The 115343-nt window shown below is 69.3% G+C and carries 96 protein-coding genes; 31 read left to right on the forward strand and 65 right to left on the reverse strand.

Translation table 11 applies throughout. The annotated features are described in order from the left end of the window. On the forward strand, positions 1–1325 hold a 1325-nt coding region (locus LGM42_RS13945), incomplete at its 5' end, for an electron transfer flavoprotein-ubiquinone oxidoreductase (protein WP_226232483.1). A gap of 151 nt (positions 1326–1476) precedes the next feature. Here the strand turns inward: LGM42_RS13945 and aroC are convergent. From aroC to LGM42_RS13960, 3 genes are all read right to left on the reverse strand, one after another. Further along, complete coding sequence (aroC, locus tag LGM42_RS13950) at positions 1477–2577, reverse strand: chorismate synthase (protein ID WP_060316229.1); 1101 nt, start codon at positions 2575–2577, stop codon at positions 1477–1479. Positions 2578–2844: 267 nt separating this feature from the next. Then, positions 2845–4779 carry an MFS transporter gene (locus LGM42_RS13955; RefSeq protein WP_226232484.1) on the reverse strand — a complete coding sequence of 645 codons (1935 nt, stop codon included), beginning with the start codon at positions 4777–4779 and terminating at the stop codon, positions 2845–2847. A gap of 139 nt (positions 4780–4918) precedes the next feature. Next, entirely contained in the window at positions 4919–5374 is a 456-nt protein-coding gene (locus tag LGM42_RS13960; RefSeq protein WP_034207093.1) for a CBS domain-containing protein, read from the reverse strand. 157 nt (positions 5375–5531) lie between these two features. On the opposite strand from LGM42_RS13960, the gene LGM42_RS13965 reads away from it, so the two are divergent. Beyond that, positions 5532–5849: an Mpo1-like protein gene (locus LGM42_RS13965; RefSeq protein ID WP_059640702.1), complete on the forward strand. Its 318-nt coding sequence runs from the start codon at positions 5532–5534 to the stop codon at positions 5847–5849. A 15-nt stretch (positions 5850–5864) separates the two neighbouring features. Here LGM42_RS13965 and LGM42_RS13970 read toward each other — a convergent pair whose 3' ends face one another. After that, a complete protein-coding gene (locus LGM42_RS13970; protein ID WP_226232485.1) occupies positions 5865–7193 on the reverse strand; it encodes a YihY family inner membrane protein in 1329 nt (442 codons plus the stop codon). Positions 7194–7338: 145 nt separating this feature from the next. Between LGM42_RS13970 and wrbA the strand changes: the two genes are divergently transcribed. From wrbA to LGM42_RS13990, 4 genes are read left to right on the forward strand one after another with little or no spacing between them, the layout of a single operon-like run. Further along, positions 7339–7959: an NAD(P)H:quinone oxidoreductase gene (gene wrbA, locus LGM42_RS13975; protein ID WP_060316237.1), complete on the forward strand. Its 621-nt coding sequence runs from the start codon at positions 7339–7341 to the stop codon at positions 7957–7959. After that, positions 7956–8348, forward strand: coding sequence for a DUF2069 domain-containing protein (locus tag LGM42_RS13980; protein ID WP_059640696.1), 393 nt, complete (start codon positions 7956–7958; stop codon positions 8346–8348). The genes wrbA and LGM42_RS13980 overlap by 4 nt, the downstream gene beginning before the upstream one ends. 18 nt (positions 8349–8366) lie before the next feature. Next, positions 8367–9788: an FAD-binding oxidoreductase gene (locus tag LGM42_RS13985; RefSeq protein ID WP_059640694.1), complete on the forward strand. Its 1422-nt coding sequence runs from the start codon at positions 8367–8369 to the stop codon at positions 9786–9788. A 25-nt stretch (positions 9789–9813) separates the two neighbouring features. Further along, complete coding sequence (locus LGM42_RS13990) at positions 9814–10653, forward strand: metallophosphoesterase (RefSeq protein ID WP_099316337.1); 840 nt, start codon at positions 9814–9816, stop codon at positions 10651–10653. Positions 10654–10712: 59 nt separating this feature from the next. On the opposite strand, the gene LGM42_RS13995 is transcribed toward LGM42_RS13990, so the two are convergent. Continuing rightward, the gene (locus LGM42_RS13995; RefSeq protein ID WP_167351608.1) at positions 10713–10865 is read right to left on the reverse strand and encodes a hypothetical protein; all 153 of its coding nucleotides are present in this window, start codon (positions 10863–10865) and stop codon (positions 10713–10715) included. A gap of 117 nt (positions 10866–10982) precedes the next feature. Beyond that, positions 10983–11924, reverse strand: coding sequence for a LysR family transcriptional regulator (locus tag LGM42_RS14000; RefSeq protein WP_060316243.1), 942 nt, complete (start codon positions 11922–11924; stop codon positions 10983–10985). 136 nt (positions 11925–12060) lie between these two features. Between LGM42_RS14000 and LGM42_RS14005 the strand changes: the two genes are divergently transcribed. Genes LGM42_RS14005 through LGM42_RS14020 form a run of 4 tightly spaced genes read left to right on the forward strand, consistent with a single transcriptional unit; the run spans position 12061 to position 16981 of the window. Beyond that, a complete protein-coding gene (locus LGM42_RS14005) occupies positions 12061–13674 on the forward strand; it encodes an efflux transporter outer membrane subunit (protein WP_264168240.1) in 1614 nt (537 codons plus the stop codon). A gap of 14 nt (positions 13675–13688) precedes the next feature. Continuing rightward, positions 13689–15893 carry an FUSC family protein gene (locus LGM42_RS14010; protein WP_060316249.1) on the forward strand — a complete coding sequence of 735 codons (2205 nt, stop codon included), beginning with the start codon at positions 13689–13691 and terminating at the stop codon, positions 15891–15893. Then, entirely contained in the window at positions 15890–16093 is a 204-nt protein-coding gene (locus LGM42_RS14015) for a DUF1656 domain-containing protein (protein WP_006476212.1), read from the forward strand. The genes LGM42_RS14010 and LGM42_RS14015 overlap by 4 nt, the downstream gene beginning before the upstream one ends. A gap of 12 nt (positions 16094–16105) precedes the next feature. Then, positions 16106–16981, forward strand: coding sequence for an HlyD family secretion protein (locus tag LGM42_RS14020; protein WP_060316250.1), 876 nt, complete (start codon positions 16106–16108; stop codon positions 16979–16981). Between the two features lie 21 nt (positions 16982–17002). On the opposite strand, the gene LGM42_RS14025 is transcribed toward LGM42_RS14020, so the two are convergent. After that, on the reverse strand, positions 17003–18676 hold the full coding sequence (locus LGM42_RS14025) for a methyl-accepting chemotaxis protein (protein ID WP_059575849.1): 1674 nt from the start codon (positions 18674–18676) through the stop codon (positions 17003–17005). Between the two features lie 405 nt (positions 18677–19081). Between LGM42_RS14025 and LGM42_RS14030 the strand changes: the two genes are divergently transcribed. Continuing rightward, the gene (locus LGM42_RS14030) at positions 19082–20317 is read left to right on the forward strand and encodes an MFS transporter (protein WP_226232487.1); all 1236 of its coding nucleotides are present in this window, start codon (positions 19082–19084) and stop codon (positions 20315–20317) included. A 68-nt stretch (positions 20318–20385) separates the two neighbouring features. On the opposite strand, the gene LGM42_RS14035 is transcribed toward LGM42_RS14030, so the two are convergent. Continuing rightward, the gene (locus LGM42_RS14035; RefSeq protein WP_226232592.1) at positions 20386–21180 is read right to left on the reverse strand and encodes a 5'-methylthioadenosine/adenosylhomocysteine nucleosidase; all 795 of its coding nucleotides are present in this window, start codon (positions 21178–21180) and stop codon (positions 20386–20388) included. Further along, positions 21180–23543, reverse strand: a complete 2364-nt coding sequence (locus tag LGM42_RS14040) for a UvrD-helicase domain-containing protein (RefSeq protein ID WP_059575855.1) — start codon at positions 23541–23543, stop codon at positions 21180–21182. The genes LGM42_RS14035 and LGM42_RS14040 overlap by 1 nt, the downstream gene beginning before the upstream one ends. A gap of 214 nt (positions 23544–23757) precedes the next feature. Here LGM42_RS14040 and LGM42_RS14045 point away from each other — a divergent pair, with 214 nt between their 5' ends. Together LGM42_RS14045 and galU are read left to right on the forward strand one after the other, a co-directional pair. Next, complete coding sequence (locus LGM42_RS14045) at positions 23758–26625, forward strand: valine--tRNA ligase (RefSeq protein WP_226232488.1); 2868 nt, start codon at positions 23758–23760, stop codon at positions 26623–26625. Between the two features lie 87 nt (positions 26626–26712). Further along, positions 26713–27597, forward strand: coding sequence for a UTP--glucose-1-phosphate uridylyltransferase GalU (gene galU / locus LGM42_RS14050; RefSeq protein WP_059575861.1), 885 nt, complete (start codon positions 26713–26715; stop codon positions 27595–27597). A 53-nt stretch (positions 27598–27650) separates the two neighbouring features. Here galU and LGM42_RS14055 read toward each other — a convergent pair whose 3' ends face one another. The 7 genes from LGM42_RS14055 to LGM42_RS14085 form a co-directional block, all read right to left on the reverse strand. Further along, positions 27651–28265, reverse strand: coding sequence for a DUF4136 domain-containing protein (locus LGM42_RS14055; RefSeq protein WP_060316262.1), 615 nt, complete (start codon positions 28263–28265; stop codon positions 27651–27653). A 37-nt stretch (positions 28266–28302) separates the two neighbouring features. Next, complete coding sequence (locus LGM42_RS14060) at positions 28303–30690, reverse strand: CHASE2 domain-containing protein (protein ID WP_226232489.1); 2388 nt, start codon at positions 30688–30690, stop codon at positions 28303–28305. Between the two features lie 10 nt (positions 30691–30700). Continuing rightward, on the reverse strand, positions 30701–32062 hold the full coding sequence (locus LGM42_RS14065; RefSeq protein WP_226232490.1) for a FecR domain-containing protein: 1362 nt from the start codon (positions 32060–32062) through the stop codon (positions 30701–30703). Next, positions 32059–32763, reverse strand: coding sequence for a response regulator transcription factor (locus tag LGM42_RS14070; protein WP_027784223.1), 705 nt, complete (start codon positions 32761–32763; stop codon positions 32059–32061). Before LGM42_RS14070 ends, LGM42_RS14065 begins: the two co-directional genes overlap by 4 nt. Positions 32764–33031: 268 nt before the next feature. Then, positions 33032–33466, reverse strand: a complete 435-nt coding sequence (locus LGM42_RS14075; RefSeq protein ID WP_226232491.1) for a peptidase — start codon at positions 33464–33466, stop codon at positions 33032–33034. A 210-nt stretch (positions 33467–33676) separates the two neighbouring features. Then, a complete protein-coding gene (locus tag LGM42_RS14080) occupies positions 33677–33904 on the reverse strand; it encodes a sulfurtransferase TusA family protein (RefSeq protein ID WP_006402122.1) in 228 nt (75 codons plus the stop codon). Positions 33905–34021: 117 nt separating this feature from the next. Beyond that, positions 34022–34957 (reverse strand): LysR family transcriptional regulator, encoded by a 936-nt coding sequence (locus LGM42_RS14085; protein WP_226232492.1) that lies wholly within the window; start codon positions 34955–34957, stop codon positions 34022–34024. Between the two features lie 109 nt (positions 34958–35066). Here LGM42_RS14085 and LGM42_RS14090 point away from each other — a divergent pair, with 109 nt between their 5' ends. After that, positions 35067–36587: a CoA-acylating methylmalonate-semialdehyde dehydrogenase gene (locus tag LGM42_RS14090; protein WP_060316271.1), complete on the forward strand. Its 1521-nt coding sequence runs from the start codon at positions 35067–35069 to the stop codon at positions 36585–36587. Positions 36588–36644: 57 nt separating this feature from the next. Here the strand turns inward: LGM42_RS14090 and LGM42_RS14095 are convergent, their stop codons facing one another. From LGM42_RS14095 to LGM42_RS14120, 6 genes are all read right to left on the reverse strand, one after another. Beyond that, positions 36645–37529: a MurR/RpiR family transcriptional regulator gene (locus tag LGM42_RS14095; protein ID WP_060316274.1), complete on the reverse strand. Its 885-nt coding sequence runs from the start codon at positions 37527–37529 to the stop codon at positions 36645–36647. A 283-nt stretch (positions 37530–37812) separates the two neighbouring features. Then, positions 37813–38985, reverse strand: coding sequence for a Gfo/Idh/MocA family protein (locus LGM42_RS14100; RefSeq protein ID WP_226232493.1), 1173 nt, complete (start codon positions 38983–38985; stop codon positions 37813–37815). A gap of 107 nt (positions 38986–39092) precedes the next feature. Beyond that, entirely contained in the window at positions 39093–40106 is a 1014-nt protein-coding gene (locus LGM42_RS14105) for a Gfo/Idh/MocA family protein (RefSeq protein ID WP_059575882.1), read from the reverse strand. A gap of 86 nt (positions 40107–40192) precedes the next feature. After that, a complete protein-coding gene (locus LGM42_RS14110; protein WP_060316280.1) occupies positions 40193–41218 on the reverse strand; it encodes an ABC transporter permease in 1026 nt (341 codons plus the stop codon). A gap of 27 nt (positions 41219–41245) precedes the next feature. Beyond that, a complete protein-coding gene (locus LGM42_RS14115; RefSeq protein ID WP_226232494.1) occupies positions 41246–42811 on the reverse strand; it encodes a sugar ABC transporter ATP-binding protein in 1566 nt (521 codons plus the stop codon). Between the two features lie 68 nt (positions 42812–42879). Continuing rightward, positions 42880–43806, reverse strand: a complete 927-nt coding sequence (locus tag LGM42_RS14120) for a sugar ABC transporter substrate-binding protein (RefSeq protein WP_059575888.1) — start codon at positions 43804–43806, stop codon at positions 42880–42882. A 315-nt stretch (positions 43807–44121) separates the two neighbouring features. On the opposite strand from LGM42_RS14120, the gene LGM42_RS14125 reads away from it, so the two are divergent. The 5 genes from LGM42_RS14125 (at position 44122) to LGM42_RS14145 (ending at position 50464) form a co-directional block, all read left to right on the forward strand. Continuing rightward, positions 44122–46074, forward strand: a complete 1953-nt coding sequence (locus tag LGM42_RS14125) for a bifunctional 5-dehydro-2-deoxygluconokinase/5-dehydro-2-deoxyphosphogluconate aldolase (RefSeq protein ID WP_226232495.1) — start codon at positions 44122–44124, stop codon at positions 46072–46074. Positions 46075–46120: 46 nt separating this feature from the next. Beyond that, positions 46121–48004: a 3D-(3,5/4)-trihydroxycyclohexane-1,2-dione acylhydrolase (decyclizing) gene (iolD, locus tag LGM42_RS14130; protein ID WP_060316294.1), complete on the forward strand. Its 1884-nt coding sequence runs from the start codon at positions 46121–46123 to the stop codon at positions 48002–48004. 62 nt (positions 48005–48066) lie between these two features. Beyond that, a complete protein-coding gene (gene iolE, locus LGM42_RS14135) occupies positions 48067–48996 on the forward strand; it encodes a myo-inosose-2 dehydratase (protein ID WP_059640651.1) in 930 nt (309 codons plus the stop codon). Positions 48997–49052: 56 nt separating this feature from the next. Next, the gene (gene iolB / locus LGM42_RS14140; protein ID WP_060316301.1) at positions 49053–49871 is read left to right on the forward strand and encodes a 5-deoxy-glucuronate isomerase; all 819 of its coding nucleotides are present in this window, start codon (positions 49053–49055) and stop codon (positions 49869–49871) included. A 98-nt stretch (positions 49872–49969) separates the two neighbouring features. Further along, a complete protein-coding gene (locus tag LGM42_RS14145; RefSeq protein ID WP_226232496.1) occupies positions 49970–50464 on the forward strand; it encodes a heme-degrading domain-containing protein in 495 nt (164 codons plus the stop codon). 28 nt (positions 50465–50492) lie between these two features. Here the strand turns inward: LGM42_RS14145 and LGM42_RS14150 are convergent, their stop codons facing one another. The 4 genes from LGM42_RS14150 to LGM42_RS14165 all read right to left on the reverse strand — a co-directional run bounded on the left by LGM42_RS14150 (position 50493) and on the right by LGM42_RS14165 (position 55192). Then, the gene (locus LGM42_RS14150; protein WP_226232497.1) at positions 50493–51944 is read right to left on the reverse strand and encodes an MFS transporter; all 1452 of its coding nucleotides are present in this window, start codon (positions 51942–51944) and stop codon (positions 50493–50495) included. A 76-nt stretch (positions 51945–52020) separates the two neighbouring features. Further along, a complete protein-coding gene (locus LGM42_RS14155) occupies positions 52021–53040 on the reverse strand; it encodes a cyclase family protein (RefSeq protein ID WP_226232498.1) in 1020 nt (339 codons plus the stop codon). 52 nt (positions 53041–53092) lie between these two features. Continuing rightward, positions 53093–54373, reverse strand: coding sequence for a CaiB/BaiF CoA transferase family protein (locus LGM42_RS14160; RefSeq protein ID WP_226232499.1), 1281 nt, complete (start codon positions 54371–54373; stop codon positions 53093–53095). Between the two features lie 54 nt (positions 54374–54427). Next, a complete protein-coding gene (locus LGM42_RS14165) occupies positions 54428–55192 on the reverse strand; it encodes an IclR family transcriptional regulator (protein WP_226232500.1) in 765 nt (254 codons plus the stop codon). A gap of 229 nt (positions 55193–55421) precedes the next feature. Between LGM42_RS14165 and LGM42_RS14170 the strand changes: the two genes are divergently transcribed. The 3 genes from LGM42_RS14170 to LGM42_RS14180 all read left to right on the forward strand — a co-directional run bounded on the left by LGM42_RS14170 (position 55422) and on the right by LGM42_RS14180 (position 59092). Then, a complete protein-coding gene (locus tag LGM42_RS14170; protein WP_226232501.1) occupies positions 55422–56312 on the forward strand; it encodes an HpcH/HpaI aldolase/citrate lyase family protein in 891 nt (296 codons plus the stop codon). Positions 56313–56503: 191 nt separating this feature from the next. Then, a complete protein-coding gene (locus LGM42_RS14175; RefSeq protein WP_060316316.1) occupies positions 56504–57580 on the forward strand; it encodes a porin in 1077 nt (358 codons plus the stop codon). Between the two features lie 45 nt (positions 57581–57625). After that, positions 57626–59092, forward strand: coding sequence for an MmgE/PrpD family protein (locus LGM42_RS14180; protein WP_226232502.1), 1467 nt, complete (start codon positions 57626–57628; stop codon positions 59090–59092). 32 nt (positions 59093–59124) lie between these two features. Here the strand turns inward: LGM42_RS14180 and LGM42_RS14185 are convergent, their stop codons facing one another. The 16 genes from LGM42_RS14185 to LGM42_RS14260 form a co-directional block, all read right to left on the reverse strand. After that, positions 59125–60063: a LysR family transcriptional regulator gene (locus LGM42_RS14185; RefSeq protein ID WP_226232503.1), complete on the reverse strand. Its 939-nt coding sequence runs from the start codon at positions 60061–60063 to the stop codon at positions 59125–59127. A gap of 274 nt (positions 60064–60337) precedes the next feature. Then, on the reverse strand, positions 60338–61357 hold the full coding sequence (locus LGM42_RS14190) for a cyclase family protein (RefSeq protein ID WP_226232504.1): 1020 nt from the start codon (positions 61355–61357) through the stop codon (positions 60338–60340). Then, on the reverse strand, positions 61354–62841 hold the full coding sequence (locus LGM42_RS14195) for an MmgE/PrpD family protein (RefSeq protein WP_226232505.1): 1488 nt from the start codon (positions 62839–62841) through the stop codon (positions 61354–61356). The genes LGM42_RS14190 and LGM42_RS14195 overlap by 4 nt, the downstream gene beginning before the upstream one ends. Beyond that, positions 62838–63701 carry an HpcH/HpaI aldolase/citrate lyase family protein gene (locus LGM42_RS14200; RefSeq protein ID WP_059575917.1) on the reverse strand — a complete coding sequence of 288 codons (864 nt, stop codon included), beginning with the start codon at positions 63699–63701 and terminating at the stop codon, positions 62838–62840. Before LGM42_RS14200 ends, LGM42_RS14195 begins: the two co-directional genes overlap by 4 nt. Further along, the gene (locus LGM42_RS14205; protein ID WP_226232506.1) at positions 63698–64936 is read right to left on the reverse strand and encodes a CaiB/BaiF CoA transferase family protein; all 1239 of its coding nucleotides are present in this window, start codon (positions 64934–64936) and stop codon (positions 63698–63700) included. Before LGM42_RS14205 ends, LGM42_RS14200 begins: the two co-directional genes overlap by 4 nt. A 102-nt stretch (positions 64937–65038) precedes the next feature. Continuing rightward, entirely contained in the window at positions 65039–66202 is a 1164-nt protein-coding gene (locus LGM42_RS14210) for a zinc-binding dehydrogenase (RefSeq protein WP_059575974.1), read from the reverse strand. A gap of 58 nt (positions 66203–66260) precedes the next feature. Continuing rightward, positions 66261–66848, reverse strand: coding sequence for a hydrolase (locus LGM42_RS14215; RefSeq protein ID WP_060316329.1), 588 nt, complete (start codon positions 66846–66848; stop codon positions 66261–66263). Between the two features lie 9 nt (positions 66849–66857). Continuing rightward, positions 66858–68360, reverse strand: coding sequence for an MFS transporter (locus LGM42_RS14220; protein WP_226232507.1), 1503 nt, complete (start codon positions 68358–68360; stop codon positions 66858–66860). A 470-nt stretch (positions 68361–68830) separates the two neighbouring features. After that, positions 68831–69577: a glucose 1-dehydrogenase gene (locus LGM42_RS14225; protein WP_059575924.1), complete on the reverse strand. Its 747-nt coding sequence runs from the start codon at positions 69575–69577 to the stop codon at positions 68831–68833. Positions 69578–69769: 192 nt separating this feature from the next. Continuing rightward, a complete protein-coding gene (locus LGM42_RS14230) occupies positions 69770–70474 on the reverse strand; it encodes an ABC transporter ATP-binding protein (protein WP_226232508.1) in 705 nt (234 codons plus the stop codon). Next, positions 70471–71223 carry an ABC transporter ATP-binding protein gene (locus tag LGM42_RS14235; RefSeq protein ID WP_226232509.1) on the reverse strand — a complete coding sequence of 251 codons (753 nt, stop codon included), beginning with the start codon at positions 71221–71223 and terminating at the stop codon, positions 70471–70473. Before LGM42_RS14235 ends, LGM42_RS14230 begins: the two co-directional genes overlap by 4 nt. Continuing rightward, a complete protein-coding gene (locus tag LGM42_RS14240; RefSeq protein ID WP_226232510.1) occupies positions 71220–72449 on the reverse strand; it encodes a branched-chain amino acid ABC transporter permease in 1230 nt (409 codons plus the stop codon). The genes LGM42_RS14235 and LGM42_RS14240 overlap by 4 nt, the downstream gene beginning before the upstream one ends. Further along, positions 72442–73377: a branched-chain amino acid ABC transporter permease gene (locus LGM42_RS14245; RefSeq protein ID WP_059575930.1), complete on the reverse strand. Its 936-nt coding sequence runs from the start codon at positions 73375–73377 to the stop codon at positions 72442–72444. Before LGM42_RS14245 ends, LGM42_RS14240 begins: the two co-directional genes overlap by 8 nt. A 9-nt stretch (positions 73378–73386) precedes the next feature. Then, positions 73387–73824, reverse strand: a complete 438-nt coding sequence (locus LGM42_RS14250) for an acyl-CoA thioesterase (protein WP_027787751.1) — start codon at positions 73822–73824, stop codon at positions 73387–73389. Between the two features lie 166 nt (positions 73825–73990). Next, positions 73991–74527: an NUDIX domain-containing protein gene (locus LGM42_RS14255; RefSeq protein WP_059575932.1), complete on the reverse strand. Its 537-nt coding sequence runs from the start codon at positions 74525–74527 to the stop codon at positions 73991–73993. Between the two features lie 121 nt (positions 74528–74648). Then, positions 74649–75920: a YbfB/YjiJ family MFS transporter gene (locus LGM42_RS14260; RefSeq protein ID WP_226232511.1), complete on the reverse strand. Its 1272-nt coding sequence runs from the start codon at positions 75918–75920 to the stop codon at positions 74649–74651. A 122-nt stretch (positions 75921–76042) separates the two neighbouring features. Here LGM42_RS14260 and LGM42_RS14265 point away from each other — a divergent pair, with 122 nt between their 5' ends. Then, positions 76043–76957: a LysR family transcriptional regulator gene (locus LGM42_RS14265; protein ID WP_124658938.1), complete on the forward strand. Its 915-nt coding sequence runs from the start codon at positions 76043–76045 to the stop codon at positions 76955–76957. A gap of 139 nt (positions 76958–77096) precedes the next feature. Here LGM42_RS14265 and alaS read toward each other — a convergent pair whose 3' ends face one another. Next, positions 77097–79721, reverse strand: a complete 2625-nt coding sequence (alaS, locus tag LGM42_RS14270) for an alanine--tRNA ligase (RefSeq protein WP_226232512.1) — start codon at positions 79719–79721, stop codon at positions 77097–77099. A gap of 282 nt (positions 79722–80003) precedes the next feature. Between alaS and LGM42_RS14275 the strand changes: the two genes are divergently transcribed. Then, positions 80004–81224, forward strand: coding sequence for a CaiB/BaiF CoA transferase family protein (locus LGM42_RS14275; RefSeq protein ID WP_060316353.1), 1221 nt, complete (start codon positions 80004–80006; stop codon positions 81222–81224). Between the two features lie 42 nt (positions 81225–81266). Here LGM42_RS14275 and LGM42_RS14280 read toward each other — a convergent pair whose 3' ends face one another. From LGM42_RS14280 to LGM42_RS14290, 3 genes are all read right to left on the reverse strand, one after another. Then, positions 81267–81848, reverse strand: coding sequence for a hypothetical protein (locus LGM42_RS14280; protein ID WP_226232513.1), 582 nt, complete (start codon positions 81846–81848; stop codon positions 81267–81269). A 288-nt stretch (positions 81849–82136) separates the two neighbouring features. After that, positions 82137–82691 carry an RBBP9/YdeN family alpha/beta hydrolase gene (locus tag LGM42_RS14285; protein ID WP_226232514.1) on the reverse strand — a complete coding sequence of 185 codons (555 nt, stop codon included), beginning with the start codon at positions 82689–82691 and terminating at the stop codon, positions 82137–82139. A 191-nt stretch (positions 82692–82882) separates the two neighbouring features. Then, the gene (locus tag LGM42_RS14290) at positions 82883–83092 is read right to left on the reverse strand and encodes an ornithine acetyltransferase (protein ID WP_006497729.1); all 210 of its coding nucleotides are present in this window, start codon (positions 83090–83092) and stop codon (positions 82883–82885) included. Positions 83093–83345: 253 nt separating this feature from the next. Here LGM42_RS14290 and LGM42_RS14295 point away from each other — a divergent pair, with 253 nt between their 5' ends. Beyond that, positions 83346–85055 (forward strand): glutamine--tRNA ligase/YqeY domain fusion protein, encoded by a 1710-nt coding sequence (locus LGM42_RS14295; RefSeq protein ID WP_226232515.1) that lies wholly within the window; start codon positions 83346–83348, stop codon positions 85053–85055. A 117-nt stretch (positions 85056–85172) separates the two neighbouring features. Here LGM42_RS14295 and LGM42_RS14300 read toward each other — a convergent pair whose 3' ends face one another. From LGM42_RS14300 to LGM42_RS14310, 3 genes are all read right to left on the reverse strand, one after another. Next, the gene (locus tag LGM42_RS14300; protein WP_059575946.1) at positions 85173–85646 is read right to left on the reverse strand and encodes an NUDIX hydrolase; all 474 of its coding nucleotides are present in this window, start codon (positions 85644–85646) and stop codon (positions 85173–85175) included. Positions 85647–85654: 8 nt separating this feature from the next. Then, complete coding sequence (locus LGM42_RS14305) at positions 85655–86041, reverse strand: hypothetical protein (RefSeq protein WP_059575947.1); 387 nt, start codon at positions 86039–86041, stop codon at positions 85655–85657. Positions 86042–86180: 139 nt separating this feature from the next. Continuing rightward, the gene (locus LGM42_RS14310; RefSeq protein WP_060316372.1) at positions 86181–87530 is read right to left on the reverse strand and encodes a cytochrome-c peroxidase; all 1350 of its coding nucleotides are present in this window, start codon (positions 87528–87530) and stop codon (positions 86181–86183) included. A gap of 222 nt (positions 87531–87752) precedes the next feature. Here LGM42_RS14310 and LGM42_RS14315 point away from each other — a divergent pair, with 222 nt between their 5' ends. After that, entirely contained in the window at positions 87753–89339 is a 1587-nt protein-coding gene (locus tag LGM42_RS14315; RefSeq protein ID WP_060010109.1) for an acid phosphatase, read from the forward strand. Positions 89340–89460: 121 nt separating this feature from the next. Here the strand turns inward: LGM42_RS14315 and LGM42_RS14320 are convergent, their stop codons facing one another. From LGM42_RS14320 to LGM42_RS14345, 6 genes are read right to left on the reverse strand one after another with little or no spacing between them, the layout of a single operon-like run. Next, positions 89461–90927, reverse strand: coding sequence for an alginate export family protein (locus LGM42_RS14320; protein ID WP_226232516.1), 1467 nt, complete (start codon positions 90925–90927; stop codon positions 89461–89463). Then, positions 90924–91622 (reverse strand): YoaK family protein, encoded by a 699-nt coding sequence (locus LGM42_RS14325; RefSeq protein ID WP_060316377.1) that lies wholly within the window; start codon positions 91620–91622, stop codon positions 90924–90926. Before LGM42_RS14325 ends, LGM42_RS14320 begins: the two co-directional genes overlap by 4 nt. Next, positions 91619–92533: a VOC family protein gene (locus LGM42_RS14330; protein ID WP_226232517.1), complete on the reverse strand. Its 915-nt coding sequence runs from the start codon at positions 92531–92533 to the stop codon at positions 91619–91621. The genes LGM42_RS14325 and LGM42_RS14330 overlap by 4 nt, the downstream gene beginning before the upstream one ends. A 26-nt stretch (positions 92534–92559) precedes the next feature. After that, positions 92560–93021 (reverse strand): DoxX family protein, encoded by a 462-nt coding sequence (locus LGM42_RS14335; protein WP_099316306.1) that lies wholly within the window; start codon positions 93019–93021, stop codon positions 92560–92562. A 1-nt stretch (position 93022) separates the two neighbouring features. Beyond that, the gene (locus LGM42_RS14340) at positions 93023–94912 is read right to left on the reverse strand and encodes an amidohydrolase (RefSeq protein WP_226232518.1); all 1890 of its coding nucleotides are present in this window, start codon (positions 94910–94912) and stop codon (positions 93023–93025) included. Positions 94913–94931: 19 nt separating this feature from the next. Further along, on the reverse strand, positions 94932–95099 hold the full coding sequence (locus tag LGM42_RS14345; RefSeq protein WP_059573780.1) for a DUF1427 family protein: 168 nt from the start codon (positions 95097–95099) through the stop codon (positions 94932–94934). Between the two features lie 101 nt (positions 95100–95200). On the opposite strand from LGM42_RS14345, the gene LGM42_RS14350 reads away from it, so the two are divergent. Beyond that, on the forward strand, positions 95201–96124 hold the full coding sequence (locus LGM42_RS14350) for a LysR family transcriptional regulator (RefSeq protein WP_059573781.1): 924 nt from the start codon (positions 95201–95203) through the stop codon (positions 96122–96124). A gap of 63 nt (positions 96125–96187) precedes the next feature. Here the strand turns inward: LGM42_RS14350 and LGM42_RS14355 are convergent, their stop codons facing one another. Next, positions 96188–96874 (reverse strand): hydrolase, encoded by a 687-nt coding sequence (locus LGM42_RS14355; protein ID WP_124658917.1) that lies wholly within the window; start codon positions 96872–96874, stop codon positions 96188–96190. A 278-nt stretch (positions 96875–97152) separates the two neighbouring features. Between LGM42_RS14355 and LGM42_RS14360 the strand changes: the two genes are divergently transcribed. The 4 genes from LGM42_RS14360 to LGM42_RS14375 are packed head-to-tail and all read left to right on the forward strand — an operon-like array spanning position 97153 to position 100383. Further along, a complete protein-coding gene (locus LGM42_RS14360) occupies positions 97153–97413 on the forward strand; it encodes a DUF1427 family protein (protein WP_060318211.1) in 261 nt (86 codons plus the stop codon). Positions 97414–97438: 25 nt separating this feature from the next. Further along, positions 97439–99019: a cation:proton antiporter gene (locus LGM42_RS14365; RefSeq protein ID WP_226232519.1), complete on the forward strand. Its 1581-nt coding sequence runs from the start codon at positions 97439–97441 to the stop codon at positions 99017–99019. 55 nt (positions 99020–99074) lie between these two features. Next, positions 99075–99467, forward strand: a complete 393-nt coding sequence (locus LGM42_RS14370) for an OsmC family protein (RefSeq protein WP_059573785.1) — start codon at positions 99075–99077, stop codon at positions 99465–99467. Between the two features lie 31 nt (positions 99468–99498). Beyond that, complete coding sequence (locus LGM42_RS14375; protein WP_060011720.1) at positions 99499–100383, forward strand: pirin family protein; 885 nt, start codon at positions 99499–99501, stop codon at positions 100381–100383. Positions 100384–100438: 55 nt separating this feature from the next. On the opposite strand, the gene LGM42_RS14380 is transcribed toward LGM42_RS14375, so the two are convergent. The 9 genes from LGM42_RS14380 to bcsB are packed head-to-tail and all read right to left on the reverse strand — an operon-like array spanning position 100439 to position 115201. After that, a complete protein-coding gene (locus tag LGM42_RS14380; RefSeq protein ID WP_059573787.1) occupies positions 100439–100636 on the reverse strand; it encodes a hypothetical protein in 198 nt (65 codons plus the stop codon). Further along, positions 100618–102174, reverse strand: coding sequence for a cellulose biosynthesis protein BcsG (gene bcsG / locus LGM42_RS14385; protein WP_226232520.1), 1557 nt, complete (start codon positions 102172–102174; stop codon positions 100618–100620). Before bcsG ends, LGM42_RS14380 begins: the two co-directional genes overlap by 19 nt. 27 nt (positions 102175–102201) lie before the next feature. Then, positions 102202–104739, reverse strand: coding sequence for a UDP-forming cellulose synthase catalytic subunit (bcsA, locus tag LGM42_RS14390; RefSeq protein ID WP_226232521.1), 2538 nt, complete (start codon positions 104737–104739; stop codon positions 102202–102204). Continuing rightward, positions 104736–105515: a cellulose biosynthesis protein BcsQ gene (bcsQ, locus tag LGM42_RS14395; RefSeq protein WP_226232522.1), complete on the reverse strand. Its 780-nt coding sequence runs from the start codon at positions 105513–105515 to the stop codon at positions 104736–104738. Before bcsQ ends, bcsA begins: the two co-directional genes overlap by 4 nt. Next, complete coding sequence (locus LGM42_RS14400) at positions 105512–105757, reverse strand: hypothetical protein (RefSeq protein ID WP_059640897.1); 246 nt, start codon at positions 105755–105757, stop codon at positions 105512–105514. The genes bcsQ and LGM42_RS14400 overlap by 4 nt, the downstream gene beginning before the upstream one ends. Continuing rightward, positions 105754–107724, reverse strand: coding sequence for a cellulose biosynthesis protein BcsE (gene bcsE / locus LGM42_RS14405; RefSeq protein WP_226232523.1), 1971 nt, complete (start codon positions 107722–107724; stop codon positions 105754–105756). The genes LGM42_RS14400 and bcsE overlap by 4 nt, the downstream gene beginning before the upstream one ends. An 8-nt stretch (positions 107725–107732) precedes the next feature. Beyond that, a complete protein-coding gene (locus LGM42_RS14410) occupies positions 107733–111641 on the reverse strand; it encodes a cellulose synthase subunit BcsC-related outer membrane protein (RefSeq protein ID WP_226232524.1) in 3909 nt (1302 codons plus the stop codon). Continuing rightward, positions 111626–112861 (reverse strand): cellulose synthase complex periplasmic endoglucanase BcsZ, encoded by a 1236-nt coding sequence (bcsZ, locus tag LGM42_RS14415; protein WP_226232525.1) that lies wholly within the window; start codon positions 112859–112861, stop codon positions 111626–111628. Before bcsZ ends, LGM42_RS14410 begins: the two co-directional genes overlap by 16 nt. Positions 112862–112864: 3 nt before the next feature. Then, positions 112865–115201 (reverse strand): cellulose biosynthesis cyclic di-GMP-binding regulatory protein BcsB, encoded by a 2337-nt coding sequence (gene bcsB / locus LGM42_RS14420; protein ID WP_226093753.1) that lies wholly within the window; start codon positions 115199–115201, stop codon positions 112865–112867. Between the last annotated feature and the right edge of the window lie 142 nt (positions 115202–115343).

Raw genomic sequence — 115343 nt, forward strand, 5'->3', positions numbered from 1 at the left:
AGAATCACGGCAACTACGTGATCTCGCTGGGCAACGTCACGCGCTGGCTCGGCCAGCAGGCCGAGGCGCTGGGCGTCGAGATCTTCCCGGGCTTCCCCGCCGCGGAGATTCTGTACAACGACGACGGTTCGGTCAAAGGCGTCGCCACCGGCAACATGGGCGTGGGCAAGGACGGCGAGCCGACGGAGAACTTCCAGCTCGGCATGGAGCTGCACGCGAAGTACACGCTGTTCGCCGAAGGCTGCCGCGGCCATCTCGGCCGTCAACTGATCTCGAAGTTCAAGCTCGACGCGAACGCCGATCCGCAGGCGTACGGGATCGGCATCAAGGAACTGTGGGAAATCGATCCGGCCAAGCACAAGCCGGGCCTCGTGATCCACACGGCCGGCTGGCCGCTGAAGTCCGATACGTACGGCGGCTCGTTCCTGTATCACATGGACAATAACCAGGTCGTGGTCGGCTTCGTCGTGGGCCTCGGCTACACGAATCCGTACCTGTCGCCGTTCGAGGAATTCCAGCGCTACAAGACGCATCCGTCGATCCGCGCATTCCTCGAAGGCGGCAAGCGCGTGTCGTACGGCGCGCGCGCGATCACGGCGGGCGGCCTGCTGTCGCTGCCGAAGACGGTGTTCCCGGGCGGCGCGCTGATCGGCGACGACGCGGGCTTTTTGAACGCATCGCGGATCAAGGGCAGCCACGCGGCGATCAAGACCGGGATGCTGGCGGCCGATGCGGCATTCGACGCGGTGCAGGCCGGGCGTCAGTCGGACGAGCTCAACGCGTACCCGGACGCGTTCAAGCAATCGTGGCTTTACACGGAGCTGTACCGCGCGCGCAACTTCAAGCAGTGGATGGCCAAGGGCCTGTATCTGGGCACGCTGATGGTCGGGATCGAGCAGAAGGTGATGGGCGGCAACGTGCCGTGGACGCTGCATCACCAGCACGCGGACCACGAGATGCTGAAGCCGGCGTCGCAGTGCGAGCCGATCGAGTATCCGAAGCCGGACGGCAAGCTGACGTTCGATCGCCTCTCGTCGGTGTTCATCTCGAACACGAACCACGAGGAAAACCAGCCGGCGCACCTGACGCTGAAGGACGCGAGCGTGCCGGTGAACGTGAACCTGCGTACGTACGCGGGGCCGGAGGCGCGTTTCTGCCCGGCGGCGGTGTACGAGTTCGTGAAGAACGACGACGGCGGCGATCGGCTCGTGATCAACGCGCAGAACTGCGTGCACTGCAAGACCTGCGACATCAAGGACCCGACGCAGAACATCGTGTGGGTCACACCCGAAGGCGGCGGCGGGCCGAATTACCCGAACATGTAACGACCGGAACGCGCCGCCACGAGCGGCGCGTTTTGCGTGGGTCACGGTACACCGCTGCAAACGAAACGGGGCGCTGCATCACGCAGCGCCCCGCTTGCATTCATCGTTTGCCGGACGAGGCGACACGCGCCGCGCCCCCACCTGCTTTGTATCAGGTCGCGCTGCCGGCGATCTTCGGCGTCGGCGTCTCGACGTCGCCGCACTGCGCGCGGTGGCGCAACGCATGGTCGATCAGCACCAGCGCGAGCATCGATTCGGCGATCGGCGTCGCACGAATGCCGACGCACGGATCGTGGCGGCCAAAGGTTTCGACCGTCGCCTCTTCGCCGGACTTCGTGATCGAGCGGCGCGGCGTGCGGATGCTCGACGTCGGCTTGATCGCGATCGACACGGTGATGTCCTGGCCCGTCGAAATCCCGCCGAGCACGCCGCCCGCGTGGTTGCCGACGAAGCCGGCCGGCGTCAGTTCGTCGCCATGCACCGAGCCGCGCTGCGCGACGCTGTCGAAGCCCGCGCCGATCTCGACACCCTTCACCGCGTTGATGCTCATCATCGCCTTCGCGATATCGGCATCGAGCCGGTCGAACACCGGTTCGCCCCAGCCGACCGGCACGCCCGACGCGACGACATCGATGCGCGCGCCGATCGAATCGCCGTCCTTGCGCAGCGCATCCATGTACGCCTCGAGCTCCGGCACGACCGCCGCGTTCGGCGAGAAGAACGGGTTCTCGTGCACATGCGACCAGTCGACGAACGGCACGTCGATCTCGCCGAGGGCGCTCATGTAGCCGCGCACCTCGACCCCGAAGCGCTCGCGCAGCCACTTCTTCGCGACCGCGCCGGCGCCGACGATCGGCGCGGTCAGGCGCGCGGACGAGCGGCCGCCGCCGCGGTAGTCGCGGATGCCGTATTTCTGCCAGTAGGTGTAGTCGGCGTGGCCGGGACGGAACGTCTCGACGATGTTGCCGTAATCCTTGCTGCGCTGGTCGGTGTTGCGGATCAGCAGCGCGATCGGCGTGCCGGTCGTCACGCCTTCGAACACGCCCGACAGGATCTCGACCTCGTCGGCCTCCTGCCGTTGCGTCACGTGCCGCGACGTGCCCGGCTTGCGGCGATCGAGTTCGACCTGGATGTCGGCTTCGGTCAACCCCATCCCCGGCGGGCAGCCGTCGATCACGCAGCCGATCGCGGGACCGTGCGATTCGCCGAAGGTCGTGACAGTGAAAAGCGTGCCGAGGGTATTGCCGGACATGATGGAACCGCCCAAAGAGAAATGGGCAAACCGATGCGCTGCCGGGGCCGCGGGCAGGTCGATCGTTTGCCGGTCGAAAAAGAGGTAAACCGCTATTATGCCAGCCGTCCCGGGCCCGCGGGCCGTGTGAACCGTTCAGATCACCCGCGCAGGCCGTGGCCGCGGCGTGGCCTGCGGTCGCTCGGCCGCACCGGGGCCGGGCGGGCCGTGCGGCTCGCCGCGCTCGTCGCTGCGCGGCAACCGGCAACCCGCACCCGGCCGCCCCGCCTACTTCCGCGCGCCGCGCAGCTCGGTCACTGCCGCCTGCAGCGCTTCGGGCGTCGCCATCGACGCCGGGATCGGCTCGCCGACCGCCAGCGTCAGCCGGCTCATCACGCCGCGCTTGATCGGCCGCGGCATCCGCGCATCGGCATGCCGCGAAAAATAGCTGCCCCACAGCCCGCGCAGCGCCATCGGGATCACCGGCGCCGGCGTGCGGCTCAGGATCTCGGTGATGCCATGGTGAAACGTGTTGATGTCGCCCGTCTTCGTCAGCTTGCCCTCGGGGAAGATGCACACGAGTTCGCCGTCCTTCAGCGCGGCCTCGCACAGGTCGTACGCACGCGCGAGCATCGCGGGATCCTCGTGGCGCGGCGCGATCGGGATCGCCTTCGCGTGCCGGAATACCCAGCTCGCGGAACGCGTCTTGAAGATCCGGTGATCCATCACGAAACGAATCGGCCGGGGGCTCGCGGCGGCCAGCACGAGCGCATCGACGTAGCTGACGTGATTGCACACGAGCACCGCCGCGCCTTCCGCCGGAATCCGCTCCGCGTGCACGAGGCGGATCCGGTAGAACGTATGCACGAGCACCCACGCGACGAAGCGCAGCAGGAACTCGGGCACGAGCAGGTAGATATACGTCGCGACCACGACGTTCAGCAGCGCGGTGACGAGGAACAGTCCCGGGATGTCGACGCCTGCCTTGGTCAACCCCATCGCCATCACGGCCGACAGGATCATGAACAGCGCGTTGAGGATGTTGTTCGCGGCGATGATCCGCGCGCGGTGGGTCGGCGCGCTGCGGCTCTGGATCAGCGCGTACAGCGGCACGCTGTAGAAGCCGCCGAACATCGCGAGCAGGAACAGGTCGGCGAGAATCCGCCAGTGGCGCGCACCGGCCAGGAATTCGCCGACCGACAGCAGATGGCCGGGCGACGGCAGCGCGTGGCTCGCGAAATACAGCTCGATGGCGAACACGCTGATGCCGATCGAGCCGAGCGGCACGAGGCCGATCTCGACGCGCCGCTGCGACAGCCGCTCGCACAGCAGCGAGCCGAGGCCGATGCCGACGGAGAAGGTCGCGAGCAGGATCGTGACGACGTCGGGGCTGGCGGACAGCACGTCCTTCGCGAAATTGAAGAACGACGTGAGGAACGTCGCGCCGACGAACCACAGCCACGAGATGCCGAGCAGGCTCAGGAACACCGTGCGGTTCTGGCGCGCGAGCTTCAGGTTGCGCCAGGTCTCGCTGACCGGGTTCCAGTTGATCACGAGGTCGGGCTGCGGCGCGGGCGTGGGCGGCACGCGCTGCGCGACGAGCCGCCCCGCCAGCGCGATGACGACGACGCTCACCGCGAGCACGCGTTCGCCGCTGCCTTCGATGCCGGCCGCCGCGCCGCCGATGATCGTGCCGATCAGGATCGCGATGAACGTGCCCATCTCGACGAGCCCGTTGCCGCCGACCAGCTCATGTTCGCCGAGATGCTGCGGCAGGTACGAATACTTGACGGGCCCGAACAGCGTCGAGTGCATGCCCATCATGAACGTGCACAGATACAGCAGCGTCGCGCTGTGCGTGACGAAGCCGGCCGCGCCGACCAGCATCAGCACGATCTCGAACGATTTCACGAAACGCGTGAGAGTCGCCTTGTCGTATTTGTCGGCGATCTGGCCGGAGGTGGCCGAGAACAGCACGAACGGCAGAATGAAGATCGCGGAAATCAGGAACGCGGCCGTCTTCGCATCGACGCCGGAAAACCGTGCGGTGTGATACGTGACGAGCGACGTGAAGCCGATCTTGAAGACGTTGTCGTTCAGCGCGCCGAGGAACTGGGTCGTGAAGAACGGCGCGAAGCGGCGCTCGCGCAGCAGGTCGAACTGCGATGCGTGGGCGCGCCGTTCGTCGCGCCGCCCCGAAGTGGCTTGCGTGTGATCGCTCATGCGGAATACGCGCGCATCGTCTGGGCGAAGCTGCGCGGGCCTCGTGTCATTGTTGAAAAAAAAGCGGCGCAGGCCATGCCTGCGCCGCCGCGTGCCGGATGGCGGCGCCCATGCATCGACGTGCCGGGCGCGGCGCGATTCACGGCTTGTGCGCTTCGGCTTCCGATTCCGGCCAGTCGCGGATGTATGCCTTCAGCATCCGGTTCTCGAAGCTCTGCGCCTCAACGACCGTCTTCGCGACGTCGTAGAACGAAATGACGCCCATCAGCACCTTCTTGTCGAGCACCGGCATGTAGCGTGCGTGACGCTCGAGCATCATCCGGCGCACTTCGTTGACGTCCGTTTCCGGCGTGCACGTGAGCGGCTCGTCCATCACCTTGCGCACCTGCACGTCGCCGATCGCGCCGCCATTTTCGCGCAGGCGCAGGATGATCTCGCGGAACGTCAGCATCCCGACGAGATCGCCGTACTCCATCACGACGAGCGAACCGATGTCGTGTTCGGCCATCGTATCGACCGCTTCGCGCAGCGGCTTATCGGGCGTCACGGTAAACAGCGTGTTGCCCTTCACTTTCAGAATATCGCTGACGCGCATCGTAGTCCCCTCATGCTTGAATGCAAAATCTCTTTCGATCCTATCGGAAAGCCTGTCAAAAGGAAAGCACGGGCCCGCGCGGCGGCCCGCCGCCGCTTGCGGACGCCGTCCGCCGGCCGCACAATGGCCTTGTGAACGGCGGCCCGAGGAGACGGCCATGGCGCATACGCATACGGAGCAATTCGCCAGCTTCGCTGACTTCTACCCGTATTACCTGAACGAGCACCGGAACCTGACGTCGCGGCGGCTGCACTTCATCGGCTCGCTCGGCGTGATCGGCTGCGTCGCGATGGCGGTCGCGACCGGCCACTGGCCGTGGCTGCCGGCCGCGGTCGTGTGCGGCTACGGGTTCGCGTGGGTCGGGCACTTCTTCTTCGAGAAGAACCGTCCGGCCACGTTCCGACACCCGATCTACAGCCTGATGGGCGACTGGGTGATGTTCAAGGACATCTGCACCGGCAAGATCCCGCTGTAGCCGCCCGCCCCGCCTTCACGCAGGCCGCGGCGGCCGCGCGTGCGGATCGTCCACGCGCGGCGCCACGCCGGCGTTCCCGGCCGGCTGCCCGCCCGCGAGCCGGTGCGCGGCGATCAGCGATGCGAGCGTCACGTCGAACCGGTCGCTCGACAGTACCGCGAGCAGCGCCGCGCCGTCGACGTGGCTGCGGCGCCGCTCCAGTTGGTAGGTCAACTCCGCGCGGTCGATCACCAGCACGTCGAACAGTTGCGCGAGCGTCAGTTGCTCCGGGTTCGCGAGCAGGATGTAGCGCGGCGTGGCCTCGTCGCCGCCCTCGAGCCGCGCGACCCATTCCCGCTCCTCCATCGTCGTCAGCAAGCGCTGCGCGGTTTCCATGTCGCAGCGCAGCATCGTCGCGAGCCGCATCGCCGTGTAGCCGCGCTTGCCGGCCGCGCGCGCTTCGGCGAGCCGCGCGAGCAGTTCGAGCGCGTCGAGCAGGTCGCTCCCCGGATAATGGATGCGGTGGAACTGGCCCACCCGAATCGCCGGCAGCGCCGACGCGACCATCGCGCCGAGCAGCGCGATGAACCAGCTCAAATACACCCACAGCAGGAACACCGGCAGCGCCGCGAACGCGCCGTAGACAGCCGTATATGTCGGAATGCGCCGGACGTAGTAGCCGAAGCCGCGCTTCGCGAGCTCGAACGCGATGGCCGCGAACAGCCCGCCGATCACCGCATCGCGCCATGCGACCGCGCAGTTCGGCAGGTACACGTACAGCAGCGTGAACGCGAGCACCGTCAACGGCAACGACGCGAGCGCGAGCAGCCACTCGACGATCGACGTGGACGGCCCCGCGCCGGTGAACGCGAGCGATTGCGTGAACAGGTACGACGAGATCGACAGGCTCACGCCGAACAGCAACGGCCCGAGCGTGATCAGCGCCCAGTACGCGAGCACGCGCTGCGCGAACGGCCGCGGCTTGCGCACGCGCCAGATCAGGTTGAACGCCGATTCGATCGTCATCATCGTCATCACCGACGTGACGACGAGCACGATCAGGCCGGCCGTCGTCAGCCCCTTGGCCTTCGATGCGAACTGGTTCAGGTACTTGAAGATCTGGATGTTGAACTGCGCGGGCATCAGGTGATCGGCGAGGAACCCCTGCAGCGAGATCTGGAACGACGCGAACATCGGGAACGCGGTGAACAACGCGAACGCGACCGTCAGCAGCGGCACGAGCGCCAGCAGCGTCGTGAAGGTCAGGCTGCCCGCCACCTGCGGGATGCGATCCTCGGCGCTACGCCGGGCCGCGAACTGCGCGAGGCGCTTGATGGTATCGAGATCAACGCTCAACTTCGGCAAACGGCTTCTCCTTCTTGATGCCGCGCGCGTCACGGCGCGCCGCCGCCGCGCTGCGCGACGGCTTCAGCCCCTATAATAGCCGCTCGATTCCAGCAGGGGCCGACTGCACCGGGCATGCGCGCGGCCGCACGCGGCTCCGTCGCCCATGAAAGACATTCTCGTCCTCTATTACAGCCGCCACGGCGCCACGCGCGATCTCGCGCTCGCGATCGCGAACGGCATCGACAGCGTGCCGGGCATGCAGGCGCGCATCCGCACCGTGCCGCCCGTGTCGGCCGTCTGCGAAGCCACCGCCCCCGACATCCCGGCCGACGGCCCGCCGTACGCGGAACTGCGCGACCTCGAGGAATGCGCGGGCCTCGCGCTCGGCTCGCCGACCCGCTTCGGCAACATGGCCGCGTCGCTCAAGTATTTCCTCGACGGCACGACGCCGCAATGGCTGTCGGGCGCGCTGACCGGCAAGCCCGCGAGCGTGTTCACGTCGACGGGCAGCCTGCACGGCGGCCAGGAATCGACGCTGCTGTCGATGATGCTGCCGCTGCTGCATCACGGGATGATGATCGTCGGGATCCCGTACACCGAATCCGCCCTCAGCACGACGCGTACCGGCGGCACGCCGTACGGCGCGTCGCACGTCGCGCAGCACGATCGCTCGTCACCCGGCGGACTGTCCGCGGACGAGAAGGCGCTCGCGGCCGCGCTCGGCGTACGGCTCGCGCGCGCCGCCGCGGCCCTTTCCAGCGCCCAGGCCGCCGAGGCGGCATGAACGCCCCCGCCCGCCCCGCCGTCGCGGCCCGGCCGCACTACGCGCTGGCCGCCGCCGCGTGTCTCGTCGCGCTGATCGCGCTGTCGCTCGCCTGGGAGCTGTGGCTCGCGCCGCTGCGCCCCGGCGGCTCCGCGCTGATGCTCAAGGCCGTGCCGCTCGCGCTCGCGCTGCCCGGCGTCTGGCGGCGTAACATCTATACGATGCAGTGGGCGAGCATGCTGATCCTCGTCTATCTTGCCGAAGGCATCGTGCGCGGCATGTCCGATCGCGGGCTGTCCGCGACGCTGGGCTGGTGCGAGACCGCGCTTGCCGTCGGCTTCTTCGTCGCGGCGCTGGCTTACGTCGCGCCGTTCAAGCGCGCGGCGAAAAAGCCGCGCGCCACGTCCTGACCCTTACGCGACAAGGTGATGATGTCCTCCGAAGCTTTCGTTTCCGCGTGCCGCGACGCGATCGGCGCCGACCACGTGCTGACCGATCCGCACGATACCGAACCGTTCCTCACTGACTGGCGCCGCCGCTACAAGGGCGCGGCGTGCGCGGTGCTGAAGCCCGCGAACACGGCCGAAGTCGCCGCACTCGTGAAGCTGGCCAACGCGCACGGCATCGCGCTCGTGCCGCAGGGCGGCAACACGGGGCTCGCGGGCGGCGCGACGCCCGATGCGAGCGGCAGCCAGGCCGTGCTGAGCGTCGCGCGCCTGAACCGCGTGCGCGCGCTCGATCCGCACAACAACACGATCACCGTCGAAGCCGGCGTAATCCTCGCCGACGTGCAGGCGCGCGCCCGCGAAGGCGGCCGGCTGTTCGCGCTGAGCCTCGCGGCGGAAGGCAGCTGCACGATCGGCGGCAACCTGTCGACCAATGCGGGCGGCACCGCGGTGCTGCGCTACGGCAACGCGCGCGAGCTGTGCCTCGGGCTCGAGGTCGTGACGCCCCAGGGCGAAATCTGGGACGGGCTGCGCGGGTTGCGCAAGGACAATACGGGCTACGACCTGCGCGACCTGTTCATCGGCGCCGAAGGCACGCTCGGGATCATCACGGCGGCCGTGATGAAGCTGCATCCGCTGCCGGCCGCGCAGGTCACGGCACTGGCCGCGCTCGAATCGCCGCACGCGGCGCTCGATTTCCTCGCGCTCGCGCAGCGCGCGGCCGGACCGCTGCTGACCGGCTTCGAGCTGATGTCGGATTTCTGCATGCAGCTGGTCGGCAAGCACTATCCGCAACTGCGCTACCCGTTCGCGCAAACGCATGCGCAGACGGTGCTGCTGGAGCTGTCCGATAACGAAAGCGAAGCACATGCGCGCGCGCTGTTCGAGAAGCTGATGGAAGAAGCGTTCGAGGCCGGGCTCGTGGTCGACGCGGTGGTCGCGGAGAACCTCGCGCAATCGCGTGCGTTCTGGGACCTGCGCGAGCACATCCCGCTCGCGCAGGCGGACGAAGGGCTCAACATCAAGCACGACATCGCGGTGCCGATCTCGTCGATCGCGCGCTTCATCGACGAGACCGACGCGGCGATCCAGCAGGCCGCGCCGGGCGCGCGGATGGTCACGTTCGGCCACCTCGGCGACGGCAACCTGCACTACAACGTGCAGATGCCCGAAGGCGGCGATGCGAAGGCGTTCCTCGCCGCGTTCCAGGCGCCGATCAACCGGATCGTCTACGACAACGTGCACCGCCACCACGGCACGATCAGCGCGGAGCACGGCATCGGCCAGTTGAAGATCGACGACGCGCAACGCTACAAGTCGCCGGTCGAAACGGCGCTGATGCGCACGCTGAAGACCGCGCTCGACCCGCGCGGCCTGATGAATCCCGGCAAGGTCCTGCGCTGAAGCCGCCTACTCCGGAGCCAATCCCGTGAAAGTCCGCGTCCTGTCCGACCTGCATCTCGAAAGCAACCTGCCCGACGCGATCGCGCATGCCGACGCGGATCTCGTCGTGCTGGCCGGCGACATCCACAATCACGCGGAAGGCCTGCGCTGGGCCGCCGAGACGTTCGACCCCGCGGTGCCGGTGATCTACGTGCCCGGCAATCACGAGTACTACGACGGGGAATTCGGCGCGCTGGAAACGGCGATGCGCGACGCGGCGCGTGCGCTCGACAACGTGCACTACTTGAACAACGGCGTCTACGTCGATCCCGCGCAACGCTTTCGCGTGCTGGGCACGACGCTCTGGGCCGATTTCTCGCTGTTCGGCCGCGACGAAGCCAGCGTCGCGCGCGCGATCGATGCCGCGCTGCGCGTGATGCTCGATTTCAAGGGATTGATCCAGGTGACCTGGCCGCACGACGCGGCGTTACATGCGGCAGCGAGTGCGCCGGACGCACCGGACCGGGATTTCTCGCCGGCCGACGCGATCGCGCTGCACCGGCAAGGCCGCGCATGGCTCGAAGCGCAGCTGGCGGCGCCGTTCGCGGGCAAGACGATCGTCGTCACCCATCATGCGCCGCACCGGCGCTCGCTGGCGCAACGCTATGCGGACGATCTGGCTTCGGCGGGGTTCGTGACGGATATGGCGGACCTGGTGCGACCGCCGGTGGATCTGTGGTTGCACGGCCACACGCATACGTCATTCGACTACGTGACGGACAGCGGCACGCGCGTGGTATGCAATCCGCGCGGCTACTTTCACCGGCGCACCGGCGAATGGGAAAACCCCGCGTTCGCGTGGGACAAGGTCGTCGAGCTCGGCTGAGCGCCGAGCCCGGCCCGCCGCGTGGCGCGGCCTTCCCGGCCAGAAGCGTGACGGCGGGATCAGCGGCCGGGGCGGCGCGGCTCGCGCACACGGACCGGCACGGGCTTCATTTGCGCCTTCGCCTTCATCGCACGCAGCAGGTCGCGGCTTGCCGCCGCGGCGGCAACCGCGCCCAGCAGGACGCCAAGGCCGATCATCAGGTGCGTATCCATCGCTACTCCGGTGTGATGTATCTCGTTAATTCCAACAGTATCAAACTGTCCGACACACGTTCGTAAAAAAATGTTGCGTGAAGGACAAATCTCGTCAGATTGCGGCCCACCGCGCTGTCATGTCGCATGCGTGTACTGTTCGAGCGCCGCTTCGTCCGCTTCGAGCGTGACCGGCAGCTCGTCGCGCAGGAAATCGACCCAGGTCCGGATTTTCGCGTCGAGGTACTGCCGCGACGGATACAGCGCGTAGATGTTCATCACGTGCGACCGGTACTCGGGCATCACGCGCACGATGTGGCCGCTGCGCAGCCAGCCGATCGCCGAATAGAGCGGCAGCCCGCCGACGCCCATCCCTTCCCGCACGGCCACCGCGAGCGCCTCGGCGACGTTCACGCGAAACGGCGGCGCCTTGATCGGCACGACTTCGTCGCCGCTCGGCCCCGCCAGCGCCCATTCATCGAAGTGAAAGCCCGGCGCGACCATTCCGAGGCACACGTGCTGCGCGAGGTCGGCCGGCCGCTGCGGCACGCCGTGCGACTCGATGTAGCCGGGCGATGCGCAGACGACGCTGTAGCTTTCGCCGAGCCGCTGCGACACGAGCCCCGAATCGGGCAGATCGCGGCCGACGACGATCGCGACGTCGTACCCCTCGTCCAGCAGGTCAGGCATGCGCTGCGCGAGCGTGAGCTCGACGTGCACGTCCGGATAGCGCGTGCGGTAGCGCGAGATGGCCGGCACCAGGTAGTGCTGGCCGAGGCTCGTGAAGCAATGGACCTTCAGCTTGCCGGACGGGCGCGCATGCGCGTCGCCGGCCTCGGCTTCGGCCTGGTCGACGTAAGCGAGGATCTGTTCGCAGCGCTGCAGATAGCGCTCGCCGGCTTCGGTCAGCGCGATCCGGCGCGTCGTGCGGTTCAGGAGACGCGTGCGCAGGTGGGCCTCGAGATCCGAGACCGCGCGCGACGCGTAGGCGGTGGTCGAATTCATCTGCTGGGCGGCCGCGGTAAAGCTGCCCGCGTCGACCACGCGGACGAATACCCGCATGTTTTGTAACGTATCCATCCCACTACCCGTTTGAATGCGGAGGGATTGTTGCACATCCGCTAGCCAATATTATCCCAGGATTCGTAAAAATGAGTTTCGCCGTTGCCGGTTTATTCAGGAATCGCTGAAAAATATAATCCCCCCCGACCCATCTATGTCCGAAAGGGAGAAAATCGTGCAGTCTCGGGGAAAAACAGGGACGCTCGCACTGGCGGTTCTTGCAATCTCATTAATAATGGCCGGCTGTGCGAGCATGGGCGACAACCGGACCCAGTCCACGCGCATCGAAGCGAACGCGCTCGACGCCGGCGCGGCCATCCGCGCGGCGGACCGCGACGCGGGCTGGCCCGCCGCCGACTGGTGGCGCGCGTACCGCGACCCGCAGCTCGATGCATGGATCGCCGCCGCGCAGGCCGGCAACCCCACCCTGGCGGCGACGAGGGCACGCGTGCGCGAAGCGCAGGCCATGGCGCGCGTCGCCCGTTCGGCCGAACTACCGCAGATCAACGGCAATCTGTCGCTGATGCGCGAGCACTGGCCGGACAACGTGTACTACGGCCCGGGCCCGCTCGCGAACGCCGACACCTGGAACAATACCGGCACGCTCGGCCTGTCGTACCACCTCGACCCGTGGGGCAAGGACAAGAACGCAACCGAACGCGCGCTCGACACCGCGCACGCGACCGCCGCCGACGCACGGGCGGCGAAGCTCGAACTTGAAGTGAACGTGGTGCGCGCGTATGTCGGCATGTCGATGAACTACGCGCTGCTGGATCTCGCGCATGAAACGTTCGAACGCCAGCGCTCGCTCGCCGATCTCGCGCGCAAGCGGCTGCAGGCCGGCATCGGCACGCAGCTCGAAGTCAGCCAGGCGGAATCGACGCTGCCCGACTACGAGCGCCAGATCGACACCTATGAAGAAGCGATCCAGCTCGCGCGCCACCAGCTCGCCGCGCTGGCCGGCAAGGGCCCGGGCGCCGGCGACGCGATCAAGCGGCCGCAGCTCGCGCTCGACGCGCCGGCCGGCCTGCCGTCGGCGCTGCCGGCAGACCTGCTCGGCCGCCGCCCCGACGTCGTCGCGGCGCGCTGGACGGTCGACGCGCAGGCGCGCGGCATCGACGTCGCGAAGGCGTCGTTCTACCCGAACATCGACCTGCTCGCGACGGTCGGCGGCTTCGGCGTGACCGCGCCGTTCACCGACTTCCTGCGCGCGATGAACGGCGGCTGGACGGCCGGCCCCGCGCTGTCGCTGCCGATCTTCGAAGGCGGCCGGCTGCGTGCGCAGCTCGGTGCCGCGAATGCCGGCTACGACCGGGCGGTCGAGCGCTACAACCAGACGATCGTCGGCGCGCTCAAGGACATCGCCGACCAGGTCGTGCGGATCCGCTCGCTCGATACGCAGAAGAAGGACGCCGCGCGCTCGGTGGCGGCCAACAATCGCAGCTATCAGTTGTCGCGCGAAGGCTTCCGCCGCGGATTGACCGATTACGTGAACGTGCTGGTCGCGCAACAGCAACTGCTGCGCGCGCAGGAGACGGCCGCCCGCATCGACGCGGAACGCCTCGCCGCGCACGCGCAGCTGATGGCCGCGCTCGGCGGCGGGGTCGAGACGGGCACGGATAGCCGGGGCGACCCATCGCCGAAGGACGAAGCCGCCGTCGGCGCCGCCGCGCCAGCCGCCGCATCGGGCACGAAGCCCGCGGCCGGCGTCGGCCGGCCCGCGCAGGTGGCAACCGCCGACGCGTCCGCCGCGCCGGACGCACGGTAACGCGGAGCGCCGCCATGTCAGCCTCCTCCCCCGCTTCCACGCCCGCCGGCGGCCCATTCGCGGCCTGGTACGCCGCGTTCGGCGACTGGGCCCGCACCGACGGCGCCGCGTGGCTCTACCTGTTCAAGGCGCTGCTCGCCGCGTTCATCGCGACCGGCGTGTCGATGCGGCTCGACCTGCCCGCGCCGAAAACGGCGATGACGACCGTCTTCATCGTGATGCAGCCGCAAAGCGGCGCGGTGCTCGCGAAGAGCTTCTACCGGGTCGCCGGCACGATCTTCGGGCTGATCGCGACGCTCGCCTTCGTCGGGCTGTTCCCGCAGCAGCCGCAACTGTTCCTGCTGGCGATCGCGCTGTGGATCGCCCTGTGCACGGCGGGCGCCGCGCGCAACCGCAACTTCCGCAGCTACGGCTTCCTGCTGGCCGGCTACACGACCGCGCTGATCGGCCTGCCCGCGTCGCAGCACCCGGACGGCGCGTTCATGAGCGCGCTGACGCGCGTGGCCGAAATCATGGTCGGGATCGTGTCGGCCGGCGTCGTCAGCGCGCTCGTGTTCCCGCAGTACACGGGCGAACAGATGCGCACGACGGTACGCAAGCGCTTCGGCACCTTCGTCGATTACGTCGCGTCGACGCTTTCGGGCCAGCTCGACCGTGCGCATATCGAAACCATCCATACGCGCTTCGTCGCCGACGTGGTCGGGTTCGAGGCCGCCCGCAGCATGGCCGTGTTCGAGGATCCGGACACGCGGATGCGCAGCGGCCGCCTCGCGCGGCTGAACAGCGAATTCATGAGCGCGTCGAGCCGCTTCCATGCGCTGCACCAGTTGATGAACCGGCTGCATGCGGCCGGCGCGCAGGCCGCGATCGATGCGATCGAGCCGTACTTCCGCGAGATCGCGCCGCTGCTGCTGACGCCGGCCGGCGAACCGGTGCGCACGTCGGCCGACGCCAGCCATGCGGCCGCGCAACTGCTCGCGTGGCGCGACGCGCTGCCGCGCCGCATCCGCGCGACGCGCGCGGCGCTCGAAACGCGGCCGGACTTTCCGCTGCTCGACTTCGATACGGCCGCCGAACTGCTGTACCGCTTCATCACCGACCTGCACGAGTACGCGGCCACCTACGCGTCGCTGTCGAGCGCGACGCACGAGCGCGAACGCTGGATCGAACGCTACGAGCCGCGCACCAACGCGACGGCGACGGTGATCGCGGCGATCCGCACCGCGACCGTGATTCTCGTGCTCGGCTGGTTCTGGATCGAGACCGCGTGGCCGAGCGGCGTGACGATGACGCTCACGGCGGCGGCCACCTGCGCGCTCGCGTCGTCGACGCCGCGCCCGACCGCGATGTCCGCGCAGATGGGCATGGGCACGGCGCTCGCCGTCTGTACGGGCTTCCTGCTGACGTTCGGGATCTATCCGCACATCGACGGCTTTCCGCTGCTGTGCGTGGCGCTCGCGCCGCTGCTCGCGATCGGCATCTACCTGACGCTGAAGCCGAAGCTCGCCGGCTACGGGATGGGCTACCTGATCTTCTTCTGTTTCCTCGCCGGCCCGGACAACATCACGCACTACGACCCGACCGGCTTCATGAACGATTCGCTCGCGCTCGTGCTGTCGATGGCGGTATCGGCGATCGCGTTCGCGGTGCTGTTCCCGCCGACCGCCCCGTGGCTCAAGAAACGGCTGTTCGCCGATCTGCGCCATCAGGTCGTCGCGGCCGGCCACGCACGGCTCGCGGGCCTGCGCACGCGCTTCGAAAGCGGCGCGCGCGACCTGATGTACCAGGCGCATACGCTGTCGGCCGACCAGCCCGACGTGCAGCGCGACGCACTGCGCTGGATGTTCGCGGTGCTCGAAGCCGGCAACGCGACGATCGACCTGCGTCACGAGCTTGCGGCGCTGCCGCCCGACCCGCGCTATGCGAGCGCGATGCCGTGGCGTCGCGCGATCGAGACGATGCGCACGGCGCTGTCGGCGCTGTTCTCGAAGCCGAGCGCCGCGCGCTTCGACGCGACGCTCGCCGCGACCAATGCGGCGATCGACGCGACCCGGCAAACGCTCGACGCGGTCGAGCCGTCGCGTGAAGAGCGCCACCGGCTGCAGCGCATCCTGAGCCATCTGCATTTCGTGCGGACGGCGCTGCTCGACCCGGAATCGCCGCTCGAGCCGCTCAACCGCAACCGCCCCGTGCGTCCCCAACCAGGAGCCTCGTCATGATGCCGCGTGAAATCGCCATTCTCGATGCCTACATGCCCACGGTGGTGCTGATGTTCGTCCTCGGCGCGATCGCGACCTGGGCCGTCGACCGCCTGCTCGCCTACACGGGCCTCTACCGTCTCGTCTGGCACCCGTCGCTGTTCAGGGCCTGCCTTCTCGTCTGCATTTGCGGCGGACTGAGTCTTGCCGTTTACCGTTGATTCCGAACCATCATGATGCTCAGAAAACTCTTCGGCTTCGTCGCGACCGCCGTCATCCTTCTCGTCGCGATCCTGATCGGGCGCTCGCTGTGGGTGCACTACATGGACGATCCGTGGACGCGCGACGGGCGCGTGCGCGCGGAGATCGTCAACGTCGCGCCGGACGTGTCGGGCGCGATCGTCGAGCTGCCCGTGCATGACAACCAGCTCGTGAAGAAAGGCGACCTGATCATGCAGATCGATCCGTCGCACTACCAGATCGCGGTCGAGCAGGCGCAGGCGGCGGTGGCCGCCCGCCGCGCGGAACTGCAGATGCGCCGCGACGATGCGGCCCGCCGCGCGGACCTCGATGCGCTCGTGGTATCGAAGGAAAACCGCGAGAACGCGGCGCACAGCGCATCGAGCGCCGAAGCACAGTACCAGCAGGCGCTCGCCGCGCTCGACGCCGCGAAGCTCAACCTCGAACGCACGCGCGTCGTCGCGCCGGTCGACGGCTACATCACGAACCTGCAGACCTTCAAGGGCAACTACGCGGTGGCCGGCCAGGCGAAGCTCGCGATCGTCGACAGCCACTCGTTCTGGGTCTACGGCTACTTCGAGGAAACCAAGCTGCCGCGCGTGAAGATCGGCGCGCCGGCCGAAATGCGGCTGATGAGCGGCGGCGTGATGAAGGGCCACGTCGAGAGCATCTCGCGCGGCATCTACGATCGCGACAACCCGCAAAGCCGCGACCTCGTCGCGGACGTGAACCCGACCTTCAACTGGGTGCGTCTCGCGCAGCGCGTGCCGGTGCGCATCAAGATCGACGAAGTGCCGGCCGACGTGGTGCTGTCGGCGGGCACGACCTGCACGGTCATCATCGATCCGGACAAGCAGAAGAAGCGGTAATCGGCGGGGTGCGCCGCACGCTCAGTGTGCGATGCGGAAGCGCCCGACCAGCGCCTTCAAGGCCTGCGCCTGCTCGTCGAGCGCGTTCGCGGCCGCGGCCGCCTGTTCGACGAGCGCCGCGTTCTGCTGGGTGCCGGCGTCCATCTGCGTGACCGCTCGGCCGATCTCGTCGATCCCCGCGCTCTGCTCGTCCGACGCCGCCGAAATCTCGCCGATGATGTCGGTCACGCGCTTGACCGCACGCACCACGTCGTCCATCGTGCGGCCGGCGTCGTGCGCGAGCGCCGCACCGTTCGCCACGCGCTCGACCGACGCGCCGATCAGTTCCCGGATCTCCTTGGCCGCGGTCGCCGAGCGCTGCGCGAGCAGCCGCACCTCTCCGGCGACCACCGAGAAACCGCGCCCCTGCTCGCCGGCGCGCGCGGCCTCGACCGCCGCGTTCAACGCGAGAATGTTGGTCTGGAACGCGATCCCCTCGATCGTGCCGATGATGTCGCGGATGTTCTTCGCGCTGTCGTCGATCTCGCTCATCGTCGCGACCACGCGCCCGACGACTTCCCCGCCCGTCTCCGCCACCGCCGACGCATTGGCCGCGAGCGTGCTCGCCTGCCGCGCGTTCTCGGCGTTCTGCCGCACGGTCGACGTGAGCTGCTCCATGCTGGCCGCGGTGCGCTCGAGCGCGACGGCCTGCTGCTCGGTGCGCCGCGACAGGTCGAGGTTGCCGGTCGAGATCTCGCCGGACGCGGCCGCGATGGCTTCGGCGCTCACCGCGATCTCGCCCACGGTTGCCGCGAGCCCCGTCTGCATCTCGGCCAGCGCGCGCACCATGCTGTCGCGATCGTGCCGGCCGAGCGTGATCGGCCGCGTCAGGTCGCCGCGCGCGATGTCCGCGGCAATCTCCTTCGCAAGCGCGGGCTCGCCGCCGAGCTGCGACGCGAGGCGTCGTACGACGCGCTCGGCGATCGCGACGGCCAGCACGATCAGCGCGGCCGTCATTGCCGCGATCATCGCGAACGACGACGAAAAAATGGTCGCGGACGCATCGAGCGTCGCCTTCGACTTTTCGCCGCGCGTCTTCACGAGTTCGGCGACGAGTTTTTCGAGCTTGCTGGTTTCGACCAGCAGCGACACGTCCTGCGTGCCGACCTGCCAGTTCATCTGCGACAGGTCGAGCGGCTGCGCGCGCACCAGCGCGACGAAATCGCGCAGATGCGCGCTCCACGTGCCAACCGCCGTCGAGAACGCGCGCAGCCGCGCCGAATCGCCGGCGTCGGCCGGATCCGCATAGCGCTGCAGCGTGCCGAGCGCCTGGCCGATCGACGCGAGCCCCGCGCTCACTTCGGCGCCGAGTTCGTCACGCTCCTTCGCGGTGGTCGCGGTCAGCAGCATCTTCTGCGCGCGGCTCGCGCGCAGCACCTCGGCCCGCACCTCCGCCGCCGCCCGGCTCGCGACGTGGCCCTGCTCGTAGACCGACGCGATCGACGCGTTCAGCCGGCTGATCTGCCATAGCGAGAACACGCCGATCGCGAGCGTACCGGCCAGCAGGATCGCGAATGCGGCGCGCAACGTCGCCTTGACGGTCCACGGCCGGCGCTCTCGGCGCGCCGCTCGCGCGCGTCGCGTGACGCGACCGGCGGCGACGTCGGATGCGGCGGCTGCCGCACCGGGCTGTGGATGCAAAGATGCTGCTTTCATCGAACTATCCCCGTATGGATCACGCTGCCGGAAAGGTCGGTCCGGCTGTCCCGCGATGGCAGGCCATGCCGCGCGTCCTGCGCCCGCCCGGCGGGTAGCCGGCGCCAGGCGCGGCGCGCGTGTTGTCATTGGGTCGTTCTACGGCCGCCACCGCCGTTTCTTGAGTCCGGAAAAACACGCACCGGGCCCCGGCGCGGCCCCGCTGAAGGGCGGACGCGCCGCCAGCGTTATACCCGTCCAAAAAAGCACGCAGCAGCCCATCCGTCCGATGAATGTCCGATTCGCGATAAAACTTGGCCTGACATTCTTGATACGCCACATTACACTTCTTTGACGCATCAACGAATCAACCCACGCGCCGATCCCCAACAGAGCGCGCCTGCCACCTCAACTCGTTCAGCTCACATGGAAACCAGCCTCGACTCCCGGGCCGGCGCAGCCGTCGCCCAGCCGTCCGCACCGCCCGTTGCCCGCACCGTCTACCCGGTGCTCGGCGCGATCAGCTTCTCGCACATGCTCAACGACATGATCCAGTCGTTGATCCTCGCGATCTACCCGATGCTCAAGAGCCAGTTCGCGCTGTCGTTCGCGCAGATCGGCCTGATCACGCTCACGTACCAGATCACCGCGTCCTTGCTGCAACCGCTCGTCGGCCTCTATACCGACAAGCGTCCGAAGCCGTATTCGCTGCCGGTCGGCATGGGCTTCACGCTCGCGGGGCTGCTGCTGATGTCGGCGGCGTCGAATTTCCCGATGCTGCTCGTGGCCGCCGCGCTCGTCGGCTGCGGCTCGTCGGTGTTCCATCCCGAATCGTCGCGGGTCGCGCGGATGGCGTCGGGCGGCCGGCACGGGCTCGCGCAGTCGGTGTTCCAGGTGGGCGGCAATGCAGGCTCCGCGCTCGGGCCGCTGCTCGCCGCGCTCGTGATCATTCCGCACGGCCAGCACAGCATCGCGTGGTTCTCGGCGGCCGCGCTCGTCGCGATGATCGTGCTCACGCAGATCGGCCACTGGTACAAGAAGCATCCGTCGATGAAGAAGAAGGCCGCGTCGGCCGGCCACCCGACGCTGTCGCGCGGCCGCGTGATGGGGGCGATCGGCGTGCTGGTGTTGCTCGTGTTCTCGAAGTACTTCTACCTCGCGAGCATCAACAGCTATTTCACGTTCTACCTGATCGACAAGTTCCATCTGTCGGTGCAGGCCGCGCAGATCCACCTGTTCGTGTTCCTCGCGGCGGTGGCGGCCGGCACGCTGATCGGCGGCCCGGTCGGTGACCGGATCGGCCGCAAGTACGTGATCTGGGTGTCGATCCTCGGCGTCGCGCCGTTCACGATGCTGCTGCCGTACGCGAACCTGTTCTGGACCAGCGTGCTGACCGTGGTCATCGGCGTCGTGCTGGCGTCGGCGTTCGCCGCGATCCTCGTCTATGCGACCGAGCTGATGCCCGGCAAGGTCGGGATGGTCGCGGGCCTGTTCTTCGGCTTCGCGTTCGGCCTGGGCGGCGTGGGCGCCGCCGTGCTCGGCCAGCTCGCGGACGCGACGAGCATCCCGTTCGTCTACAAGGTGTGCTCGTTCCTGCCGCTGATCGGCGTGCTGACGGTGTTCCTGCCGAACCTCGAAGGCAGCGGACGCAAGCAGGCATGACGAACGGCCGGCCGCGGCACGCGGGCCGCGGCCGGCCGATTCGAATGGAGAAGGGTTCGACGGCGGCTTCAGGCCCCCGTCGTCGCATGCAGCGTCAGGAAACGCTTGAGGATGCCGGACGAGTAGCTGCCCGCGATCGCCGACAGGAAGTGCGAGAACGATTGCGTCGCGTGGTCGTCGGCCGTATCGGAGATCGTGCGCACGAGCGCGAACGGCACGTCGTGTTCGGCGCACACCTGCGCGATCGCCGCGCCTTCCATTTCGACCGCGAGCGCGTCCGGCAGCGCGTCGCGCAGCGCGAGCACTTCCCGCTCGCTCGACACGAAGCGGTCGCCGCTGATGACAAGCCCCGCGTGCAGCGCCGCGCCGGCGAGCCCGAAGCGTTCGGCGAACCGCGCGCCCTCTTCGTCGACGAACAGCGCGCACGCGGCCCGCAAGCGGGCCGTCAGCGCCGCGTCGGTCGCGAAACGCGTGATGCCGAGCAGCGGCACCTCGTAGCGCGGAAAGAGCGGCGATGCGTCGAGATCGTGCTGCAGCAGCGTATCGGCCACGACGACGTCGCCGACGCGCACCGCGCGCGACACGCCGCCCGCGACGCCGGTAAACACCACGCCCGACACGCCGAACACGTGGATCAGCGCGCTGACCGTCGCGGCGGCCGCGACCTTGCCGACCCGCGCGAGCGTGACGACGCAGGCCGCGCCGTGCACGGTGCCGACGTGATAATCGCGGCGGCCGAGCGTGACCGTCTTCATCGCGCCGTCGGCGCGCATCGCGGCGATCAGGTCGCCGAGTTCCTCCGGCAGCGCGGCCAGAATGCCGAGCGGACGCGCGGCAGGCGCAACACCCTGGTCGACGTCCATCATTCCACCGCCTGCAGTTTCGCGACCGCGAGCGCGAGCCACTTCTCGCCGTGGCGCTTGAACTTCACCTGCGCCTTCGCATCGGTGCCGTTGCCTTCGAGCGCGGTGACCGTGCCTTCGCCGAACTTCGTATGGAATACCTGCTGGCCGACCCGGAAGCCGGCGTCGGCCGCGCGCTGCTTGTCCGCGAACGCGGGCAGCGGCGCGGACACGGCCGCATCGACGATCTGCTCGCGACTGCCGCCGCCGGGGCGCGCGAACCAGTCGCGCCCGTAACCGGCGTTGTCCGAGCGCCCGCCCCAGCGCGAGCCGGCCTCGACCTTCGGCGTGAGCCACTTCAGCACGTGCTCCGGCAGTTCGTCGAAGAAGCGCGAGCGCACGTTGTAGCGGGTCTGGCCGTGCAGCATCCGGCTTTGCGCGAACGACAGGTAGAGCCGCTCCTTCGCGCGCGTGATCGCGACGTACATCAGCCGGCGCTCTTCCTCGAGGCCGTCCGATTCGAGCACGCTGTTCTCGTGCGGAAACAGCCCTTCCTCGAGCCCCGTGATGAACACGGCCGAGAACTCGAGCCCCTTCGCCGCGTGCACGGTCATCAACTGCACCGCGTCCTGCCCGGCCTGCGCCTGGTTGTCGCCGGCCTCCAGCGACGCGTGCGACAGGAAGCCGGCGAGCGGCGTCATCGTGTCGGGGTTCTGGGCGGGGTCGGCGGGCGACGCCGCATCGAGCACGTCGAGCGCCGGATCGTCGGTCGCCGTGCCCAGCTCGGGCGCCGCGATCGCGCCCGCGCGCAGCGGGATCGAGCGAGCCGGCGTGTCGAGCCCGTAGCCTTCCTCGGCGATGAACGCGGTGGCCGCGTTCACGAGTTCCTGCAAGTTTTCGAGGCGATCCTGGCCTTCGCGCTCGCCCTGGTAGAAATCGGCGAGACCGCTCGCGCGCACGATGTGCTCGACGGTGTCGGGCAGGTTCATGTGCTGCGTGTCGGCGCGCATCTTCGCGATCAGGTTCGCGAACCCGCCGAGGCTCGTGCCGGCCTTGCCCGTCACGTACGGAATCGCGGCGGCCATCGAGCAGCCGTACAGGCGCGCCGCGTCGGCCAGTTGCTCGACCGAGCGCGCGCCGATTCCGCGGGTCGGGAAGTTCACGACGCGTGCGAATGCGGTGTCGTCGTTCGGGTTGTCGATCAGGCGCAGGTACGCGAGCGCGTGCTTCACTTCCTGCCGCTCGAAAAAGCGCAGGCCGCCGTACACGCGGTACGGAATGCCGGACGACATCAGTGTGTGCTCGATCGAGCGCGACTGCGCGTTGCTGCGGTACAGGACGGCCACTTCGCTGCGGGCCATCCCGGTATTGATCAGCGAACGGATTTCCTCGACGATCCAGCCGGCCTCCTGCGAATCGGTGCTGGCTTCGTACACGCGCACGGGCTCGCCGTGGCCGGCGTCGGTGCGCAGGTTCTTGCCGAGGCGGTGCGCGTTGTTCGAGATCAACTGGTTCGCCGCATCGAGAATGTTGCCGTGCGACCGGTAGTTCTGCTCGAGCTTGATCAGGTTGCGCACGCGGAACTCGTCTTCGAAGTCGCGCATGTTGCCGACGTTCGCGCCGCGGAACGCGTAGATCGACTGGTCGTCGTCGCCGACCGCGAAGATCGCGTTCTCGCCGCCTGCCAGCATCTTGAGCCACGCGTACTGCAGCTTGTTGGTGTCCTGGAATTCGTCGACGAGGATGTGCCGGAAGCGCGCCTGGTAATGCGCGCGCAGCGGCGCGTTGTACGCGAGCAGTTCGTAGCAGCGCAGCAGCAGCTCGGGGAAGTCGACGACGCCTTCGCGCTGACACTGCTGGTCGTACGCCTGGTACAGCTCGACGAACTTGCGGTTGAAGTTGTCGGTCGCGTCGACCTTGTCCGGGCGCAGCCCCTGCTCCTTCGCGTTGTTGATGAAGTACTGGACGTTCTTCGGCGGGTACTTTTCGTCGTCGACGTTCGCTGCCTTCATCAGCCGCTTGATCGCGGACAACTGATCGGCCGTGTCGAGGATCTGGAAAGTCTGCGGCAGGCCGGCGTCGCGCCAGTGCGTGCGCAGCATCCGGTTGCACAGGCCGTGGAACGTGCCGATCCACATCCCGCGCGTGTCGATCGGCATCATCGCCGACAGGCGCGCCATCATCTCGCGCGCGGCCTTGTTCGTGAAGGTGACGGCGAGCACGGTGGGCGGCGATGCGTAGCCCTGCTGGATCAGCCACGCGATGCGCGTGATCAGCACGCGGGTCTTGCCGCTGCCCGCCCCTGCGAGGATCAGCGCCGGTTCGTTCGGCAACGTGACGGCGGCGAGTTGTTCGGGGTTCAGATTGGCGAGCAGATCGGGCATGGAGCGGCAGCTGACGGGCGAGAAAAATGCGGACCCGACATTATAAGTCCGTCGCGCGATGCCGTTTCCGATCGATTCGGTCGCATGTCGGACGCACGTTGCGGGCGCGTCCCGAGAGGCCCCGCGCCGGACGGGCGATGGCTGGCCGATGTGCATCCATTTATAATTGTCGGATTCGGCATCCAATTCACGCATTTTTCGGCAAATTTCCACCATGAGCGACAACACGCTGGCGAAGAGCTTCGAACCCCACACCATCGAGTCCCAATGGGGGCCCGAGTGGGAAAAACGCGGCTATGCCGCCCCGGCATTCGATCCGGCGCGCCCCGATTTCGCGATCCAGTTGCCGCCGCCGAACGTCACCGGCACGCTGCACATGGGCCACGCGTTCAACCAGACGATCATGGACGGCCTCGCCCGCTACCACCGGATGCTCGGCGAGAACACGCTGTGGGTGCCCGGCACCGACCACGCGGGGATCGCCACGCAGATCGTCGTCGAGCGCCAGCTCGACGCGCAGGGCGTGTCGCGCCACGACCTCGGCCGCGAGAAGTTCGTCGAGCGCGTGTGGGAATGGAAGCAGAAGTCCGGCTCGACGATCACCGGCCAGGTGCGCCGCCTCGGCGCGTCGACCGACTGGTCGCGCGAATACTTCACGATGGACGACAAGATGTCGGCCGCCGTGCGCGACGTGTTCGTCACGCTCTATGAACAGGGCCTGATCTATCGCGGCAAGCGCCTCGTCAACTGGGATCCGGTGCTGCTCACCGCCGTGTCGGACCTCGAAGTCGTGAGCGAGGAAGAAAACGGCCACCTGTGGCACATCCGCTACCCGCTCGCCGACGGTTCGGGCTCGCTGACCGTCGCGACCACACGCCCCGAGACGATGCTCGGCGACGTCGCGGTGATGGTCCACCCGGAAGACGAACGCTACGCGCACCTGATCGGCAAGCTCGTCACGCTGCCGCTGACGGGCCGCGAGATCCCGGTGATCGCCGACGACTACGTCGACCGCGAATTCGGCACGGGCGTCGTGAAGGTCACGCCCGCGCACGACTTCAACGACTATCAGGTCGGCCTGCGCCACAACCTCGCGCCGATCGAGATCCTGACGCTGGACGCGAAGATCAACGACAACGGCCCCGAGCAGTATCGCGGCCTCGATCGCTTCGACGCGCGCAAGGCGATCGTCGCCGACCTCGACGCGCAGGGCTTCCTCGACTCGGTGAAGCCGCACAAGCTGATGGTGCCGCGCGGCGACCGCACGGGCGTCGTGATCGAGCCGATGCTGACCGACCAGTGGTTCGTCGCGATGACGAAGCCGGCGCCGGAAGGCACGTTCAATCCGGGCAAGTCGATCACCGAAACGTCGCTCGACGTCGTGCGCAGCGGCCAGATCAAGTTCGTGCCGGAAAACTGGACGACCACCTACTACCAGTGGCTCGAAAACATCCAGGACTGGTGCATCTCGCGCCAGCTGTGGTGGGGTCACCAGATTCCCGCTTGGTACGGCGAGAACGGCGAGGTGTTCGTCGCGCGCGACGAGGAGCAAGCGCGTGCGCAGGCCGCGGCGAAGGGCTATGCGGGCGCGCTCAAGCGCGACGAGGACGTGCTCGACACGTGGTTCTCGTCCGCGCTCGTACCGTTCTCGTCGCTCGGCTGGCCGAACGAAACGCCTGAACTGAAGCACTTCCTGCCGTCGTCGGTGCTCGTCACCGGCTTCGACATCATCTTCTTCTGGGTCGCCCGGATGGTGATGATGACCACGCACTTCACCGGCAAGGTGCCGTTCCACACCGTGTACGTGCACGGCCTCGTGCGCGACGCGGAAGGCCAGAAGATGTCGAAGAGCAAGGGCAACACGCTCGACCCGATCGACATCGTCGACGGCATCGATCTCGACACGCTGGTCGCGAAGCGCACGACGGGCCTGATGAACCCGAAGCAGGCCGCCACGATCGAGAAGAAGACGCGCAAGGAATTCCCGGACGGCATTCCGGCGTTCGGCACCGACGCGCTGCGCTTCACGATGGCGTCGATGGCGACGCTCGGCCGCAACGTGAACTTCGACCTCGCGCGCTGCGAAGGCTATCGCAACTTCTGCAACAAGCTGTGGAACGCGACGCGCTTCGTGCTGATGAACTGCGAAGGCCACGACTGTGGCGCCGACAAGCCCGAAGTGTGCGGCGCGGGCGACTGCGGCCCCGGCGGCTACCTCGACTTCTCGGCGGCCGACCGCTGGATCGTGTCGCTGCTGCAGCGCACCGAAGCCGACATCACGAAGGGTTTCGCCGATTACCGCTTCGACAACATCGCGAGCAGCATCTACAAGTTCGTGTGGGACGAGTACTGCGACTGGTATCTCGAACTCGCGAAGGTGCAGATCCAGAACGGCACGCCGGAACAGCAGCGCGCGACGCGCCGCACGCTGCTGCGCGTGCTGGAAACGGTGCTGCGCCTCGCGCATCCGGTCATCCCGTTCATCACCGAAGCGCTCTGGCAGAAGGTCGCGCCGCTCGCCGGCCGCTATCCGCAGGGCAAGGCCGACGGCGAGGCGTCGTTGATGACGCAGGCCTACCCCATCGCGAACCTGCAGAAGCTCGACGAGGCGTCCGAGCAGTGGGCGGCCGACCTGAAGGCGATCGTCGACGCGTGCCGCAACCTGCGCGGCGAGATGAACCTGTCGCCGGCCACCAAGGTGCCGCTGCTGGCCGCCGGCGACGCCGAGCGCCTGCGCTCGTTCGCGCCGTACGTCCAGGCGCTCGCGCGCCTGTCGGAAGTGCAGATCCTGGCCGACGAAGCGTCGCTCGACCAGCAGGCGCACGGCGCGCCGATCGCGATCGTCGGCCCGAACAAGCTGGTGCTGAAGGTGGAAATCGACGTCGCGGCCGAACGCGAGCGCCTGGCGAAGGAAATCACGCGCCTGACGGGCGAGATCGCGAAGTGCAACGCGAAGCTCGGCAACGAGGCTTTCGTCGCGAAAGCGCCGCCGGCCGTGGTCGAACAGGAGCAAAAACGCGTCGCGGAATTCCAGAGCACGCTCGAAAAACTGCGTGCTCAGCTCGATCGGTTGCCTGCGTAACAAAGGGTAAGGTCATTTGCGTTCACTATAATGCGGACGTGAACATAGACCGTCTGACAAGTCGATTACAGGAATAAAGGTTCGATCATGTTGAAAGTCACCAAGGCGGTATTCCCCGTGGCCGGTCTCGGCACGCGGTTCCTGCCGGCAACGAAGGCGAGCCCGAAGGAAATGCTGCCGGTCGTCGACAAGCCGCTGATCCAGTACGCGGTCGAGGAAGCGATCGCTGCCGGCATCACCGAGATGATCTTCGTGACCGGGCGCAGCAAGCGCGCGATCGAGGATCACTTCGACAAATCGTACGAAGTCGAGGCCGAACTCGAGGCGCGCGGCAAGGAAAAGCTGCTCGAGCTGGTGCGCAGCATCAAGCCGAGCCATGTCGACTGCTTCTACGTGCGCCAGCCGGAAGCGCTCGGCCTCGGCCACGCGGTGCTGTGCGCGGAAAAGCTGGTCGCCGACAATCCGTTCGCGGTGATCCTCGCGGACGACCTGCTCGACGGCAACCCGCCGGTGATGAAGCAGATGGTCGACGTGTTCGACCACTATCACAGCTCGGTGATCGGCGTCGAAGAGATCCCGCCGTCGGAGACGAAATCGTACGGGATCGTCGACGGCAAGGAATGGGAAGAGTCGATCGTCAAAATGTCGGCGATCGTCGAGAAGCCGGCGCCGGAAGTCGCGCCGTCGAACCTCGGCGTGGTCGGACGCTACATCCTGAAGCCGCGGATCTTCGAGCACCTGCGCGCGCTGAAGCCCGGCGCGGGCGGCGAACTGCAACTCACCGACGCGATCCAGGCGCTGCTCGCCGACGAACAGGTGCTGGCCTACAAGTATCAGGGCACGCGCTACGACTGCGGCAGCAAGCTCGGCTACCTGAAGGCGACGGTCGAATTCGCGCTGCGCCACCCGGAAGTCGGCGCGGAGTTCGAAACGTACCTGCGCACCCGCGACGGCGGCCAACCGGCCGTCTGAACGCGGCAGGGGCCTGCCGCGGCGGGCCCGCCCTCACCTTGCGGCCGGCGCCTTCAGCGCGCGTCGGCCGGCTTCACCAAGACGACGCCCGGCATGCCGCCCGCGTCGTCTTTTTTCGTCTTGACCAGCCAGCCGGTGCCGTCGCCGAACGGGACCTTCGCCAGCGCGCTCTTCACGAGCGCCGGCGCGGCCTGCTGCGTGCCCGGATCACGATCGCGCAGCGACGCCGACACGCGATAGACGTCGGCGCCCGATTGCGCATCGACGAACCGCAGCGTCAGCACGTGGCGGTACACGCGGCCCATGAACGGCAGCGCGAGCGGCGCCGGCCCGTCGACCGTCACGCAGGCGCTGCTTGCCGCGCCGCAGCGCTCGGCGCTTGCCGCGACCGCCGCCGGCTGGGTCGCGTACGCGATCGACAACCGGTAACGCGCGTCCTTGAGCGGCTGCGCATCGAAGCCGCGGCGCGCGAGCTCGTCGCGCACGAGCGTCTCGATCTGCCGGTACTCGGCATCGCCCGCCTGCGCGGCCGTCCGCACGAAGTCGTAGCCGTGCGCACCGGAAGCGAACGCATCCGGCTGCCCGACCGCACTCACACCGCTCGTGACGCCGGCGCAACCCGCCAACAGCGACGCCGCCAGCGCGACCGCCGCCCATTGCTTTCTCATGGCTTTCCCCAAATGCCTGCCGTCGCGCCCGGCCCTGTCAGGCGGACGGCTCGTCGATCGCGGGCAGCGACACCGTCACCGCGGTGCCGACACCCACTTCGCTGTCGACCGACACGCTGCCCCCATGGCGCGTGACGACCGTCTTCACGAACGCCATGCCGAGCCCGGAACCCGAGATTTCGGGCCGCTCGCCGGCATGGAACCGCTTGAAACGCTCGAACAGATGCCGCTGATCTTCCGGCGCGATGCCGTACCCCTGATCGCGAATCGTACAGAACATCCGCTTCGTTGCGTGCTCGACCGTCAGCGTACACGTGATCACCGTGTCGGACGGACTGTATTTGACCGCGTTGTTCAGCAGGTTCACGAACGCGCGCGTGATCAGCGAGCGGTCCGCGCGCACCCAGCACATGTCGGCGCCCACGTCGGTCTCGATCCGGATGTGTTTCGCCTGCGCCTGCGGCCACACCTCGTCGCTCGCATCGATCAGCACGTCGACGAGGCTCGTCACCTCGAGCTGGTACGCCTGCGACTCGGCGCGCGCCAGTTGCACGAACTCGTCGGCGAGCGACAGCGCGCGGTGCGCATAGCGCTCGATCCGCGCGAGCAGCCCGCGCATCGCATCGCTCTCGACGCGGTCGCGCTCGATCTCGACCAGCGCGAGGATCGACGACTGCGGCGAACGCATGTCGTGCGACAGCAGGTGCAGCGCTTCCTCGCGCTGCCGCTCGGCCGCGTGCAGCTCGGTCACGTCGACGAGGCCGGCGATCCAGCCGGTCACGCGACCTTGCGCGTTCGTGCACGCGGCGTAGCGTAGCAGATGGTCGAGCCCGTCCCGGTCGCGCACCTCGATGCCGCGCGCCATCGCGTCGTGCTCGGCCTCGAGCGTCGGGTCGAGCGCGGCCGGCCAGTGCTCGCGGATCGCCGCGTCGTGCTCGGCGTTGCCGTCGACCGTCTTCATGAACGTCAGCTCGCCGAGCGCGATGCGCAGCGGCCGCCCTTCCGGCAGCGGCAGCGCGAGCCGCGACCCGTAGCGTTTGGCCGCATGATTCGCGATCAGCACGGTACCGGCGAGGTCGGTCACGAAGATCGGTTCGGGCATGCTGTCGAGGCTGTCCCACACGAAGCGCTTCATGTCCTGCACGCGCTGCGCGGCCTGCGCCATCAGCGCCATCTGCCGCTCGAGCACGTCGCCGCCGACGTTGCGCGTGCGCGGCGCCTCGGGCAGCAGGTGCGGCTCGTCGGCGAGCTTCTGCAGCTCGCGACGCAGATACGACATCGTCATTTCCAGCCGCCGCCAGTTCCAGATCGGGTAGACGGCGATCAGCCCGAAGATCGCCGGCGCCGGCGTCAGCCAGATGCGCGCCTCGAACAGCAGCGCCACGCTCGCGACCACGGCGAGCGCGGCCAGGCTCAGCGTCAGCAGCAGCGCGCGCCACGGCGACAGCATCAGGAAGCCGCCCAGCAACACGGCGAGCGGCAGCAGCGACGCGATGAACAATCCCGCGCGCGACGCGGGCGAGATCGCGCTGCCGGTCGCCAGCATGTCGAGCACGTTCGCATGGATGTACACGCCGGCGAGCGGACCGAACTCGCCGGACACCGGCGTCGCGAAGCGATCGTACAGCCCGGACGCGGTCACGCCGACGACGACGATCTTGCCGCGCAGTGCGTCGGGTTTCACGCGCCCTTCGAGCACGTCGTCGAACGACAGCGTCGGATACGCGGGCGTGTTGCGGCTGAACGGGATCAGGTAGCGGCCCTCGCCCGCCGCATCGCGCGACAGGTCGTGCGCGTTCGCGCCGGGCACGCCGCCGACGGGGTGCAGCCGGCCGGCCTGGATCGCGCGGTACACGGGCACCATCAGTTGCGGCCAGCGCACGCGGCCGTCGCTTTCGAACAGCGCGACGCTGCGAACGATCCCGTCGCGATCGACTTCGAGATTGATATGGCCGAGCCCCGTCGCGCGCGCGGCGAGCGCGGCGACCGGCGGATCGACGGAACGCGCGCCGTCCGCCTGCTCGGGGCTCAGCAGCACCGGCAGAAAGGTCGGCACGCGGCTCATCGCGTCCGCGAACGCGCGATCCTCGGGCGACGGTTCGGTAAACAGCACGTCGTAGACGACGGCGGCCGGCTGTGCGCGCGCGAGCGTGTCGAGCAGCCGCGCGTGCACGTCGCGCGGCCACGGCCAGCGACCGAGCGCGGATACGCTCCGGTTGTCGATGTCGACGACGACCACGTCGGGCGACAGCGGCAGGCTGCGCAGCATCAGCAGCCGGTCGTAGATCAGCCCGTCGACGCTCGACGACAGGCGGCCGAGCGCGCATGCGAGGATCACCGCGATCCCGAGGCAGCCGATCGCGATCCATTCGATCAGGAAGCGGCGGCCGAGGCGCCGCCGCGGAGAAACGGAGTCGTGTCTCATGCGCCGCGGGTCAGCGCGACAACGTGAACGCGCTGACCGGACTGGTCTTCTCGTAGAACTTGCCGCCTTCGAAATCCTCGACGGTCACGGCCCAGAAATAGTCGCCCGGCGGCAGGTGCGCGACGGTGATCTGGCGCGCGTGCAGGCCGACCTGATCGACGACCGGCGCGCTCAGGTCCTTCGAGCGCGACAGCACGAAGCGGTAACGCGCGTTCTTGCCCGAGCCATTCGGCGACCAGCGGAACTCGTAACCGCCCGCGCCCTGCGACGCGCTCGCGTCGAGCCCCATCACGCGGCGTTCGAACGCATAGGTGCGCGGCCGCCCCTCGAGGCCGTTCGCATCGATCGCGGCGATCCGCACGAAGTAATTCCCGTTCGGCACGTCGCGGAACACCGCGCGCGGCGAATCGGTACGCGTTTCGCGGAACAGGTCGAGCAGCCCCGCATCGTGCGCGAGCTGCACGCGATACGCGTGCGCCTGCGCGAGCGGCGTGACGTCGAAGGCGACGTCGGGCTCGTCCTGCACCTTGTCGGGATGCGCGAGCGTTGGCGCGCCCAGCAGTTCGACGGGCGCGCCGACCGCGCCGGACGACGTCGCGACGCTGCCGAAATTCGCATGCACGAGCGTCGCGTCGGCTGGCCGCCGGCCGCCCGCGACGCCGACGGTGCCGTCGAGCACTTCGACGCGCGTCGTCGCATTGCCGGCCGCGTCGTAGTTCACGCGAAAGCGCGTGCCACGCACGCCTGCCACGACCGACGGCGAGCGGATCTGGAAGCGGTCGTCGCGTTTCTTCAGGTGGGTGACTTCGCTGTCGACCGAGCCGCGCGTGAGCTCGAACTCGCGATCGAGCGTGCCGGTCAGCACCGTGCGGCGCAGCGACTTCAGGTCGAGCTGGCTGTCGGGCGGCAGGCTCATGTGCGTGCCGTCGCTCAGCTCGATCGTCACGAAGCCGTTCGCGCCCGTGCGCACGCGGTCGCCTTCGGCGAGCGTCGCATCGTTCGCGAGCGGCGCGAAGGCGCCGCCGGACGCGCGCTCGGCCGTGCCCTGCACCGCGACCACGCGTGCGGTGAGCTTTTCCTTGCGCAGCCGCGCGGCCGGCAGCTTCAGCGCGATGCCGGGCTGCAGGTGCTTCGGCGCCGGCACGCCGTTGATCTGCTGGAGCAGTTGCCAGTCGTCCGCGCCCTGCAGGTAGCGCGCGGCGACGTCGTACAGCGTGTCGCCCGCCTGCGTGCGATAGACGACCATCTTGCCCGCGGCGGCGGGCGGCTGCGCGACGGCGGGCTGCACGGCGAACGCCAACGCCGCCGCGCAGGCCGCGTGCAGCGCCGCCGTACCCAGGCTCGCCGTGCGCGGCGCGATTCGCGTGATCACTCCGGTTCCCCCTGGCCGACCCGTTCGAGCCGGTAGCCGTACCCGTAGATCGGCGCGAGACGGTAGCCGTTTTCGGGCCGCAGGCCGAGCTTGGTGCGCAGCATCGAAATGTGCGTATCCATCGTGCGCGACGGGATGTCGGTCGCCTGCTTCCACACGAGGTCGAGAATGTGCGCGCGCGACAGCGGCCGGTCGAGATGCTGGAACAGCAGCAGCGCGAGCTCGAATTCCTTTTGCGTGAGGCTCACGGCCTTGTCGCCGACGTACGCCTGCTTCAGGTTCACATCGAAACGGAACTGGTCGAACTCGCGAACGGTCGCCTCGGCGTTGACCGGATACGCGCGGCGCAGCAGCGAACCGATGCGCGCGCGCAGGATCGGGCCCGACACGGGCTTGACCACGTAATCGTCGGCGCCGGCGTTGAGGATCTGCGTGATACCCGCCTCGTCGTCGCGGCTCGTCATGAAGATGATCGGCAGGCTGTGCTCGGTCTGGTTGGCGCGCACCCACTTGAGCACTTCCTCGCCGGACATGTCGGGCACGTTCCAGTCGAGCACCAGCAGATCGAACGTCTCGCGCTGCAGGCGCTTTTTCAGGGCCTTGCCTTCCTTGAACGCGTAGCACGTGTGGCCGATGGCCGTCAGCGTTTGACTGACGAAATCCGTCTGGGCCGGATCGTCATCCAGTACAGCAATTCTCATAGCACCCCGCAAATCGAAGTCGGTTCGTCCATTCGGCTCCCGCGCCTGCCCCGGCCGCGCAGCATGCGCGCGGCGTTCCGGATACCGGCCGGCGAGCCGTCGTTCGCCGCTCGCGCCTCCTGCGCACCCCGGCGACCCCGGCCAAATATCTCAAAAACGGGGCACGGACGAACCGGCGATTTCATCATAGTAGTATGAAATTCGCCAAGAAATTGCGCGGACTATCGCCCTTTCTTCGAATAATCCCTTCTGTTGCGCAACCGGACGCCTATTCGGCGCCCGCGATGCCGGCCACCGGCTCGGCACAGTCGTCTGTCGGCACGCGCAGCGACGGCGGCTCCGCCAGCGGCGGTTGCGCAAGCATCCGCTGCAGCTGGTCGCGCACACGCTCCCACGCGCCGGCCGCGTAGTCGGGCTGGCCCGCCGCCCATGCCTGCGCCAGATCGAACACGCGTTCGATCGTCGCGCCGCAGTAGGTCGGGCCCGAGCCGTCGTCCCGCGCGGCATCGCGCAGCCGTTCGTCTAGCCACTCGGCCAGCCACGGCATCTCGGCCGCGGCCGAATCCGCATACGCCTCCAGCGCGGCACGCGCGTGGCGGTCCTGTTGCGGATCGAGCTCGATCCGGCTCAATTCCGACGTGCGCACGGGCGCAATGCTTTCCGCTCCGGACGGGCTTCCAAAGGTCCCTGGTCTGAAGGACATGTCCTCTCCCCGTTGTACGACGGTAGCGTCAGGCATGGCCCCCGAGCCCGCCGTGCGACGTACCGTGGCCGGCGCCTCCGCTGGGAGCGGACGACCGGCCGGCTCAGTATACGCAGCCGGTCGCGCGACGAGGTTTAAGAATTGTCAGAAAGGAGCGGCAAGACACGGCCGGCCGGAAGCCTGCCGCGGCGGGATGGGTAATGCGCGCCTTCAGCGGCGGCGCATCAGGAACACGAAGGTCTTGTCCTGCGTCGTCGATTCGACGATCTCGTTGCCCGTCTGCTTCGCGAACGCGGCGAAATCGCGCTGCGAGCCCGGATCGGTCGCGAGCACCTTGAGGATCTGCCCACTTTCCATATCGGCAAGCGCTTTCTTGGCACGCAGGATCGGCAACGGGCAATTGAGCCCGCGCGCGTCCACTTCCTTGTGAATCTGCATCGGCTGTCGACCTTCGAATGACGCGCCACACCTGGCGCGGGAGGAAGCCGCGATTTTACCGCAGCGCCGCCGCGCCTGCCCGGGGCGCCCACGGCACGGCGCCCGCCGGCATCCGGCTCATGCGCCGGAGAAACCGCCCGCGAGCCGTTCGCGCAGGTGCCGCACGAGCGCGCGCACCGCGCTCGGCACGACGGGGCTGTACGGGCGGATCGCGAAAATATGGTCGCCGAACGCGCCCGACGGCCGCCAGCCGTCGAGCAGCGCGACGAGGCGGCCGGCGTCGAGATCGCGCCGCGCACTGAAATCGGGCAGCAGCGCGATGCCGAGCCCGCCGAGCGCGGCCTCGCGCATCGCCTCGCTGTTGTTCGCCGCGAAACTGCCGCGCACCGGCACGCTCACGCGCTCGCGCCGGCGGCCGTGCGGCTCGAAGCTCCACGCGGCCGGCTCGTTCTCGCGCAGGTAGCACAGGCAGCTGTGATCGACGAGCTCGCTCGGGTGGCGCGGCGCGCCGCGCGCGTCGAGATAGTCGCGGCTCGCGACCAGCAGCGAACGCGTGTCGCACAGCTTCCATGCGACGTGGGTCTGCGGCGCGGTGGTCGTATGGCGGATCGCGAGGTCGAAGCCCTCCTGCGTCAGCGAATGCAGGCGATCCGACAGGTCGAGCTCGATCTGCACGCCCGGATGCCGGCGCAGGAAATCGGGCAGGTGCGGCACGACCTGCTGGCGCCCGAGCGCGACCGGCACCGTCACGCGCAGCAGCCCGCGCGGCTCGCCGGCGAGATCCTTCACGCGCGCGAAATGCTGGCCGATCGATTCGAACGCGTCGCGCGTGCTGTCCACGAGCGTCTGCCCCGCATCGGTGAGCCGCACGCTGCGCGTGGTGCGGCGCACGAGCGGCACGCCGGCCGCCTTTTCGAGATCGGCGATGCGCTGGCTCATCGCGGCCTTGCTGATGCCGAGCCGCTGCGCGGCAGCCGTGAAACTGCCCGCCGCGGCCAGCACCGTCAGCGAATGGATATGTGGCCAGAGCGCCTGGACATTTTGCTGATTCATCCGCCGATTATTCAGAATTCTGAACAGTGAATCAAGTTTGGCGGCCTTCTCCCGCCCTACCGGTTTCCCTAGACTGGGCGCTGTTCCCCCTCGTCCCCAGGAGACACGCATGACCACGGTTCCCGCGTATACGTCCGACGCCGACGTCGGCCACTACATCGACGGCGCGCCCGTCGCCGGCCGCAGCGGCCGCTTCCAGGACGTCCTCAATCCGGCGCTCGGTCGCGCGGTGCGTCGCGTGGCGCTGGCCGACGACAGCGAAGTGCGGCAGGCCGTCGCCGCCGCCCACGCCGCGTTCCCGGCGTGGGCCGACACGCCGCCGATCCGCCGCGCACGCGTGCTGCACCGCTTCCTGCAACTGATGAACGAGCACCGCGACACGCTCGCGGCGATCATCACCGCCGAGCACGGCAAGGTGTTCTCGGACGCGCAAGGCGAAGTCGCGCGCGGCATCGACATCGTCGAATTCGCATGCGGCGTGCCGCAACTGCTGAAGGGCGACTTCACCGACCAGGTCAGCACCGGCATCGATAACTGGACGATGCGCCAGCCGCTGGGCGTCGTCGCGGGCATCACGCCGTTCAACTTCCCGTGCATGGTGCCGTGCTGGATGTTCCCGGTCGCGATCGCGACGGGCAACACGTTCGTGCTGAAGCCGAGCGAGCGCGACCCGTCGGCCGCGCTGTTCATCGCCGACCTGCTCACGCAGGCAGGCCTCCCGGCCGGCGTGTTCAACGTCGTGCAGGGCGGCAAGGACGCGGTCGATGCGCTGCTCGACCACCCGGACGTGCAGGCCGTCAGCTTCGTCGGCTCGACGCCGATCGCGGCGTACGTGCAGCAGCGCGCAGTGCAGTCGGGCAAGCGCGTGCAGGCGCTCGGCGGCGCGAAGAACCACCTCGTCGTGATGCCCGATGCGAACATCGAGCAGGCCGTCGACGCGCTGATCGGCGCCGCGTACGGCTCGGCCGGCGAGCGCTGCATGGCGATCAGCATCGCGGTGCTGGTCGGCGACGTGGCCGACAAGATCGTGCCGGCGGTCGCCGAACGCGCACGCAAGCTGGTGATCGGGGACGGGATGTCGCCGGAAGTCGAGATGGGCCCGATCGTCACCGGCGAAGCGCTCAAGCGCATCGAAGGCTATATCGAGCAGGGCGTGAACGAAGGCGCGCAACTGGTGGTCGATGGGCGCGGGCTGCGCGTGCCGGGCCGCGAGGCCGGCTTCTTCACCGGCGGCACGCTGTTCGATCACGTGCGCCCCGACATGCGGATCTACCAGGAAGAGATCTTCGGGCCGGTGCTCGGCTGCGTGCGCGTGAAGGACTTCGGCGAGGCGGTCGACCTGATCAACGCGCACGAATTCGGCAACGGCGTTTCATGCTTCACGAGCGACGGCGGGATCGCGCGCGAATTCGCGCGGCGCATCCAGGTCGGCATGGTCGGCATCAACGTGCCGATCCCGGTGCCGATGGCGTGGCACGGCTTCGGCGGCTGGAAGAAGAGCCTGTTCGGCGACATGCACGCGTACGGCGAGGAAGGCGTGCGCTTCTACACGCGCCAGAAGTCGGTGATGCAGCGCTGGTCGTCGAGCATCGGCAAGGGCGCCGAATTCGCGATGCCGACCGCGAAGTAAGCCGGCCGGTGCGCCGCCCGTCGAGCCGTTCGGCGGGCGGTGCGCAGCCCGTCGGGATCAACCGGCTTTCGTGCCGTGCGCGCCGTCGGCGGTCGGCATATAGGACAGCTCGAGCCGGTACGCGAGCGCGACGAACAGGCTCTGCGCGAGGCCCATCGTCGCGGTCAGCGCGCGAAAGCCAAACGTCGCGCTGTCCTGCACCATCAGCGTCACCTCGGCCTCCCGCGCGAGCGGGCTCATCCGGCTGTCGGTGATCGCGATCAGCCGCGCGCCGCGCTGCGCGGCCTGCTGCGCAACCTGCACGGTCTCGTCCGCGTACGGCATGAACGAGATCGCGATCATCACGTCGCCCTCGCGCACCGACCGGATCTGCCCGAGATGCATGCTGCCGAGCGCGCTGAACAGCCCGATGCGCTTGTCGGTGTGCTGCAGCGCATAGTCCAGATACACGGCGATCGGAAACGCGCGCCGCGACCCGGCGATCCAGATCGCCTGCGTATCGGCGAGCAGGTCGACGGCCCGCGCGAGCGCCTGCGAATCGAGCGTCTGCCGCAACTGCTGCATCCCGGCAATGCTGCCCTTAATGAATTCGTCGGCGATCTGTTCGGGTTGCAGGCTCGACGAACCGGCTTCGATCACGTCGCGCAGCCGCAGGTTGTATGCGCGCCCCGGCGCGATCTGCTGCGCGAGCCCTTCGCGGAACAGCCGCTGCATCTCGGAGAAGCCGGAGAAGCCGAAGTGCTTCGCGAAGCGCACGACGGCCGACGGCTGGACGCCGCAGGCCTCCGCGAGCGACTGGATGCCTTCCAGCCCAAGCTGGTCCCGATGCGTTTCCACGTGGCGCGCGATCACCTTCAGGCGATTGCTGAGGCCGTCGTACTCCTGCGTCAGGTGCTGCAGGAACGCCTCGACGGTGGCGGGAGGTTTCTCGGATGAACTCATCGGATAGCGCGAAGTTGACGGCCCCGATGCGCGCGCGTGGCTGACGGACGCGGCCCGGGGCTCGACTGGATACATGCATGAAGGGCGAATTTAATCACGTTTGCGGCACGGCCCGTGCCGCCTGCTCGCTCCCACGCGCTCGATCATCACCAGGGTCTGTTGACGTACGCTCCACGGCAAGACTGGAACCGATTGTCCAACGCGCGCGCGGCGGCGTAAAGATCAGGGTGTGTACCGAGGCCGGCTGCCGCGGCGAAGCGCGGCGCAGCCGGCCTTGCCCGCTTCAACGATAGTCGATCCACACGCCGCCCGCATCGGCCGAACGCACGCAGTTCTCGACCCAGCGCACGCCCTCGACGCCCGCGTGCACGTCCGGAAAGCGAATGGTCTTCAATGCCGCCGCGTCGCCGCGATCGGCCGCGTCCATCGCGAGCGCGAAGCGCGCGTACAGGTTCGACCATGCGTCGAGCAGCCCTTCCGGATGCCCGGCGCCGATGCGATCTTCGCGCAATGCGTGCGGATGCAGGTACGGCATTCCGCGATCGAGCACCTGGGCAGGCTGCCCCTGGATTTCGTAGCGCAACTGGTTCGGGTGCTCGTCCCACCATTCGACGCTCGCCGTCGAGCCGATCACGCGCACCTTCTGCCCGTGCATCGAGCCGGCGTTCACCGCGCTCGACCACACGTAGCCGATCGCGCCGGTGTCGTATTCCATGATCGTGAACGCGTTGTCCTCGAGCGGCGCGCGGCTCTTCACGAAGCTCTGCCGCGAACACATCAGCCGCCGGATCTTCAGCTCGGGCGCCATCACTTCCGAGATGTACAGCGGGTGCGTGCCGATGTCGCCGAGCACGTAGCTCGGGCCCGCGAACTTCGGATCCACGCGCCAGCGCGCGGCCGCGCTCGCGGCCTCGACGCCCTCGCTGTGGAAGCCGTGTGCGAACTGCATCTGCACGATGCGGATCTCGCCGAGGTCGCCGCGCGCGATCATCTCGCGCGCCTGCTCGATCATCTGGTGTCCGGAATAACCGTACGCGACGCCGACGATCCGGTTCTTCTCGACCGACAGCCGCTGCAGCGCCTCGGCCTCCTCGGTCGTGAAGCACAGCGGCTTCTCGCAGACCACGTGCAGCCCGGCGTTCAGCGCGGCGCGGCAGATCTCGAAGTGCGTGTTGTTCGGCGTCGCGATCGACACCGCTCGGATGCCGTCGGGGCGACGCGCCTCGGCGTCGAACATCGTCGCGTAATCGGGATAGCAGCGCTCGGCCGCGACGCCGAGCTTCACGCCGAACTGACGGCCGCGTTCGGGATCGATATCGAATGCGCCGGCAACCAGCTGGAAGCTGCCGTCGCGCAGCGCGGCCGACCGGTGGCTGTAGCCGATCTGGCTGCCGAGTCCGCCGCCGACCATGCCCCAGCGAATCGAATGTCCAAGCAGAATCTGTCCGTCAATCATGATGGTGATGTTCCTGGTGCGTGTTCATGGGTCATGCGAAACCGGCTGACGCGAGAAACGCGCGGCTCGCGGCGACGTCGAGCAGGCTCGTGCCGGCGTTGCGCTGGTCAGCCGCGATAGAACGCGGGGCGCTCGGCCATCGCGATCGGCTCGACCGCGCCGGTTTTCTGCGCCCGCACGCACGCGTCGGCCGCGACCGCCGCCGCGTAGCCGTCCCACGCGGACGGCCCGGTCAGCACGCCCTGCCGTACGCCGTCGATGAACGCCTGCAGCTCGACGTCGTACGACGCGATGAAGCGCTCCTTCCAGTCGGTCATGATCTCGACCGACTGCCGCGCCGCATGCTTGAGCCCGACGGCCGGCGGATCGGGCAGCTTCGCGATGCCCTGCTCGCCGACCACCTCGCACTGGATGTCGTAGCCGTACTGGCAGTTCACGAAGATCTCGACGTCGATGCGCACGCCGCTCGCGGTTTCGAGCAGCACGATCTGCGGATCGGCGAGATGCGCGGATGCATGGCGCGTCTTCTTCGGATAGACGACCTGCGCGCTCGTGTAATCCTCGCCGAGCAGCCAGCGCAGCACGTCGAGTTCGTGGATCAGCGTGTCGGTGATCGCCATGTCGGTCGTGTAGCGCTCGCCGACCGACTGGTTGCGGTGCGCGCAATGCAGCATCAGCGGCGCGCCGATTTCGCCGCTGTCGATCACGCGCTTCAACGCGCGATAGCCTTCGTCGTACGGCCGCATGAAGCCGACCTGCACGAGCCGCTTGCCGTGCGCGAGCTCGGCTTCGACGATCCGCATGCAGCCGTCGGCCGTAACGGCCAGCGGCTTCTCGCAGAACACCGGCTTGCCGTGCGCGATCGCGTCGAGCACGAACGCTTCGTGCGTGGGCCCCCACGACGTGACGAGCACGGCCTGCACGTCGGCGGCCGCGACCACTTCGTGGCCGTCGCCGTAGATCTCGGCATCGAGCCCGTATTTCGTCACCGCGTCGCGCGCCTGCCGCGGATCGATGTCGTTGACGGCCACGACGCGCGCGCCGGACAGCGTGCGGGTCAGTCTGCGAATATGGTCCTGGCCGATCGCGCCGCAGCCGATCACGCCGATTTGCAAGGTCATGCAGTTGTCTCCGGTGGTTCGTTCATCAGCGGCGCGGCCCATGCCGCGCCGGTCGCTTCCCTCTCGAATGCGGGCGGCCCGCGCGCTCAGCGGCGCGACTTCTTGTTGCGATACTGGTCTGCGATCACGGCCGCGACGATGATCGCGCCCTTCACCATCTCCTGGTAGTACGCGTCGATGCGGATGAACGTGAAGCCCGACGTCATCACGCCGAGGATCAGCACGCCGATCACGGTGCCCGTCACGCGGCCGAGGCCGCCCGACAGCGACGTGCCGCCGATCACGACGGCCGCGATCGCATCGAGTTCGTACATCACGCCCATGCCCGACTGCCCGGAGATCGCGCGCGCGGCCGTCACGGTGCCCGCGATCCCGCTCAGGAGGCCCGCGATCGCGTAGACGAAGATCAGGTGACGCGTGACGTTGATGCCCGACACGACGGCTGCGTGGCGGTTCGCGCCGATCGCATAGGTGTACTTGCCGAAGCGCGTATAGCGCAGCACGACGTGGAAGATCGCGGCGATCACGACGAAGATGATCACCGGATTGGCGCCCGCACCGATCGCCGCGAACGGGTCGGTCAGCATCGACACCGGCATCCCGTTGGTGAACCACTTCGCGAAGCCGCGCGCGGCGACCATCGTGCCGAGCGTCGCGATGAACGGCGGGATGCCCGTCATCGCGATCAGCGTGCCGTTCAGCAGGCCGACCAGCAGCCCGACGCACACGCCGGCCAGCACCGGCCAGATGACCGGCAGGTCGGTGAGGTGCGGAAACACCGCGCGCGGGAAGTCGGACACCTGCGCGAGGCTCGCCGACACGACGGCGGCGGCCGCCACGACCGACCCCGACGACAGGTCGATCCCGCTGGTGATGATCACGAGGTTCACGCCGACCGCGATGATGCCGATCACGGCCATCTGCAGCACGATGATCTCGAGCCGCTCCGCATTGAACAGGAAGCTCTGGCCGACGACGATCCAGCCGACGATCTCGAAGAACAGGCTGATGCCGACCAGCACGAGGAAGATGCTCAGTTCGGGCGGCCACTTCGCATGCCGCGACTTGAGTGTCATGGTCTGCGCATCCGCGACCGGGTTCAGGTTGCCCATTTCAGTTGTCTCCAATCTTGTTTCGGCTCAGCGCGACGCGAGATCCATGATGCGGACCTGGTCGGCGTCCTTGCGATCGACGATGCCGGTCATGCGCCCTTCGTGCATCACCATCACGCGATCGCTCATGCCCAGCACTTCCGGCATCTCCGACGAGATCATCAGCACCGCGACGCCCTTGCCGGCGAGCGCGCTGACGAGACGGTGGATCTCGGCCTTCGCGCCGACGTCGATGCCGCGGGTCGGTTCGTCGAGGATCAGGATGCGCGGCTGCGTGAGCAGCCACCGGCCGATCAGCACCTTCTGCTGGTTGCCTCCCGACAGGTTCTGGATGGTCTCGTGCAGCCCGGGCGACTTCACGCGCAGCATCCGGCTCATTTCCTCGCAGTCGCGCTTCAATTGCGCGTGCTGCACGAAATTGAACTTCACGTAGCGACGGCTGAGCACCGCCGCTTCCATGTTCGCGAGCAGGTCGAGATTCAGGAAGCAGCCGGAGTCCTTGCGGTCCTCGGTGAGGAACGCCATTCCGTGCCGCATCGCCTGCGCGGGCGTCGAAATGCGCACCGGCTTGCCGTCGATGCGGATCTCGCCCGACGTGGCCGGCACGACGCCGAACAGCGCCTCCGCGACGTTCGAGCGCCCGGAGCCGACGAGGCCCGCCACACCGAGAATCTCGCCCGCGCGCAGCTCGAAGCTCACGTCGCGGAACACGCCGTCGACGCAGAGATCCTTCACCGACAGCACGACGTCGCCGATCGGCACCGCTTCCTTCGGGAACATCTGCGTGATCTCGCGCCCGACCATCATGCGGATGATGTCGTCGCGCGTGACGTCGCTCGATGCGTGCGTGCCGATGTACTTGCCGTCGCGGAACACCGAGAATTCGTCGGCGATCTCGAACAGCTCGTTCATCTTGTGCGTGATGTAGACGATGCCCTTGCCCTGCTCGCGCAACTGGCGAATGATCCGGAACAGGTGCGTGACTTCCCTGTCGGTCAGCGCGGAGGTCGGCTCGTCCATGATCAGCACGTCCGAGTCGAACGACACGGCCTTCGCGATCTCGACCATCTGGCGGTTCGCGACCGTCAGCGTGCGCACGTCGGTTTCCGGATCGATGTCGATCGACAGCCGCTCGAACAGCTCGGCCGTGCGGCGGCGCAGCTCGGCGTGATCGATCAGGCCGAAGCGGTTCTTCGGTTCGCGGCGGATCCAGATGTTCTCCGCGACCGTCATGTAAGGCATCAGGTTGAGCTCCTGATGGATCATCGCGATCCCGCGATCGAGCGCGTCGAGCGGCCCGTTCAGCACGACCGGCTCGCCGTTGATCAGGATTTCGCCCTGGTCGGGCGTGTAGACGCCCGCGATGATCTTCATCAGCGTGGACTTGCCGGCGCCGTTCTCGCCCATCAGCGCATGAACGGTGCCGCGGCGCACGCGGAACTGCACGCCGTCGAGCGCGACGACGCCGGGAAAGGACTTGCCGACGCCGCGCACCTCGAGCACGCAGTCGGCCATGGCCGCGCCGGGCGCGGCGGACGAAGCGGCCGGCGCGCTTTCGCTGGCCATCGAGCGCGCGATCCTGGCTGTAAACATGGACGTTCCTCGAAAGTCGCGCGCGAACCCGGCCGCGCCGGGCCCGCGCAGTTCAGCGGGAAAACCGGTCAGTGCTTCGCGTACTGGTTCATGTTCTCCGGCGTGACGAGCTCGAACGGCACGTTCACGTAGCGATCGACCGGCTGCTTCTTCGCGAGCTTGAGCGCCGCGGCCACCGCTTGCGCGCCCTGCCCGGTCGCGTTCTGGTAGACCGACACCTTCAGCTCGCCGGCCTTCATCGCCGCGAGGCCGTCCGGCGTCGCGTCGATACCGGCGACGACCGTCTTCGGCGTCAGCTTGCGCGCGGCCTTCAGCGCGTTGATCGCGCCGATCGCCATTTCGTCGTTGTTCGACACGATCGCGTCGAACTTCGTCCCGGAGCTCAGCCAGTTCATCGTGATGTCCTGGCCCTGCGTGCGGCTCCACTTGCCTTCGCGCTTGTCGACGATCTTCATGCCCGCGCAATCCTTCGTCGCGATCACGTCCTCGATGTCCTTGGTGCGGGCGCGCGCCGACTCGTTGGACAGCTCGCCCATCAGCACGAGAATGTCGCCCTTGCCGCCGAGCAGCTTGCACACCTGGCGCGCCTGCAGCGTGCCCGACTGCTTCTCGTCGGAGGCGACGACCGCGACGCCGGCCGGCAGCTTGTCGAAATCGACCGGCTTGCGGTTCACGTAGACGAGCGGGATCTTCGCGGCGGTCACCATCTTCGTGATCTTCGGCGTCGCGTCGGTATCGACCGCGTTCACGATGATCGCGTCGACCTTCTGCGCGATCATGTTCTGGACCTGGCTCAACTGCTTGCCGACGTCATTGCCGCCGTCCTCGATCTGCACGGTCACGCCGTCCTTCTTCGCCGAATCGGCAATGCTGTTGCGCAGGATGGTCAGGAACGTGTCGTCGAACGATGCCATCGTCACGCCGATCTTCTCGGCATGCGCGAGCGGCGCGGCCAGGATCGCGGCGGCCGCGACGGCCATCAGCTTGGTCTTCATGATCAATCTGTCTCCTCATCTCCGGGGGCGGAAGACGGCGCGTTGCGCGCCGCCGGGCCGAGTCCGATCTGGTCCGATCGGGACTGAAGCATCCGGATGAAACTGTAGATCACTTCCTCGAAAATTTGGAAATTTATTTCTACGTGATTTCACCTAGGGAACTGCATTTCCAAAAAGTCTAGACTCCGTTCCGTAGCCCGATTCCCGGCGGCAGGCAGCCTCGCGTCGTGCGGCACGTGCCGCGGACAGCTGCCGCTGGATCGGTCCCTAATCTGCCGGCAGCGCCGAACGCCGGCCGCGAGCGTGACACGTGATATGAGCCTGAACTTTCCGAGTGACCGCCCCATCGATCTCGCCTGCCTCGGCCGCGTGGCCGTGGATCTCTATGCCCAGCAGTACGGCAGCCGCCTCGAGGATGCGCGCAGCTTCCAGATGTATCTCGGCGGTTCGTCGGGCAACGTCGCGTTCGGCGTCGCGCGGCTGGGCCTGAAGACCGCGATGATTTCGCGCGTCGGCGACGAGCAGATGGGCCGCTTCCTCCGCGAGACGCTCGAGCGCGAAGGCTGCGACACGAGCCAGTTGCAGACCGACCGCGAGCGCCTGACCGCGCTGGTGCTGCTCGGGCTGAAGGATCGCGACACGTTCCCGCTGCTGTTCGTGCGAGAGAACTGCGCGGACATGGCCGTGCGCGCCGACGAGATCAGCGAGGACTTCATCGCCGGCTGCCGCGCGCTGGCGATCACCGGCACGCATCTGTCGACGCCGGGCACGCGCGAGGCGTCGCTGACCGCGTTGACGTATGCGCGCCGCCACGGCGCCGTGCGCATCCTCGACATCGACTACCGGCCGGTGCTGTGGGGGCTGACCGCGCGCGGCGCCGGCGAAAACCGCTACGTGCCCGACGCGCAGGTGACGCGGCAACTGCAGCAGGTGCTCGGCGAATTCGACCTGCTGGTCGGCACCGAGGAGGAATTCCTGATCGCGGGCGGCGTGCCGCACGACCTGATCGCGTCGTTGCAGGCGGTGCGCGCGATCACGACCGCGACGCTGGTGGTCAAGCGCGGCGCGCTCGGCTGCTGCGTGATCGAAGGCGACATCCCGGCGCGCATCGACGATGCGCCGACCTTTCTCGGCGAGCGGGTCGAGGTGCTCAACGTGCTCGGCGCGGGCGACGCGTTCCTGTCGGGCCTGCTGTCGGGGCTGCTGCGCGGGCGCGACTGGGCCGAATCGACGCGCATCGCGAACGCGTGCGGCGCGATCGTCGTGTCGCGCCACGCGTGCTCGGCCGCGATGCCGACGCCGGCCGAACTCGCGCACTGGTTCGACGGCGGCCGCAATCCGGCGGTCGATGCCGACCGCACGCTCGCGCACCTGCATCGCGTGACGGTGCCGCGCCGCGACTGGGACGACCTGTGCGTGATGGCGTTCGACCATCGCAGCCAGTTCTACGAGCTGGCAGTGCAGGCCGGCGCGGACGAAGCACGGATCAAGACGTTGAAGCGCCTGCTCGTGCGCGCGGTCGAACAGGTCGAGCGCGATCGCGGGATCGCCGGCCACGTCGGCGTGCTGATCGACGGCGGCGCATACGGCAGCGACGCGCTCGCGTCAGCCACCGGGCGCGGCTGGTGGGTCGGCCGCCCGGTCGAGCTGCCGGGCTCGCGGCCGCTGCGTTTCGACGACACGCGCTCGGTCGGCTCGTCGCTCACGCACTGGCCGACCGAACAGGTCGTGAAGTGCCTCGTTCACTATCACCCCGACGACTCCGTCGACCTGCGCGTCGAGCAGGAGCAGCGCGTGCTGGAACTGTGGGAAGCCACGCGCGCGAGCGGCAACGAGCTGCTGCTGGAAATGATTCCGCCGCGCGCGGTCACGCCGGCCGGCACCGAGGACGACGCGGTGCTGCGCACGGTCGCGCGCTTCTACAACCTCGGCGTGAAGCCCGAATGGTGGAAGCTCACGCCGCTCACCGCCGACGGCTGGGCGCGGCTCGCCGCGCTGATCGCCGAGCGCGACCCGTACTGCCGCGGCGCGGTGATCCTCGGCCTGAACCAGCCGCTGCAATACCTGGTCGACAGCTTCCGCTCGGCGACCAACCCGATCGTCAAGGGCTTCATGGTCGGGCGCACGCTGTGGGCCGATGCGTCGCTGAACTGGTTCGCGGGCCGGATCGACGATCAGGCGCTGATCGACGAAGTGGCCGGCAACTTCGCGCAACTGGTCGACGCGTGGCTCGGCCGCCGGGCCACCGCGCGGGCCGCCGCGGCCTGATGCCCGTGTTCGTGACGACCACCCGACTCCTCTCTATCGACCGACGATGACCACCACCGTAAGACTGACCGTCAGCCAGGCGCTCGTGCGCTACCTGGCCGCCCTGCGCGCCGAAGTCGTCCAGCCCGACGGGCGCACCGAGATCCTGCCGTACTGCGGCGGCGTGTTCGCGATCTTCGGCCACGGCAACGTGGCCGGGCTCGGCGAAGCGCTGCATGCGGAGAAGGACCGGCTGCCGACGTTTCGCGCGCACAACGAGCAAGGGATGGCCAACGCGGCCGTCGCGTTCGCGAAGGCGCATTTCCGCCAGCGGATGATGGCCGCGACGTCGAGCATCGGCCCCGGCGCGACCAACATGCTGACCTCCGCCGCGCTCGCGCACGTCGGCCGCTTGCCGCTGCTGTTGCTGCCCGGCGACGTGTTCGTGTCGCGGCTGCCCGACCCGGTGCTGCAGCAGGTCGAGGATTTCGAACAGGGCGACGTCAGCGCGAACGACTGCTTCCGGCCCGTCACGCGCTACTTCGATCGCATCACGTCGCCCGAGCAACTGCTCGTCGCGCTGCCGCGCGCGATCCAGGTGATGACCGATCCCGCGCAGTGCGGGCCCGTGTGTCTCGCGCTGCCGCAGGACGTGCAGACCTTCGCGTACGACTGGCCCGAGGATTTCTTCGCGCCGCCGGTGATCCGGATGCGCCGGCCGCCGGCCGACGCGCTCGAGCTCGCCGACGCGCTCGACGTGCTGAAAGCCGCGAAGAAGCCGCTGATCGTCGCCGGCGGCGGCGTGCTGTACAGCCAGGCGTGGGACGCGCTGCGCGCGTTCGCCGACACGCACGGCGTGCCCGTCGCCGAATCGCAGGCCGGCAAGGGCAGCCTCGCGTGGGATCACCCGCTGAACCTCGGCTCGATCGGCGTGACGGGCTCGCCCGCCGCGAACCGCGCGGCCGCGCAGGCCGACGTCGTGTTCGCGGTCGGCACGCGGCTGCAGGATTTCACGACCGGCTCGCACGCGCTCTACGGCGACGCGACGCTGCTGAGCCTGAACGTGCAGCCGTTCGACGCGGGCAAGAAGCGCGGCCGGCAACTGGTGGCCGATGCGCGCACGGGCCTTGGGCAGCTATCGGCCGCGCTGGCCGGCTGGCGCGCCGATGCGGCGTGGACCGCCGCGAACCGCGACCAGGCCGCCGCATGGAACGCGCGCGTGACCGAGCTGACCACACGGATTCCGAAGGACACGCTGCCGTACGACGCGGAAGTGATCGGCGCGGTGCGCGACTCCGCGGCCGACGCGGGGCGCGACAGCGCGCGCGACGATCTCGTCGTCTGCGCGGCCGGCACGCTGCCGGCCGAACTGCACAAACTGTGGCGCAGCGGCGTGCCGGGCAACTACCACATGGACTATGCGTATTCGTGCATGGGCTACGAAGTCGCGGGCGGCCTCGGCGCGAAGCTCGCGCGCCCCGAGCGCGAAGTGATCGTGATCGTCGGCGACGGCTCGTACATGATGCTCAACGCGGAACTCGCGACGTCGGTGATGCTCGGCCGCAAGCTGATCGTCGTGATCCTCGACAACCGCGGCTACGGCTGCATCGAGCGGCTGCAACGCCACTGCGGCGGCGCGAGCTTCAACAACATGCTCGACGACTGCGTGCCCGAAGGCGGCGAGCGCTCGACGATCGACTTCGCGATGCATGCGCGCGCGATGGGCGCCGAAGCCGTGCACGTGCGCGACGTCGGCGAATTGCGCGATGAAATGAAGCGCGCGCGTGCGGCGACGAAGAGCCAGGTGCTCGTGATCGACACCACGCACCATCGCACGACCGACGACGGCGGCGCGTGGTGGGAGGTCGCGGTGCCGCAGGTATCCGGACGCGCCGGCGTCGAAGCGGCGCACCGCGCGTATCTCGACGCGAAGACGCGCCAGCGACGTTGAGCGTGCCTGCCCCGCGCCTCTGCCGCACCGGTAAAACAACATTCGAACCAAGGAAGCACGTCATGAGCTGGAACGTCCGCATCGGTATCAATCCCCTGTCGTGGATGAACGACGACCTGCCGTCGCTCGGCGGCGAGACGCCGCTCGAAACGGCGCTGAAGGAAGGCGCCGAGATCGGCTATGCGGGCTTCGAGCTCGGCAACAAGTTTCCGAAGACGGGCCCCGAACTGAAGGCGAAGCTCGCCGAATTCGGGCTCGTGTGCGTGTCGGGCTGGTATTCGGGCTTCCTCGCGGAAGTCGCGCCGGGCATGACGGACGCCGATGCGGTGGCGGCGGAGATCGAGCGCTGCCGCGCGCACATGACGAAGCTGCAATTCAACGACGTGAAGGTCGTCGTGTACGGCGAATGCGCGGGCACGATCCAGGGCAGCATCGACACGCCGGTCGCGAAGCGGCCGCGTTTCGTCGACGACGAAGCGTGGCGGCGCTATGCGGCGCGCCTCGACGCGTTCGGCGCGCACCTGCTCGACACGTACGGCATCAAGCTCGCCTACCATCACCACATGGGCGCGTACGTCGAATCGCCGGCCGACGTCGACCGGCTGATGGCGCTGACCGATCCGGCGAAGGTGTTCCTGCTGTTCGACACCGGCCATGCGTATTTCGGCGGCGCGGCCGACCCGGTGGCGCTGCTGAAGAAGCACGTATCGCGCGTGGCGCACGTGCATTGCAAGGACGTGCGGCCGCAAGTCGTGAACCAGGCGCGCAACGACGGCTGGAGCTTCCTGAACGGCGTGATCAACGGCACCTTCACGGTGCCGGGCGACGGCGCGCTCGACTACGACGCGACGCTGCGCACGCTGAAGGACGCCGGCTACGAAGGCTGGCTCGTCGTCGAGGCCGAGCAGGATCCGGCCGTCGCGCCGAGCTATCAGTATGCGAAGAAGGGCTACGACGCGCTGCGCGCGATCGTCGACCGGTTGAGCGCTTGAGCACGCGCGCAAGCGCCTGGGCAGTCGCGCCCCACCCTATTGCGGAGACCCATCTCATGACGATTTCTCCCCTGCTGGTCAAGGCATCCGCCGACCGCGAAATCTGCAACGTCACGCCCGAATCGGCCGGCTGGAAACACGTCGGCTTTCGCGCGCTGCGCCTGAAGGCCGGCGACACCGAGACGCTCGACACCGGCACGCGCGAACTGTGCGTCGTCGTGCTGACGGGCACGGTGCGCGCCGAAGTCGACGGCGAAACCCACGACGCGCTCGGCAGGCGCGACAGCGTGTTCGAGGACGTGTCGCCGGACGCGCTGTACGTGCCGGGCGGCAAGACGGTGACGCTGGTCGCGACGCGCGATGCGGAGGTCGCGCTGTGCACCGCGCCCTACGCGAGCGGCGACAAGCGCGTGCTGCGCCTCGACGGCGAGCGGATGCGCCGCTCGGTGCGCGGGCAAGGCACCAACACGCGCTACGTATGCGACATCCTGATGGGCGACAACCCGGCCGCCGACCGGCTGCTCGTCGTCGAAGTCGTCACGCCGGCCAGCCATTCGAGCAGCTATCCGCCGCACAAGCACGACCGCGACGCCGCGCCCGACGAAACCTCGCTCGAGGAAACCTACTATCACCGGATCGATCCGCCGCAGGGTTTCGCGTTCCAGCGCGTGTACACGGACGACCGCAGCCTCGACGAAGCCTGCGCGGTCGAGAATCACGACGTCGTGATGGTGCCGCGCGGCTATCACCCGGTGGTGGCGCCTCACGGCTACAACCTGTACTACCTGAACGTGATGGCGGGCCCAAGCCGCGCGTGGGCGTTCAAGAACGATCCCGCGCACGAGTGGATGCTGGACGCGGCGCCGAAACGCTGAAACGCCGACGCACCGAACGGAAGACGGGCCCGCGCGCGGCCCGTGACGATGCAACGGCCGGCACGCGCGTGCAGCGCCGGCAATGCGACGGAGCCGCCATGGTGACGCCCCCCTTTCGCCTCGAACCCCACGTCTTCGACGACGATGCGTCGAACCCGGCGCTGCCGCACTTCAATGCAGCCGTCGCGCGCCGCATCGGAGAAATCGCGGTCAACCTCGCGACGCGACGCGGGCTGCCGATTGCGGTCGGCATCGTCGGCGGGCACGCGCCGCTGTTCTATTGCGCGCTCGACGGCAGCGACGCGCGCGACGGCGATGCGATTCGCCGCCGGCAGAACACGGTGCTGCGTTTCGGCCAGAGTTCGCTCGCGGTCGGCGCGTGCTTTCGGCGTGCCGGCTGGTCGCTGCGCTCGCAGGGCCTGTCGGACGACGATTACGCGCTCGACGGCGGCGGCGTGCCGTTGCGGCTCGCCGGCGCCGGCATCGTCGGCGCGATGACGATCGCGGGGCTCGGCTCCGAAGACAATCACGCGCTCGTCGTCGAATGCTTGCGGTGGCACGTCGGCGCGACCGCGCTGGCGATGAGCGCGTAGCGGCCGTTGCACCAGCGCACGCGCGCCGTCACGAACGGCGCGTCGGCAGCACGTCGAGCGTGCTGGCCGGCCGGTTCGCCACGGCCGCGTCGGCTTGCTCGTCCGGGATATCGTCGAGCGACCGGTTGTTGGTGCGCGGCCCGAACGCACCGATCGCCAGCATCACGATCAGCATGCTGCCGCCGATCAGCGCGAACACCGCGGACACCCCCGCGCGCTCGAGCAGCAACGCGACGATGAAACTGCTGGCCGCGCCGGTCAGGCGGCCGATCGAATGCACGAAGCCGAGCGCGCGCCCGCGAATCGCGGTCGGAAACAGTTCCGACTGGTACGCGGTACCGTTGCTCGCGAGCACCGTGCTCGCCAGCGTGACCAGCAGGCCGAACGCGATCACGAACGGCGCCTGCGCCGACATCGCGAACGCGCTGCCGAACAGGGCGACGCCGAACGCCGACGCGACGATCAACCACTTGCGCTCGATCCGGTCGGCGAGCAGGCCGGCGACGAGCGGCGACACCGGATACGCGAACGCGATCACGAATGCATAGCCGAGGCTCTTCGCGACGGTCGCGCCCTGCGCGGCGAGCAGCGTCGGCAGCCATTGGCTGAAACCGAAGAAGCCGATGCTCAGGAACCCGTTGAACGCGATCAGCATCGCGGTGCGGCTGCGGTGCCGCGCATCCCACATCGACGGCGCGCGTGGCGCCGGCTGCACGTCGGCGGCCGGTGGCCGGACCGCCGGCAGCGGCCGCCCCGATTCGCGCGCCACGATCCGTTCGAGTTGCGCCACGATGCGCTCGGCCTCGGCTTCCCGGCCCACGCCGACCAACCAGCGCGGCGACTCCGGCAGGCGCGCCTGCAGCCACCAGACGACCACCGCGCCACTTCCGCCGAGCAGCACGACCCAGCGCCATCCGGACCAGCCGAACGGATCGTGCGGCACCCAGAGCCACGACACGAACGCGAGCACCGGCATGGCCAGATACCCGACGGCGAAGCAGACGGCGAACGCACGGCCACGCACCGCCTTCGGCACCAGCTCGGTCAGGAACGCGCCGATCGTGATCAGCTCCGCGCCGACGCCGCAGCCCGCAACGAAGCGGCACGCGAGCACGCCGATCGCGCTCCACTGCACGCACATCGCCAGGCTCGCGACGGTATAGAGCAGCAGCGCGCCGGTAAACAGCGCGCGACGCCCGTAGCGGTCGGCCAGGCGCGACACGAACATCTCGCCGACGAACAGCCCGATGAACGTCGCCGCGCCGAGCGCACCCTGGTCCGACATGCCGAGCACGCCGCGTGCGCCGGTGTGAAAGATGCCGTCGCGAATCAGCCCGGGCGGCAGATAGGTCATCTGGAACAGGTCGTAGACCTCGAAGAAGCCGCCCACGCTCAGGAACAGCACGAGCTTCCAGATGCCGGCCGTCGCGGGCAAGCGGTCGATGCGCGCGGCGAGCGATGCCGCAACAGAGTCAGACATGGCGTGTCCTCGGTAGTCCGCCCGCGCGGCGCGCGGGACGTCGATCAACGCGCGGCGCGGGCCGCGCGGCAGGCAATCACACGGTGGCGACCGGATTGACCGGCGAGCCGACGAGCCCGCGCAGATGCAGCGGCGGCGCGGTCAGCAGGAAGCGGTTGCGACGGTGTTCGTGCAGCCAGTCCGCCAGCGGCGTCAGGTGCCACAGCTCGCCGAGATGGATGCCGAGCTTGAACAGGCACAGCTCGTGCAGCGGCATCAGCGCGCCGGGCCGCGCGCGCGGCGGCGCGTCGCGCGGGCGCTCCTCGACCGCGTGGTTGTCGGCCGCGAGCGCGGCGAGCCCCGACGCGTCGATCCAGTTCAGCAGACGTTCGTCGGCGCCGTCCAGCACGCAGCATGCTGGCGGCGCACCGGTCTCGCCGCGCGCGTCGGCGGCGAGCAGCAGCTCGGCGAAACCCGTGTGCACGCAGACGATATCGCCGCGCTCGACGCTCACGCCGTCCGCGCGCAGCACCGCCATCCAGTCGTCGAAGCCGATCTTGCGCCGCGCGTCACCGAAGTGGCGGCGCAGGTCGACCATCACGCCGCGCCCCTGCACGCCGGTGCGCGCCATCACCTCGATGCCGAGCGCGTGCGCGCCGCCTTGCGCGGCGCCCGGTTCCGGTACGCGGATATGCTCGTCCATCCGGTAGCCGTTGTAGAACACGCGGGTCTTTTCGCCGTCGCCGGCCGGATCGAACAGCGAGCCGACGTGCGACAGCGCATCCCATTGCGTCGAGAACTGCGAATGCAGGCAGAACGCGTCGTCGCAGACAACATCCGTTGCGTTCGCAACCTGTTCGTCGGCGCGATAGCCGAAGTACGGCTTGTTGCCCAGCAGCGCCGGCATGATCGCCGGCGGGCGCCGTCTCGCGTTCAGTCCGCCGCCGCGCGGCACGTCGAGCGGCAGGCTCAGCGAGAACACGCGGCCTTCGCGCACTTCCGCGACGCCGCGCAGCACGGCGTCCGGCGTCAGCCAGTTCAGGCGCCCCTTCTGGTCGTCCGGGCCGAAATCGCCCCAGTTCGAACCGGGCGGTCGGTGGGTCCAACGCGGATTCATGGTGTCTCCTCCACTATGCGGTGCATCCGGTCTCTGCCGGTGCGCGGCCCGCTTACTGCGAGCGGATCACGCCCAGCGCGGCGAGCCGCGCGTATTCGTGCTCGCCGAGCAGCGGCTGCAGGATCTCGCGGTTGTGTTCGCCGAGCGCGGGCGCGGGCCGGCGGAAGGCGCCGGGCGTACCCGACAGGCGCGGCGTGACGTTGTGCATCGGCAGGCTGCCGACGTCGTCGTCGGGCAGCTCGACCAGCGCCTCGCGCTCGATCACGTAGCGATCGGCGACGATCTGCGCGATGTCCTGGATCGGCCCGACCGTCACGCCCGCTTCCTCGAAGAACGCGAGATTGGCGTCGAGATCGCGCGCGGCGATGAATTCGCCGACGATCGCGTCGAGCGTTTGCGCGTGCCGCACGCGCAGCACGTTGGTCGCATAGCGCGGATCGTCGATCAGGTCCGCGCGGCCGATCGCACGGAACAGCCGCTCGGCCATCGCCTGCGTCGAACTCGACAGGCACAGCCACTTGCCGTCGCGCGTGCGATACGCGTTGCGCGGCGCGGTGTTCGTCGAGCGGCTGCCGGTGCGCGGCTTGATCTCGCCGGTCATCACGTAGTTCGCCGCGGCCGGCCCGAGGATCGACAGCAGCGGCTCGAACAGCGACACGTCGATCACCTGCCCGGCCGCCCGCTGCGCGCCGCGCGCATGCAGCGCGACCAGCACGGCGAGCGCGCCGGACATCCCGGCCGTCATGTCGGCGAGAAACATCGGCGGCAGCACCGGCTCGCGATCGGCGAACCCGTTGATCGCCGCGAAACCCGCATAGCCTTCGGCGAGCGTGCCGAAGCCCGGCTTGTGGCGATACGGCCCGGTCTGTCCCCAGCCGGAGATCCGCGCGATCACGAGTTCCGGGCGGATCGCGAGCAGGTCGTCGGGGCCGAGCCCCATCCGCTCCGCGACGCCCGGCTTGAAGCTTTCGACGAACACGTCCGCGTCGCGCACCAGCCGGCGCACGATGTCGACGCCCTCCGGCGTGCGCAGATCGACGCACACGCTGCGCTTGTTGCGCCCGTACACCTTCCAGTTCGTGCTGATGCCGCCGGCGCCGACCGCGCGCAACGTATCGCCGCGCTCGCTTTCGACCTTCACGACGTCCGCGCCGAAGTCGGCCAACTGCACGCTCAGCATGTTGCCGGCCATCAGGCGCGACAGATCAACCACGCGCACGCCGGACAGTGGCCCGGTGGCGCTGGCATCGAACGATTTCGGATGGATCGGGCCGGTGGACGCGCGACGATGCGCGCCGGCCGCGCGAGCGGCCTGCGGGTCGGGTACGGACATGATGTCTCCTGGTAGTTGTCGGTCAGTCGGGGATGCGCGCGCCGCGCGCCTGCGCTACTCGAGCAGCGCGCCAAGCTGGTCGGTCGCGGGAAACGCCGCGCCCGTCGCGGGCAGATCGCCGCCGAGCGCGTGCGTCAGCGCGGCGGCGGCCGCCTGCACATAGGGCAGGTAATCGGCCAGCACTTTCTTGTTGAAGCGATAGCGCGGCACGCCGAGCGAGATCGCGCCGCTCAGCACGCGGCCGACGCCGAACGCCGGGCACGCGATCGCCGCGCTCTCCGGATCGCGCTCGGCGATCGACACCGCATAGCCCTGCCCGGCCGTCTTCTCGTACTCGCCGCCGCGCGCGCCGGAAAACGCGAGCAGCACGCGCCCCGCCGCGCCGACGTCGAGCGCAAAGCGGTCGCCTTCGCGCAGATGCGTGCTCACCGCGCGCTGCGCCTGGATGCGGAACAGGCAGACGCGCTGATCGCCTTCGCGCACGTAAAACGCGGCGGTCTCGCCGGTCTGCGCCGACAGCGTCGACAGGATCGGCATCACGTGCTCGCGCAGCTGGAACGACTCGCGGTACATCACGCCGAGCTGGAACACGGCCGGCCCCAGCACGTAGCGCCCATCGGGCAGGCGCTTGATGAATCGGAACTGTTCGAGGGACTCGAACATCCGCAGCAGCGTGCTCATGTTGAGCCCCGTCGCGTCGCTGACCTGCGCGAGCATCAGCCCGCCCGGCGCGCCGGAGAAGGCCAGCAGCGCGGTCAGCGCGCGATTGACCGCGGCCACGCCGCCTTCTGCCTGATTGCTCGTCTCCACCTTGCTCATGTCCGCCTCACGCTGTGCCGGGCGGCGCGAACGGCGCGCCCGGAGTTCGTCTAAAAATGAAAGTGACTTTCATTATACGCAGAACGGCCATGACATCAACATGAATTCGCAGGGCTTCATTCGTTCATCTTCTTTCAATTCCTCGTAAATATAGGCGTTAACGATAATCTTGACGAATGGGCCCATCGATCACAAAAATAAAAGTGACTTTCATTTTACGAGAACAACGATGAATTCCTCGTCCCAACCGGTCTGGCGCTCGCTGCTCTACGTCCCCGCCCACGTCCCTCGTTTCGTCGAGAAAGCCGCGACCAGCGCAGCCGATGCGCTGATCCTCGACCTGGAGGACAGCGTCCCGTTCGCGTGCAAGCGCGACGCCCGCGACGGCCTCGCCGCCGCCGTGCCGAGGCTGCGGGCCGCCGGCCACGACGTGCTGGTCCGCGCCAACGGCCCGCTCGACCTGCTGGTGCCCGACCTGCGTGCGGCCGTGCAGGCGGGCGTGCACGGCGTCGTGCTGCCGAAGGTGCGCGGCGGCTCGCACGTCGAGGCGATCGACGAACTGCTGGCCACGCTCGAGGATGAAGCCGGCGCCGCGCCCGGCGGCACGCGCGTCGTCGCGATCATCGAAACGCCGCGCGCGTTCCAGGCGATGGACCGGATCGCGCGCGCGTCGCCGCGCGTCGTCGCGATGATGCTCGGCGGCGCCGACTTCGCGCTGAACTGCGAAAGCGGCACCGGCGCCGACGTGCTGCGCGTGCCGAAGCAGTTGCTGATCATCGCCGCGCGCGCGGCCGGCATTTTGCCGCTCGGCCTGCTCGGCGGCCTCGACGAACTGCGCGACCTCGATGCGTTCGCGCGCATCGCGCGCGCGTCCGCGGCATTCGGCTATGCGGGCGCGACCTGCATTCATCCGTCGCAAGTCGATGCGCTGAACCGCGCGTTCCGGCCGGACGACGACGCGGTGCGCGACGCGCGCGCCGTGCTCGCCGCATACGACGACGCGCGCGCCAACGGCCGCGGCGCGCTGCGCATCGACGGCAGGATGGTCGACGCGGCGGGCGTCGCGCAGGCGACGCGCGTACTCGCGCGCGACGCAGCCGTGCGGGCACGCGCGCGCTGACCGACGATGCGCACGCCCGACCGCGTGACCCGGCCGCCAGGCGTCGCCCGCGTGCGCCGCGCAACGCACGCGAGCGGCCCGGCACGGCACGCACCGTTCGCCTTCCGCCCCGGATAGCGACGCCGCGCCGCGCGAGCCGACCCGCGCGGCGCCCATGACGAACAACAACCCCAAAACAAGGAGACAGCCCCATGGGCAAGCGAATGTCCGCATTGTGCGGACTGGGCCTCGTATCGGCCGGCGCCTGCGCGCAGACCAACCTCACGCTGTACGGCGTCGCCGACGTCTACACCGAATTTCTCACCAACCAGGCCGGGCCCGACGGCAAGTCGTCCGCGTCGCTCGCGCGGATGGCGTCGGGCGGCAAGAGCGGATCGCGCTGGGGCCTGAAGGGCGTCGAGGATCTCGGCGGCGGCTGGCAGGCGGCGTTTCGCGTCGAAAGCAGCATCAACCTCACCAACGGCGCCGGCTCGGGCGGCTTCGACCGCTCCGCGTGGGTCGCGCTGCAACACGAGCGCTGGGGCGCGCTGCGGCTCGGCCGTCAGTACACGACGCTGTTCGACATCATGGAGCGCTATTCGCCGACGGGCGCCTATTCGACGCTGTACGAGCCGGACGGCGCGATCGTCGGCATCAACTATCGCGAGAACAACGTCGTCAAGTATCTGGCGAAGCTCGGCGCACTGACGCTCGAAACCCACTACGCGTTCGGCGGCACGGCGGGCGCGTTCCAGTCGAACGCCGCGTACGGCGCGGGCTTCGACTACGCGGGCAGCGCGTTCTCGTTCGCCGCGGCGTTCGACGACGTCCACACGCCGCGGCCCGGCGGCTTCGCGCACTTCCGCCGCTACGCCGCTTCCGCGCTCGTGCCGCTCGGGCGCGCGCAACTGCTGGCCGGCGTCGAGCACGCGCACAGCGACATCGCCGCGCCGTCGGTCGTGACGAACTTCACGTTCTGGTGGGCCGGCGTCCGCTATGGCATCACCGATTTTCTGCAAGCGATCGGCGCCGTCTATTACGAACACATCCGCGCGCGGAATCCGGCGAATGCGCAAACGCCGGCATCGCAGCCCGTCAGTCCGCAGCAGGTCACGCTGCAGTTGAACTACTTCGTGTCGAAGACGGTGACGCTGTACCTGGCGGCCGGCTACGCGCACCGTGCCGCGCTCGATTTCGACAACGACAACTACAACTTTCTGCACTACTCGCTCGCGGCCGGCCGCTCCGGCAGCGCGGGCGTCGCGCTCGGCCTGCGCAAGGCGTTCTGACAGCGCCGCCCCCTTTCCGCCCCCTGAAACTTCGGAGCCCGAACCATGAATCGCCGCCACTTTCTTTCCGCGCTGACCGGCGCCGCCGTCGCGCTGCCGTTCGCTCACGCCCGCGCCGCCGCGACCGCCGACAGGCAGAACGCCGGCCAGCCGGAACTCGCCCGGCAACTCGCCGACTACGCAGCCGGGCTGCAGTATCGCGACCTCGACGAGGCGACCGTCGAAACGATCAAGGCGCATCTGATCGACGCGCTGGGCTGCGCGATCGCCGCGCACGACGAGGCGCCGGTACGGATCGCGCGCGACGCGGCGCTCGCGTCGCCCGGCGGCGTCTCGACCGTGATCGGCACGAACCGCCGCACGCGCGCCGATCTCGCCGCGTTCGCGACCGGCACGGCGCTACGCTACTTCGATTTCAACGATGCGTATGCCGGCAAGGAGACCGGCCATCCGAGCGACAACGTCGCCGCGTGTCTCGCGGTCGCCGAGGCGCGGCACGCGAGCGGCCGCGACCTGATCCTGTCGATCGCGATCGCGTACGAGATCGCGTGCCGGCTGATGGACGCCGCCGCGGTCAGCCCGCGCGGCTGGGATCACACCTGTTACAGCCTGCCGGCCGTCGCGCTCGCGGCGGGCAAGCTGATGGGCCTGCACGCGCCGCAACTCGTGCAGGCGGTCAACCTGTCGATCAACAGCCATCTCGCGCTGAACCAGACGCGGGTGCAGCAGTTGTCCAACTGGAAGGCGCTCGCCGACGCCGACGCGGCGCGCAACGCGGTGTTTTCGACCGAACTCGCCGGCGCCGGCCTCACCGGCCCCGCGCCGATATTCGAGGGAGCGGCCGGGTTCTTCGCGCAGGTGTCCGGGCCGTTCGCGCTCGACACCGCCACGTTCGGCGGGCGCGACGGCGCGTTCCGGGTCGGCCGTTGCTTCGTGAAGTTCTATCCGGCGCAAGGGCTCACGCAAACGGCGATTCCGGCCGCGCTCGCGGTCGCCGCGCAGGTCGGCGACCTGCGGCGCATCCGGCGCATCGCGGTCCACACGACCGAAGTCGGCTACGTGACGGCCGGTCGCGATCCGGAGAAATGGGCGCCGTCGACCCACGAGACGGCCGACCACAGCCTGCCCTACATCGTCGCGCGGGCGATGCTCGACGGCGACATCACGACCCGCAGCTATACGGGCGCGGCGTTGCGCGACCCGGCCTTGCGCGCGCTGATCGGCAAAATCACGGTCGACGCGGACCCGGCGCTGACGGCCCGCTATCCCGCGCATGCACCGAATCGCGTGACGGCCGTGTGCGATGACGGCGCGACCTATACGAAGCAGGTGGACGATCTGCCGGGCTCACCGACGCAACCGATGCAGCGCGCCGACTACGAAGCGAAGTTCACGAAGAATTGCCAGCGGCACGGAAGCGCGGCGCGAATGCGGGCCGCACTCGATTATCTGTGGCGACTCGACGAGCAGCCCGACGTCGCGACGCTGCCGCCGCTGCTCGTCGTCGGCTGACCGCGAGCGGCCCGCGGCGCACGACATCGCGCTCAGCCCACGCTGCACGCGTCCACCGTGACGTCGTCCACGACGGATTCCGCGGCCGCGAGGATCGCGCGGCGCATCCAGCCGTGCGCGTTGCTGCCGTCGTACCGGCGATGCCAGTACAGCGACCACGTGACGGGCTCCATCGCGAGCGGCAGTTCGCGGATCACGAGACGCGGATCGTCGAGGCTCAGCGCGTGCCGCTCCGACATGATCACGGCGTACGGCAGCGCATCGAGCATGTTCGGCACGACGAGCCAGTGCGGCACGTTGAGCACGATGCGGCGCGTACACCCCATGTTCGCGAGCAGGTTGTCGATCAGGCTGTGGTCGACCGGGTTGATCGACACGTTGAGGAAGTCGAGCGCGAGGAACCGTTCGAGCGTCAGCGGCTTGTCCGCATCGGGATGGTTGCGGCTCAGCACGCACACCATCCGGTCGTGAAACACGGTTTCCGACGACAGCGAGCCGGAATGCGCGAGGCCCGCGCTGATCGCCATGTCGAGCCGCCCGGCTTCGAGCGCTTCGGCCGTCTTCGCCGCGCTCGGGTGCACGACATCGAGGCTGATATTCGGCGCCGTCGTGCGCATGCGCCGCAGCAAGGCGGGCAGCAAAAGCAATTCGGTGAGATCCGACATCCGGATCGTAAAATGACGCTCCGACGTAAAAGGGTTGAATTGATAATCCGATTCAAATAATTCTTCGATTTGTTGCATGATTTGCCGCACCGGCGCGATCAGCGCCTGCGCGCGCGGCGTCAATTCCATCCCGATCGTGCTGCGCGCCAGGATCTCGTCCTTGAACAGATACCGCAGGCGCGACAGCGCATTGCTGACGGCCGGTTGGGTCAGACCGACCTTCAGCCCGGCCCGCGTCACCTGTTTCTCCGTCAGCAGCGCATCCAGTATGACCAGCAGGTTCAAGTCGATCGAACGTAGATTCATGATTGTGACCATCCACTAAACGGGTTAATCGCCATCCCCGGTTCGCGATTATCGCAATGGGGAAATCCCCTGATATTTAGTGCAATAAATGAGAATAGTCCAATCTTGACGTTTCAATATTTTTTATATACCCGGCGCCATTGATTCTATTTTCGATCTGAACGACCCGATTTTCAGTCATTTTTTCGATAATCGGGTCAATCGACGATCCCGGATCGACGCATGGAAACGGTTCCCGCTGGCCGGGCGCGCGCCGGCGCCCGTGGCCTGCGCGTCAAACGGTCGCGACCGGGTTCACCGGCGCACCGACCAGCCCCCGGATATGCAACGGCGGCGCGGTCAGCAGGAACCGGTTTCGCCGATGCGCGCGCAGCCAGTTCGCGAGCGGCGTCAGGTGCCACAGCTCGCCGAGGTGGATGCCGAGCTTGAACAGGCACAGCTCGTGCAGCGGCATCAGCGCCCCCGGCCGCGCGAGCGGCTGCGCATGCTGCGGCCGCTCCTCGATCGCGTGGTTGTCGGCCACGAGCGCCGCGAGCCGCGACTCGTCGATCCACTGCAGCAGCCGGGCGTCGCTGCTGTCCAGCACGCACGCGCTCGCGACGGTCGCGGGCGAACCGTGCTCGTCGTTCAGCAGCAGATCGGCGAAACCGGTGTGAATGCAGACGATGTCGCCCTGCTCGACGTGCACGTCGTCCGCTTCCATCACGCGCATCAGTTGCGCGTAGCCCACTTTCGTGCGGGCGTCGCCGAAGTGATGCCGCAGGTCGATCAGCACGCCGCGCCCCTGCACGCCGGTGCGCGCCATCACCTCGATGCCGAGCGAGCGCGCGCCGCCGGTGGCGTCGCCCTCCTGCGGCACCCGCAGATGCTCGCCCATCCGGAAGCCGTTGTAGAACACGATTTCGGGCACGCCGTCGTCGTCCGCGTCGAATACGCCGCCGACGTGCGCGAGACCGTCCCATTGCGTCGAGAACTGCGAATGCATGCAGAACGAATCGTCGCAGACGACGTCCGTGGCGTTCGGCACCTGTTCGTCGGCGCGATAACCGAAGTACGGCTTGCCGCCGAGCAGCGCCGGCATGATCGCGGGCGGCCGACGGCGCGCGTTCAGCCCGCCGCCGCGCGGCACGTCGAGCGGCAGGCTCAGCGAGAACGACAGGCCTTCGCGCACCTCGGCGACGCCCTGCCGCACCTTGTCCGGCGTTAGCCAGTTCAACCGTCCCTGCTGATCGTCCGGGCCGAAATCGCCCCAGTTCGAGCCCGGCGGCCGCTTCTTCCAGCGTGGTGCGTTCAAGATGGCTCTCCTCCTTTCCAGTTCGGATGCACGTCGGACGTCAACGCCGCCAGCGCATCCAGCGGCGTGTCGTCGACGAGCGCCTGCACCGCGTCGCGCAGCTCGAGCGCACGCGGCGTGCCGATCGTCGAACTCGCGGCGAGCACGAACTTCGCGACGAGTTCCTGTTCGGTCAGCGGCCGCGAACGGGTGCCCTTGCTCGACTCGACGCGCGCCTCGCGCGTCTGCCCGTCGCGCAGCGTCACGCGCAGCACGGCAGGCAGGCTGTGCGGGAACCGCGCGTCGCACCACGGATCGGCGACGCAGCGCACCTTCGCGGCCAGCGCGCGGCGCGCGGGGTCCCGCACGAGCGCATCGTCGAAATCGTCGAACCAGACGCCGAGCCCGCCACCGCCGAGCAGCGCGGCCGCGATCGTGTACGGCCCCGAGAACGCGGCCGCGTAACCGTTCGGCGGGCTGGCCTTCAATTCGGCAGGCTCGCCGATCGTGCGCAGCGTCGACGTCGCGACCCGCAGTTCGGCCGACACCACGTCGTCGGCCGTCACGCCCTGCGCCTTCAGTTGCAGCGCCGCGTCGATGCCCGGATGCGTGAAGTGGTTGCACGGATACGGCTTGAAGATGATCCGGCTCGTCTCCCAGTCGTCACCGAGGCCGCGCAGCACCGCGTCGACGTCGGCCAGCTCGCCGCACCATGCGTGAAAGAAGCCGAAGCGGCCTTCGAGCGCGGTCGGCGGCGCGGTCACGCCCGCATCCGCCAGCTCCGCCGCGCTCACGCCCGCATGCGCGGCCCAGCCGCAGTGAATCCGCTTCACGGAGCCGCCGGTGCGGTTCGCCTCGAGCAGGCCTGCGCCCATGCTCGCGGCAATCCCGAGCGCCGCGGCGATCCGCGCGGCGTCGAGCCCGAGCAGCATCGCCGCGGCCGCAGCCGCGCCGACCGTCCCGCAGATCGACGTCGCGTGCTGGCCGCGCTCGAAGAACACCGAATTGCCGAGCCGCTCGTTGTAGGCCGCCACGCCGAGCCGGATGCAGATCTCGGTGCCGACCGTGATCGCATCGAGCAGCGCCGCGCCCGATGCACCGCTCGCCTGCGCGGCGGCGAGCGCGGCCGGAATCACCGACGCGCTCGGATGCAGCACCGACAGCATGTGCGAGTCGTCGAAATCCATCGCATGCGCGAGCGTGCCGTTGACGAGCGCGGCGCTCGCGGCCGGCAGCCGGTCGGCCGCGCCGATCACGCTCGCGCGGCCGTGCCCGCCCCAGCGCCGCGCGACCTGCAGCACGGACTGCGCGACGGGTTCGTCGTGCGCGATCAGGCTGTTGCCGACGAGGTCGAGCACGCGGGCGGCGGCCTCCACGCGTAGCGTGCGATCGAGCCCGTCGACGCGCACCGCCGACGCGAAGCGGCCGAGCACGCCGACGATGCCGTCCGGATTCGTGGGCCTGGCGGCGACGGCCGGTGCGGAAAGCGTATCGGGCGCGCTCATGCCGCGACTCCATCGCGCCGCAGGTGGGTCGCCAGCGCCAGCGTCACGCGCGCATTCGCGATCAGCGGCGGCGCCACCACGCGGCCATCGGGCAGCACGAACACCGACGATTGATCGTCCGCCGCATCGACCGCCTCCAGCACGCGCTCGGCCGCGCGGATTTCCTCGTCCGACGGCGTGAACACCGCGTTGATGACCGGCAGTTGCGACGGATGAATCGCGAAACGGCCGACGAATCCCATCGATTTCGCGCGCAACGTCGATTCCTTCAGGCCGTCGAGATCGCCGAGCGTGTGATAGACCGTCTGGATCGGCCCGTTCAGCCCCGCCGCGCGCGACGCCACCACGCAGCGCGCGCGGCACACTTCGAGCGTGAAGTTGTCGACGCCGATCCGCAGGTCGGCGCGCAGGTCGCTTTCGCCTAGCCCGATCCGTTCGAGCCGCGGCGACGCGGTCGCGAGCTGATAAGCGGTTTCCACCCCATAGGCGGATTCGATCAGGATCTGGATCCCGGCGTCGCTGCCGAGCGCGTCGAGCCAGCCCGCGACTTCCTGGATATGCGCGGGAAAATCGCATTTCGGCAAACGCAGCGCCTGCAATGCGGGCAACGCGATCGCCTCGACGTCGTCGCGGCACCACGGCGTCCCGATCGGGTTCACGCGTACGTAGGTCGGCTTCGGCGGGCCGCCCGCCAGGATGTCGGCGGCGGCCTTGCGGGCGTCGACCTTGTGGCTCGCCGGCACGGCGTCCTCGAGATCCAGCACGATCGCGTCGGCCTCGCTCGCGTAGGCCTTCTCGACCACCTGCGTCTTGTGCGCGGGCACGTACAGGTAACTGCGGCAGGTTGCGCTCGGTTTCAAATCACACCTCGTTCGGTCAGGTCGGCGAGGTCCCGCGACTCCAGGCCCAATGCGCCGAATACTTCATCGTTGTGCGCGCCGCGCGACGGCCCGCCCCAGCGGATCGCGCCGGGGGTGTCGGACAGCCGGAACGGCACGTTGTGCGTGCGGAATGCGCCCAGTTCGGCGTCGGGCACCGATACGATCGAGCCGAGCGCCGCGTACTGCGGATCGCGCAGCACGTCGGCGACGTCGTAGATCGGCGCGACGGCCGCCTCCGCGCGCTCGAACGCGTCGATCACGTCGTCGCGCGTGCGCTGCCCGATCCAGCCGCCGACCGCCGCGTCGAGCTCGTCCGCATGCTTCGCGCGCTCGACGCCGCTCGCGAACCACGGCTGGTCGATCAGGTCCGCGCGGCCGACGAGCCGCATCACGCGCTCGGCGATGCTGTGCGCCGACGTCGACAGCGCGACCCACTTGCCGTCCGACGTGCGATACACGCCGCGCGGCGCATTGTTCGGCGAGCGGTTGCCGGCGCGCGCCGGCACGCGCCCCGTCTGGTCGTAGCTCGCGACCTGCGCCCCCATCGCCGCGAGCATCGTCTCGATGATCGCGAGATCGACCACTTGCCCGCGTCCGGTGCGATCGCGCGCCTTCAGCGCCGTCATGATCGCGAACGCGGCGGTGAGCCCCGCCACCGTGTCCGCGAGCGGAAACGACGGCAGCAGCGGCGGCCCGTCCGCCTCGCCGGTGGCGGCCGCCAGCCCGCTCATCGCCTCCGCGAGCGTGCCGAAACCGGGGCGGCGCGCATACGGGCCGAACTGGCCGAACCCCGTCACCCGCACCAGCACGAGCCGCGGATTGATCGCGGACAACACGTCGTAGCCGAGCCCCCAGCGCTCCAGCGTGCCGGGCCGGAAATTCTCGACCACCACGTCGGCCTGCGCGGCCAGCTCGCGAAAGATCCGCTGGCCGTCGGCCGTGCCGAGATTCAGCGTGACCGCCCGCTTGTTGCGCGCGACCACCTTCCACCACAACGGCACGTCGTCGCGACGCGCGCCGTACTTGCGCGCCGGATCGCCCGTCGGGTGTTCCACCTTGATCACGTCGGCGCCGTAGTCGGCGAGCATCGTCGCCGCGAGCGGGCCGGCAAACAGCGTCGCGGCGTCGATCACGCGAATGCCGCCGAGCGGCGCGCGGCTGGAGGTGTCCGACGCCGTGCCGGCGTCGACCTCCCCGGTTTCCACAGAGGCCATGGCGTTCTCCTGCCAGATAGGTTGCACGGCGCGCCATGCACCGCCATCGTTTGCATGACTAATCATCATGCAACGATGCAGGCATGACGCGCGACCGGCGGCTCAGACCGCGTTGATCCGATAGATCGGGAAATACGTCTCGATCTTTCCGTTCAGGTAATCGGACGCAAGCTTCGGCACGTCGTCGAAATCGAAGATTTCGGTCGGTTCCTGGCCGATCCAGCCGGTCGACTCCTGGAAGTCGCGGATCGTGATGCTGTCGTCGTAGCGCCACGCGTGCGTGTGGATGTGCAGGCGGCGGTTGATGCACTCCGTCGCGCGCAGGTTCCACAGGCGCATCCCGGTTTTCCAGCCGACCGTCGCGACGATGCCGGTGCGGCCCGTCACGCGCATCGTCGCGCGATACAGCGCGCCGCCGAGATTGTCGAGGAAGATCGCGACGCCGCGGCCGCCGCTCAGCTCGGCGATCGTCTCGGCGAAGACGCGCTCCGACTCGCGGTAGCGTGCCTGGTAGTCCGGATCCGCCCGGTAGCGCGCCTCGTCGTACGCGAGGTCCGGAAACTTGCGCCGGTCGACCGGCGTGATGCCGAGCTTCGCGAGATCCTCGAGGCGACGGTCGTTGCTCGCCGTCATCGCGACGCGAAAGCCTTCGCGCTTCGCGAGCTGCAGCTCGGCCAGCGTCGTGCCGCCGCCCCAGCCGAACACCAGATAGTCGGCCGGATCGACGTCCGGCAGTTGCGAGCGCCAGCACGTCGACGCGACCTTCCAGTTGTCCCACGCGGTGAAGTAGCGGCCGTAGGTCGCCCATTGCAGCAGCGAGTGACGGCTGTCGGTCGGCACCGGCACCAGGTTGTCGGCGCGCATCTTGGTGCGTTGCGCCATCACGCCGATCGTGCCGGGCGCGTCGTACGCGTAGACGAGCTCGGCGAATCCGTATTCGTCGCGCTTGCCGAACGGCATCACCATGCAGATCTCGCCGTCCTTCAGCGCGTGGACCGCGCGTCCGCGCTCCACGACGCGCACCAGCGCGCCGTTGCCCAGCACGATCTTGTCCTCGCGGCGCTGGCGGCAGATGTCGACCGGATTGCGCGACAGCGCATGGTCGAGGTTCGCTTCCCACGATCCGTACAGCGGCTCGACGAGCACCTCGTCGGCTTCGAGCGGGGAAAATTCGAAGGTTTCGCGGCGCAGCTCGCCCGCGACGGGCGGCTGCTGGCGGGTCGGTTCCGGGCCCGCGTAGAGAACCCATGCATCGGTCTTGATCATCGTCATTCCTCGGTAAACGACTGGTATGTGAAAAAGCGCGCCGAACGAATCGCCGGCTTCAACGCGACTGCGCCTGCTCGAGTGCCGCCTCCACGTCCGCCGCCGCGGCGACCTGCCCGAGCTTCGGGAAGATCTGGGTCAGCGCGAACGTCTGCGCATCGGCCGACGACGTGCTGACCGCATCGCTCACGATCACGACGTTGTAGTTGTTTTCGTATGCCTGGCGCGCGGTCGATTCCACGCCGATGTTGGTCGCGATGCCGGTCAGCACGACGTCGGTGATGCCGCGGCGACGCAGCTGCACGTCCAGGTCGGTGCCGGTGAACGCGCCCCACTGATGCTTCGTCACGACGATGTCGGACGACGACACGCCGAGCGCCGGCGCGAACGCGCTCCATTCGGGATCGAGATTCGGCGGCTGCGACGGCGCATCCGTCTTCACCTTAAGCGCCACGCCGCCATCCGGCCGATAGCTCGTGTGCACGTAGATCACGGGCAGCCCCCGCGCGCGGAAAGCCGCCGCCAGCTCGACCGTCTTCGCGACGACCTGCGCGCCGGTATAAGGCGTGACCGGCAGCGCGACGATGCCGTTCTGCAGATCGATGGCGACGAGCGCGGCGGTGCGATTGAGCGTCGGAATGGACATGTATCACCCTCACTTTTGTTGTGGAACGGAAGAAACGGCGGCGTCGAGGTGCCGGCTCGATACGGCATTGAGCAACAGCAGCACGCTGATCACCGCCAGGACGACGGCAAGCGCGCGCAGGCCGCGGTCGCTCGCCGGATGGCCGAGCGCGAGACCGACGAGCGCGAACGACAGGCTGCCGCCGACGTACTGCGCGGTGCGGTACAGGCCGGACGCCGTACCGATCCGGCCGTGCGGCGTGCTCTGGTAGAGCGTGGCCTGATTGCCGAGATTGTTGAAACCATTAGGAATACCGAACACGACCGACAGCACAACGATCGCCGCGATCGGCAGGCTGCTCGTCAGCTGGCTCATCACGACGCTGCCGATGCAGAGCAGCGCGGAACCGATGACGAGCACAGGGCGCGCGCCGTGGCGGTGCACGATGCGGGTGGCGAGCATCGTCGTGACCGTGCCGATGCCGGCGACCGGCAGCATCACGAGGCCGGCGTCGGCGGCCGACAGTCCCCTCGCCTCCTGCAGCCACATCGGCAGCGCATAGAAGATCGCGTAGAACACCGCATAGGTGCCGACGCAGCGCAGATACGTGCCGAGCAGCGGACGGTTGTCGGCCAGCATCCGGATGTCGATCAGCGGTGCCGCGGCCCGGCGTTCGCGGCGGATCAACAGCGGCGCCAGCACGAGCGTCGCGGCCAGCAGCAGCCAATCGGGTTCGCGCGACACCGATTGCAGGAACAGCAGCAGGCTCGCGAGCGTCAGCACGAACAACGCCACGCCCGGCAGATCCAGTTCCGCCAGCGTGGCGCGCAGCGTGGTGCGCGCCTGTGCGCCGCGATAGGCCGGGTCGGCCGGGATCCACAGCCAGGCGAACACGAAGGCGGCCAGCACGATCGGCACGTTGATCCAGAAGATCGCGCGCCAGCCGGCGAACTGCACGAGCGCACCGCCGAGCGGCGGGCCGAACGCGACGGCCACCTGCGCCGCGATCGAGATCGCGCCGAGCCCGCCCGTCGGCGTCGCGCCGTTCGCATGCCGCTGCGACCACGCGCGGATCATCGCCATGCCGGCCGGATACGCGGCCGACGTGCCGATGCCGAGCGCGACGCGCGAGGCGACCAGCCAGCCGAGCGTCGGCGCGAACGGCGCGAGCGACGACGCGAACAGCACGATCGCGAGACCGATGCAGAAGATCCGCTTCGCGCCGAAGCGATCGGCGAGGCGCCCCATCGTCGGCTGGCCGGCGGCCGTCGCCAGATACAGCCCCGACACGAGCCACAGCGTATCGATGCGCGCGTGCGCGGCGTCGGCCGGCGCGAACGCCTGCTGGATGCTCACGAGCGCGACCGCGATCATCGACGAATTCAGCGCGTTGAGCAGCGTGCCGAGCACGATCGGGCCCACCAGCTTCGCCGGCAGGCGCAGGCCTGCGTCGCGTCGGTCGCCGCCGCCTTCGGGCGCGCGGGCGGCGGTCGCACGTGGCGCGTGACCGGATCGATCGTGAGTCGTTTTCATGGCGTCTTCGCGTGATGGATGGGCATCGGTCGGTGAATATCGAACGTGCGTTCACCATACCGCTCCAATCGCCGCGAATGAAATGGATTGTTGCGATGCAAACATTCGCAACTTGAATGGGGAATGTGCGCGGCACGCATGCGAACGGCATACGACGACCCGACCGCGCACGGCGGGATGCGCCCGTCAGCCTTGCGTGACAGGCGTATGCGCAGCATTTGGGAGGATGGTTTCGGTCGGCGCGGCGCGCGGCGCGCAGCGTCACCGCGCGCGCGGTATGACGGTTTTATGCCGCGCCGCGACACGGGATCAGAGGGGGGACTCTACCGGGATCGCAGACGTGCCGTTCGTGCAGCGAATGCGAAGGCTGCGTGGCAATGGACGACACGCCGCGCGATCTGCCGAAGCAGACTCGACGCAGCGTGCGGGGATTTCGCTACCGCCGCGGTCCGGGCGGCGGCACGGTCCGGTCAGCGCAGCCCGCCGCTCGCGACGAGGCGCTCGCCGGTCAGCCAGCGTGCATCGTCCGACGCGAGGAACACGGCGACCGACGCGATGTCGTTCGGCTCGCCGAGGCGGCCGAGCGGCGTCTGGCCGAGCACTTGCGTTTCAAGCTCGGAGCCGATGATGCCCGCGCTGTGCGTGCCCTCGGTCACGACCATCCCCGGGTTGATCGCGTTCACGCGGATCTTGCGCGGCGCGAGCTCGAGCGCGAGCACGCCGGTGATCGCGTCGACCGCGCCCTTCGTGCCGCTGTAAACGGCGCTGGCCGGCGGCGTGATGCTGGTCACGACCGAGCTGATGTTGATGATGCTCGCGCCTTCGCCGAGATGCTTGGCGGCCGCCTGCGTCGTCAGCAGTACGCCGAACACGTTCGTGTCGAACTGCCGGCGATAGTGTTCTTCGGTGATCGCTTCGATCGGCGCGAATTCGTACACGCCGGAGTTGTTCACGACCACGTCGAGACGGCCATACGTGTCGATCGCGGTATCGACGATGCGTTGCACGTCGGCCGCCTTCGACACGTCGCCGCCGACCGCGACCGCGCGGCCGCCCGCTTCGGTGATCGCGCTCACGACCGCATCCGCGCCCGCCTTGCTGCTCGCGTAGTTGACGACGACCGCCGCGCCTGCGTCGGCCAGTGCCTTCGCGATGGCCGCGCCGATGCCCTTCGATGCGCCCGTGACGATCGCGACCTTGCCTGCCAGCTTGCTCATGATTTCATTCCTCAGTCAGAAGACCTTCGATGGATGGCGCCGGTCGCCGCGACGATGCGTCGATGCATCGATGCATCGATGCGTTGCGATGGCGACCGGCCTGACTGGCAATTTACGTTGCCGCACCGCAGCGATAAAGCGGCTCGACGCGAATTGACTGGCGGAGTTTGCCGAACAATCGACCGGGCGCCGTCAGCCCGCGCTCAGCCATGCGTGGACGACCTCGCCGTCCAGCCCGTCGAGCGCGCCGTCGTAGACGATCCGTCCCCGCCCCATCACCGCGACGCGCCGCGCGAGCCGCGGTGCGAGCTGCAGCCGCTGCTCGATCAGCACGATCGCGACGCCGTCGGCCTGCAGCGCGGCGAGGCACGCGCCGACCTCGCCGACCGCGAGCGGCGCGAGCCCTTCGGCCGGTTCGTCGACGATCAGCACGCGCGGGCGGCCGGCAAGCGCGCGCACCAGCGCGAGCACCTGCTGCTCGCCGCCCGACAGCCGCCCGGCTTTCACGTCCGCGCGCGCGGCCAGCAGCGGAAAACGCTCGAACAGGCGGTCGAGCGCCGTGCGTTCGGCTGCGCCGCTCGCGCCGCGCAATCCGAGCCGCAGGTTGTCGCGCACGCTCAGCAATGGAAACACGTCGCGGCTTTCGGCAACGTAAGCCACCCCGCGCCGCGCGATCTCGAACGTGCGCGCCCCCGCGCATTCGGCACCGGCGACGCGCACCGAGCCGGCCGTGCGCACGAGCCCCATCACGGCCTTCGCGAGCGTCGAGCGACCCGAGCCGTTGCGGCCGAGCAGCGCGAGCGTCTCGCCAGGCGCCAGCGCGAGATCGACGCCGTCGAGCACGGGCTGCATCCCGTACCACGCGCGCAGCCCGCGAATGTCGAGCACGGCGCTCATGTCGCGCCCTCGCCCAGGTACGCGGCACGCACGCGCGCATCAGCGCGGATCGCATCGGGCGCGCCGGTCGCGACCACCGCGCCGCGCACGAGCACCGTGATGCGCTCGGCGAAACCGAACACCGCGTCCATGTCGTGTTCGATCATCAGCACCGTGCGGCCCTGCGTCGTCGCGCGGATCAGCGCGATCATCCGCGCCGCCTGCACGCGGCTCATGCCGGCCGTCGGCTCGTCGAGCAGCAGCGTCCGCGCGCCGCTCGCGAGCGCGATGCCGAGATCGAGCGCGCGCTGCTCCGCATAGCTCAGTTCGCCGGCCGGCGTGTCGCGCCGCGCGTCGAGGCCGATGTCGTGCAGCACGCGCGCGGCCGCGAGATCGACCGACGCCGATTCGCGCAGCCGGTTCCACCAGCGCCGCCGCTCGGCCGGCGCGTGCAGCGCCGCGCAGCGCAGGTTGTCGAATACGCTCAGGCGCGCGAATACGCTCGTCTGCTGGAAACTGCGGCCGATGCCGAGGCGGCTCGCGACGACCGGCCCGCGCCCGCGCAGCTCGACACCGTGCAGCACGACGCGCCCGCGCGTCGGCCGCGTCGCGCCGGCGATCACGCCGAACAGCGTCGACTTGCCCGCGCCGTTCGGCCCGATCAGCGCGTGGCGCTCGCCGGCCGCGATGCTCAGATCGACACCGTCGAGCACGGTCTGCGCGCCGAAGCGCTGCACGACGCCGTGAAGCGCGATCGCGTTGCCGTTCATCGCGCGTTCTCCCGCGTGGCGACCGCCGCGCCGTGCCCGAGCCGCGCGCGCCAGCTCCACAGCAGCGTGCCGATGCCGGCAGCCGCAACCGCGACGGCCCAGCCGATCGGCGTATCGGCGCCGATGCCCCATGCGCCGAACGCGAGGCGCGCGCCGTCGTCCTGCGCGAAGCGCCATGCATAACCGAGCTCGGCCGCGCACACGATCGCGACGCCCCAGAACGCGCACGCGGCGACGCCGCACAGCGCGCGCCACCGCTCGACCGCCGGCGCGCCGCGCCGCAGCACCCGCGCGAGCGCCTGTGCCACACCCGCGATCCCGCCCGGCGCGGCCACGACGATCGCGACGAACAGCACGCCGAGATACAGCGCCCACGCGCGCGACACGGCCGCGACGCCGATACTCAGCGCGGTCAGCACGGCCGCGCCGGCCGCCGGCCCGAAGAATGCGCCGGTGCCGCCGATCACCGCGGCGATCAGCACGGTCGCCGAGCGCGCCATCGACACGCTGTCGGGCGTCGCGATCTCGACGTCGATCAGCGTCAGCGTGCCGGCGATACCCGCAAAGAACGATGCGCAGACAACCATCGCGAGCCGCACGCGACGCGGGTCGGTGCCGAGCGCCGCGACGCGCGCCGGGTTGTCGCGCACCGCGTTCGCGAGCCGTGCGAGCGGCGTGCGCGTGAGCGCATGCATCGCCCACGCCGACACGACGCACCACGCGGCGATCACCGCATACGCGTGCGCCGGCGCGCCGAAATACCCGTTGCCCCACGGCGCGCCGCCCGCACGGTCGATCGGCACGCCGCCGATCCCGCCGAACCACGCGGGCACGCTCCATGCGGCCGCCGCGACGCATTCGCCGAGCCCGAGCGTGATCATCGCGAACGCGGTGCCGGAACGGCGCGTCGCCAGCAGCCCGGCGACGTACCCGAAGCCCGCGCCGGCCGCGCCGCCGACGAGCGGCAACAGCGGCAGCGGGCCGCCGATGCGATTGAACCAGTGCGCGGCCGCGAACGCGCCGAGGCCCGCGAACGCCGCATGCCCGAACGACAGCAGCCCGGTCGTGCCGAGCTGCAGGTTGTACGACAGCGCGAGCACGACGAGCGCGGCCGTCTGCGCGAGATAGCCGAGCACCGCGCCGTGCGGCCACAGCCACGCGGGCAGCGCGAAGCAGGCGGCGAACAGCGCCCAGCGCGCGCATCCGGCCACTGCGCGGCTACGCATCGGCACGCTCGCCGAACAACCCGCGCGGCCGCGCGACCAGTACCGCGACGAGCAGCAGGTACGGCACGAGCGGCGCCAGTTGCGCGATCGACACGGCGGCCACGCTGTCGGGCAACGCGAGGCCCGTCCATTGCGCGAGGTCGCGCAGCGACGTGTCGCTCGCGGCCGCGAAGGTCTGCGCGAAGCCGACCGCGAGCGACGCGACGAACGCGCCGCCGAGCGAGCCGAGCCCGCCGATCACGACGATCGCGAACACGACCGACCCGACGGTCTCGGCCAGCGCCGGTTCGATCACCGCGAGCGGCGCGCCGATCACTCCGGCCAGCGCCGCGAGCGCGGTGCCCGCGCCGAACAGCGCCGTCATCACGCGTGGCACGTCGTAGCCGAGCGCCTCGACCGCGGCGCGATGCGTGAGCGCCGCGCGCACGACGAGCCCGAGGCGCGACGCGCGCAGCAACACGCCGAGCGCGATCAGCATCGTCGCGGACATCGCCATCATGAACAGCCGGTAACGCGGCAGCGCGAGGCCGAACACGTTCGCCGGCGCGCCGTCGAACAGTGGCGGCACGGGCGCCGGCAGCGGCGCGAGGCCCCACGCGAGTTTCGCGCCCTCGCCGATCAGGTACGCGAGCCCGAAGGTCAGCAGCAGTTCGCTCGTATGGCCGCGCGCCTGCACGCGGCGCAGCAGCACGCGCTCGCAGCCGGCGCCGAGCAGCCCGACCGCCAGCGGCGCGAGCACGAGCGCGGGCCAGAAGCCCGCATGGGCCGCAATGCCGTAGCCGACGTACGCACCGAGCATGTAGAAGCTCGCATGCGCGAAGTTGAGTACGCCCTGCACGCTGAAGATCAACGTGAGGCCGGCCGACAGCATGAACAGCAGCAAGCCGTAGCTGAGGCCGTTGAAGGCCTGGAGCGCGAACGCGTGCACCGCGCGTCGTCAGGCGGCGAGCGGTTCGAGCGCGGCGCGCAGCGCGTCGGGCAGCGGCACCGGGCGGCGCGTGCCGCGATCGACGTACACGTGCACGAAATGCCCCTGCGCGGCGGGCGACGCATCGCCTTGCGCGAACAGCCCGACTTCGTAGCGCACGCTCGACGTGCCGAGCTTCACGACGCGCAGGCCCGCATCGACCGATTGCGGGAACACGAGCGGCGCGAAATAGTTGCACTGCGTCTCGACGACCAGCCCGATCGTCTGCCCGTGCTCGACGTCGAGTACGCCCGCGCGGATCAGGTACTCGTTCACGACGGTGTCGAAGTAGCTGTAGTAGACGACGTTGTTCACGTGCCCGTAGACGTCGTTGTCCATCCAGCGGGTCGTGATCGGCAGGAAGTGGCGATAGGCGTCGCGCGGACGCGGCTGCGGCTTGTCGGACATGGCGATGGCGCTCAGGACGATGGAAGCGAAGGGAACGATGCGGACGATGGGGACGACTGGAACGACGCGCGGCGGCCGAAGCACGCGGCGCGCCGGCCAGCAACGCCGTGCCGCGTCGCGATCGCGCGCGGCACGGCGAACGGCGCGCTGCGGGCTGGCCGGCCCGTCACTGCCCCGGCCGGTCGACGAATTCGAAATCGAGGCCGCGCGCGCGCATCCAGTCGGCGAGCGCGACGCCCGTGCCGGCGCGCCACGGGCGCAGCAGCGGCGGATCGACGAGCTTGTATTCGAGCAATTCCGGCGACAGCGACACCGTACCCGACGCCCGCACGTGGTACGCGATGATCAGCTCGTTCTTGCGGATGAATTCGTACACGCCGACGAGCGATACCTGCTCGGCCTTCAGCGCGGTTTCCTCGAACACCTCGCGCGCGATGCCGTCCTCGGGCGTCTCGCCGTTTTCGAGGAAGCCGGTAATCAGCGCGAACATCCCCTCGGGCCACGCCGCGTTGCGCGCGAGCAGGATCTTGCCGTCGAGTTCGACGATCGCGGCGACGACCGGCAGCGGGTTGTTCCAGTGCACGTAGCCGCAGGTATCGTCGGGGCAGGCCTGGCGAATGCGGCCGCCTTCGTGGTCGGGATCGGCCCGCTCGGTCAGCGGGCTCGCGCAGCGCGGGCAAAAACGGTAGTCGGCGGTGGTCATCGATGGGGCATGGCGAGCGCCGGACGGTAGCCTGCAGGCCGCGTCGGGCACCCGCTCGGCGCGGGAAAGGCTTCATTCTAGCGAGTTTGCCCGCGCCCGATACGATCCGGCCCCGCTGGCGTCAGGATGACCGGCGCCCACGTGCGGCGGTCGCCGCGAAACCGGCGGCGCCCGTCAGCAGCGCGGCCGCCGCGACCCACAGCGCGGGCGTAAACGACCCGAAGCGCGCGGCCAGCGGCGCCGCGACGAGCGGCCCGAGGATCTGCCCGACGCCATACGACGCGGTCGCGTAGCCCATCAGTCCGGCCGCGCGCTCGCCGTGCAGGCGCCGCGCCTCGCGCATCGCGAACAGCGTGATCGCGGTGAACGGCAGGCCGAGCAGCGCGCTGCCGATCGAGAAACCGGCCGCGTTCGGCCACACGATCCCGGCCGCGATGCCGAGCGCCTGCGTCGCGCAGCCGGCCGCCAGCAGCAGCCGGTTGTCCCAGTGCCCGGGCAGCCGCGCGGCAGTGATCGCGCCGACGATCAGCGCCGCGCCGAACATCGGCCAGAACAGGTCGGGCCACGGCGAGCCGGCCGGCAGCGCGGCTCGCGCGATCACCGGCAGGAACGTCGCGGTGATGATGTAGCCGAAGCCCGGCGCGCCGTACAGCACGACGAGCCACGCGGCGTCCGCGCGACGGCTTCGCGTGCCGGCCCGCGCCGCCGGCGCGGCGGACGCGCCAGGCGCCGCATGTGGCGCGGCGGCCGGCAGCATGGCCTGCGCGCGCGGGGCCGCGGTCGAAGCCGGCGCCGCACCGAACGTGCGCCAGATCGCGACCGACAGCACGGCCGACAACGCCGCGAAGCCCAGCCAGCCCACCGCCGCGGGCGGGCCGGCCCGCGCGCTGCCGATCAGCCCGGTCGCCACGATGCCGACGCCCGGCCCCGCGTAGATCACCCCGCTCCATTTCGGCGCATGCAGCTCGGCCAGGCGCCGCAGCCCCCATTGCGACATGAACACGAACGTCCACGCGCTGACGACGCCCGCGACGAAACGCACGACGAGCCACGCCGGCAACCCGTGGCCGACGCCCATCGCCGCGGTCAGCAGCACGGTCGCCGCGAGCCCGAAGCGCACCATCCGCGCGGGCGCGACGCGCAGCGCCGCGCAACTGACCGCGCCGGCGAAGTAGCCCGCGTAGTTCGCCGACGCGAGCCAACTGCCGGCCTTCAGCCCGATCGAGCCGTCCGCGAGCATCAGCGGCAACAGCGGCGTGAACGCGAAACGGCCGACGCCGAGCACGACGGCCAGGCCGACCATGCAGGCGAGTGCGGCCGCGCGGGCGCGGCGGTCTGCCTGGTTGGACGAAAACGCGCGGGCAGCAGCGGTCGAAGCATCGAAGCGGGACATGGCGGCATGGGCCGGCACGTCGCGCGCCGGCCGCTCGGAAATCGGAATGGATCCATCCTAGCTTGACCAAACGTTCTCGAAAAATGAATAATTGAGAATCGACTCATCCTCTGGAGAGAATCATGGACCTCTCGGCGCTGGCGATCTTCCGGGCGGTCGTGCGCGAGAACGGCGTGACGCGCGCGGCGGCCAAGCTCAATCGCGTGCAGTCGAACGTCACGACGCGCATCAAGCAGCTGGAAGAGGAACTCGGCGCGGCGCTGTTCGTGCGCGACGGCCGCCGGCTCGTGCTGACGCCGGCCGGGCATACGCTGCTGCCGTATGCGGAGCGCCTGCTCGCGCTCGCCGACGAGGCGCGCGACGCGGTGCGCGAGGACACGCCGCGCGGGCGGCTGCGGCTCGGCACGATGGAAAGCACGGCCGCGAGCCGGCTGCCGGCCATCCTCGCGCGCTACCACCACGCATGGCCCGACGTGTCGCTCGAACTGGTGACGGGCACGACGGGGTGCCTGATCGACCGCGTGCGCGACTTCGAGATCGACGCCGCGCTGTTCGCGCGCCCGCCCGAGCCGGACACGCTGCCCGACACGTTCGAGACGGCGCCGATCTTCCGTGAGGATCTCGTGCTGCTCACGCCGCGCGGCCATCCGCCGGTGCGTACGCCGCGCGACGTGATCCTGCCGACGCTGATCGCGTTCGAGCGCGGCTGCGCGTATCGCAAGTACGTCGAGCAGTGGTATGCGGCGCACGGCGTGAAGCCGGCGCGCGTGCTCGAGCTCGGCTCGTATCACGCGATCGTCGCGTGCGTCGCGGCCGGCGCGGGCATCGCGGTCGCGCCGCGTTCGGTGCTCGATCTGCAACCCGAGACAGGCAACGTCGCCGCGCACACGATTCCCGAACTCGAAGGCATCGACACGCTGCTCGGGTGGCGGCGCGGTCATGCGTCGGCGGCGCTCGCCGCGCTGCGCGATGCGCTCACCGACGCCGCGCGGCGGCCCGGCGACGTGGCGCAGCCGAGGCCGACCGTGCCGGCGTGACCCGTGCGCACGCGCGCCGCCTCGAGCGACGCGCATGAGCCGCACAAACAAAACGACCCGACCGGCATCTGCCGATCGGGTCGTTTTTCGATTCACGCGATGCCGTCATTGCGACCGCATCGCGTCGGTCGTGCAACGATCAGAGCCGTTCCTCGATCCAGCCCTTCACGCCGGCCAGCGCGCCCGGCAGGTTCGCCGGCTCGGTGCCGCCCGCCTGCGCCATGTCCGGACGGCCGCCGCCCTTGCCGCCCACTTGCTGCGCGACGAAGTTCACGAGCTCGCCGGCCTTGACCTTCTTGCTCGCGTCCGGCGTGACGCCCGCGATCAGGCTGACCTTGCCGCCTTCGACGGCGGCCAGCACGATCGCCGCGCTCTTCAGCTTGTCCTTGAGCTTGTCGACCGTTTCGCGCAGCGTCTTCGCATCGGCGCCGTCGAGCGTCGCGGCCAGCACGTACACGCCGCCGATTTCGACGGCCTGCTGCGCGAGCTCGTCGCCCTGGCTCGATGCGAGCTTCGACTTCAGCGCGCCCAGCTCCTTCTCGAGCGACTTCACCTGCTCCTGCACCTGCGCGATCCGCTGCGTGAGTTCCGACGGCTGCGCCTTCAGCGCCGCTGCCGCTTCGTTCACGCGCGCGTCGAGCTCCTGCACGTAGCGCACCGCGTTGTCGCCGGTGATCGCCTCGACGCGGCGGATGCCGGCCGCGACGCCGCCTTCCATCACGATCTTGAACAGACCGATGTCGCCGGTGCGGTGCACGTGCGTGCCGCCGCACAGTTCGCGCGAGAAGCCGAGATCGAGCACGCGCACTTCATCGCCGTACTTCTCGCCGAACAGCGCCATCGCGCCGCCCTTCACCGCTTCGTCGTACGGCATCACGCGCACGATGCCCGGCGCGTTGGCCAGGATCTCGTCGTTGACGATCTGCTCGACGCGACGGATTTCGTCGTCGGTCATCGGTGCGTTGTGCGCGAAGTCGAAACGGGTCTTTTCCGCGTCGACGAGCGAACCCTTCTGCTGCACGTGCGCGCCGAGCACTTCGCGCAGCGCCTTGTGCATCAGGTGGGTGGCCGAGTGGTTGCGCTGCGTGCGCGCGCGGCGATGCGCGTCGATTTCCGCGCGCAGCACGTCGCCGACCTTCAGCGTGCCCTGCTCCAGCGTGCCGTGATGGCCGATCACGTCGGCCTGCACCTTCAGCGTGTCGGCCACCGAGAAGCGCGTCGCGGCGTTCGCGAGCACGCCCTGGTCGCCGACCTGGCCGCCCGATTCCGCGTAGAACGGCGTGTGGTCGAGCACGACGACCGCATCCTGGCCGGCCCTCACTTCGTTGACAGCCGAACCGTCGACGTACAGCGCGACGACCTTTGCGTCGTCGAACGCGATTTCCTCGTAACCGTGGAAGGTCGTCTTCGCGCCCGAGTATTCGAGGCCCTGCGTGGCCTTGAACTTGCCGGCCGCGCGCGCCTGCTCGCGCTGGCGCGCCATCGCGTCGTCGAATGCCGGCTCGTCCACCGTCATCCCGCGCTCGCGGCACACGTCGGCCGTCAGGTCCAGCGGGAAGCCGTACGTGTCGTGCAGCTTGAATGCGAGCTCGCCGTCGAGCACCTTGCCGCCCTTCGCGTCGACGTCGGCAAGCGCGGCTTCGAGGATCGACATGCCGTGCTCGATCGTCTCGAAGAAGCGCTCTTCTTCCTGACGCAGCACGTCGGTCACGCGCTGCTCGGCTTCCTTCAGCTCCGGATAGGCGGTGCCCATCTCGGCGACGAGATCGGCCACCAGCTTGTGGAAGAACGCGCCCTTGCGGCCGAGCTTGTAGCCGTGGCGGATCGCGCGGCGTACGATCCGGCGCAGCACGTAGCCGCGGCCTTCGTTGCCGGGAATCACGCCGTCGACGATCAGGAACGAGCACGCGCGGATGTGATCGGCGATCACCTTCAGCGAGTTGTTCGTGAGGTCGTTGATCTCGGTCACGCGCGCGGCGGCCTTGATCAGGTTCTGGAACAGGTCGATCTCGTAGTTGCTGTGCACGTGCTGCAGCACCGCGGCGAGACGCTCGAGGCCCATGCCGGTGTCGACCGACTGCTTCGGCAGGCGCGTCATGTTGCCCTGCGCGTCGCGGTTGAACTGCATGAACACGAGGTTCCAGATCTCGATGTAGCGGTCGCCGTCTTCTTCGGGCGACCCCGGCGGGCCGCCCCACACGTCCGGGCCGTGGTCGTAGAAGATTTCCGTGCACGGGCCGCACGGGCCGGTGTCGCCCATCGTCCAGAAGTTGTCCGACGCGTAGCGCGCGCCCTTGTTGTCGCCGATCCGGATGATCCGCTCGGTCGGCACGCCGACTTCCTTCGCCCAGATGTCGTAGGCTTCGTCGTCTTCCTGGTAGACGGTCACCCACAGCTTGTCCTTCGGCAGCTGGTAGACCGTGGTCAGCAGCTCCCACGCGAACTTGATCGCGTCCTGCTTGAAGTAGTCGCCGAACGAGAAGTTGCCGAGCATCTCGAAGAACGTGTGGTGGCGCGCCGTGTAGCCGACGTTCTCGAGGTCGTTGTGCTTGCCGCCCGCGCGCACGCTGCGCTGTGCCGTGGTGGCGCGCGAGTACGGGCGCGGGTCCGTGCCGAGGAAGACGTCCTTGAACTGGACCATGCCCGAGTTCGTGAACATCAGCGTGGGGTCGTTACCGGGCACGAGGCTCGACGAGCGGACGATCGTGTGGCCCTTCGATTCGAAGAATTTGAGGAATTTCTCGCGGATTTCGGCAGCTTTCATGGCGTGCGGGGACAGTCTGGCAAAGACGGCTTCAAACGCCGGCGCCCCAGGCGGGGCGCGCGGCGGCATGGATTCGGAAACGATCGATTATACGGGATCGGGGCCGGCTTCCGGGCAAAGCGCCGGCGAGGCGGCTCGACCCTCCGGACGACCGGTCGGAGCCTGTTCCCGCTGATAACGGGCGCCAGGCCACCCGCGCGGCCGATTCGCCTTAAGATGCTCGGCATGCCAATCGGCCTTGCCCGACAACGCAGGCCCGCCATGAAAGGAGACGATTCGACGATGGGTGCCCTGAGCCATATCCGCGTGCTGGACCTGACCCGCGTGCTCGCGGGCCCGTGGTGCGCGCAGACCCTAGCCGATTTCGGCGCGGACGTGATCAAGGTCGAGCGCCCGGGCGCCGGCGACGACACGCGCCACTGGGGGCCGCCGTACCTGAAGGACGCGGACGGCGCGGATACCGCCGAGGCCGCGTACTACCTCGCGGCGAACCGCAACAAGCGCTCGGTGACGGTCGACATCGCGACGCCGGAAGGCCAGCAGATCGTGCGCGAGCTTGCCGCGCAAAGCGACGTCGTGCTCGAGAACTACAAGGTCGGCCAGTTGAAGAAATACGGGCTCGACTACGACTCGCTGCGGGCGGTGAAGCCCGATCTCGTCTACTGCTCGGTCACCGGCTTCGGCCAGACCGGCCCGTACGCGCATCGCGCGGGCTACGACTTCATCGTGCAGGGGATCGGCGGCTTCATGAGCATCACCGGCGAGCGCGACGGCGAGCCGGGCGGCGGCCCGCAGAAGGCCGGCGTCGCGATCGCCGATCTCGCGACCGGCCTCTATTCGACCATCGCCGTGCTCGCCGCCCTCGCACACCGCGACCGCACGGGCGAAGGCCAGTACATCGACATGGCGCTGCTCGACGTGCAGGTCGCGCTGCTCGCGAACATGAACACCAACTTCCTCGCGAGCGGCAAACCGCCGGTGCGATGGGGCAACGCGCATCCGAACATCGTGCCGTACCAGACGTTCCAGACGCGCGACGGCTGGATCATCGTCGCGGTCGGCAACGACGGGCAGTTCCGCAAGTTCGTCGAGGCCGGCGGCCGGCCCGAGCTGGCCGACGACGAACGGTTCGCGACCAATCCGTCGCGCGTGCGCCATCGCGACACGCTGGTGCCGATCCTCGCGGAGATGGTGAAGGCGCGCGACAAGGCCGACTGGATCGGCGCGCTGGAAGCGGCCGGCGTGCCGTGCGGGCCGATCAACGATCTCGGCGAGGTGTTCGACAACGAGCAGGTGGTCGCGCGCGGGATGCAGGTGTCGCTGCCGCATCCGTGCGGCGCGGACGTGAAGCTCGTGCGCAACCCGATCCGGATGAGCGCGACGCCGCCCGACGCGCGCACGGCCCCGCCGCTGCTCGGCGCGCAGACGGAAGACGTGCTGCGCGACATGCTCGGCTACGACGACGAGCGGATCGCCGCGTTGAAGGCGAAGCAGGCGATTTGAGCGGCGCGGCGGCGGGCCGGAACGGGAGCGCCCGCCGTCCGGTCAGCGCCGGGCCAGCGTATCGCAGCCGCCGGCCAGCGCCGCAAGCGCCGCGCGCGATGGCGAACGCACGACGGCCGCGTAGCCACCGTGCCCGGCCCACAGACCGTCGACGGCGATGGCGACCGCGTCCGAATCCGCCGCGGCCAGGAAGACGACCGGCGGCGGCGGCTCGGACGCAATGCGATCACGGATATCCAGCCGCCCGATCTGCCGTGGAAATTCGCGCGCGAGGTCGGCCGGGTCGAGCTGCCGTTGCGCGACGATCGTCGAAAAGGACTCGAGGTGCGCGGCCAGATCCGCCGACGCCACGCATTGCCGGGGGGCACGCCCATCCGCATAAGTCACCTGCACCGCGAACCGCGCCGCGGGCTGTGAGCGCTGCGCGGTCAGCGTGAGCGCAGCGGTCGTATAGGTCAGCGACATCACTTCGTCGGGCAGCACGCTGAGCAGGTCGGTGCCGGGATCGATCCGTATGGGGCTGTCGGTCCAGTCGGCGAGGCTGCGCCAGCCGAAACCGGCGAGCAGACCGATCAGCATCGCCAGACACGGGATCGCGAATCGCGTTGCCGATGCGATCTTCACGATACCTGCACCGCGGTTCCCCTCGGAGCCCAGTCGAACAGTTGCTTCGCATCGGCCTCGCCTTGCGCCGCTCGACATGGCCCCTCCTTCCAATCGAATTGAACAGGCCGTCACTTCATCGGCCCGGCCGATCAGAAAGTCATGGGGTTGGTCACAACACGCAATCGGTTGCGCGTCGCGCCCAAGACAATCGTACGCGCAGCAAGGCGCACGTCGCGCCGCGACGCATCGCATGAAATTCGCGCTTGGTTAAAAAATGTGTCCGATTCGGTGAACCACGTCCGGCGGTCAGCCCGTCGTCCCCAGCGCCTCGAGCCAGCCGCGCGCTTCCGGCCAGTCGCCGAGCCCGATGTCCGCGTTGATGTGGCCGCGCGGGCCGATGTGGTGAAAGGCGCTGCCCCACGCGTGCGCGCAGCCGCGTGCGAACGCGAGCGAACCGTACGGATCGTCGCTGCTCGCGACGACGCAGGTCGGAAACGGCACTCGCTCGTGCGGCACCGGGCCGAAGCCGTGCGCGTCGGCCGGAAACGCCGGCCCGGCAGGATCGGGCAGCGCGACCAGCAATGCGCCGCGCACTTTCGCGAGCGCGGCCGGCCGCGCGTAGCGGGTCGCCCACCATGCGGTGGTCAGGGTGCCGAGACTATGGGCGGCGATGAGCACGGGCCCGCGCGCGGCTTCGATCGCACGATCGAGCGCGAAACACCAGCCATTGCGGAACGCGTGGTTCCAGTCCGGCATCGCAATCCGCACGAAACGCGGATCGGCACGCTCCCAACGGCTTTGCCAGTGAAGCGGGCCCGAATTGGCGTAACCCGGCAAGACGAAAACGACGGAGTCGGTCATGGAAGGATTCGTCGACGAATAGAGTCATGTAGTAGCGTCGACGCAGTGTCGCACACCCGCCTCTCCCTGATGGTGCCTGTCAAAATCCGGGGGATGTGCTTGAACTTCGAGCGGGTCGTGACGCGTTCAGGCAGGCGCACGACCGTGGCCGGCGGTCAAGCGCCCGCGTCGCGGGCGCCCGCCGACGTGAATCAGCGTACGCCGGCGCCGACCAGGCCGCCTGCCGCCGCGCCGGCCACCGTGCCGACCGGGCCGCCCGTGATCAGGTAGCCGAGCGCGCCGCCCGCAGCCGCGCCGATCCCGGCATTGCGCTGCGTATGCGTCATCGCGCATGCGCCGAGTTGCGACAGGGCCGCGACGATTACCGCGGTACGAACGAGAAAAGTGGTCTTCTTCATCATGGTTGTTGGCTTCCTTCCACCGCGCAAAATTGCGACCGGCGGCGTTGAATCGGTAAAGCCATCATAGGAAAAGCCGAACGGCGCGGGCAATCCGATTTACGTCGTGTTACAGCCGACACACACTCGATATATTGCGACACGCATCGCGAACGGACCGCCGCCGACCGGCAGGCCGCGCGGGACGGACCCCGGTCAGGTAGAATTACAGGATTAAACCGGCGCGACGCGCCGACACAACCCTGACGCCAACCGCATGAGCACCGAACGCAACGACGCCCCCGCGGCTTCCAATTTCATCCGCAACATCATCGACGACGACAACCGCACCGGCAAATGGGGCGGCCGCGTCGAGACGCGCTTCCCGCCCGAGCCGAACGGCTATCTGCATATCGGTCACGCGAAGAGCATCTGCCTGAACTTCAGCGTCGCGCGCGACTACGGCGGCGTGTGCCACCTGCGCTTCGACGACACGAACCCGGAAAAGGAAAGCGTCGAATACGTCGACTCGATCGTCGACGCGGTGCGCTGGCTCGGCTTCGACTGGCGCAAGGACGCGGTCGATCACCAGTATTTCGCGAGCGACTACTACGACAAGTTGTACGAGTTCGCCGAGCTGCTGATCAAGCGCGGCAAGGCGTACGTCGACAGCCAGAGCGCCGACGAAATGCGCGCGAACCGCGGCTCGCTGACCGAAGGCGGCAAGCCGTCGCCGTTCCGCGAGCGCACGCCGGACGAAAACCTCGACCTGTTCCGCCGGATGAAGGCCGGCGAGTTCAAGGAAGGCGAGCACGTGCTGCGCGCGAAGATCGACATGGCTTCGCCGAACATGAACATGCGGGACCCGGTGATCTACCGGATCCGCTACGCGCACCACTACCGCACCGGCGACGCATGGTGCGTGTATCCGATGTACGACTACACGCACTGCATCTCGGATGCGCTCGAAGGCATCACGCATTCGCTGTGCACGCTCGAATTCGAGGATCACCGCCCGCTGTACGACTGGGTGCTGAACGAACTCGCGGAAGCCGGCGTGTTCACGCGCCCGCTGCCGCAGCAGATCGAATTCTCCCGGCTGAACCTCACGTACGCGATCACCAGCAAGCGCAAGCTGCTGCAGCTCGTCACCGAAGGCCACGTCGACGGCTGGGACGACCCGCGCATGCCGACGATCGTCGGCGTGCGCCGCCGCGGCTTCACGCCCGAGAGCATTCACCTGTTCTGCGAGCGGATCGGCGTGACGAAGATCGATTCGTGGATCGACATGAGCGTCTTCGAAGGCGCGCTGCGCGACGACCTCGACGACAAGGCCGCGCGTACGGTCGCGGTGCTCGATCCGCTGAAGCTCGTGATCGACAACTATCCGGAAGACCTCGAGGAAGCCTGCACGGCGCCCGTGCATCCGCATCATCCGGACCGCGGCGTGCGCACGTTCCCGATCTCGCGCGAACTGTGGATCGAGCGCGAGGATTTCGTCGAGCATCCGCCGAAGGGCTATTTCCGTCTGTTCCCGGGCAACAAGGTACGCCTGCGCTACGGCTACGTGATCGAATGCACGGGCTTCGACAAGGACGCCGACGGCAACGTGACGGCCGTGCACTGCAACTACTTCCCGGACAGCAAGTCGGGCACCGAAGGCGCGAACAACTACAAGGTCAAGGGCAACATCCACTGGGTCAGCGCGAAGCACGCGCAGCCGGCCGAAGTGCGAATCTACGACCGTCTGTTCAAGGAACCGCATCCGGACGCGGGCGGCGCGAACTTCCTCGACGCGCTGAACCCCGATTCGAAGAAGATCGTGCAGGCGTACGTCGAGCCGGGCAACGGCGACATCGCGCCGGAAACGCGCGTGCAGTTCGAGCGCCACGGCTACTTCGTTGCGGATCGTGTCGATTCGAAGCCGGGCAAGCCGGTGTTCAACCGGATCGTCGGGTTGCGCGACAGCTGGGGCAAGCCGGCTTGACGGCCTGCTCCGCGCGGCGGCATGCGGATTCGCAAGCCGTCGTTGCCTGATCATGAAAAAACCGGCTCCAGGGCCGGTTTTTTCATGTGAGTCGAAGCGAAACGCGGCAGCGTCCGTTCACGCACCCGACAACCGCCGATGCAGCTCCACCAGCGACAGCTTCGTGCGAAACAGCCGCGCGAGACTGCGGCTCGCATACGCATCGATGTCGCCCGGCACGGTCCAGCGGTACGCATCCATCTCCGGAATCATCGAGCCGTCGCGGCGGCTCGGAAACAGCGACGTACACGTGCAGTGCGCGGGGTCGATCTCGCCTTCGGCCGCCAGCACCGCGAACAGGTGCAGGTCCTTGTCGTGCCGGTACGCGAAGCGGCCGAGATCGAGCAGTCGCGCGGCGTCCAGCTCGATGCCGGTTTCCTCCAGCAGTTCGCGCAGCGCGGCGTCGGCCGGCGTCTCGCCCGGCTCGCCCTGCCCCTTCGGGATGTCCCAGTGCGTGGTGTCGGTCGCGTGCGCGAGGAACACGCGGCCGGCCGCATCGAGGATCACGACGCCGCACGACACGGTGCGCGGCGCGCCGCCCCGTTTCGTCACGCGCGTGCTCAGCGCTTCTGCAACTGCCACTTGCCCGCGGCCGTCTTGCAGTAGACGGGCTTGAGCGTCATCGTCTGGCCCTTCGCCGTGATTTCGGTCGCGATTTCGCGGCAGGTTTTGCCGTCCGCCTCGGTCGTGCTCGGCGTGAGCTTCGCGTCGATCTGCGTGCCGCGGCCGCTGCTCTGCCACGTCGTGGTTTCGCCGTCCTTGCCTTCGTCACGCGCCTGCACGACCGCCTTCGAGAGCGACGCACGGTCGGCCTTGCTGAAATAGCTGATCGGCGTGTCGTTCAGGAAGTTCAGGTTGTTCTGCGCATGGGCGGGCAGCATCGCGGCTGCGCACGCGGCGCCGGCCAGCACGCGCGTGACGACGGAAAGGGATGCACGCATCGACATGTTTTTCTCCTTGGATGTTCGATCGAACGGCGCGGCGCATGCCGGCCTTCCGGCGGCCGGCCCTCCGGCGGCCGGCGCTCCGGCACGCGCCACGCCCGTCAGCGAGCGAGCATAGCATGCGTGCTGCGATGAATGCCTGCTAGGGCTTGGCCGGTGCGCCCGTTTGCTGATATCCGTCAGTCAGCGTGCCGAGGAACGCGATCACGTCCTTGATCTCGGCCGCATTCAGCGCCGGCTGGTCGCCGCGCTTGCGGTCGAACGGCGGCTCGCGGTTGATGTTCGTCCAGTAGCGCTTCGGCAAATCGTCGTAGATCTGCACCTTGCCGTGCACGACCGGATAGAACTTCTCCGGATGGATGTCGCGTTCGACGTAGAAGCGCATCACGTCCTCGAGCGAGTGATACACGCCGTTGTGGAAGAACGTCTTGCGCAGCGCGACGTTGCGCAGCGACGGCGTGCGGAACAGCCCGCAGAATTCGTCACGCCCTTTCAGGTCGGTGCGCTCAGGCCCGCACGCGCCGAGATCGTAAAAGCGCGGGTCGCGATTGACAGGCAACGCGCGGTTGCGCGGCACCGCGATCGCGATCAGCCCGAAATCGCTGAACTGCGGCGGGCCGCCTTCGAGCGTGCGCTGGCTGATGTGGCAACTCGCGCAGTTGCCCTTCTTTTCGTCGTTGAACAGCTGCAGCCCGTGCAACTCCGCGGGCGTGAGCCGCGCGTGGCCGGCCAGATACGCGTCGTATTTGCTCGTGTACGGATCGAACAGCGCCGGCTGCTGCTGGAATGCGTCGAGCGCGCGCAGCACCGCATCGAACGTCGCGCGATCGTCGCCGAGCACCTGATCGCCGAACGCCTTGCGGAATGCGTCGGCATACGGCGCGGCGCGAACCGCCTTCGCCACGCGCGCGGGCGAGCTGCTCATTTCGAACGGCGACGTGAGCGGAATGCGCGCCTGCGCATCGCGCGTATCGACGCGGCCATCCCAGGTCAGCCCGCCGGTCGGACCCGCGTCGACGCTTTCGTCGCCTTCGTCCGGCGAATCGTGGAAGTGCTCGCTGAACGGCGGGATGCCGCGCAGGTACTTCAGCGACGGCACCGCGCGAAAGCCGGTGCGGTGCATGTCGTCGCCGCCGAGCTGCACCGACAGCGCATTCGGTGGCCCGAACGCATGCTCGGCGCTGTGGCACGACGCGCAAGCCAGCTTGCCGGACCCGGACAGCGACGGATCGAAGAACAACCGCTTGCCGAGCGCCGTCATCTGCTTCACGCCCTCGAACACCTGCGCGCGCGTCTGCGGCTGGCTGGCCGGCGCGACCGCCGGGGCGGCCGGGGCCGCCTGAGCCGCCGGTACGACGGACGCGGCCGATGCGGTCGTGCCGGGCCGCGCGTCGCAACCGGCGAACGCCGCGAGCGCGCCGACCACCGCGAGCGTCGCCGCGGCGGAGATCAGCGATCGCGCGGACGCGCAGGATGTCAGAAGGGTGTGCATCGTCGTTGTTCTGGTAGCGGTGGGCAACCGGCCGGAGCTTATGTCAGTTCCGTGACCGTTCAATGACGTTCCACCGACAGTCAATTGAAAGCACCCCTACACCCGGCTGTCAAATCGGTTCCAGATAATGCGCGCAGCCGGGCGATACCGCGAGGTTCGCGCGCCGGCCCTCCCGCCCCCGGTTCCCACACGCGACCAACGACGAATGAGAGAGAACATCGCATGAAGAAGCACGCCTGGATTCGCTACACGCCGATCGCCCTTGCGGCCGCGCTCGGCCTGACCGCCTGCGGCGGCGACGACGTCACGCAACAGGGCCTGTCGGCCGTCAAGAACGTCGTCGTGATTTACGCGGAAAACCGCAGCTTCGACAACCTGTACGGCAACTTCCCGGGCGCGAACGGCCTGCAGAACGCGACGGCCGCGAACTCGGTGCAGAAGGATCGCGACGGCTCGACGATGGCGACGCTGCCGAAGATCTGGGGCGGCCTGACCGCGACCGGCATCACGCCGGCGGTGACCGAGGCGATGACGGCGAACCTGCCGAACGCGCCGTTCGCGATCGACGACCCGAAAGGCTTCAACCAGTCGATGAGCATCGCGACGCGCGACATCGTGCACCGCTTCTACCAGGACCAGATGCAGATCAACGGCGGCAAGAACGACATGTACGCCGCATGGACCGACGCGGGCGGCCTGACGATGGGCCACTACACGGCCGATCCGTCGAAGCTGCCGCTGTGGAAGATCGCGCAGCAGTACGTGCTGGCCGACAACTTCTTCATGGGCGCGTTCGGCGGCTCGTTCCTGAACCACCAGTACCTGATCTGCGCGTGCGCACCGTACTACCCGAACGCCGACAAGAGCCCGGCGGCCGGCAAGATCGCCGTGCTCAATGCCGACGGCAAATCGCTGAAGGTGGCGACGAACTCGCCGGCCTCCGCGCTGAGCGGCCCGCCGAAGTTCGTCAACGACGGCGCGCTCACGCCCGACTTCTACGGCATCAATACGATGCAGCCGGCGTATCAGCCGAGCGGCAACAAGGCGGCCGCGGGCGGCGACCCGCTGCTCGCCGACCCGGCCAATCCGTCGACGATGCCGCCGCAGACGGCGACCAACATCGGCGACCTGATGACCAACGCGGGCGTGTCGTGGGCGTGGTATGCGGGCGCATGGGGCCAGGCGCTGCAGGCGAGCCAGAACGGCACGTCGAACGTGATCTACGGCGCCGACCTGTCGACGCCGAACTTCCAGCCGCACCACCAGCCGTTCAACTACTTCGCGAACCAGGCGCCGGGCACCGCGAGCCGCGCGCAGCACCTGCTCGACGGCGGCGCGAACGGCGCCGAGTTCATCAAGGCGATCGATGCGGGCACGCTGCCGCAGGTCACGTTCTACAAGCCGCAAGGCAACCTGAACGAACACCCGGGCTACACGGACGTCACGTCCGGCGACCAGCACATCGCCGACGTGATCGCGCACCTGCAGGCCAGCCCGCAATGGAAGAACATGGTCGTGGTCGTCACGTACGACGAAAACGGCGGCTTCTGGGATCATGCGACGCCGCCGAACGCCGACCGCTGGGGCCCGGGCACGCGCATTCCGGCGCTGATCGTGTCGCCGTTCGCGAAGAAGGGCTTCGTCGATCATACGCAGTACGACACGGGCTCGATCCTGCGCTTCATCACGCGCCGCTTCTCGCTGCCGCGCCTCGCGGGCCTGCAGCAACGCGACGACGCGCTGAAGGCGAACGGCGCGCAGCCGATGGGCGACCTGACGAACGCGCTCGCGCTGTCGCCGAACCTGTAATCGCATCGCGTCCACCGCGAACGGGGCCGGTCGCACGGCCGGCCCGGACCCCGGACGAACGAAGGGCAGCCCCGCGGGGCTGCCCTTGTTCATGCCGCGGGCGGGTTGCCGCGCGCGGCCGTCACCACCCGTACTTCAGCTCGACACCGACGTAATCCGCGTTGTGCCCGCCCGCCTGCCGGATCGCGTCGCCGACCTGGAAGTGCACGGCCTCGACCGCGCCGATCAGGTTCGCGGCGATCGTCCAGTCCGCGCGCAACTGCACGTACATGCCCGTCCACAGGCCGCCCTTGCCTGCCGTGCCCGGCACGGGGATGTTCGGCTGCTGATAGACGGCGTCGCCGGTCGTCTCGCGCCACTGGAAGCCCAGCGCGCCGAGCAGCGACAGGTTCGCCGCCGGTTTCAGCGTCACGGACGGCTTCACGTGGATCAGGTTCGCGTAACTCGTATAGCCGGCCAGCGTGAAGTAATAGCCGTTCGGAAACAGCGGATTGAACGTGCCGACGCGGCCGTCGCGCGAATGCCGGTCGCCCGATGCCGCATCGACCTGCAGCGCGATGCGCGGCGACCACGGCGCGTCGAGCCTGTAGCCGGCGATCGATCCGACGGCCCACGCGCCGATCGTGGCGTTGCCGACCGTGCCGGTCTGCAGCATCGTTTCGAGATCCCAGTCGAAGCGCCCGTGCGTGCCCGCGTAGCGAACGTCCCATACATCGCGATGCTCGGGGCCGCTCGCATCGAGGAACCGCGCATTGCGGCGGTTGTAGCGCGACCAGTAGCCGGACAGGTCGCCCGGCCCGACCGATTGCCGCTCGAAGCGCACGCCGCTGAACGTGAGATCGCGATTCGACACGTCGTCGAAATCGGACGCGTTGCGGTTCTGCACCGGCTGCGTCGCATAGCCGATGAAGCGCCACTTCCCGTATTCGTAATCGGCCCACACCGCATCGAACGCGAGCCGCACGTTCGGGCCGTCGCGCGCGGCGATGAAGCGCTGCAGGTCGAACGCCATCTCCTGCCGGCCGACGCGAAACTTGACCGTGCCGCCGCCGAGCGCGCCCGTGTAGGTCGCGAATGCCTGTTCGAGATCGAGCGGATTCCTGTCGACGGGCGACGCCGTGTTCTTGCCGAACGCGCGTGCGTCCTGCAATTGCACGAAGAATTGCCAGTGCGGGCCGAGATGCGCATCGGCATGCACTTCGACGCGCTGGATCACGTACGTATCCGATTGCGCGGAGCCGATGCCGAACAGCGGCGCGTCGTTTGTCTCGAGCCGCTCGCGCAGGTTCACGCCGAGCGACAGATAGGATTGCGGATCGTTGCCGAGCGGGAGGTACTTCAATCCGTCGAGCGGCTTGCGCGGCACGCACGGATTCGCGAGCACCGACCAGTCTTCCTGCCAGCGGTTGAACAGGACGGTCGGGCGTTTGACGGTGCAGGTCGACGCCGACGACGCAGGCGAGGTCGACGCGGCTGCCGTTTCCGCGACCGCATCGGCGCCCGCGAACAGCAGCCCGGCGACGATCGACAACCGCGCGGCCCGCTCGACGCGGCGGCGGCAGGACCGCGTTCGCCTCCGCTCGATCATGCGCGCTCCGGGGTGGTCGTACCGGCCGCCCGCGACGCACACAGCGCAAGCACGGCCAGCGCAACCACGGGCGCGAGCAACGCCAGAAACCCGACGTAGCGGAACCCGAGCGCACCGCCCGCCGCACCCAGCGCGAACGCGACGATCGCCGGCAGCATCTTCGCGAAGCGCGCGCGCGCCGTTGCCCGCGCACCGTCGGCCGTGCGGGCGGACAGCATGTCGACGACGTCGAGGATCGCCTGCGTGACGTTGCCGGTCATCACCGTGTTCGGCACGCCGCCCGCGCGCGCGATCACGCGCGGATGCGCGTTCTGCACGCCCATCGCGAACGTGCCGACGATGCCGGCCAAGAGCGCCGGCAGGCTGTCGGGCTGCGTGACGGGCGTCGCCCACACGCCGGCCGCGCAGAAGCCGAGCAGCAGCACGGCCTGCACCGTGTGCAGCACGCGCATGCCCTGCCACGCGGGCCGCGCGGCCATCGACCGCGCGATCAGGCTCGCCGCGATCACGCCGCACACGAACGCCGGAAACACGCTGAGCTTCAGCACGACGCCCTGGCCGAAGCCCGCGATGCCCGCGCCGATCAGCACGAAGTTGCCGGTCACGTGCGCGGTGAACAGCCCGAACAGCGCGACGAAGCTCAGCGTGTCGACGAAGCCGGCCACCGCGGCAAGGATCGTGTCCTCGTGCTTCATCGCGCCGCGCTCGCGTGAATCTCGGCGACGTAGCCGCCCGGGAACTGCACGAGCGCCGCGTCGCGCCCGTCCGACTTGAACGGCGGCACGAGCACCGTCACGCCCGCGGCTTCGGCCTGCTTCAGCGTCGCGGCGAGATCGGGCACTTCGTAGCCGGTCATCTCGCGCCCGAACGGGTACGGCAGATGGCCGTCCGTCACCAGCACGGTCATCTTGCCGAAGCCCGACTCGATGCGAATGCGGCGGTACGTATCGTCCGGCCGGCCGATTTCGATGCCCGGCGCCTTCGGGTCGTCGGACACCACCTTGCCTTTCGAGAACTTGACGAAATCGTGCACGAACTTGCGCACGCTTTGCGGCGACACGTAGACGCGATTCTCGGGAATGGTCTGCAACGCATCGTAGTGCGGCGCCTGCGTGTGCCAGTACAACTGCATGTTCACGCCGCCCGCCCACGTGATGATCGCGTCGCGGCCGATCGGGTCGGGGAACGTGTCGACGATCACATCGGCGCCGTGCTCGCGCGCCGACTTCACCGCGACGTCCATGTCGGTGACGAGATAGCCGGTGCGCTCCGCGCAGAACGGATACGGGATCGGCGTCTTGAAACCGAACACCGAGATCGTGCCGACCGGCGTCAGCACGAGCTGCGACATCGTCTGGCTCGGCGTCGGCGTGACCTGGAACACGCCCTGCTTTGACTTCTTGCCGCCGAACGTCGCGACGAAGCTGTCGGTGAAGCGGTCGAAGTCTTCGGGAGCGACGCACACGTGCGTCGTGTCGTACTGCGGACCGACGGCCACCGTGGGTGCGACTGCCGGCGGCACCGGCGGTTTCGCGAACGCCGTCGGCGCGCCGGCAAGACCGCCCGCGAACATCGCGGCGAGCAGCAGGGAACGAATGGATTTCATCAAAGGATTTCCTGATTGTTGCATCGTCATCGAATGGAACGGCCATCATCGGCCGATTGCCGCGCATCGTCGAGCACCGTCGCGAGCACGAGTGCCGCGATCAGCCCGAGATGCTCGAAAAAGCTGTTGAGCGCCATGAAACGCTCGGCGCCCGTCCGGTTCCAGAAATCGTTCGCCACGAACATCGCGACGAGCGTCAGCATACCGAGGCTGCCGGCGCCGAGCCACGTGAAACGGCGAAATACCACGCACAGCGAGCCGGCGATCTCGACCGCGATCGCGAGCGCCGCCCACAGCGCGGCCGGCCGCAGGCCGAAATGCGCCTGCTCCGCGACCGCGCCGTGAAAGTCGAGCGCCTTCGCGGCGCCGCCGAGCAGGTAAGCGGACACCAGTGCGAGCCGCACGAGCGGCGGCACCCACGGCTGCGCGAGCAGCGCGCGGACCCATGCCGGGTTGCCGGCGCCGCCGCGATGGATCGGGGCCGCCATATCAGACCGCCCAGCACGAACAGCCGAACGCGCCCCAGAAACCCTTCGCGTCCGACGTCGGCAATGCGTTCGCCCATGCGCTCGCGTGCGCATGCTGGTGAACGTTGCATTCGTTCGCGCAGCCGCACATCGCGGCGGCCGCCGCGCGCTGCAACGGCGCGCCGGCGCGCTGCGTCGCGCCCCAGCCGCCATAGCCGCCGAACTCGCGCACCGGCGACCAGTCCGGCATCGCCGGCGGGATCGGCGCGTCGTGCGACGCGAACGGCCCCGCGCCCCACACGATCTTCCCGTCGACCACCGTCAGCAACGCGGTCGTGCCGGCGATATCGTCTTCCGCGCACGCGAAGAAATCGCGATCGGGGACCACCAGGTCGGCAAGCTGCCCCACCGCGATGCGCCCTTTCTTGCCTTCCTCGTTCGAGAACCACGTCACGTACTCGGTCCACATCCGCAGCGCGGTTTCGCGATCGAGCAGGTTGCGCTGCGGATACAGGCGCATGCCGCCGACCGTCTTGCCCGTCACGAGCCATGCAAGCGACACCCACGGGTTGTACGACGCGACGCGCGTGGCGTCCGTGCCGGCCGACACCTTGAGCCCCTTGCCGAGCATCTTCGCGACAGGCGGCGTCGCCTCGGCGGCCTGCGCGCCGTAGCGCTCCACGAAGTATTCGCCCTGGTACGCCATCCGGTGCTGCACCGCGATGCCGCCGCCGAGCGCGGCGATCCGGTCCATCGATTTCTCGGAGATGGTTTCCGCATGATCGAAGAACCAGTTCAGCCCGTCGAGCGGGATGTCTTCGTTGACCTTCTCGAACACGTCCAGCGCGCGGCTGATGGTTTCGTCATAGGTCGCGTGCATGCGCCACGGCCAGCGGTTTTCCGCGAGCACGCGCACGACGCCTTCGAGGTCGTCCTCCATCTGCGCAGGCAAATCCGGCCGCGCGACGCGGAAATCCTCGAAGTCGGCCGCCGAGAACGCCAGCATCTCGCCGGCGCCGTTATTGCGGAAGTAGTCGGTGCCATCGTGGTACTTGACGCTCTTCGTCCAGTTCACGAAGTCTTCCTTCTCCGCGTTCGGCTTCTGCGTGAACAGGTTGTACGCGATCCGGATCGTCATCTCGCCCGCGTCGTGCAGCTTGCGGATCACTTCGTAATCGTCGGGATAATTCTGCGAGCCGCCGCCCGCGTCGATCACGCCCGTCACGCCGAGCCGGTTCAGCTCGCGCATGAAATGGCGCGTCGAGTTGTACTGATACTCGAACGGCAGCTTCGGCCCCTTCGCGAGCGTCGCGTAGAGGATCGTCGCGTTCGGGTTCGCGAGCAGCAGGCCGGTCGGATTGCCCGCGGCATCGCGCAGGATCGTGCCGCCCGGCGGCTCCGGCGTGTCCTTCGTATAGCCGACCACGCGCAGCGCGGCCGCGTTCAGCAGCGCTCGGTCGTACAGGTGCAGGATGAACACGGGCGTGTCCGGTGCAACCGCGTTGAGCTCATCGATCGTCGGCAGCCGTTTCTCGACGAACTGATGTTCGGTGAAGCCGCCGACGACGCGCACCCATTGCGGCGCGGGCGTCACGGCGACCTGGCGCTTGAGCATCTCCATCGCGACCGCGAGCGACGGCACGCCGTCCCAGCGCAGTTCCATGTTGTAGTTCAGGCCGCCACGAATCACGTGGCAGTGGTTGTCGATCAGGCCCGGCAGCACGCCGCGGCCGCCGAGATCGACGACCTTCGTCGCGCGGCCCGCGAGCGGCATCACGTCCGCTTCGCTACCGACGGCGACGAAGCGGCCGGCGGCAATCGCGACGGCCGTCGCGACGGGGTTCGCGCGGTCGAGCGTCGTGATGCGCCCGTTGTGCAGGATGAGATCGGGTTGAGTATCGGTTGCGCTCATGATTTTGTCCTCGATGCGGTCAGAAGCCGAGCCAGTGACGAACCGGCGCGATGGCCTGCGCGCCGACCAGCATGCCGGCGAGGCCCACCAGCGCGATCAGCGGCGGTGCCGGCGAGCGCACCCTGATCACGCTGTACACGACGCCGATCAGCACGCCGGCGCTCAGTGAAAGTAGATAAGATTCCATAACGATTTTTCTCCCGGCCGGATTAGAATGACCCGCATCGCATCGGCCGCATGCTTCGCCGCCCTCGCATTCCCTTCGCTTTCCCGTCATCCCGTCCGACCATGCAACACCTTCCTGATCTCGAAGCCTGGGCCATCTTCGCGCGCGTCGCGGAGACCGGTTCGTTCGCGAAAGCCGCGGAAACGCTCGGCGTATCGCAACCCACCGTATCGAAAGCGATCGCACGCCTCGAAAAGCGCCTCGGCGCGATGCTGCTGTACCGCACGTCGCGCAGGCTGTCGCTCACGCCGACCGGCGAACTGCTGCGCGACCGTGCGATCCGGCTGCTCGCCGATGCGGAACTGATCGAAAACGAAGCATCCGCGCAGGCGCTCGAGCCGCACGGCCTCGTGCGCGTGAATGCGCCGATGTCGTTCGGGCTGCGCCACCTGTCGCCGGTGCTGCCCGCGTTTCTCGAGCGCTATCCGCGCGTCGACATCGATCTCGTGCTGACCGACCACATCGTCGACATCGTGTCCGGCGGCTTCGACGTCGCGATCCGCATCGCCGAGCTCAGCGATTCGACGCTGCGCTCACGCCGCCTCTGCGCGGTGCGCCGGCCGCTCGTCGCGTCGCCCGCGTATCTCGACCGGCGCGGCCGTCCCACGCATCCGCGCGACATCGAACAGCACGTATGCCTGACGTACACGAACCTGCCGACGCCCGAGCACTGGCGCTTCCGTCATCCGGCATCGGGCGAGGATTTCGGTGTGAACGTGCACGGCCGCATTCGCACGAACAACGCGGACGTGATCCTCCCCGCGCTCGTCGGCGGTCATGGTCTCGCGCTGCAGCCCGAGTTCCTGGTATGGGACGAACTGCAGCGCGGCGAGCTCGAGGAAGTGATGAGCGACTGGAAGATCGCGGACATCAACGTGAACCTCGTCACGCCGCCCGGCATGCTGCGCGCCGCGCGCGTGACGGTACTGCTCGATTTCCTCGCCGACCATTTCTCGCACGCGCCGTGGGCGCTGCCCGCCGCCTGAACGCGCGACGGCCGACGGCCGGCAATCGCCGCATCCCGTGCGGCGATCGCGGCCGGCGGCCCGTTACTTCGCCGGCACCGGCGGAATCGACTCGTGCGGCGTCGCGGTGCGCTGCGGCGCCTTGTGGAGCATCGTGTACGCGTAGTCCACGCCCATCCCGTATGCGCCCGAATGCTCCTTCGCGATCGCCATCACCGCGTCGTACGTCTCGCGGCGCGCCCAGTCGCGCTGCCATTCGAGCAGCACCTGCTGCCACGTGACCGGCACCACGCCGGCCTGCACCATGCGCTGCATCGCGATGTCGTGCGCGGCCTGCGACGTGCCGCCCGATGCATCGGCGACCATATAGATCTCGTAGTCGCCTTCGAGCATCGCGCACAGCGCGAACGTCGTATTGCAGACTTCGGTCCACAGCCCCGACACGACCACCTTCTTGCGGCCGTTCGCGGCCAGCGCGTCGCGCACCTTCTGGTCGTCCCACGAGTTCATCGACGTGCGTTCGAGCGTCTTCTGGTTCGGGAACACGTCGAGCAGCTCGGGATAGGTATGGCCCGAAAAGCTTTCGCTTTCGACCGTCGTGATCGTGGTGGGAATGTTGAAGACCTTCGCGGCCTTCGCGAGCCCGACGACGTTGTTCTTCAGCGTCTGCCGATCGATCGACTGCACGCCGAACGCCATCTGCGGCTGCTGGTCGATGAAGATCAGCTGGCTGTTCTGCGGCGTCAGTACTTCAAGCTTCGGGTTGCTCATGGCGGATGGGTCCTGTGAACGGAAAAAGGGGGGCCTGCCTCGACCGTGAAAACGGGAGGAGCCCGGAATGCGTCGGCGCCGGATCGTCGTCATCCGGACCCGAACATTTAAGCCGCAAACGCGCGGCGCGAACACCCAAGGAATGGAATCGATCCGATTCCCGAATGGATGGCCGTTCCGGGCCGCCCGCCCTTTTTTTCTTCACGCAAACCCGATACGCTCTCAAGACTTTGACGGCGCCGCTCCAGCGCCGCTCGGCCCTCACGAGGCGCACCCCCATGAAACCGTATGTCCTCTCGCTGCTCGCCGGCATCCTCGCCGGCGTCATCTACGGCGCGATCGGCGTGAATTCGCCCGCGCCGCCGATCATCGCGCTTCTCGGCCTGCTCGGCATGCTGGCCGGCGAACAGATCCTGCCCGTCGCGCGCCGGATGCTGTCCGGCCATCGGCTGAACACCGCATGGCGCGACGCGCGGTGCAGCCAGCACATGTTCGGCGCGCTGCCGGGCGGTGCCGCGAACGACCGCAAGCCTTCTTGATCCACCCCATCGCCGCCGGCCGCGCATGACCAACGTCGAGTTGTTCCATTACCTATTGCTGTTGATCTGCGGCGCGGGCGCGCTCACGTGGCTCGCCGAACGCGTGTCGATTCCGCCGGCCGTCGTGCTGCTGCTCGGCGGCTGCGCGGTCGCCGTCGCCGGCAAGCGCGTGCCCGACATGGACCCGGCGCTGCTGCTCGCGGCCGTGCTGCCGCCGCTCCTGATGTCGAGCGGGTTCTACACCGCCTGGAAGGAATTCCGGCAGGAGCTCGCGTCGATCGCATCGCTCGCGCTCGGGGCCGTGGCGTTCACGACCGTCGCGGTCGCGCTCGCCGTGCATGCGGCGAATCCCGCACTGCCGTGGGCCGCGTGCTTCACGCTCGGCGCGATCGTGTCGCCGCCCGACGCGGTCGCCGCGAAGGCGATCCTGCAGCGCCACCCGCTGCCCGCGCGGCTCGTCGCGGTGCTCGAAGGCGAAAGCCTCGTCAACGACGCGTCGGGCCTGCTGCTGTACCAGATGGCCGTATCGGCCGCGCTCGCCGTGTCGATCACGGCGGCGAGCGCCACCGGCCTGTTCTTCTCGCTCACGCTGATCGGCATCGCGGTCGGCCTCGCGTGCGGCCACGCGATGTGCTGGGTGCTGCCGCGCCTGCGCGACCCGATGCTCGGCATCGTCGTGACCTTCGCGATGGCATGGGGCAGCTACGGAATCGCGGAAGCGGTCGCCGGCTCGGGCGTGCTGTCGGTCGTCACCTGCGGCCTCGTGCTCGGCGTGCGCCAGCATCGCGTGTTCGACGCCGACATGCGGATCAAGGCGAAGGCGACGTGGGAAGCGATCGTGTTCGTGCTCGACGCGCTCGTGTTCATCCTGATCGGCCTCGCGCTGCACGCGATCCTCGCGGGCGTGAACCACGAAGGCGCGGTGCTGATGGCCGGCCTGCGGGTCGCGCTGCCGGCGACGGCCGCCGCGATCGGCGCGCGCATGATGTGGGTGTTCGCCGCGATGTGGCTGCCGGGCCGCCTGCGCGCGCGGCGCGCGGGCCACGCGGCGTGGTCGTGGCGCGAAGCGGTCGTGCTCGGCTGGTCGGGCATGCGCGGCGTCGTGAGCCTCGCGGCCGCGATCGCGCTGCCGGCCAATTTCCCCGGCCGCGACCTGATCCTGTTCAGCACGTTCCTGCTGATCATCGCGACGCTCGTCGTGCAGGGCGGCACGCTCGCGCCGCTGATCCGCGTGCTGAAGCTGCGCCCGGCCGCGCGCCGCACGATGTCCGAGCACGCGGTGCGCGCGCACACGTTCGGCGCGGCGCTCGCCGAACTCGATGCGCGCGAACAGCGCGGCGCCGGCCTCGAGCGTGAATCGCTCGACCGGCTGCTGACCGAATACCGCAACCGCGTCGCGTTCAACGAACGCGCACACCGCGACGGCGCGGCGCCCGCCGACGTGCGCGCGCGGATGCTGCGCGTCGAGCTGGAGCTGGTCGGCGTGTCGCGCGACGCGCTGCTCGACCTGCATCGCGACGGCCGGGTCGACGACGCGGTGCTGCACCGCATAGAATCGGAGCTGGATTTCGAGGAGCTGCGGCTGCAGCGCCTGCTCGAACCGTAACGTCCGGCCCGCGGCATGCCCGGCCGGCCCGGCCCCTTTCCCACCTGGAATTGCAATGAGCGAACTCACCGTCGAAGCGAGCATCGGCCCGGTCGATTACCTCGTCCACTTCACCGATGGCGTCCACCAGTGGCGCGCCGACGAACCCGCGTCGCTCGGCGGCGGCGATACGGCGCCGACGCCCGTCGCGCTGCTGCTGTCGAGCCTTGGCGCGTGCACCGCGATCACGTTGAAGATGTATGCGCAACGAAAAGGCTGGCCGCTCGACGAAGTGCACGTGAAGCTCGCGCACGAATCGGGCAGCGCGGGCAGCACGATCGTGCGCCGCATCACGCTCGACGGCGAGCTGACCGATGAACAGCGCGAACGCCTGCTGCAGATCGCGAATGCATGCCCGGTGCACAAGATCCTCACGCACCCGATCGCGATCGACACGGCGATCGCTTGAGTATTCCCGCCCCCGTCACGAGATTCCCGTCATGTCCGCCTCGATCAAGACCCTGCTCACGCCGCGCGAAAGCGACATCGGCAACCTCGTCGTGCGCCGCGTGCTGCCCGCGCGCGCCGCGCGCCTCGTCGGCCCGTTCATCTTCTTCGACGAGATGGGCCCGGCCGTGCTGCCGGCCGGCCACGGCATCGACGTGCTGCCGCATCCGCACATCGGGCTCGCGACCGTCACCTACCTGTTCGACGGCTCGCTGATGCATCACGACAGCCTTGGCTTCCGGCAGAAGATCGTGCCGGGCGACGTGAACTGGATGACCGCCGGCCGCGGCATCGTGCATTCGGAACGCTCGCCCGACGAGGATCGGCCGCGCGAGCAGCCGGTGCACGGAATCCAGACCTGGGTCGCGCTGCCGGTCGAGCATGAAGACACCGCACCCGCGTTCGTTCACCATGCGGCCAACACGCTGCCGTCGTTCACGCGCGACGGCGTGACCGTGCGCGTGATCGCGGGCACCGCGTTCGGGCTCGTGTCGCCGGTCGCCGTATTCTCGCCGACGCTCTATGCGGTTGCGGAGTTCGCGTCGGGCGGTACGCTTACGCTCGATGCGGAACATGAAGAACGCGGCGTGTATCTCGTCGACGGCGACCTCACCGTCGACGGCACGCCGCTCGCCCCGGCGACGATGGCCGTGCTCGAACCCGGCGCGAGCGTGGCGCTCGCCAGCGCGAACGGCGCACGCGTGATGTTGCTCGGCGGTGCGCACCTGCCGGGCGAGCGATTCATCGAATGGAATTTCGTGTCGAGCGAACGCGCGAAGATCGACGCGGCGCGGGCCGCGTGGGCCGATCAGACCTTCGGCAAGGTGCCGGGCGAAGAAAACGAATGGACGCGGCAGCCGGAACGCAAAGCGCAGTAGGCAGCCTGCCCCGACAAGGCGACGACGGCCGGCCATCATGCCGGCCGTCGCGCGTTTACCGCTTCAGCCCCATCAGCTTCGCGAGCACCGGCCAGCGATCGAGTGACGCGTCGAACGCGCGGCGCGCCTGCTCGTCGACGTAGCGCTCGGGATCGAGCGCGGGCAGATGCCGCGCGAGGCCGATCACGTCGTTCGGTTGCGACAGGCGATCGTCGTCGCCTTCGCCGGTAATCGTCACTGTTCGTCGATCCATACGCCATCCGGAGTTTTCACCGCGTAACCCGCGGCCGTCTGCATCGTCACCGTGCCCTCGTTCTCGCCGATCATCCGCGTGCGCGGCAAATCGGCCGCGTATTGCGCGAGCGTCGCGCCCGGCTTGAACGGACTGTTCGACACGAGATTCGACAGCAACTGCGCGAGCGCGAGGAAGCTGGTCGGCTGCTCGATCACGGTCGTCGCGCCGTGGTTGCCGGTGAAGCCGACGAGCCGCACGCCGACCGGCCCGTGCACGATGCGCGGCGTCGGAATCTCGCGCAGCCCCGCGATCTGGTTCTTGTCGCCGCGCAACGCGGCGCCGTGCTCGGGCACGAACACGATCACCGCGCGGCGGCCCGATTGCGCGATCAGGTCGGCGAGACGGTCGAAGTCGGTCATCAGTTTCGTCGCGCGCTGCGGATACGAGTCGAGGCTCGTCAGCGCGCTGCCGACGACGCGGTTGCCGTCGTGCAGGCTGATCGTGTTGTAGTACAGCGCGACCGGCCCCGGCACCGACGCGCGCTGCGCGTACCAGTTCGCGAGCGTCGCATAGTCGTCCTTGATCCCCGAGCCGTCGAACGCGTGCATCGCGACGGGCGCGGCCGCGTTCGAGATCATCGGCGCATCGGCCACGCCGATGTTGTCGTGAATCACCTGCAGGAAGTTGTCGAAATGGCCGTCGTGGTTCAGCAGCGACTGCACCGTGTAGCCGGCGCCCGCCAGTTGCGAGAACAGGTGGCACTGCTGCGGCGCGGGTTTGTACAGGTCCGCATGCGCCTCCTGCCCGCAGCTCGCGCGCAGCACGCGGATCGCCGCCGGGCCGCTGTAGCTCGCGGCCGTGCTGAAGTTCGTGAACAGGTAATCGAAGTGGCTCAGCATCGGATGGTTGCGCACCTTCGCCGCATCGAGGTCGTCCCACGACAGCGAGCAGACGTGCAGCACGATCACGTCGAACTGCGCGGCCGGGTCGCTGCCGAGATGACCGAACGCGACCTGGCGCTGCGATTCCTGCGCGCGGAACGTCGCGAGCGCCGCGTTGTGATCCTCGGGCGCGTCCACGCGCGTGGCGCCCGCCGCGTTCGCCTGGGGCTGGGCCGGCGCGACGACGCGCGCCATCAGCCCGCTGCCGGCCTGCCACAACGGCATGACAACGAGCACGGCCACCACGAACGTCGCGACGCGCAGCCAGCGGTTGACGATGAAATAGACGATCAGCACGCCGACGATCGTCAGCGCGAGCACGGGCGGCAACAGGCGCGGCAGCAGCTCCATCCAGTAGTCGAGCCGGAACGTGCTGACTTCGCGCGCGGCCTCCGCGAGACGAGCGAGCGGCGGCGCATGCAGCTCGCGCGCGAGCAGCGGCACCGCGATCGCGATCGCCACGACCTGCCGGACGATGCGCCATGCGCGCGACCGGATCGGCGCGCTCGCCACCAGCGCCACCGCGAACGCGAGATTCGCGAGCCAGAACGGCTGCAGGCGCCCGGTCGCGAACAGCGCGAACTTCAGGATGAAATACAGATTCCAGAACGTCATCTAACCCACTCCATGATGCGCGCCGCGTCAGTCGCGCGCGCGATCGAGTTTCGGCGCGAGCATGGCCTGCACGCCGCGCGCCGCACCCTTCCACATTCGTACGTAACCGTCGAGCCCGATCCGCAGCACTTCCTTGAGCCCGCCGAGCGGCGTGTCGGGCCGCGCGCCCTCGCGCCAGTCGAGCCACGCATCCGCGCGGCCGAACGTGCATTGCACGAGCTGACGCTCCTGTTCGAGCGTCAGCGCCTCGAAGCTCACGCCGACGTGGGTCGGCGTCACACGGGTCACGCGCACCGGGAACGGAAACGCGCGGTCGCCGCGCGTCACGCACACCGTCAGCGTGTCGCCGACCGCGAGCGGCAGCCCCGGCACGGCGTCAAGACCGAGGCCGCCGGTCGAGTAGTCGCTCGTGAAGCACGCGGCGGTCGAGCCGTCGGCGAGCAGCAGCATCGCCGGCACGCGCATCGCGATCCGGTGCGTGACGCGCACCTGCTTCGTCTCGCGCGCGACGGCCAGCGCCGCGCCGAGCATCGCGAGGTTGTATACGGTCCAGCCGAGCGTGATCAGGATCGTCGACGCCTCGTCGCCCTGGTCGGCCACGAGCCGCCACAGGCCGGCGACGATCGCGAGCACGTTCAGCGCGAACAGCACGAGATACGGCTTCGACGTCGACCAGTCGACGTAGCCTTCGTCGATCTTGCCGCCCTTGTCGGTCACGTTGAACTTGCCGTGCTTCGGGCTGAAAAACGCGACGGTGGTCGGCAGCGCGATGTACCACGCGAGCACCGATTCGTAGACCTCGGCCCAGAACGAATGCCGGTAGCGCCCCTGCATCCGCGAGTTCGCGATGTTCGCGAGCACGAGGTACGGGATCACGTAGCTCGCGAGCGCGAGCGACGACGCGTTGATGAAGTACAGGTGGAAGAACAGGTACGCGAGCGGGATCGTCAGGAATACCAGGCGCGGAATCCCGTAGAAGAAGTGCAGCATCGCGTTGCCGTAGCAGATTCGCTGGATGAAACCGAGCCCGCGCCCGAGGAACGGGTTGTCGATGCGGAAGATCTGCGCCATCCCGCGCGCCCAGCGCGTGCGCTGCTTCACGTGGCCGGCGAGGCTTTCGGTCGCGAGGCCGGCCGCCTGCACGGTCGGCAGGTACGCCGACGTATAGCCGCGCCGATGCAGCTTGAGCGCCGTGTGCGCATCCTCGGTCACGGTCTCGACCGCGACGCCGCCGACCTCCTCCAGCGCGCTGCGCTTGAGCACCGCGCACGATCCGCAGAAGAACGTCGCGTTCCACAGGTCGTTGCCCGACTGCACGAGGCCGTAGAACAGGTTGCCCTCGTTCGGCACCTCGCGGAACGTGCCGAGGTTGCGCTCGAACGGATCGGGCGAGAAGAAATGGTGCGGCGTCTGCACGAGCGCGCACTTCGGGTCGCGCAGGAACACGCCCATCGTCGTCTGCAGGAACGAGCGCGTCGGCACGTGATCGCAGTCGAAGATCGCGATGTACTCGCCGTGCGTCTTCGGCAACGCGCGGTTGATGTTGCCGGCCTTCGCGTGGAGATTGTCGTCGCGCGTCAGGTAGTCGATGCCGGCCTCGGCCGCGAATGCCGCGAACTCCGGGCGCCGGCCGTCGTCGAGCAGGTACACGCGCAGCTTCGCGGCGGGCCAGTCGATGCTCTGCGCGGCGAACACGGTCGGCTTCACGACCGACAGCGGTTCGTTGTAGGTCGGGATATAGACGTCGACGCTCGGCCAGGTGTCCGGATCGTCGGGCAGCGGCACGATCGGCCGGTCGAGCGGCCATGCGGTCTGCACGAAGCCGAGCAGCAGGATCATCCACGTATAGGCTTCGGCGCCATACAGCAGGTAGCCGGCGACGGCCTCGATCGGGCTGCGGAAATCGAGCGTCTGCGTCGTGCGCCACCATACGTAGCGCACGGCCGCGAGCAGCGCGAGCGACGCAAGCGCGAGGGTCGGCAGATGGCCCGGCAGGCGGCGCAGCGCGAGCGCGAGCACCGCGACGATCGCGAAGAACGCGAACTGCGCGCCGGGCATCAGCGGCGACATCCCGGCCGCGGCCCACAGCACCGCGCCGGCCACGAGCAGCAGCGGCGCGAGCCAGCGGCGCCGGCCGACGCCGTTCGCGCGCGCATCGAGCCAGCCGCCCCAGCGCGCCCACGGCAGACGTTCGAGCGTCGCGTTGATGCGCCGGCCGACCGCGCGCCCGGCCACGTAGACGGGCACCACGCACCTGTCGAACCACGCGAGCGGATCGCGCGCGGGCCGGCCGTCGGCCGCGCGCGGCGCGCGCACGATCGCGCGCCACAGCCATTCGCGCACGCTGAGCGGCTGCAGCACGCCCCAGTCGTGCGCGAGCTGCAGGAACGCGACGCGCACCCAGCGGCGCACATGATCGGGCCGCCCGGCCGGCGGCGCGTGGAAGAACAGCCGCACGAACCAGTCCAGCCGCGTGCGTTGCGCCGGCAGCCCGATGCCGCGCGCGCACCAGTCGGCTGCTCGACGGCCGAGCGCGCGCAGTCGCGACGCGAACGCGGCCTTCATCGCATGGCTCCCGCGCGGCCGGCGACGACCGCCTTCAGCCACGTATCGACCCAGTTCGCGACGCCGTTCAGGTCGTGCGACGCCTGCGAATACGGCGCGTCGTCGAAGATCCAGCTGCCGCGCGCGAGCGCTTCGGGCACGGCCGCGTCGACGTGAACGCGCTGCTCGAGCATCGACGCCGGCCCCGCGACCGCGCGCAGCATCGCCAGCGCGTCGCGCTGCATGTCGCGCGCCGGGTTCAGCCGGTTCACGACGATCCGCAGGTCGCCGCCGCCGGCCCGCAGCGCGCCGAGCCGCGCGGCCGTCGTCGCGCAGGCGACCGGCTCCGGCGGCACGACGACGAGCGTCAGGTCCGCGCACCGGATCGCCTGCTCGGCCTGCGGCGACGGATAGCGGGCGGTGTCGATCAGCACGACGCCGTCGGCCGGCAGCGCGATCTCGTGGAGCGCGCGCGCGAGCCACGCCGGATCGGCCACGAGCCGCGCATCGCACGCGGCCGCGCCGGCCGCGTCGACCTGCCCGTACGGCACGAACAGCACGCCGTCGGCGTTGCCCCACGTATGCGTGTGCCACGGTTCGGCGCCGCCCAGCAGGCCGTGCGCGAGACCGTGTTCGGCCAGCGTATCGAGGCCGAGCGTCGCGCCCATCAGGTTCTGTGCATCGAATTCGACGGCGACGACCGGCCGGCCGCGGCGCGCGAGCAGCACCGCGAGCGCGGCGGCGAGCGTCGTGCGGCCCGCGCCGCCCGTCGTCGACGTGAGAGCGATCGTCTTCATCGTGCCGCCTTGCTGTCGCGCTTGCCGCGCTGGTCGCCTTCATCGCCTTCGTCGCCGCCCGCGCCCGGCAGCAGGCGGCCGCGCAGCGCGACGGGCACGAGTTCGCACGGCACCGCGTCGCGCCGGTCGATGCCGCGCGGTGCATGAAAGCCGCGGCCGATGCCGAGGTGCTGCGCGACGATCCACACCGGCACCGCGATCACGATACCGACGATGAAGCCGATGACGAGTTCGGCGATCATGCGTCCTCCTGCTTGCGCAGCGGCATCGCGCTGCGAATGGCGCCGCGCGCACGCACGGCGGGAATGACGGGGTCCGGCGCCGCGGCGTCGGCGGCAGCGGGCGCGGACGCCTGCGGCACGCCGATCGCGTCGAGCGCGACGACGGTATCGATCGCATCGATCGCGTCGCTCACCTCGCTCGCGTCGGGCAATGCCGCACCGGGCGCGACGGGCGTGGCCGCTGCGCGCGCGGCGCCCGGCGGCCGCGCCGCCGCGAACAGGTCGCTGTAATCGGCGATCGGCGCGCGCCGGTTCTCGGCCTTCAGCGCGTCGAGCTCGGTGTCGATGCTGCCCTGCCCCAGGCACACGACGCGATCGGACAGCGTATCGACCGGCACGTCGAAGATCCGCGCGAGCGCGTCTTCGGCATCAACCGGCTCGCACGCGAACAGGAACACGAACAGGTGCCCGGCATCGGCCGTCACGACGTCGCCCGCGCGACGCGGCCGGCAATGCCGCAACGCGTCGACGTGCGACACGCCCGGCAGCAGCGTGAGCTTCGCGAGCGTATGCGGCAGCGCGAGCACCGCGCCGCGATCGAGCACCGCGCGAATCCGCTGGCAGAACGCGCCGACCGGCAGGTAGCCGAGCACCGAATCGCCGAGCGCGGCCGCGAGCGCCGCGCGATAGTCGGCCGCGACGGGCCGCGCGTAGAGCTGGCCGTGCAGCGCGTGCACGGCGGCCTGCATCCGCGACACGGGCAGGTCGCGCGCGACGACGCGGTTCGCGCCGACGCTCAGCACGAGCATCTCGAACTGCTGGCGCAGCACCTCGCCGCGCTCGACGACCGCGATCTTCAGCGCGCCGCCGCACTGCCGGCGCAACGTATGCACGTCCGCGCACAGCGCTTCGAGCTGCGCATGCGAGCGGAACACCAGCACCGCGGTCGCGGCCTGCGCGTTCGCGCACGCGGCGACGACGGCCGCGTTGTCGTCGACGATCTCCCAGCCGTCCGGCACGCGGCTCGCGCCGTCGAGCACCGCGCGGCTGACCACCACGCGATCCTCGTCGCTCGCGAGCTTCATCCGGTGCGCCGGTTCGGTCGCGCCGCCATCGACGCTGGCGGTCAACCGGCCGCCGGGCGCGAAGCGCAGCGGCCGCACCTCGCCGGCCGCGAGCGTGTCGCCCGCGCGCCAGAAATCGACGACCCACAGCAATTCGCCGTGCGTGCGCTGCAACTGCGCGACACCCGAGCAGATTCCGTGGAAGGCGCTGCGCGGCGCGCGCTGCGCATCGCGCACGAGCGGCGCATCGTCGGCACGCGTGTCGCCGCCTGCCCGGGCCGCTTCCGGGTCGAGCAGCAGCACGAGCGCGATCCGGCGGGTGCGGCACCAGCCGGCCAGCGCGTGCGCTTCCTCCGCGAGCGCGACCGGATCGTCCCAGCTGAACCAGCGCTGCGCGCCTTCGACGAAATACAGCGACCGGGCATGCAGCCCGTAGCGCTTCATCGCGCGCAAGCCGCCCGTCAGCCGCGCGAACGGGCCGGGCGCCGCGCGGCCCGACGCGCCGCCGGCCACGCCGGCATCGGCGCCGGCGTCGGCCGGCTCGGCCGCCGGCGGCATCGCCAGCACGTTCAGGTTGCGCGGCCAGCCGGCCGGCTGCGCGCCGCCCGCGAAGCCGAGCGATGCCATCTGCGCGGCGACGCTCGACGGATCGCGCGCCAGCACGATCGTGACGTCGCGCGTGCGCGCCTGCCGCGCGCTTTCCCACACGAGCGCGTCGCATCCCGGCGTGCCGCCGGCCGCGTAGATCGCGTAAAGGCCGCCGGCGTCCAGTTGCGTCCAGGCGTCGGGCAGGCCGTCGATCGCGAGCCGGCTCGATGCGCCGGCACGGCCGCCCGCCGGCCCCATGCGCAACAGCGCGCGCACGCGATCGACCAGGCCGGTGGCGCCGGGCGCGAGGCGGGTAGCATCGAATTCCGTAGTCACGCGTTCCCCTAGTAATCCGAATAAAGCCGCACGGGCGTGGGTGTCACGAGCCAGCTGCGCGGCGCGCGCGCATCGAACGCATAGCGCAGGTAGACGAGCGCCGAGCTCGGCGCATAGTCGTGCGACCGGTCGATGTGCAACTGCGCGCCGACGCTCAGGTGCGCGTTCACGCGATACTCGACGATGCCGTTCACGCCGTACGAGAACGACACGCCGCGCGTCGAACTGCCCGCGTACACGAACCCGGCCGCCACCTGCGCGGCCCGCTGGCCGGAGAGCGTCGGGTAATACAGCGAATCCTTCTCGTAGCTGTTCGAGATCCCGCCCGTGACGGTCAGGTCCCACGACAGCGCATCGTGCCGCCCCGCCCATTCGATCGGCACGCCGAGCGACAGGTAGCGCTGCGGGCTGTAGTAACCGCCCTGCCCGTACGTGTAGTAACGCAGGTTCTGCGCGTAGTGCCACGCATTGCCGACGAGCCCGGTGCTGACCTTCATCGTCGCGCGCTCGTACACGGGCACCGTGAAGCCGGTGCGCAGCGTGACTTCCGCATTGCGTTCGACGTTGCGGCCGGACAGCACGCCCGCGCCGAGTTCCGCGAACAGGTTCGTACGGCCGACGTCGACCGACGCACGCAGGTTCACGCCGTCGCGGCGCACGCCGCCCCACACCGCGCCCGTCCACGGGTCGCGCATCCCCGCGTACGACAGCACGCTGCTCGTTTCCGGCCGGCGCGACGCATTCACGGAGAAGCTCGCGGGGCCCGCGTCGAAGCGATAACGCACGCCGCCGACGAGGTAGTGCACGGGGAAGCCGAGCGGCGACGTGCCGAGATCGAACCGCCACGCATCGGACAGGTAACCGGCACCGAGCGCGACGCCCGTCACCGACTGGTGCAGCGAGCCCGACGGATTCGCGAGCAGCGCGGCAGCCTGCGGATTCGGCTGGAACGGCGGCGGCAGCCCGTTCGGCGCCCTGAGCCCCGCGTACGTGCCGAACGTCTTCAGCGAATACGCGTTCGGGTCGCTCGTATCGAGCGTGCCCGGGTCGAGATGCACGGTGTCGATCTGCGCGAATACGTGCCCGTCGTAGCGGACCGGCATCTGCATGTAGATCGGCACCTGCTGCGCGCGATACGACGAGATGCCTTCGTCGCCCGATTTGTACGCGGGTATCCAGCCGGTCTCGATCTCGGGATTGCGCCGCTGCGCCAGCTCCGCGAACGCGGCCTGCGCGGGTGTCAGCCCGTCGCGGCCCGGGCCTACCCCCGTCGCGCGCTCCTGCGACTGCGACAGCCGGTACAGCGACGCCGCGTCGTCGTAGCGGCCCTGCGCCTCGGCCACGCGGCCGGCCGCGACCGTCACGTCGGCGCGCGCCGGATATGCGGCCTGCAGCCGCCCGGTCACCTGCGCGGCTTCGTCCGGCCGGCGCAGCGCGTTCAGGCGCCGCACGGCCGACAACTGCGTGTCGACGTCGTCGTCCGGCGTGCGCGCCAGCACCGCCTGCACGCGCTCGCGGGCGGCCGCACGGTTGCCGCTGTCCTCGTCGATCCGGGCGAGCGCGAGCTGCGTATCGGCGTCGTCGGGCGTGCGCGCCACGACCGGCGCGAGCGCCTCGCGCGCCGCATCGTAATGCCCCTGCGCGCGTTCGAGATCGGCGAGTTCGAGCGCATGGCGCTTGTCCGCGCGGCCGGCCGGGCTCGCGCGATCGAGCAGCGTGCGCGCCTGCGCATAGTCCTGTCGCGCGATCGCGTCGTCGGTCTGCCGCAGCACGAGCCGCAGCGACTGGTCCTCCAGTCGCGCCGTCTGCGCGGGCGTCAGCGCCGGGTCGCGGCGCAGCGTGTCGAGCCACGCGGCGAGCGCGTCGTCGCGCCCCGCGCGGCCGAGCAGGTCGCCGTAGCGCAGGCGCACGTCCGCATCGGCTTCGCGCGGATGCGCGGCGATCCAGTCGTGGAGCGGCGAGAGGCCGCGCTCGGGTTCGCCCGCGTCGATCCACTGCGCGCCGATCGCGGCGAGCATGTCGGGATCGTCCGGCGCGCTCGCCTGCGCGTGCGCGAGCGTGGCGGCGAATGCCGCGCGGTCGCCGCGTGCATGCGCGCCGCGCGCGTCGGCGAGCGCATTTTCGGCATCGAGCTTGCGCGCGAGCGCACGCATCCCGTCCGAACGGTGCGCATCGTCGACCGGCGCCAGTGCGGCCTGCGCGCCGGCGACATCGTCGAGCGAGTTGCGATACAGCGCGTTCGCGTAGCGCATCTCGGGCGTATCGCTCAGCGCGAGCCCGTCGTCCATCACCGTGCGGCCGAGCTGCGGCAGCCCCATGTCGCGATAAAGGCGCGCGAGCGCGAAGCGCGTCCACGGCGCGTCGGGCGTCGCGCGCACGGCCGCCTCGTAGCGTTGCGCGGCCGGCCCGCGTGCCCCCTTGTCGGCCAGCGCGCGCGCTTCCTTCGCGAGCAGGTCGCCGCGCAGGCCGTCGAGCGCGCGCCGATCGTCGGCGCCCGTCACACGCCCTTGCAGCGCGTCGAGCAACGGGCCGATCCGGTCCGCGCGGCCGGTGTTTTCATACAGCGTGGCCGTGTCGCGCACGGCCGACACGCTCGGCGAGCGCGCGGCGAGCAAACCGCGCAGCAATGGCTCCGCCTGCGCCCAGTCGCGCTGCGCGAGCAGCGCATCGGCAAGCTGAAGCTTCGCGTCCGGGTTGTCCGGCTGCATCGCGAGCGCCGCGCGCGCGGCGCGCTCGGCATCGCGCGGGCGGCCCGCACTGGCCGCCTCGCGGCCCTGGGCGAGCAGCCCCCAGAACTGCGCGGTACGCGCGAGGCCTTGCCATTTGCCGCGCTGGTCGGTCGCACGTGTCGCGGCCCGTGCGAACAGCGCGCGCGCTTCGTCATGCCGCCCTTCGCGCAGGCGCAGCAGGCCGAGCCCGCCCAACGCATCGGCGTCGTCCGCCCGCGCCCGCGCGGCGCGCGCGAGCAGCGGGTCGGCGGCGGCCAGGTCGCCGCGCGCCAGCGCCTGCAGCCCGCGCTGCTGCGCGATGTAGTCGGGATCGCGCTCGAGCCGGCGCTGCGCATCGCGCTGCCGATCGAGGCCGGCCGCGCGATCGCGGAATTCGGTATCGTCCGGCGCGAGCGCGAGATACGCGTGCAGCGCATCGAGATACGCGGGATCGCTGCCGGCCGACTGCAGCACGCGCCGCCACAGCGCCATCGCTTCCGTATGGTCCGCGTCGGCGCGCGTCGCGAGCGACGACGCGATCCGGTTCGCTTCCGCGCGCGTGTCGTCGCGCTGGTTCAAGAGCCGCGCGAGCGCGATCGACGCGCTCGTGTCGCGCGGATCGGCGGCGATCGCGCGGCGCAGCGCGGCGATCGCCGGCTCGCGCCCGCCCGGCGCATTCGACACGATCTGGTAATACTCGGCGCCGAGCGCACCCGACGGCGCGCCGTTCGGAAACAGCGCGACGATCCGCCGGGCCGCCTCGTCGGCGCGGCCGCTGCGCGCGAGCAGCCGGATCTGCGCCATCTCGCCGCGCGCGCTCGTCGCGACGCGGTATTCGTCGGCCACCCGCCGCGCGGCAGGCGCATTCGGCGACTGCGCCTGCAGCCGCGCCAGCGACGCCTGCGCGCCTTTCGCGTCGCCGAGCCGCAGCAGCACGCGCACCTGTTCGGCCAGCAGGTCGGGATCGCCCGGCGCGATCAGCAGGCCCTTGCGCAGCGCATCGCGCGCGAGATCGTCGCGATGCTTGATGCCCCACATCCGCGCGGTGTCGAGCTCGCGCCGCGCATCGCCGGCAGCCGCGGTCGCCGGTGCCGCGGGGGTCGCCGCCGCGGCGCCCGAGGCGGCGCCCGGCGCGGCCGCGCACACCGACGACGCGAGCCACGCGAATCCCGCGACGTGCGGCGCGGCGCGCTTCAACGGGCGGCGCACGAACGGCCTCCCCAACGCGTGTCGAGCGTGCCGTCCGCTTCGAACCGGTAGCGGCCGTCCCGCCAGCCGAGCCCGAACAGCGTCAGCACGCTGGAGTAATAGCCGGGCGCCGACTGGCGCGCGAGCGTCTCGACGCGCGCCGCCTGCGCATCCGCGAGCGCGTGCTGGCCGCGCGCGTCGAGGAACGGCACGGCCGCCGCGGAGAAGCCGCCGTTGCCGTCGTTCGGGCCCGCGACGCCCGTCGTCGTATCGACCTTCTCCGGCGGCGCGCCATGCGCGGCGATATGGTCGGCAAACGGCGCGAACTTCGCGAGCAGCGGCGCGGCGAGCGGGTCGGCGCGGTCGAGCATGCCGGCCCACAGGTACACGCGGATCGCGTTGTACGCGCTCTCCGCGTGCGTGTCCGGATCGGGCCCGAACCCCTTGCCCGCGCGATACAGCGCCCAGTCGGGCGAGAAGCCCTTCGGCGCGGTGTCGAGCAGCACGCGAGCGGTGCTGGATGCGAGCGCGGCCCAGCGACGGTCGTCGGGCAGCCGCGCGCCGAGCGCGCGAATCACCTGCGGCGGCGAATAGCTCGGATTCACGCGCCATTGGCCGTTGGCCAGCTTGAACCCGGTCGGCCCCGGCAGCAGCGTGAGGCCGAGGCCCGGCACGGTCGCCGTCTCGTCGTCGAGCACGCGCTTCGCGAGCAGCGCACCGCGCGCCGTATAGCTACGCTCGTGCCACAGCCGCCCGGCCTCGACGAGCGCATAGGCGATCCACAGGTCGGCGTCCGACGCCGCGTTCGCGTCGAGCACGCGCCATGCGCCGTCGGGCGCGCGGCCCCACAGCCAGGCCGGCAAGCGTGCGCTCAGGTCGCCCTGCGCGAGATTGTTCTCGGTCCACGCGAGGATCGTGTCGAACATGCGCCGGTCGTTCGCGACCAGCGCGAAGAACAGCCCATACGCCTGCCCCTCCGATACCGTGCGCGAATCGGCCGAGCCGACGTCGATCACGCGGCCGTCGGCCGAGATGAAATCGCGCTTGAACGCGTCCCAGCGCGGCCACGCGGCGCTGCATCCCGCGCCGGCCGCATCGGCGGCACTGGCCCCGGCGGCGTGCGCGCGCGTGGCCATGCCGGCCGCCGCGCACGTCACCGCCACCGCCACCGCCACCGCGAGGGTCACGCCGACACGCCGCGCCGGCTGCATCGCCCGTCGCTTCGTCATTGCCCGCGCCATCTGTTACATCCCCCGTCGACGCGCGGCGATTCGCTGCAGCACGCTGAACACGCCGAGCGCGAGCAGCAGCCCCGCGACGACGCCCACCGCGCCGAGCACGACCGGATGCCGCGCCGCCTCCGTCCACACGCGTGCATACCACGGCACGAAGCCGACCACGTAAGGCTCGCCGACCCGCAGGCTGTCGACCTGCCCCGGCCGCACCAGCGCGAGGTCGCCCTGCAGTTGCGCCACGAGCCCCGCGTTCTCGAACACGTCGAGCAGATCGCCGAGGCGCGGCTGGTCGGTCGCCGTCAGCGCGACGACGCTGCGGCCGCGGCTGCCCGGCAGCTCGAAACCGGCGAGCGCGGCGAGCGGGCCCGTCTGTTCGATGTGCGCGCCGCCGTCGGCGACGCCCACGCCGTTGCGCCAGCGCTCCTTCACCGTGAACGCGACGCGCGTCGCACCGCCGCCGCCCGCGCCGCCCGGCTCGCCGATCGCGAGCGGCAGCGACGCGCGCCAGTTCGCGAGCAGCGGCGACGCCGGAGAGCCGTCGATCACGAGCACATCCTTGTGCCCCGACAGCGCGGCGACGTCACCGGGCCGCGCGACCTGCACGCGCAGCGCCGGGAAGCCGGTCCATTCGCCCATGTGGCCGAGCATCGTCAGGTACGCCTCGAGCTCCTGCGGCGAGGGCCGCTCGGGCAGCACGACGGCCGTCTGCGACAGGTCCGCGAAGCGCGTGAACGGAAAGCCGCTGTTCGCGAAGAACGCGAGGTTCGGCAATTGCGCGTAATGGACGAAGTGCGAGAAGTCGATCGTCGAATCCGGATCGATCGCCGCGCGCTGCGGCTCGGTGGCCGTGCTCGAGCACAGGCCCGTCTTCTGCGAATCGAGCGTGAAGCGGAATTGCAGCTGGTTGCCGCTGCCGACGCGAAACGCGGGAATGTCGACGTCGCTCGTCACGCGCCCTTCCGGCACCGACAGCAGCGGCAGTTGCATGCGCCCGTGCGCGTCCTCCGCGTGGGCCGGCCCGAGCCGGTACGACTTCACGAGCTGGTCGTTGATCTCGACCGCGAGCGTCGAATTGTCCTGCACGGTCGGCGCCGTGTAGCGGTAGCGCAGCGTGATCGGCACGCCCGCGCCGTTCCACGAATGCAGATCGGCCGGCACGCGCAGGTTCAGCCGGATCGCGTCGGGCGTCGTGCCGCGCACTTCGAGCTGGCGCGGGTCGTTCACGAGCTCGCGGAACGCGATCGGCCGGTTCACCGGCAGCCAGCGCGGCGCGTCGTACGGCTTGCGCGGCGCGCCGAGATCGACGTGCGCGACCGTCGCGGCCGGCCCGGACAGCGCCGCGCGGCCGAGCACGAGCGTCGCGACCGCGTCGTCGACCTCGGCCGCCGTGCGGCCCGTGACGATCAGCAGCTTGCGCCCCGGCGCGGCCGGATTGTCGGCGACCGCGAGCAGCGGACCGTTGATGGGCGGCAGCGCGAGACCGGCCGGCAGCGTCGCGGCCGTGCCGACCACGACGGCCTGGTCGTCGGCCGGCAGCGCGGCCGATACCGGGAAGCGCGCATGCCGGTAGTCGGCCAGCGCGCCGAACCACGACGCGAGCACGCCCGCGCTGCGCAGCGTCGCCGAATCGGGCGTGGCCGGCAGCACGAACGGCAGCCGCAGGCGGCCGTTGTCGCGCCGGTCGAAGAACGGCGCGGGCAGCAGCGCGAGATCGTTCGGCAGGCGCACCGGCGATTCGTCGAGGATCAGCTCGCTCGTCGGGCTCACGTCGGCCCACAGCGCCGAGTTCGCCGGATCCTCGCAATGGTCGAGCGTGTAGTGCGCGATCAGGCGCAGGCCGATCTGGTTGAAATCGGAAAAGTAGCGCGGATCGATCGGGATCTCCTGCGTGACCGTGCGCCCGGCGCGTGCCGCATCGAACGGAACGGTCGCGATCACCTCGCCGTTCACCGACACCTTCAGGTGCGACAGCGGAAAGACCAGCGACGGCGAATACGCGTAGGTCAGGCGCAGCCGCGCGCCCGTGATCACGCGGTCGAGCCGCACGCCGGCGTTGATCGTGCGCGCGTCGTCGGCGCCGCGCAGGCGCAGCGGATCGAACGCGCCGAGCGATGCGAACGGCATGCGCACGGTCGTGGCCGGCAGGCCGGCGGCCGGCGCGCTGGCCGCCGTCGGCGCGGTAGCGGGCGTCGCGGCCGGCGCCGCGTCGGTCGCCGCCGCGCGATCCGCAGCGGACGTCGAAGCGGCGGCCGGCACCGCCGGCATCGGCGCGGCCGACAACGCAGCCGCGTGGAAAGCGCCGGTCATCGCGGCCGCGAGGACGAACAGCGACACGGCCGGCCTCATGCGCCGCTCCCCATCGTCACAATCGTCCGGTCCATCCGCGCGTCGAAACGGACGCGCGCAAAGCAGCTATGCCCGTGAGTGCACATCCCCTCTGCTTCCTCTCATCTATATGACCTGATTGCATTTGTCGGTACGACGCGGC

The sequence above is a fragment of the Burkholderia sp. AU39826 genome (assembly GCF_020419965.1).
Lineage (GTDB): Bacteria > Pseudomonadota > Gammaproteobacteria > Burkholderiales > Burkholderiaceae > Burkholderia > Burkholderia semiarida.

Bases quoted from the DNA above. Each gene is read 5' to 3' on its own strand.
- aroC (WP_060316229.1), bottom strand. From the start codon at position 2,577: ATGTCCGGCAATACCCTCGGCACGCTTTTCACTGTCACGACCTTCGGC.
- LGM42_RS13955 (WP_226232484.1), bottom strand. From the start codon at position 4,779: ATGAGCGATCACACGCAAGCCACTTCGGGGCGGCGCGACGAACGGCGC.
- LGM42_RS13960 (WP_034207093.1), bottom strand. From the start codon at position 5,374: ATGCGCGTCAGCGATATTCTGAAAGTGAAGGGCAACACGCTGTTTACC.
- LGM42_RS13965 (WP_059640702.1), top strand. From the start codon at position 5,532: ATGGCGCATACGCATACGGAGCAATTCGCCAGCTTCGCTGACTTCTAC.
- wrbA (WP_060316237.1), top strand. From the start codon at position 7,339: ATGAAAGACATTCTCGTCCTCTATTACAGCCGCCACGGCGCCACGCGC.
- LGM42_RS13980 (WP_059640696.1), top strand. From the start codon at position 7,956: ATGAACGCCCCCGCCCGCCCCGCCGTCGCGGCCCGGCCGCACTACGCG.
- LGM42_RS13985 (WP_059640694.1), top strand. From the start codon at position 8,367: ATGATGTCCTCCGAAGCTTTCGTTTCCGCGTGCCGCGACGCGATCGGC.
- LGM42_RS13995 (WP_167351608.1), bottom strand. From the start codon at position 10,865: ATGGATACGCACCTGATGATCGGCCTTGGCGTCCTGCTGGGCGCGGTT.
- LGM42_RS14000 (WP_060316243.1), bottom strand. From the start codon at position 11,924: ATGGATACGTTACAAAACATGCGGGTATTCGTCCGCGTGGTCGACGCG.
- LGM42_RS14005 (WP_264168240.1), top strand. From the start codon at position 12,061: ATGTCCGAAAGGGAGAAAATCGTGCAGTCTCGGGGAAAAACAGGGACG.
- LGM42_RS14010 (WP_060316249.1), top strand. From the start codon at position 13,689: ATGTCAGCCTCCTCCCCCGCTTCCACGCCCGCCGGCGGCCCATTCGCG.
- LGM42_RS14015 (WP_006476212.1), top strand. From the start codon at position 15,890: ATGATGCCGCGTGAAATCGCCATTCTCGATGCCTACATGCCCACGGTG.
- LGM42_RS14020 (WP_060316250.1), top strand. From the start codon at position 16,106: ATGATGCTCAGAAAACTCTTCGGCTTCGTCGCGACCGCCGTCATCCTT.
- LGM42_RS14025 (WP_059575849.1), bottom strand. From the start codon at position 18,676: ATGAAAGCAGCATCTTTGCATCCACAGCCCGGTGCGGCAGCCGCCGCA.
- LGM42_RS14030 (WP_226232487.1), top strand. From the start codon at position 19,082: ATGGAAACCAGCCTCGACTCCCGGGCCGGCGCAGCCGTCGCCCAGCCG.
- LGM42_RS14035 (WP_226232592.1), bottom strand. From the start codon at position 21,180: ATGGACGTCGACCAGGGTGTTGCGCCTGCCGCGCGTCCGCTCGGCATT.
- LGM42_RS14040 (WP_059575855.1), bottom strand. From the start codon at position 23,543: ATGCCCGATCTGCTCGCCAATCTGAACCCCGAACAACTCGCCGCCGTC.
- LGM42_RS14045 (WP_226232488.1), top strand. From the start codon at position 23,758: ATGAGCGACAACACGCTGGCGAAGAGCTTCGAACCCCACACCATCGAG.
- galU (WP_059575861.1), top strand. From the start codon at position 26,713: ATGTTGAAAGTCACCAAGGCGGTATTCCCCGTGGCCGGTCTCGGCACG.
- LGM42_RS14055 (WP_060316262.1), bottom strand. From the start codon at position 28,265: ATGAGAAAGCAATGGGCGGCGGTCGCGCTGGCGGCGTCGCTGTTGGCG.
- LGM42_RS14060 (WP_226232489.1), bottom strand. From the start codon at position 30,690: ATGAGACACGACTCCGTTTCTCCGCGGCGGCGCCTCGGCCGCCGCTTC.
- LGM42_RS14070 (WP_027784223.1), bottom strand. From the start codon at position 32,763: ATGAGAATTGCTGTACTGGATGACGATCCGGCCCAGACGGATTTCGTC.
- LGM42_RS14075 (WP_226232491.1), bottom strand. From the start codon at position 33,466: ATGTCCTTCAGACCAGGGACCTTTGGAAGCCCGTCCGGAGCGGAAAGC.
- LGM42_RS14080 (WP_006402122.1), bottom strand. From the start codon at position 33,904: ATGCAGATTCACAAGGAAGTGGACGCGCGCGGGCTCAATTGCCCGTTG.
- LGM42_RS14085 (WP_226232492.1), bottom strand. From the start codon at position 34,957: ATGAATCAGCAAAATGTCCAGGCGCTCTGGCCACATATCCATTCGCTG.
- LGM42_RS14090 (WP_060316271.1), top strand. From the start codon at position 35,067: ATGACCACGGTTCCCGCGTATACGTCCGACGCCGACGTCGGCCACTAC.
- LGM42_RS14095 (WP_060316274.1), bottom strand. From the start codon at position 37,529: ATGAGTTCATCCGAGAAACCTCCCGCCACCGTCGAGGCGTTCCTGCAG.
- LGM42_RS14100 (WP_226232493.1), bottom strand. From the start codon at position 38,985: ATGATTGACGGACAGATTCTGCTTGGACATTCGATTCGCTGGGGCATG.
- LGM42_RS14105 (WP_059575882.1), bottom strand. From the start codon at position 40,106: ATGACCTTGCAAATCGGCGTGATCGGCTGCGGCGCGATCGGCCAGGAC.
- LGM42_RS14110 (WP_060316280.1), bottom strand. From the start codon at position 41,218: ATGGGCAACCTGAACCCGGTCGCGGATGCGCAGACCATGACACTCAAG.
- LGM42_RS14115 (WP_226232494.1), bottom strand. From the start codon at position 42,811: ATGTTTACAGCCAGGATCGCGCGCTCGATGGCCAGCGAAAGCGCGCCG.
- LGM42_RS14120 (WP_059575888.1), bottom strand. From the start codon at position 43,806: ATGAAGACCAAGCTGATGGCCGTCGCGGCCGCCGCGATCCTGGCCGCG.
- LGM42_RS14125 (WP_226232495.1), top strand. From the start codon at position 44,122: ATGAGCCTGAACTTTCCGAGTGACCGCCCCATCGATCTCGCCTGCCTC.
- iolD (WP_060316294.1), top strand. From the start codon at position 46,121: ATGACCACCACCGTAAGACTGACCGTCAGCCAGGCGCTCGTGCGCTAC.
- iolE (WP_059640651.1), top strand. From the start codon at position 48,067: ATGAGCTGGAACGTCCGCATCGGTATCAATCCCCTGTCGTGGATGAAC.
- iolB (WP_060316301.1), top strand. From the start codon at position 49,053: ATGACGATTTCTCCCCTGCTGGTCAAGGCATCCGCCGACCGCGAAATC.
- LGM42_RS14145 (WP_226232496.1), top strand. From the start codon at position 49,970: ATGGTGACGCCCCCCTTTCGCCTCGAACCCCACGTCTTCGACGACGAT.
- LGM42_RS14150 (WP_226232497.1), bottom strand. From the start codon at position 51,944: ATGTCTGACTCTGTTGCGGCATCGCTCGCCGCGCGCATCGACCGCTTG.
- LGM42_RS14155 (WP_226232498.1), bottom strand. From the start codon at position 53,040: ATGAATCCGCGTTGGACCCACCGACCGCCCGGTTCGAACTGGGGCGAT.
- LGM42_RS14160 (WP_226232499.1), bottom strand. From the start codon at position 54,373: ATGTCCGTACCCGACCCGCAGGCCGCTCGCGCGGCCGGCGCGCATCGT.
- LGM42_RS14165 (WP_226232500.1), bottom strand. From the start codon at position 55,192: ATGAGCAAGGTGGAGACGAGCAATCAGGCAGAAGGCGGCGTGGCCGCG.
- LGM42_RS14170 (WP_226232501.1), top strand. From the start codon at position 55,422: ATGAATTCCTCGTCCCAACCGGTCTGGCGCTCGCTGCTCTACGTCCCC.
- LGM42_RS14175 (WP_060316316.1), top strand. From the start codon at position 56,504: ATGGGCAAGCGAATGTCCGCATTGTGCGGACTGGGCCTCGTATCGGCC.
- LGM42_RS14180 (WP_226232502.1), top strand. From the start codon at position 57,626: ATGAATCGCCGCCACTTTCTTTCCGCGCTGACCGGCGCCGCCGTCGCG.
- LGM42_RS14185 (WP_226232503.1), bottom strand. From the start codon at position 60,063: ATGAATCTACGTTCGATCGACTTGAACCTGCTGGTCATACTGGATGCG.
- LGM42_RS14195 (WP_226232505.1), bottom strand. From the start codon at position 62,841: ATGAGCGCGCCCGATACGCTTTCCGCACCGGCCGTCGCCGCCAGGCCC.
- LGM42_RS14205 (WP_226232506.1), bottom strand. From the start codon at position 64,936: ATGGCCTCTGTGGAAACCGGGGAGGTCGACGCCGGCACGGCGTCGGAC.
- LGM42_RS14210 (WP_059575974.1), bottom strand. From the start codon at position 66,202: ATGATCAAGACCGATGCATGGGTTCTCTACGCGGGCCCGGAACCGACC.
- LGM42_RS14215 (WP_060316329.1), bottom strand. From the start codon at position 66,848: ATGTCCATTCCGACGCTCAATCGCACCGCCGCGCTCGTCGCCATCGAT.
- LGM42_RS14220 (WP_226232507.1), bottom strand. From the start codon at position 68,360: ATGAAAACGACTCACGATCGATCCGGTCACGCGCCACGTGCGACCGCC.
- LGM42_RS14225 (WP_059575924.1), bottom strand. From the start codon at position 69,577: ATGAGCAAGCTGGCAGGCAAGGTCGCGATCGTCACGGGCGCATCGAAG.
- LGM42_RS14230 (WP_226232508.1), bottom strand. From the start codon at position 70,474: ATGAGCGCCGTGCTCGACATTCGCGGGCTGCGCGCGTGGTACGGGATG.
- LGM42_RS14235 (WP_226232509.1), bottom strand. From the start codon at position 71,223: ATGAACGGCAACGCGATCGCGCTTCACGGCGTCGTGCAGCGCTTCGGC.
- LGM42_RS14240 (WP_226232510.1), bottom strand. From the start codon at position 72,449: ATGCGTAGCCGCGCAGTGGCCGGATGCGCGCGCTGGGCGCTGTTCGCC.
- LGM42_RS14250 (WP_027787751.1), bottom strand. From the start codon at position 73,824: ATGTCCGACAAGCCGCAGCCGCGTCCGCGCGACGCCTATCGCCACTTC.
- LGM42_RS14255 (WP_059575932.1), bottom strand. From the start codon at position 74,527: ATGACCACCGCCGACTACCGTTTTTGCCCGCGCTGCGCGAGCCCGCTG.
- LGM42_RS14260 (WP_226232511.1), bottom strand. From the start codon at position 75,920: ATGTCCCGCTTCGATGCTTCGACCGCTGCTGCCCGCGCGTTTTCGTCC.
- LGM42_RS14265 (WP_124658938.1), top strand. From the start codon at position 76,043: ATGGACCTCTCGGCGCTGGCGATCTTCCGGGCGGTCGTGCGCGAGAAC.
- alaS (WP_226232512.1), bottom strand. From the start codon at position 79,721: ATGAAAGCTGCCGAAATCCGCGAGAAATTCCTCAAATTCTTCGAATCG.
- LGM42_RS14275 (WP_060316353.1), top strand. From the start codon at position 80,004: ATGGGTGCCCTGAGCCATATCCGCGTGCTGGACCTGACCCGCGTGCTC.
- LGM42_RS14285 (WP_226232514.1), bottom strand. From the start codon at position 82,691: ATGACCGACTCCGTCGTTTTCGTCTTGCCGGGTTACGCCAATTCGGGC.
- LGM42_RS14290 (WP_006497729.1), bottom strand. From the start codon at position 83,092: ATGATGAAGAAGACCACTTTTCTCGTTCGTACCGCGGTAATCGTCGCG.
- LGM42_RS14295 (WP_226232515.1), top strand. From the start codon at position 83,346: ATGAGCACCGAACGCAACGACGCCCCCGCGGCTTCCAATTTCATCCGC.
- LGM42_RS14305 (WP_059575947.1), bottom strand. From the start codon at position 86,041: ATGTCGATGCGTGCATCCCTTTCCGTCGTCACGCGCGTGCTGGCCGGC.
- LGM42_RS14310 (WP_060316372.1), bottom strand. From the start codon at position 87,530: ATGCACACCCTTCTGACATCCTGCGCGTCCGCGCGATCGCTGATCTCC.
- LGM42_RS14315 (WP_060010109.1), top strand. From the start codon at position 87,753: ATGAAGAAGCACGCCTGGATTCGCTACACGCCGATCGCCCTTGCGGCC.
- LGM42_RS14320 (WP_226232516.1), bottom strand. From the start codon at position 90,927: ATGATCGAGCGGAGGCGAACGCGGTCCTGCCGCCGCCGCGTCGAGCGG.
- LGM42_RS14325 (WP_060316377.1), bottom strand. From the start codon at position 91,622: ATGAAGCACGAGGACACGATCCTTGCCGCGGTGGCCGGCTTCGTCGAC.
- LGM42_RS14330 (WP_226232517.1), bottom strand. From the start codon at position 92,533: ATGAAATCCATTCGTTCCCTGCTGCTCGCCGCGATGTTCGCGGGCGGT.
- LGM42_RS14335 (WP_099316306.1), bottom strand. From the start codon at position 93,021: ATGGCGGCCCCGATCCATCGCGGCGGCGCCGGCAACCCGGCATGGGTC.
- LGM42_RS14340 (WP_226232518.1), bottom strand. From the start codon at position 94,912: ATGAGCGCAACCGATACTCAACCCGATCTCATCCTGCACAACGGGCGC.
- LGM42_RS14345 (WP_059573780.1), bottom strand. From the start codon at position 95,099: ATGGAATCTTATCTACTTTCACTGAGCGCCGGCGTGCTGATCGGCGTC.
- LGM42_RS14350 (WP_059573781.1), top strand. From the start codon at position 95,201: ATGCAACACCTTCCTGATCTCGAAGCCTGGGCCATCTTCGCGCGCGTC.
- LGM42_RS14355 (WP_124658917.1), bottom strand. From the start codon at position 96,874: ATGAGCAACCCGAAGCTTGAAGTACTGACGCCGCAGAACAGCCAGCTG.
- LGM42_RS14360 (WP_060318211.1), top strand. From the start codon at position 97,153: ATGAAACCGTATGTCCTCTCGCTGCTCGCCGGCATCCTCGCCGGCGTC.
- LGM42_RS14365 (WP_226232519.1), top strand. From the start codon at position 97,439: ATGACCAACGTCGAGTTGTTCCATTACCTATTGCTGTTGATCTGCGGC.
- LGM42_RS14370 (WP_059573785.1), top strand. From the start codon at position 99,075: ATGAGCGAACTCACCGTCGAAGCGAGCATCGGCCCGGTCGATTACCTC.
- LGM42_RS14375 (WP_060011720.1), top strand. From the start codon at position 99,499: ATGTCCGCCTCGATCAAGACCCTGCTCACGCCGCGCGAAAGCGACATC.
- LGM42_RS14380 (WP_059573787.1), bottom strand. From the start codon at position 100,636: ATGGATCGACGAACAGTGACGATTACCGGCGAAGGCGACGACGATCGC.
- bcsG (WP_226232520.1), bottom strand. From the start codon at position 102,174: ATGACGTTCTGGAATCTGTATTTCATCCTGAAGTTCGCGCTGTTCGCG.
- bcsA (WP_226232521.1), bottom strand. From the start codon at position 104,739: ATGAAGGCCGCGTTCGCGTCGCGACTGCGCGCGCTCGGCCGTCGAGCA.
- bcsQ (WP_226232522.1), bottom strand. From the start codon at position 105,515: ATGAAGACGATCGCTCTCACGTCGACGACGGGCGGCGCGGGCCGCACG.
- LGM42_RS14400 (WP_059640897.1), bottom strand. From the start codon at position 105,757: ATGATCGCCGAACTCGTCATCGGCTTCATCGTCGGTATCGTGATCGCG.
- bcsZ (WP_226232525.1), bottom strand. From the start codon at position 112,861: ATGGCGCGGGCAATGACGAAGCGACGGGCGATGCAGCCGGCGCGGCGT.
- bcsB (WP_226093753.1), bottom strand. From the start codon at position 115,201: ATGAGGCCGGCCGTGTCGCTGTTCGTCCTCGCGGCCGCGATGACCGGC.